Raw genomic sequence first — 111,357 nt, 5'->3', positions numbered from 1 at the left:
CACGCTGTTGAGTTCTCAAGGAACGGACGCTTCCTTCGTACTCACCGGAGAGACTCACTCTCTCGGCTTTCCTCCGGGCGCTTCCCTTCGGTGTTCCACACTCTATCAGTGTTTTTCCGTCTCTCTGACCACCGTCCTGCAGGCATGCAAAACGGATCCCGAGATAGGATCTGACAAGTTTGGGTGCTGCCCGGCCAACGACGCTCGGTCGCATCGCTCCGCCCCAGGCAGGAGTACGACTGTACACCGGCCCGGGAGCGGGTGCAAATCGCTCGTGCTGCGTTCCAAGGGTCGACAACCCGTACGTCTCATGCGGAACCGGCAGTTCATATGACATACGCTGCTGCCCAGTGCGCCGTCCGGGACAGGCAGTGACGGCCCGTTTGGATCTCCACCCCTGGGAGGCTTCCCATGACCACCGTGACGTCCCCGCTCGCCGGACGTGCGATCGGACTCGCCGCAGTGCCGGACCCCGTCTTCTCGGGAGCGATGGTCGGTCCCGGCATGGCGATCGACCCCGTACGGGAGCCCGTGGAGGCCGTCTCCCCCGTGGACGGAGTCATCGTGTCCCTTCATCCGCACGCCTTCGTCGTGGTGGACGGTGAGGGACACGGCGTCCTGACCCATCTGGGCATCGACACCGTGCAGCTGAACGGTGAGGGCTTCGAACTCCTGGTCAGCAAGGGAGACACCGTCACGCGTGGTCAGGCCGTCGTGCGCTGGAACCCGGCCGCCGTCGAGCAGGCCGGTAAGTCCCCGGTGTGCCCGGTGGTGGCGCTCGAGGCCACGGCCGACTCCCTGTCCGGTCTCCGCGAGGACGGCGACGTGAAGGCGGGCGACCAGCTCTTCTCCTGGCAGTGATGCCGGCGCCGTACTGAACGGCACAACAGACAACCATCGCGGTGGCGGGACCCCCCGCATGATTCGGAGACGGGTGAGATGGAGACAACGCTGCGAGGCGTCGGTGTGAGCCACGGTGTGGCGATCGGCGAGGTTCGGCATATGGGGACGGCGGTGCTCGAGCCCCCGGCGAAGCAGATCCCGGCGGAGGAGGCGGAGCGCGAACAGGGGCGCGCACGCCAGGCCGTGGAAGCTGTGGCGGCCGATCTGATCGCGCGCGGCAATCTCGCGGGCGGTGAGGCGCAGGCTGTGCTGGAGGCCCAGGCCATGATGGCCCAGGACCCCGAGCTGATGGCGGACGTGGAGCGCCGTATAGCCGTCGGCAGCACGGCGGAGCGGGCGGTGTACGACGCGTTCGCCGCGTACCGGGAGCTGCTGGCGGGCGCCGGGGAGTACCTCGCCGGGCGTGTGGCCGATCTGGATGACGTGCGGAACCGTATCGTCGCGCGGCTGCTCGGAGTGCCCATGCCGGGTGTGCCGGACAGCGACGATCCGTACGTCCTGGTCGCCCGGGATCTCGCGCCGGCGGACACGGCCCTGCTCGATCCGTCCCTGGTCCTCGGTTTCGTCACCGAGGAGGGCGGGCCGACCAGTCACAGCGCGATCCTGGCACGGGCGCTCGGCGTCCCGGCCGTGGTGGCGCTGCCCGGTGCGGGCGAGCTCGCCGAGGGCACGGTGATCGCCGTCGACGGCAGCACCGGCGAGATATTCGTGAACCCCAGCGACGACAAGAAGACGCAGCTGGAGGCCGCGGCGGCGGAGCGCAGGGCGGCCCTGGCGGCCTCGACGGGGCCGGGTGCCACGGCCGACGGCCACAAGGTGCCGCTGCTGGCGAACATCGGTGGTCCGGCGGACGTGCCGGCCGCAGTCGAGGCGGGCGCCGAGGGTGTCGGTCTGTTCCGTACGGAGTTCCTGTTCCTCGACGACAACAAGAAGGCGCCGTCCGAGGAGAAGCAGATCGAGGCCTACCGGCAGGTCCTCGAGGCGTTCCCCGAGGGCCGTGTGGTCGTCCGTGTGCTGGACGCGGGTGCGGACAAACCGCTTGACTTCCTGACCCCCACCGACGAGCCGAACCCGGCACTGGGTGTACGCGGTCTGCGGACGCTGCTCGACCACCCGGAGGTGCTGCGCACGCAGCTGACCGCGCTCGCGAAGGCCGCGGAGGGGCTGCCGGTGTACCTCGAGGTCATGGCGCCGATGGTCGCCGACCGCACCGACGCCAAGGCGTTCGCGGACGCGTGCCGGGAGGCCGGGCTGCGGGCGAAGTTCGGAGCCATGGTGGAGATCCCGTCGGCCGCGCTGCGGGCGCGTTCGATCCTGCAGGAGGTCGAGTTCCTGTCGCTGGGGACCAACGACCTCGCGCAGTACACGTTCGCCGCGGACCGTCAGGTGGGTGCGGTGTCGCGTCTGCAGGACCCGTGGCAGCCTGCGCTGCTCGATCTGGTCGCGCTGTCCGCCGAGGCGGCGAAGGCCGAGGGCAAGAGCTGCGGTGTCTGCGGCGAGGCCGCGTCGGATCCGCTGCTGGCGTGTGTGCTGACGGGTCTGGGCGTCACCTCCCTGTCCATGGGTGCGGCGTCGATTCCCTATGTCCGGGCGACGCTGGCGAAGTACACGCTGGCGCAGTGTGAGCGGGCCGCGGCGGCCGCGCGGGCCGCGGACACCGCCGACGAGGCGCGCCTGGCGGCTCAGACGGTGCTGTCCGGCGAGTAGCCGACACACGTCGTCGCTCCGGTGCCGTGCCGGGAGGGGCGCTCCGCCTGCTGGTGGAGCGCCCCTCGCCCGTTCATCCGTGGGTGTTGTGGCCGGGTGTGAGGCCGTCGTCTCCGAGGTCGGGTGGGGCGCAGTAGTCGACGCCGGATTCGGGCGAGACGAGGTCACCGGATTCGACGTCGGTGCAGTAGGCGTCGAAGACCTCCGCGGCGGTGAGTGGTTCCAGTCGTTCGCCGCGTAGGCGCCAGCCGTAGACACGGTCGGGGGTGCCGGGCGCGGTGGTGCGCATGACGAGGCCGCCGGCGCTGTGGGTGGCGATGCCGAGGGCGAGGACGCTGGTGAACTCCAGTGCCTCGGTCTCGTCGAGGCGGGCCGTGCCATCAGGGTCCTCGTCGGAGTGGAGGACGGCGACGAGTGTCTCGGGTGCGGCGGAGACGCTGCACACGAGGTGACGGTGGCCGGGGCTCGCGGTGTCGAGGATGCGGGCGAGGAGGCGGGAGGCCTGAGCGAAGGCGGAGCGTCCGATGTCCTCGCCGCAGGTGGCGCAGGCGCCCAGCCGGGCCAGTACCGTCGTCGCGTACTGCCACGTGGCCTGCCGTACCGCCTCGTCGATCAGGTCGGGGACGAGTTCGGCCAGGGGCTGTCCTTCGTACGGGAGGGCCGGTCCGGTGGCGGCCAGTTCCGCGGTGAAGCGGGTGCGGCTGGACGGGGTGTCCGGTTCCAGGCCGTTGTGGGCGCAGAACTCCGCGTACTCCTCGGGGTCGAAGAGGGCGACCGTGGTATGGCTGCCCTGTGCCGCGAGGGTCCTGAGCAGGGCTTCGACCTGCCGCAGGTAGGTCGCGTGGTCGTCGAAGGTGAAGGTGCGGTAGCGCCGCATCGCGGTGAAGTCGTGTTCGTCGGTCAGCAGGCCGATGGTGCCGGCGATCTCGCGGCGCAGGGTGCGTCGCATGGTCTGCTGCTCGGTGTGGCGCATGATTCCCCCTACGTACAGTCGATCTGTGCTCACTCAACGTAAGGGGCGGCACTGACAACGGCCTGCCGGTCGGGCGGCCGGCAGGCCGTCGCGGGGGCTCGGCGGAGTGCGTCAGGCGCGTTTGCGGGCCAGGTCCTCGTAGAAGTGGAGCAGTTCGAGGTTGTCGATGGAGCCCGGGTTGACGGCCTTTTCCAGCGAGGCGCCCTGCAGGAGGCGTTTGACCGGGACTTCGATGCGCTTGCCCGTGAGGGTGTGCGGAACGCCCGGGACCTCGATGATCTCGTCGGGGACGTGGCGGGGCGAGAGCTGTTCGCGGATCGTCTGCTTGATGCGGCCCAGCAGGGCGTCGTCCAGGACGGCTCCGGGGGCCAGGTGGACGAACAGGGGCATCCAGTAGCCGCCGTCAGGCTGCTCGATGCCGATGACGAGGGACTCCCTGATCTCGGGAAGGCGTTCGACGGCTTCGTAGATGTCGGCCGAGCCCATGCGAACGCCCTGGCGGTTGAGCGTGGAGTCCGAGCGGCCGTGGATGATCACGGAAGCGCGGGAGGTGAGGGTGATCCAGTCGCCGTGGCGCCAGACTCCCGGATACATGGCGAAGTAGCTTTCGTGGTAGCGGCTGCCGTCGGGGTCGTTCCAGAAGTGGATCGGCATGGAGGGCATCGGGTTGGTGACGACCAGCTCGCCGACCTCGTCGATCAGGGGCTTGCCGCTGGGGTCCCAGGACTGCAGGTCGGTGCCGAGGCCGGGCGCCTGGAGTTCTCCGATGTGGACGGGAAGAGTCGGTACGGCTCCCGCGAAGCAGGAGCACACGTCGGTGCCGCCGCTGACGGAGGCGATCCACAGGTCGTCGCGGACCTCGTCGTGCAGCCAGGCGAAGCCGTCCGGCGGCAGCGGCGAGCCGGTGGTGGCCACGCACTGCACGCTCGTGAGGTCGTAGTCGCGGGCCGGGTGCACGCCCGCCTTGCGGCAGGCCATGACGTACGCGGCGGACGTGCCGAAGAGGGTGGCCCCGGTGCGTTCGGCGACGCGCCACTGGGCGCCGGTGTCGGGGTGGCCGGGGCTGCCGTCGTACAGGACGATCGTGGTGCCCGTCAGCAGGCCGGAGACGAGGAAGTTCCACATCATCCAGCCGGTGGACGTGTACCAGAAGAGGCGGCTTTGGGGTCCGAGGTCGCAGTGCAGGCCGAGCTGCTTGAGGTGCTCGACCAGGATGCCGCCCTGGGACTGGACGATGGCCTTGGGCAGGCCGGTGGTGCCTGAGGAGTACAGCACCCACAGTGGGTGGTCGAACGGGACCTGCTCGAAGACGGGCTCGACGTCCGACGAGGTCAGGGCCGACCACTCCAGGGCGCCTTCGGGGGCATCCGTGCCGAGCAGCGGGATGTGGACGACGGCTCGCAGGGTGGGCAGGTCGCGGCGGAGTTCGGCGACGATCTCGCGGCGGTCGTGCTCCTTGCCGCCGTAGCGGTAGCCGTCGACGGTGATCAGGACGACCGGTTCGACCTGCTGGAAGCGGTCCAGGACGCTGCGGGCGCCGAAGTCGGGAGCGCAGGAGGTCCACACACCACCGACGGCGGCTGTGGCGAGAAGGGCGACGACGGCCTCGGGGATGTTGGGCAGATAGCCGCTGACGCGGTCTCCGGGGCGCACACCGAGGGCGCGCAGTTCGGCGGCGAGGGAGCCGACCTGGCGGCGCAGCTCGGACCAGGTGACCGGGCGGGGTTCGTGGGACTCGTCGACGGCCAGCAGGGCGGGGTCGTCGGCTCGGGTGGCCGCGGCGCGCAGGGCGTGTTCGGCGTAGTTCAGGGTCGCCCCGGGGAACCATTCGGCGCCCGGCATGGAACGGTTGCCGAGTACGCGCGCGTAGGGCGTGGAGAACCGTACGTCGAACCACTCCGTGACGGCCTTCCAGAAGGTCTCCAGCTCGTCCACCGACCAGCGGTGCAACGCTGGGTAGCCGCCCTCGGCGGGTGCCCCGTGGTGTTCCGCCGCCCAGGCCTGGAACCTGGTGATCTGTGCCCGGGCGATGCGGTCCGCGTCGGGCTGCCACAGGGGCGTGGGGTTCGCTGAGGTCATGGGGCGGCTCCCGGACTGTACGCGTCGTGTGCGTGGTCCGCGCACGTGCTGGGGTGTGCGCGTCACGCGGCTGACATGGACGATGCCATGTGATCGACTTCTGCACCAGGGTGTGCTCCACATAGTCGGCATCGCGAAGCTGTGCTCTCAACACAGGTGAACGGCAGTTGAACGGCGCCCCTGTACGAGGACGTCAGTGGCAGGGTGAGCAGCATGGACGGTCGTGACCTGGTGCGTTCGGTGAAAGCGGTCGGTGCGGCGGGGGCGGCAGGTGGTCTGCGCACTGTGCGGGCCGCGTGGCGCAGGCGGCGTGCCGACGCCACCGGGTTGCCGCGGCGGGGCGCCGAGCGGGCGCGGGTGCCCGGCCCCGTACGGGACGTGGAGCCAGGGCCGGGCGGCGGTGTCGTGCGGTTCACGCGCGCCGAGCTGCGGATCATGGTCGCGGTGAACGGGGCGGTGTTCTGGGGCTGGGACGGGGTGGAACCGGAGCCGTCGTACGCGCTCGCGGGTCGCTGCCCCGAACCGGATCTGCGGGCTGTGCTGGAGCCGGACAAGGACGGCGGCTGGCGGGTCGTGGCGGAGCGCGTCACGGTCGTGGTGTCGCGGCACGGCGCGATCGAGGTGTGCACACCCGGCGGGGTGACCCTGCGCCGGGATCTTCCGCCCCGGTGGTGGGAGCCGGTGGACGGGGGCGGGGCGCGCTGGATGCAGCGGGCCGAAGTGGCGCCCGACGCACGCTTCTTCGGGCTCGGCGGGCGGGCCAAAGGGCCGCGACTGCGCGACGGGACGTATCGGTTGTGGAACACGGACCCGGGGCGGCCGTTCGGGCCCGGAGACGACCCCCTCTACATCACGATGCCGGTCCAGATGGTGGTGGCCGACGCGGGGACCCATCTGGTCTTTCACGACACCTCGTGGGACGGCACGGTGACGTTGCGCGAGGGCGAGGAGGGTGCGGGCTCCGGGCACGACCGGGCGGGAGCCTGCGAGGTGCGGATGGACGGCGGTCCGCTGCGCTGCTGGGTGATGGTGGGCACCCCCGCGCGCGTGCTGCGCGTCTGGGCGTCGCTGACCGGGGCGCCCGCTGTGCCGCCGGCCTGGGCGTTGGGGCACCATCACGCGCGGTGGGGCTTCGGCAGTGAGCAGGAGGTGCGCCGGATCGTCGCCGGGTACGCGGAACACGACCTTCCGCTCGATGCCGTCCATCTCGACATCGACCACTTGGACGGCCACCGGGTGTTCTCGGTCGACCAGGACCGCTTTCCGAAGCTGCCGGTGCTCGCCGAGGATCTGCGCCGGGACGGGATCCGCCTGGTGTCGATCGTCGACCCGGCGGTCAAGGCGGAGCCGGGCGATCCGGTGTACGACAGCGGGCGCGCCGAGGACGCGTTCGTGCGGGACGTGTCGGGGCGGCCGGTGGAAGGGGTCGTGTGGCCCGGTGAGGCCGTATATCCCGACTTCACGCACGCGCGCGTGCGTGCGTGGTGGGGCGGGCTCTACCAGGAGCGTCTCGCCCAGGGCTTCGCGGGGTTCTGGCACGACATGAACGAGCCGGTGTCGTTCACGGCCTTCGGGGAGAACACCCTGCCGCGCTCGGCCCGGCACGCGTTGGAGGGCCGTGGCGGTGACCACCGGGAGGCCCACAACGTGTACGCCCTGTGCATGGCGCGGGCCGCGTACGAGGGGCTGCTCGGCCTCGCCCCCGAGGAGCGGCCGTTCCTCTTCTCGCGCTCGGGGTGGGCCGGCATACAGCGCTACGGCGGGACCTGGTCCGGGGACGTGGCCACGGGCTGGCCGGGGCTGCGCGCCTCGTTGTCGCTGGTGCTGGGACTCGGGCTGTGCGGCGTGCCGTACTCCGGGCCGGACGTCGGCGGCTTCGACGGGAGTCCGCCGCCGGAGCTGTATCTGCGCTGGTTTCAGCTCGCCGCCTACTTGCCGCTGTTCCGCACCCACGCGAGTCTGCGCGCCGGGCGACGGGAGCCCTGGGAGTTCGGCGACGACGTTCTGGAGCACGCGCGCGTGGCGCTCGCCGAGCGACGGCGGCTGCTGCCGTACTTCGTCACCCTGGCGCATCTGGCGCGCCGCACAGGTGCGCCCTATGTGCGGCCCCTGTGGTGGGGCGCGCCCGAGGACAGGGCGCTGAGGGACTGCGAGGACGCCTTCCTGCTCGGCGACAGCCTCCTGGTGGCACCGGTGCTGGAGGCCGGCGCGGTCCGTCGGAGGGTGCTGCTGCCGCCGGGGCGCTGGTACGACACGGTGACCGAGGCGGTGTACGAAGGGCCGGGCCGGGTGCTGGTCGAGGCGCCCCTGGGGCGGATTCCGGTGTTCGCGCGTGCGGGCGCCGTCCTGCCCGTACGGGGTGCGGACGGGGATATGGAGCTGGAGGCCTGGGCGCCGGCGCGGGGGCGGTCCGGGGGCGGAACGGTTGTGCCGGACGCGGGTGACGGCTGGGAGGAGCCGGAGATCGAGCGCTATGTGACTCGGTGGAAGGGGCGCCGGGTGGTGGTCCGGCGGGACGAGGAGGGAGGCAGCGGCGACCCCGCGTATCCGGTGCGGGTGCGGGGCCTCGACCACGGATGACCGGGCGGGACGCGCGCGGCTGTGCTGCGCGCGTCCCCGCGCGCGCTCACACGTAGCGGCCCTCGAACCACCCCTGCACTGCCAGTGTGTGCAGCGGGAAGGCGAGTTCGGCGGGTCGGCGCAGGAGCTGCCAGCCCTCCGTCTCGTCGGTGCCGGTGGACGGCGGCAGGTCCGCGGCCGGACGCTCCGGGAGAAGCCCGAACAGCAGCAGGTGGCCGTCGGGCGAGCTCATCGCGTCGACGAGCCGCACATCGCGGGCGGCGGCGTCGATGCCGGTCTCCTCCTTCAGCTCCCGGACGACGGCGTGCCGCCAGTCCTCCCGGTGGTCGATGAACCCTCCGGGTAGGGCGATACCTCCGCGCGCGGGCGGGATGGTTCGGGTGATGACGACGAGGGACGTGCCCTTGGTGTCGTACACGGGCTGGAGGGCGACCGCGACGGGCAGCGGGTTGCGGTAGGCCACCGTGCCGCAGGTGGCGCAGGTGCGGGGCCAGCCGGAGATGCCCTCTCCGTAGGGCGCTCCGCAGCCCGAACAGTGTGAGTCCGGCACGGAGTCGACGGCGGACGGGATCGGGGATTCGGACACGTGGCGGACTGTATCCGATCATCTGTGCGGCGTCTTCCGGGGGCCGCTCAGGGGGAGGGCGTCAGCGACTTCATGGACACGGGGAAGTCGAAGCAGGTGTCGGGGTAGGGCTCCGGCTTGTAGGTGTAGTGCCACCACTCCTCGGCGAGGTTGACGAAGCCGAGGCCTTGGAGCGTGCGCTTCAGGAGCTGTCGGTTGGCGCGCTGATCGCCGATGATCCGGGGGTCGTCCGTGTGGGCGAGGGTGTCGAAGCAGTCGAAACCCGTGCCCATGTCGACGGAGTTGTCGGGGAAGCGTTCGGCCTTCGGCGCGTAGCACGGCACGAGCGGCCGGCCGGGGACGTAGGGACGGGTCGGTCCGACGGGCAGTGGGACGATCGTGAGGTCCATGGTGGATCCGCGGCTGTGCCCGGACTTCTCCGCGACGTAACCTTCCGCGAACAGACGCGTCTTGTCGACCCGGGGATAGAACTCCGGCTTCATCTTCTGGTCGTCGAGGTCCTTCGCCCAGCGCACGAAGTGGTCGACGGCGCGTTGCGGCCGGTAGCAGTCGTACACCTTGAGCGTGTAGCCCTCGCGCAGGAGCTTCGTCTGTGCCTTGTGGAGCGCTTCGGCGGCCGGGCGGGTGAGGAGGCACAGGGGCTGTCGGTAGCCGTCGATGCGCTCGCCGACGAAGTTGTGCGGGGTGAAGTACCGAATCTCCTGCAGGATCGTCGGGTCCACGGATCTCAGCGCGACGAAGTCCGAGGGCGCCTTGGGCTCCGGCGCGGCCGGAGCCGTGGCCGGGGCGGAGACGACGGCGAGGAGCGCGGCGAGCGCGGCGACGAGGCTTCGTACGACGACCGAGCGACGCGTCATGTCCCTTGCATTTATCAGTCGAGGGGTGCGGTGGGGAAGAACGCCTGTGCCGTTCGACGGCCCGTCTGCCGATTTCCGCGATCACGTGCCAGACTCCTGACGTCCCGTCAGATCCTTGCCAAGGAGGGGCCATGTCGCGGATCCACACCCCGGTGGTCGCCGGATGGTTCACATGCGAGGGAGAAGACTTCCGCCTTGTCGGCACACGGTGCTCCGCCTGCCGGACGGTGTTCTTCCCGCGTGAGGACGTCTGCTGCCGCAACCCCGGCTGCCAGGGAGGCGACCTCACCGAACTACCACTGTCCAAACGAGGGCGAATCTGGTCGTACACCGATACTCGTTACCGACCTCCGTCACCCTATGTGACGAATCCGGAACTTCCATGGAAGCCCTACGCGTTGATCGCGGTGGAACTGGAAGCAGAGCGCATCGTGGTGCTCGGGCAGGCGGTTCCGGGGGTGGCCGTAGCCGATCTGGCGGTGGGCATGGAGGCGGAGGTCGTCCCCGGGGTGCTGCACGAGGACGCGGAGACGACCTGGACGACATGGCACTGGCGGCCGACGGGGGTGGCGGGATGACGGACGACGTGGCGGTGCTCGGCGCGGGCATGCATCCATGGGGCAAATGGGGACGCGGCTTCGTCGCGTACGGGACGGTGGCCGCGCGGGCCGCGCTCACCGACGCGGGCATCGACTGGCGGGACGTTGGCTCGATCGTGGGTGCGGAAACCGTACGGGGCGGCTATCCCGGATACGTGGCGGGGGCGACGTTCGCCAAGGCGCTCGGCTGGCAGGGAGCGCGAGTGACGAGCGTGTACGCGGCGTGCGCCTCGGGCGCGCAGGCGGTCAACACCGCGCGGGCTCAGATCCTCTCGGGGCTCGCGGACGTGGTACTGGTGGTCGGCGCCGAGTCGGCCCCCAAAGGGTTCTTCCGCCCCGCGGGCGGTGACCGGCCCGACGATCCTGACTGGCTGCGGTTCCGGATCCTCGGGGCGACCAACCCGGCCTACTTCGGTCTGTACGCCCGCCGCCGGATGGCCGTCCACGGGGACACGGTTGACGACTTCACCCGGGTCAAGGTGAAGAACGCGGCCATGGGAGCCCTCAATCCGAACGCCCGGTACCGCAGTCGGGTCACCGCCGAGGAGGTCGCCGCCTCTGCGGTGGTGGCCGATCCGCTGCGGCTCCTCGACATCTGCGCGACCTCGGACGGCGGGGCGGCGCTCGTCCTGTCGAGCATGGAGTTCGCGCACCGGCACGGAGCGGCGCGGCCGGTGCGGATACGGGCGGTGTCCACAGTGACGCCGCGCTATCCCAACACCGCGCTCGACCTGCCCGACATCGCGACGGACTCGGCGGTGGCGGTCGAGCCGGCACCCGAGACGTTCCGCGCGTCGATCGCGCGAGCCGCGTACGAGGAGGCGGGGCTCGGGCCCGGGGACCTGTCCCTCGCCGAGGTGTACGACCTGTCCACCGCGCTGGAACTGCAGTGGTACGAGGACCTGGGGCTGTGCGCGGAGGGCGAGGGGGCCAAACTGCTGAGAGAGGGCGCCACAGCGCTCGGCGGGCACATACCTGTGAACGTGAGCGGTGGCCTGGCGTCCTTCGGCGAGGCGGTCCCGGCGCAGGCGATCGCCCAAGTGTGCGAGCTGACCTGGCAGTTGCGGGGTGAGGCGCGCGACCGCCAGGTGGCGGACGCACGCACCGGGATCACGGCGAACCAAGGGCTGTTCGGACACGGATCGGCGGTGATCGCGGTGCGGTGATACGGCGAGACCCCTCACGCTGGGTGATCACTCGGGAATGCTGTGTGAACAGGTCATGAACTCGGCCTGGGCGCACGCCGACGACGCCATCATGCTTACGTGCCCTCCTGGACGGACAGCATCCGCTTCGCCTTCCAGCCGGTGGTCAATCTGACGACCGGAGGGGTGGCGGCACTGGAGATCCTCGCGCGCCCGGAGACCGGCGATGTCCTCGCGCAGGCCCGTCGGGACCCTGAACTCGACGGCATTCTGGCCGCTTTGGCGGTCGGCGCGGCGACGCGGACGGAGACTCTGCTGCCGCTGCACGTCAACGTGTTCGCGGCGACGCTCGCCGATCTCGGTGGGCTCACCGCCCTGCGGCAGGCCGTGCGCCGAGCGGGGCGGCTGCCGTGGGAGGTGACGGTCGACATCGGCCCGCCGTACACGCACGTACCGCACCGGGCCCTGTCGGACGGGGTGAGGGTGCTGCGCGGCGAGGGCTTCCGGATCTGCGCGGACGGAGTCGGGGACGGCGACATACCACTGCGCCTGCTGTCCGACATGGCGCCGGACCTGCTGAAGCTCGACGCGTCCCTGCTGACGCGGCCGGCCGTTGTGCGGGCCATGCGGACGCTGTGCGAGCAGCTGGGTGCGCTGCTGTCGGTCGAGGGCGTGGAGACCGAGACGCAGTGCGCGGCGGTACGGGCGGCGGGGGCGCAGTTGGCGCAGGGCGATCTGTTCGCGCCGCCGTCCCGGCGGCCCGCCGTGGACGTGTACGTACCGGTGGCGGCCCCTTCCGTGCCGGCGACCGCGCGTACCGGGCCGTCGGTGCGGCAGTTCCTGCGGCCCGCCGCGCTGCTGCCCGCCACGGCCTCGGCGGGCCAGGTGCGGGCGCTGCTCACCGGGTCGCCCGAGGTCTCCGGAGTGTTGCTGGTGGACCCGGCCGGCGTGCCCGTCCGATCGGTGCACCGCTCGCGATTCCTGCTGTCGATGTCGGGGCGGTACGGGCATGCGCTGTACGCCGATCGGCCCGCCGCCAAGCTGGGTGATCCGCCGCGCACGGTGGGCATCGACGCCACGGCCTGGGAGGTGCTCGACGTGGTCGCGGTCGGCGGACGGGACCGCACCTCGGACGACGTGGCGGTGGTCGACCACCAGGGGCGGTGCGTGGCCGTCGTGCGGCTCGCGGACCTCGTGCGGGCGCTGGCCGAGAGCCGGGTCGAGGAGGCGGCGGGGCTCAATCCGCTGACCCGGCTGCCCGGGTCGGACGCGATCACCGGTGAGGTGGACCGGCGGATCGCGGACGGACGGACGTTCGCGTTGAGCTGGCTGGACATCGACCACTTCAAGCAGGTCAACGACGGGGCGGGGTTCGCCGCCGGCGACGAGCTCATCCGTGCGGTCGGGCACGCGTTGCAGGGCGCCGCGTCGGGGAGCACCCGGGTGGGACACATCGGCGGGGACGACTTCCTGGTGCTGGCTGATCCGGAGAGGCTCGATCCACTCGCCGTGTCGGTGCTGGACGCGCCCTGGTCGGCGGGCGGGCGCACGATCACGCTGTCACTGGCCACGGTTCTGTGCGCACCGGGCAGTGTGACCGACCACCGTCAGGCGGCGGCATGTCTGGCGCCCCTCAAGCAGGCGGCGAAGGCGCTGAGCGGCGCGAGTTGGGTCCTGGGCCGGGCCGGGCTCCCGGGCCACGAGATCCGGCGCGGCTCGCTCCCGGCTCCGGCCCCGGCGGGCGCCCCGGGTGGCCGCTGACAACAGGCCGCGGCCGCCCCTTCTCCCAGATCCTGCGGATGCCTCCCCACCGTTTTACGTCGCCTGCCTTGACGCTCGGTGGGTGCGGCGTAAAACTTCCGGATGTCAGTCGGCATCGCCGCATTCGGGCGCATTCGGGTCATGCGCCCCGAGGCCCACCCCCGTACCACGGGTCATCCCCCACCGGGCGGTTCCGCTGTACAGGCACGCTCGTCGCGGACGCCGGGCGGGGCTCGGGATCTCCCTGCCTTCGGCTGAAGTCGCCAAGGGAAACGCACCCTGCACGGAGGACCGACACGGGGCCGGACCGGACCCCGGGGCGAGGGCCTAGGAGCCGCCATGACGCATGCAAGCATCTTCGTTGGCGAGTTGATCGGCACGGCCATACTCATCCTGTTCGGCGCGGGAGTCTGCGCCGCCGTCACCCTGCACCACTCGAAGGCCAGGGGCGCGGGCTGGGTCGTCATCGCCTTCGGCTGGGGCTTCGGCGTCCTCGCGGGCGCCTACACCGCCGCCCCGAAGTCCGGCGGACACCTCAACCCGGCGGTGACCATCGGCCTCGCCATCGCCGGCATCACCAAGTGGCAGGACGTCCCGTACTACGTGCTGGGCCAGATGGCGGGCGCGATCCTCGGTGCCGTGCTGACCTGGCTGCTCTACTTCGCCCAGTTCCAGGCGAACGCCGACGAGGACAGGGCCCAGCCCACGCTCGGGATCTTCTCCACCGCCCCGGAGGTCCGCAATCCGGTCGCCAACCTGATCACCGAGATCATCGCGACCATGGGTCTGGTGCTGCCCATCCTGTTCTTCGGCAAGAACCTCGGCACCGGCATCGGCATCATCCCCGGCACGACGGCGTACGGCTCGGGCATCGGCATCCTGCTCGTCTCCCTGCTCGTCGTCGGCATCGGGCTCTCCCTCGGCGGGCCCACCGGATACGCGATCAATCCCGCCCGGGACCTCGGGCCGCGCATCACCCACGCCCTGCTGCCGATCCCCAACAAGGGCGGGTCGGACTGGGGCTACGCCTGGATACCGGTGGTAGGACCGCTGATCGGCGGTGCGCTGTCGGCCCTTGTGTACAAAGCAGCCTTCTGACCCTTTGACGAAGGGGACGTCATGACGGAGCACGACCGCAAGTACGTCGCCGCGATCGATCAGGGCACCACGTCCAGCCGCTGCATCGTCTTCGACCAGGGCGGTGGGATCGTCGCCGTCGACCAGCGCGAACACCGCCAGATCTTCCCCAAGCCGGGCTGGGTGGAGCATGACGCCACGGAGATCTGGTCCAAGGTGCAGGCGGTGGTCGCGGGCGCGATCGCCAAGGCCGGGCTGCGGGCCGACCAGATAGCCGCGCTCGGCATCACCAACCAGCGCGAGACCACGGTCCTGTGGGACCGCGCCACGGGCAAGCCCGTGCACAACGCGATCGTCTGGCAGGACACCCGGACGGCCGCGCTGTGCAACGAACTCGGCGGCTCCCACGGGCAGGACCGTTTCCGTGAGCAGACCGGGCTACCGCTCGCAAGCTATTTCTCCGGGCCCAAGGCGGCCTGGCTGCTGGACAACGTGCCCGGGCTCAGGGCCCGCGCGGAGCGCGGCGAGATCGCGTTCGGCACCATCGACTCCTGGCTCATCTGGAACCTGACCGGCGGCACGGACGGCGGACGGCACGTCACCGACGTCACCAACGCGGGGCGCACCATGCTGATGAACCTTCGGACGCTCCAGTGGGATGCCTCCATCCTGGCCGCCATGAACGTCCCGGAGGCGATCCTCCCGGAGATCAGGTCCTCCTGCGAGGTGTACGGGACCGCTGTCGGCCAACTCGCGGGCGTGCCGGTCGCCTCCGCGCTGGGCGACCAGCAGGCGGCGGTGTTCGGGCAGGCCTGCTACGACGTGGGGACGGCGAAGAACACCTACGGCACGGGCAGTTTCCTGCTGCTCAACACCGGCAACCGGCCGGTGCCCTCGAAGAACGGGCTGTTGACGACCATGGGCTACAAGATCGGTGACGAAGCGCCGGTCTACTGCCTGGAGGGATCGATCGCGATCACCGGTGCGCTGGTGCAGTGGTTCCGCGACCAGTTGGGCATCATCCGCACCGCGGACGAGATCGAGACGCTTGCGGCGAGCGTCGACGACAACGGCGGGGCGTACATCGTGCCCGCGTTCTCCGGCCTGTTCGCCCCCTACTGGCGCTCCGACGCGCGCGGGGTGGTCACCGGGCTGACCCGCTACGTCACCAAGGCCCACCTGGCGCGGGCGGTGCTGGAGGCGACGAGCTGGCAGACGCGTGAGGTCGTGGACGCGATGTACCAGGACTCCGGGGTGCCGATCACCACCCTGAAGGTCGACGGCGGCATGACGAAGAACAACCTGCTGATGCAGCACCAGGCGGACGTGCTGGGCGTGCCGGTGATCCGGCCGAAGGTCTCCGAGACGACCTGCCTGGGCGCCGCGTACGCGGCCGGCCTCGCGACCGGGGTGTGGAACGACCTGGACGAGCTGAAGTCGCACTGGCAGAAGGACGTCGAGTGGAGGCCCGCCATGGAGGCGTCGGTCCGCGACCGGGAGTATCGCAACTGGCGCAAGGCCGTGGAGAAGAGCTTCGGCTGGCAGGAGGAGGGGGCGGACTGACCCTCACCGTCCCCACGCGCGCGTGCGTCTCGCGTGAGCCACGCCCGCGTGCGTCTCGCGTGAGCCACGCGCGCGTGCGCGACGGCGGCTCGTACCCCGGTCGGCGGGGGTACGGGCCGCCCCTGCGTGTCCACACGGGATCAGGTGGCGACGCTCGCGCGGTGGTCGGCCGTGCGCGTCCCGGCGTGCCGCACGACCGCGATCAGCACCTCCTTGACCGACTCCCGCTCGCGGGCGTCACAGAGGACGACCGGTACGTCGTCGTCCAGGTCGAGGGCCTGCCGGATGTCCTCGGCGCGGTGCCGGACCGCGCCGTCGAAGCAGTTGACGCCGACGACGAACGGGATGGAACGGCGCTCGAAGTAGTCGACGGCGGAGAAGCAGTCCTGCAGTCGGCGGGTGTCGGCGAGGACGACCGCTCCCAGGGCACCGGTGGCCAGTTCGTCCCACAGGAACCAGAAGCGGTCCTGGCCGGGCGTCCCGAACAGGTAGAGCACCAGGTCCTCGCGGAGGGTGATGCGACCGAAGTCCATGGCGACGGTGGTGGTGTGCTTGCCTTCCACACCTCGGGTGTCGTCGACCGGACGGCCCGCCTCGGTGAGCACCTCCTCGGTGCGCAGCGGCCTGATCTCGCTGACCGCGCCGACGAGGGTCGTCTTGCCCACGCCGAAACCGCCGGCCACGAGAATCTTGAACGTGACAGGCTCGACCGGGGGCTTGCCGCGCTCACTGCGCCCGAGGACCATCGTTCTCTTCTCCTGCTTGACGGGGATCGGACGGCGGCGGTCCGTAACCTCCGCCGCCGGGGGTTTCGATGACGAGTACGTCGCCCGGGCCGACGTCCGCCGAATCACTGCCCGCGAGGCGCACCACGGTCCCGTCGGCGCGCTCCACGCGGTTCGCGCCGAGTGTCCCGGGCCTGCCGCCTGCCATGCCGTAGGGCGGGATCCTGCGGTGCTGGGAGAGCGTGGAGACGGTCATGGGCTCCCGGAACCGGATGCGGCGCACGGCACCGTCCCCGCCGCGCCAGCGTCCGTCGCCGCCGCTGCCGCGGCGCACGGCGAACTCCTCGAGCAGCACCGGCAGTCGCCACTCCAGGACCTCCGGGTCGGTCAGGCGCGAATTGGTCATGTGGGTCTGCACCACGGGCGCGCCCGGGAAGCCGTGACCGGCGCCGGATCCGGAGGCCACCGTCTCGTAGTACTGGTACCGGTCGTTGCCGAAGGAGACGTTGTTCATGGTGCCGGAGCCCTCGGCCTGCACCCCGAGCGCGGCGTACAGGGCCCCGGTGATGGCCTGGGAGGTCTCGACGTTACCGGCCACGACGGCGGCCGGGTACTCGGGCGCCAACATGGAGCCGGGTGGGACGATGATGTCGAGAGGGCGCAGACAGCCGTCGTTGAGGGGGATGTCGTCGGCGATCAGGGTGCGGAAGACATACAGGACGGCGGCGTCCACCACGGACAAGGGTGCGTTGAAGTTGGTCGTGAGCTGCGCGGACGTGCCGGTGAAGTCGACAGTGGCGCAGCGGTTCTCGCGGTCCACGCGGACACGGACGCGGATGACGGCGCCGGAGTCGGTCTCGTAGGCGTACTCGCCGTCGTCCAGGGCGTCGATGACGCGGCGCACGGCCTCCTCGGCGTTGTCCTGGACGTGCTTCATGTACGCCTGCACCACGTCGAGCCCGAAGTCCTCGATCATACGGCCGACTTCGTCGACGCCTTTGCGGTTGGCGGCGATCTGGGCGCGCAGGTCGGCGAGGTTGGTCCTCGGGTTGCGTGACGGGTGGGGCGCCTCGGTCAGCAGGCGGAGCGTCTCCTCCTCGCGGAAGCGGCCGCCCTCGGCGAGCAGCCAGTTGTCGAAGAGGACGCCCTCCTCCTCGATGGTGCGGCTGTGCGCGGGCATGGAGCCGGGCGCGATGCCGCCGATCTCCGCGTGGTGCCCGCGGGAGGCGACGTGGAAGAGGATCCGGTCGCCATCCGTGTCGAACACGGGGGTGATGACGGTGACGTCGGGCAGGTGGGTGCCACCGTGGTACGGGTCGTTGACGGCGTAGGTGTCGCCGGGGCGCATGGTGTCGCCGCGCCGGCGGATGACCTCCTTGACGCTGGTGCTCATCGAGCCCAGGTGCACGGGGATGTGCGGGGCGTTCGCGACGAGGTTGCCCTGGGGGTCGAAGAGGGCGCAGGAGAAGTCCAGGCGTTCCTTGATGTTGACGGACTGGGCGGTGGACTCCAGGCGGGCGCCCATCTGTTCGGCGATGGACATGAAGAGGTTGTTGAAGACCTCGAGCAGCACCGGGTCCACTTCTGTGTCCGGGTGGGAACTCTCCGTGATCGCCACACGTTCCATGACCAGATGCCCGTCGTCCCGGGCCTCGGCTCGCCAGCCGTCGTCGACGACGGTCGTCGCACTGGCCTCGGTGATGATCGCCGGGCCGGTGACGGCTTCGCCGGGAGGCAGATGCTCCCGGCGGTGGAGAGGTACGTCGCGCCAGACGCCGCCCGTGTGGAGGCGGACGGACTCCGGCGCAGCGGAGCGGCCCTCGTACGGGGCGAGGGCGGAGAGATCGGGGGGTTCGGTGACGCCGGTGGCTTCCACGGAGAGGGCTTCGACGACGATCGGGCGGTCGAGCGTGAAGGAGTACGTGGCGCGATGACGTTCTTCGAAGGCGTGGCTCATCGCGCCGGGCTCGGTCAGCTCGACGGTGAGCGTGGTGTCGGTGCCGTCGTAGCGCAGCTGGGCCCGGCGGGTGACCCGGATGCGGCCCTCGGGCACGTCCTCGGCGAGGAGTTCGGCGCGGGCGGCGCTCTCGAGGTCGTCGGCGGTCTTCAGGACGCCGGGCATCGAGGCGGGCTCCAGGGGTGCCTCGACGGACTGTTCGCGCATGGCGGTGGTGTCGGCGAGTCCGATGCCGAGCGCGGAGAGCACGCCGGCCATGGGGGGTACGAGGACGGTGCGGATGCCCAGGGAGTCGGCGACCAGGCACGCATGCTGGCCGCCTGCCCCGCCGAAGGTGGTGAGCGCGTAGCGGGTGACGTCGTGGCCCTTCTGCACCGAGATCCGCTTGACGGCGCTCGCGATGTTGGCGACGGCGATCTGCAGGTAGCCCTCGGCGACCTGTTCGGGGGTGCGGTCGTCTCCGGTCCGCTCGCGGATGTCGCGGGCGAGGGCGGCGAAGCGCTCGCGGACGAGGGCGTCGTCCAGGGGCTGGTCGCCGTCGGGGCCGAACACGCGCGGGAAGTGGGCGGGTTGGATTCGGCCGAGCATCACATTGGCGTCGGTGACGGTGAGCGGCCCGCCGCCGCGATAGCAGACGGGTCCCGGGTCCGCGCCCGCCGAATCCGGCCCTACGCGGTAGCGGGAGCCGTCGAAGTGGAGGATCGAGCCGCCGCCCGCCGCGACCGTGTGGATGTCGAGCATGGGCGCCCGCAACCGCACTCCGGCGATCCGCGTGGTGAAGACGCGTTCGTACCCGCCGGCGAAGTGCGACACGTCCGTGGAGGTGCCGCCCATGTCGAAGCCGATGACTCGGTCGAAGCCGGCGAGCTGCGACATGCGGGCCATACCGACGATGCCGCCCGCGGGTCCGGACAGGATGGCGTCCTTGCCGCGGAACTGTCCGGCCTCCGCCAGCCCGCCGTTGGACTGCATGAACATCAGTCGTACGCCGTGCAGTTCGTCGGCGACGTGCTGGACGTAGCGGTGCAGGACCGGCGAGAGGTAGGCGTCGACCACGGTCGTGTCGCCGCGCGGCACCAGTTTCATCAGGGGGCTGACCTCGCTGGACAGCGAGATCTGCGGGAAGCCGGTGCGGGCGGCCAGCTCGCCGATGGCCCGTTCGTGGGCGGGGTGCAGATGGCTGTGCATGCAGACCACGGCGATCGCGCGGATCCCGTCGTCGTACGCCCCGCGCAGCGGTCCGGCCAGGGCGTCCAGGTCAGGGACGCGCAGGACGGTGCCGTCGGCGGTGACGCGTTCGTCGACCTCGACGACCCGCTCGTACAGTAGCTCCGGCAACTCGATCGCGCGGGCGAAGAGGTGCGGGCGGTTCTGGTAGGCGATGCGCAGGGCGTCGCGGAAGCCACGGGTGATGACGAGGAGGGTGCGTTCGCCCGTACGTTCCAACAGGGCGTTCGTGGCGACGGTGGTGCCCATACGGACGGCGTCGACGGCGCCGCCGTCCTCGAGGAGTTCACGTACGCCGGCGACGGCGGCGTCGGCGTATCGGTGGGGGTTGTCCGACAGCAGCTTGTGGGTGAGCAGCCGGCCGTCCGGGCGGCGCGCGACGACGTCGGTGAAGGTGCCGCCGCGGTCGACCCAGAACTGCCAGCCCGTGGTCACGTCCGTCTCTCCGATCGCGCTGCTCGGAACCCTGCCCGCAGGTGCGTGATCGGCGCACTGCGGTGGGTAGCCGACGATCACTTGGATCATATCGGGACCGGGGTTCTAGCGCCGGTCCGCGCGCGGAAGGGCACGTCGGCGCCGCCCCGCCCGTGCGTCGCGGTCCTGGTGGCAGGGCCACGTGCGCGGCCGGTGGGGATGGCCGCGCACTCGGCCGGAGCGCGCGGCACCCCCGGCTCACAAGGCCCGCAGGCCGTTGATCACATCGCGCAGGATGCTCTCGTCCACCAACTCGGCGGGCGGCACGGGACGGGTGACGTGGACCAGTTCCTCGTCCACCAGGTCCCCGACGAGCACCCGCACCACGCCGACGGGCAGATCGAGCTCGGCGGCGAGCTCGGCGACCGACCGGGGGGTGTCACGGCACAGTTCGACGATGTTCACGTGCTCCGGGGACAGCGACGGGTTCGTCTCGGGATCGTCCACGTGCGGCTCGGTGACGACCACCGCGATCAGGTCGAGGCGGTGCTGCACCTCGTGGCTGGTGCGGCCGCGCGTCATGGCGTACGGACGGACGACCGGTCCGGCCTCGTCGTCGAACCAGTGGCTGCTTCCCTGACCGTCTCGGCTCATGCCGTCCCACTACCCGCCCGTGGGCAGATCGGAGCGCGGAGCGGATCCCAGATGTGCGCCGACCCGTTTGACGAGGAGGGTCATCTCGTAGGCCACCTGTCCGACGTCGGAGTCGGCGTCCGACAGGACGGCGAGACAACTGCCGTCGCCTGCGGCGGTGACGAACAGGAAGGCCTCGTCGAGTTCGACGATGGTCTGGCGGACCCCGCCGGCGTCGAAGTGCCGGCCGACGCCCTTGGCGAGGCTGTGGAATCCGGAGGCGACCGCGGCCAGGTGTTCGCTGTCCTCCCGGCTCAGCTCCTTGGAGACACCTGTGGGCAGACCGTCGCTGGAGAGCACGAGCGCCTTGCGGATGCTGGCGACACGCTCCACCAAGTCGTCGAGGAGCCAGTTCAGCTCCCCCGACGCCGTGTTGGTCGCGGTGGGCCCTGCGGCCTTCGGTGCGGTCATCGACCGTCCCCCTTTGTCGTTCGTGGTGCTGAGCCGTCCTGGGCCTCGTCGCCCGCGGCGTTCTCCTCGCGGCCGCGCTGCCAGCCCCGTTGGAGGGAGGCGAAACGGCTGCGAACCTCGTCGGCGTCGCGCTCGGCGAGCCCCGCCCGGTTCGCGGTGCCCGACCGCTCGCGATCGGCGCGCCGGTCGGGCCCGTCCTTCAACTGTGGGGCGAGGCTGGCCTGCCGTACCCGGCGGGGCAGCGGGCCCGCGCCCCCGTCAGCCTCTCCGGCCGCCGCGTCCCGGCTGGGAATGGTCCCGTCCGGGTCGGACGGGGGCCGGGTGCGGCGCCGCTGGGGCAGGGCAGCCACCTCAGTGCGATCATCGTACGAACGTGTGACACCCGCCTTGGGTTCCCCGGAGCGGCCGGACGGCCTGCGGGCTTCCAACCCCGTCGCGCCGCGGTTGGGCGAGCTCGGCTCCTCGTCGGCTGCCGATCGTCGGGGTCCCTGTCCGATCACCGGGCGGCCGTGGGAGCTGACCAGCTTGGGGGTGCGGCGGTGCGGCAGCGGGACGGGGGCGCCCAGATGGTCGGTGTCGCCGGTGCGGGCGGCCTCTCGCCGTGTGCCGCGTGCCTGCCGGTGTTGTTCGCCCGGGGGGTCCGCGAGGGAGCGGCGGGGCCGGAAGACGCCACGTTCGTCGTCCCGGTCGCCGAGAGCGCCCGCGAAGTCGTCGAGCGCGTCGAGGTCGATGGGTACCTCCAGCTCGACGGGGCCGTCCAGGATCGACGCGGGAACACCCGGGAGCCTGACGGGGGCGTGGGACGGCGCCGAGGCGCGGTCCTTGCGGGGGTCGGACGCCGTGTCGGGCAGGGCTCGGTCGAGGCGGAAGCCGACGCCGTTGGTGCCCGGGACGTCGTCGGTGAGGAGTGTGTCGGGGATGAAGACGACGGCCGTGGTGCCGCCGTACGGGGACGGCTGGAGGGAGACGCGGACGCTCTGCCGCCGGGCGAGCCGGCTGACCACGAAGAGGCCGAGCCGGTCGGTGTCGGAGAGCTCGAACTCGGGCGTTTCGGCCAGCCGCAGGTTGGCGTCCATGAGCGCCTCGGCGGTCATGCCGAGGCCGCGGTCGTGGATCTCCAGGGTGAAGCCGTTGGCGACGCGCTCGCCGACGACCTGGACGGCGGTGTGCGGCGGCGAGAACACGGTGGCGTTCTCCAGAAGCTCGGCCACCAAGTGGGTGAGGTCGGCGACCGCGGGCCCGGTGACGGCGACACGGGGCAGCCGACGCACCTCGATGCGCTCGTAGTCCTCGACCTCGGCGACGGCGGCGCGCACCACGTCCATGAGTTGGATGGGCTTGCGCCACTGACGGGAGGGGGCGGCGCCGGAGAGGATGACGAGGCCCTCGGCATGGCGGCGCATGCGCGTGGTGAGGTGGTCGAGGCGGAACAGGTCGGCGAGTTCCTCGGTGTCGTCGGTCCTGCGCTCCATGGCGTCGAGCAGGGTGAGCTGCTTGTGCAGCAGAACCTGGCTGCGGCGGGCGAGGTTGACGAAGACCTCGGAGACGCCGGCGCGCAACTCGGCCTGTTTGACGGCGGCTTCGACGGCGGCGCGCTGAATGGTGTTGAGGGCCTGACCGACCTCGCCGATCTCGTTCTTGTCGTACTCCAGGCGGGGCACCTCGGTCTCGACGTCGACCTGTTCGCCCGCCGAGAGGCGTCGCATCACGCTGGGCAGCCGCACCCCGGACGCCTCGTGGGCCTCCAGGCGCAGCCGACGCAGGTCGCGGATGAGGGTGCGGCCGATCCGGACGGACATGATCAGGGAGACCAGCAGTGCGATGAGGCCGAGGACGCCGGGGATGGCCGCCTTGATGATGACGTTGACGGCGAGGGGGCGGACGCGGTCCTGGTAGCGGTCGTCGGCCTGGGTGCTCATCCGGTCGAGCCGGTCCAGGACCTGACCGGCGGCCTCGTCCCAGCTCTTTGCGGTCACACCGCGCGGGACGCCGGGGGTGGCGCCGATGACGGCCTGTTCGGCCACGCGCAGGGGCGCGGTGTCGGCGTTCTTCCAGTACCGCTGGAAGCGCCCACTCTCCGACTCCGGCAACAGCGGCAGGCTGACGTCGTACATCACGGAGCGCTGGGCGACGAGGACGGAGACGTCGTGGATCTCGCCGCGGGTGAGCCGACCGGCGACGAGCGCGGAGCCGAGGAGGGCGTCCTCACGGGAGAGCAGTTCACGGGCGCGGAAGACGTTGACGAGGGCACGGCCCTGCTTGTCCATCTCCACGTTGTCGAGGAGGTGCAGATTGCCCAGCAGTGCGAAGCAGGGGTCGACGAGCCGGTCGTAGAGGTCGAGGGCCTGGGAGCGGTTGACGGTGCCGTCCTCGACGCTGCGGCGCAGCGACGCCATGCCGTCGAGAGCCTCCAGGATGGAATCGAGGCGCTCGGCGGTGCCCTGCCCCATGTCCTCGTGCAGGTCCTCGTCCTTGCTGTTGCGACGGAGTTTGGCCACCACCTCGTCGGTGGCGGCGCGGCTGCGGCGCAGCGCGGTGAGGGAGGCGGAGGCCCGCGGGTCGGCGAGGTAGACAAGGGTCTGGCGACGCTCCTGTTGCAGGACGCGGACGGTGTCCTCGGTGGGGTAGCCGACCTCTTCGACGATGTGCGAGACGTTGAACAGGGACTGGGCCTCACGGCCGGTGAGGACCGTGGCAAAGGCCCAGACGGCGGTCAGGGAGAGCAGCGGCACGAGAAGCAGCGCCACGATCTTCCAGCGGATGGACTTCCCGCGAAAGCGCATGGCCTCCCCCAGCTCGACCCCCTCCGTCCCGGGGGTACACATGTGCGTCAACAAACGGCGCGAGCCTACTACCGACCGACAGTTATCTCGAAGGGGCGAGCGGGCGCGCCACCCGTGGAAGACCAGCCGGGGGTGGGCAGTTGTCCTGCCATTACGGGAGATCGCCTCCCCGCAACCGGCAGGCGGCGCGGTGGGGTATCCGGCCGGGAATTGGGGGCGTCTTGGCCGGAATTTTTCGTTCGTTGGGAATCTTAACGGAACGTCGATCGTCTTCCTGTACGGAAATTGGGGGCGGAATCGGCCACAGGCGCCGCATGCCGCACTCGGGCGGCGTAAAACAGCGCAAGCCGGGCAGCCACTGGGGAGTCGGTGTCGGTGGCATCGGGACGAGTGGTCTGCGGGCGGTGGGGAGTGACGGGTTGATGGGCACGGCGGAGCGGCGCGGAACACCCGGGACGGGCGCCGCGGCGCCCACAGCGGCGCGAAGGGGCTCCCAGGCACCGGATCGCGACATTCCGGCCGGCGTGGAGCGCCGGGTGCCGCAAGGGCGCGGCCCGGTCGACGGCCGGGGCGTCCCGCAGCTTGCGGGCGAGGAACGACACAGAAGCCCCGTGGCGGACGGTGAGCAGCGTGCTGCGTCGTCCTACCGGCCGTTGTGGGTGGAGGAGCCCGCGCGTCGGCGGCGGCTGCCGGATCCCGTGCGGACGGCGGCGGTGCGGGCGGTCCTCATCATCGCGGTGACGCTGATCCAGGCGGTGATCGCTGTGCTGTGCACGCTGGCCGACTCCTGGCTGGCGTTCCCCATGGTGCTGAGCAGCGTGGCGAGCACGGTGGTGGCGACGTGGGGCGCGCTGGACGTCTGGGTGACGCGCCAGGTGTGGAACCAGCGCCATGGAGTGGTGTCGGTCCCGAGCAGCACGGCACGCGCCCTGCGCCGCGAACGCCGCGCGGCCCGCCGCCGGGCGCGAGTGGCTGAGCGGGCTCAGGAGCGCATACGCCGGCGCGGCGGGACCGGTCAGTTGTCGCATCCGTGACGGGATGCGGGACCCTTCGCGCTCGCGCATGGGACGGCACGGGGGCAGGGCGCGCGGTGGGACGGTCCGCCACCGGTCCCCCCGACTTCGCACAGTTCGCCGCGCCCTCAGGGCGCCGCGGTTGCCGGACGCTTGAACATCCGCGTCGCCGTGATCTCGCTGTGTACCGCCTCGCCGGCCTGGGGCTGCTGCGGCAGTCCCGGCCGGAGGTGTTCCTCCACTCGGATGTACTTCAGGCCGGCCCGCAGGTCGGCGTCGTTGCGCAACCGGATGACCAGCGGGAACTCCGCGAGCGCGGTGGTGTCGAACAGGCCGGTGGTGTAGAGCAGCTGCACCCCGAGCGCGTCGGAGACGGCCCGCTGGAGCTCCAGCAGGTACGTCGCGTTGGCGCGTCCGATGGGGTTGTCCAGGAACAGCGTGCCCGCGTGGCGGTGCTTGTCGCGGCCCCGGTCGTTCGAGCGCAGCGCGGCCATCGTGCAGTACAGCGCGATGGCGGCGGTGAGCAGCTGGCCGCCCGAGAAGACATCTCCCATCTGTCCGACCGGCACCCGCTCGGCGCGCAGCACGGCGTCCGGCTTGAGGATCTCGACGGCGACGCCCTTGGGCTGGAGTGCCGCGCTGACACCGCGCAGGAGCAGCGACATGCCGTCGCGACGCAGGTCGGAGTTCTTCTTGACGGCCGCGCGGGTCGCCTCGTCGATGACCTCGCCGAGCCGTTCGATGAGCGTGGCCTGGTCGGGCTCCTCGAAGCGGATGCGCAGGAACTCCTGCCCCGACCACTCGCCGAGCCCCTCGGGCAGCCGGGACAGGCGTTGGGCGGAGCGCAGGGTGGCCAGCGCGGATTCCACGAGGCCGCGCAGCCGGTCCACGATGGAGTCCCGGTTGCGTTCCAACTGAGCCAACTCGTCGGTCAGGACCCGGAGTCGGGGTGCGAACGCCTCCGCCCAGCGCTGCGCGTGCTCGGGCAGGGCGGACGCGGGCAGTTCCCGGATCTGCTGGCGGGCGGGTGTGCGGACCTGCTCGTACCGCGTCGAGTTGGCGTGCCGTACGAGGACGTCGGAGGCCTCGCGCACGGCGGCCTCGGCGGCGGACAGGTCGGCGGCGCAGCCGCGCAGCGAGCGACGGGCCTCGGCGGCGGCCTTCCGGGCCTCCTCGAGGTTGCCCGGGTACGGCTCCGGCTGCTCCTGTTCCTCGTCCGAGGTGTGCTCGCGCAGCAGGTCGCGCAGCATGGCCGCGATCTCGTCGAAGCCGCTCGCCGCGTCCTCGGCGGCCCGGTGGGCCTCCAGGAGTTCGGCATGGGCCTCGCGGGCCTGGCTCAGGGCCTCGGTGCGGGAGGCGAGTTCGGCCGTCGCCGTGCGCAGCAGGGCCTGGGCGTGTTCGGTGTCGCGGGGCACCAGCTCCTCGGGGAGTTCAGTGTGGGCCTCGCCGTTCTCGGGGGCGTGCCGTTCGGCTTCGCCGCGCAGCCGGCCCAGTTGCTCGCTGGCGGAGGACATCCGGGTCTCCAGGAGCTGCACCAGTTCCTCGGCGCGCGCGGCGGCGGCCTGCCGGGACGGCCCGTCGGAGCCGTCCGGCGAGGCGAGGAGCTGTTCGGCGCGGGTGCGCACCTTGTTGCTGAGCCGGTCCAGTTCGGCACGTGCGGCGGACTCGTCGCTCTCGGCCCGGGCCTGCTCGGCGCGCAGGTCGGCGCCGACGCCGACCTTCTCGTAGACCTGGGAGGCGGCCCGGTAGGCCTCACGGAGGGCGGGCAGGGACGCCTTCGGCGCGTCGGTGAGGTCCTCCGGTACGTCATCGGGGGCGCCCGCGATCTCGGAGCGCTCGGCGCGCAGCGCACGCGCCGTGCGGCGCGCGTCGTCGGCGGCGCGCTGGGCCGCGCGCCGGTCCTCGTCGGCGGCGCGGGCGCGCTCCAGGCAGGACTGGGCGCGGGCCTCGGCCTCGACCGCCTCGTCGGCGAGTTCGCGCAGCTTGGCCTGCCAGCCGGCGCGTTCGCGCAGCCGGAAGGCCAGTCCGGCGAGCGCGTCGGCGGCACGGCGGGCCTTCTGCGCGGCCTCCTGGCGCTCGTCGCGCACCTGAGCAGCCTCGGCGGCCGTCTCCTCGGCCTCGGCCCGGACGGTTCGTGCCTCGGCCAGCTCGGCCTCGGCCTCCTCGGCGAACGCGCGGGCGTCCCGTGCTGCCTGCGCCAGTTCGGTGAGCCGGCCGGCCGGGCATCCCGTGCGCCAGGAGGCGAGCCGGGCGGCGAGTTCACGGTCCTTCCCCAGTCGGGCCGCGAGCGCCCGGATCTCCTCGTCCCGCTCGGTGGCGCGGGCGCGCAGTGCCCGGCGCTCCTGGTCGGCGGCGTGCTCGTCGTGCATGGCCGGGTTCGGCGGGACGAGGAACACGTCGCCGCTGTTGTCGCGCTCGTCGACGGGCGGGGGCGGGGCGAGCAGCGCGGCGGCGGTGCCGACGGCGACGGCGGAGCGGGGCAGCAGGGCCGCGTCGCTCAGCACTTCCCGCGCGCGGGTGTGGGAGTCCGGGTCGGTGATGATCACGCCGTCGACCAGTTCGGGCCGGGCGGCCAGTACGCGCGCGTGGTCGGCGGGGTCGACGGCCTGCGCGAGATAGCGCCAACCGGGCAGGGCCGGAATGCCGTGCTCGCCGAGGAACTCGACGGTCGCGAGCACGTCCGGGCCCGGCGGCAGCAGCCCGCCGTCGCCGAGGGCCCCGAGGATGCGCGCGTCGTCGGCCGCCGCGGTCCGCAGTTCGAAGAGCTGCCGCTCGGCTGAGGAGACGGAGTCGTCGAGCAGTTCGCGCAGTTCGTCGGCGAAGCGGTCCAGTTCCTCGGCGGTGAGGGCGACGTCGGCCGTTCCGGTTTCGTGGGAGTCGTCGTCCCTGCGGGGTGCCGGGACCCGGGGGCGTGCGCCGGTGCCGGACAGGCTCAGCAGTTCCGCCAGGCGCTCCTCGGCCGCCAGCGCCTCGGCGGTGCGCCGCTCGGCCTCGTACGTCCGCTCGGCGGCCGTGGCCGCGTCCGCCGCGCGGGCCGCCGTCAGTTCGGCCCGGGACTCCGCGGAGGCCGCCTCGCGCGCGTGCTCGGCGGCACGGCGGGAGGCGTCCCGTGCGGCGTCCCAGGCGGCGACGGCCGTCTTCTCGGCGTCGCTCGCGGCGAGCGCGGCGCGCGCCGGGTCCGCGTCCGGGGCGCTGTCGTCCAGCCAGCCCGCGCGCACGGCCTCGGTGGTCTCCTGCTCGACCTCGGTCAGCCGCTGTCGCAAATGGCCGGCCTCGCTGCGGGCGCGCTGCGCCTCGGTGGCGGCGGTGGTCGAGTCCCGGTACGCGGACTCGCTCACCTCCTGCAGGGCGGCGGACCGCTCCTCCTCCTCGTTGGCGAGCAACTCGGCGCTCTCGGCGGCCGCGTGCAGTGCCCGCACGAGGTCGACGGCTGCCTTGGCGCGGGCGGCGAGTGCGGGTGCGGCGTCCCGTTCGGCCTCCTGGATGGCGGCCGACACGCGCGCCACGCGGTCGGCGGCGGCACGGTGCCGCAGCACGGCCTCGGCGGCCTGCCACGCGGAGTACAGCTGGCGGGCGTCGGCCAGCTCCCGCTTCTGCGCCGCCGCGGCCTTCTCCGCACCGGCGAGCGCCAAGGAGGCGTGGCGGTAAGCGAGTTCGGCCGCGATCAGCGCGCTGTGCTCGCGGGCGCTCTCGGCCTGGGTGACGGCGTGCGCGGCCGCGGTGACCTGCTGGGCCAGGTCGGCGGCGCGCGTCCGCTCCTGCACCCCGCGCGCGGACAGCCGCCGCGCCAGCGTGCGCGTCCGCCGCTCGGCGCCCGCGTGGATGTCACGCGCCCGCGACCGGGCCTCGGCGGCGTCGACGATACGCCCGAGCAGGTCCACGGACCCGGCGGTGAAGTCCCGTTCGGCGATCAGCTCCGCGCGCCGGCCCAGCTTGTTGCCGAAACCGCTGACCAGGTCGGCGAGTCCGTCGGTGTCCCGGGTGTCGGTGACGGCACGCAGCAGCAGGTCCGTGAAGTCGGAGTCCTTCTTGACCGCGAACAGACCGGCGGCCTCACCCTCGTCCGCGTTCATCTCGCGCTGGTAGCGGAAGAGTTCGGGGTCCAGGCCGAGGTCCGTCAGGTGCTCGTTCCAGCGGTCGTGGATCTCCTCCCAGTGCACCTCCAGGTGCGGGTACGCCTTGCCCGCCTCCATGAGCGCGTCCCGGAAGCCCTTCATGGTGCGGCGCCGCCCCTGCGCCCCGGAGGCGCCCTCGACGGGTGGCCGTACGGCGGTGGACTCGGCGACGGGCAGGTTGTCCAGGGTGAGTCCGGGGCCCGGGCGGAAGGAGTACCAGGCCTCGGCGAACTTCCGTGGGTCGTTGGAGACCTGCCGGCCGCGCCACTCGCTGACCTTGCCGACGACGACGCACTCGCCGGTCTGCACGTGCTGCCACTCCAGCGCCACGTGTCCGCAGTCGTCGGCGAGCAGGAACTTGCGCAGGACACCGGAGCTGGCGCCGCCGAGCGTGTTGCGGTGGCCCGGCAGCATCACGGAGAAGATCAGCTTGAGCAGGACGGACTTGCCGCCGCCGTTCTCCAGGAAGAGCACGCCCGCGGGGGCGGGCCTGCGGGGCGGCCCGGCGGGCTCCTCCTCGAAGAACTCCGCCTGGGTGGGCGCGGGTTCGGGCACCGGATCACCCACGCCCCGCAGGTCCAGCACGGTGTCGGCATAGCGCGCACCGGCCGGACCGATGGAGTAGAGGCGGACCCGGGACAGCTCGTACATGGCGGCGGACTCTCGTCGTAAGTCTTGCTGGTGTGTCGTAAGTCTTGCGGGGTTAGGAAAGTGCGGGGTCTCAGGAGTGGAACGGCAGTCCGGCCTCGGCCACGAGCTCCAGGTCGTCGGTGTCCTCGGCGGGCAGCAGGGTCGCCGTGCCGTCGGTGACCGGGACGATGCCCAGTTCGAGGAGTTCGGCCAGGGCGGCGCTGCCCGCCATGTCGCGCACCTGGAGTTGGTAGCGGGCCGTGGTGCGGTACGTACCGCCGTTCTCGTCGCCCGTGCGCTGCAGGAAGCCGGAGTCGGTGAGGAACGCGACGGCCTTCGCGACGATGCCGGTGGTCGAGGCGGCCGGGCGGCGCGCGTCCTTGGTGGCCCCGGTGGCACTGCGTCTGGCCCAGACCCGCCAGGCGGCCTCAAGGCCGGGCGCGTCGGTGGCCGGGTCGGTGTTCTCCCCCTGCTCCTCGGCCCGCTCCTCCAGGCGACGGCAGGCCTGGCGCACGAAGGCGTCGACGCCGTTGACCGTGACGCGCCCGATGTAGCCGTCGTCGGCGAGGTCCTCCGGGCGTGGGAACGCCAGGGCGGCGACGGCCAGATGGGCGAGCCCGTGCAGGAAGCGGTCGGCGGAGTCGGCCGATGTGCGACGCGCGTAGTCGCCCATGCGGACCGCGAACACCGAGTCCTCGGCCGCGGTCACGGCCATGCCCGCGCGCGGGGACACTTCCAGGACGATCAGGCCCAGCCCGGTGGCGACGGCGTCGGCGAGCCGCGCGAACGGAGGGTCCTCGCGGTAGCGGCGCAGCAGGTCCGCGTACTCCTGGTCGCGTGCCGGCTGCAGCTTGGGCTGCAGGCCGAAGGCGACGAGCCGCGCCGCGTCGGCGGCGTCGGCGGGAGTGACGGCGCCGCTCACCGGTGTGGTGGCGGTGTCCGGCTCACTCCACTCGACGTGCTCGGTCACGGTTGGGGCTCCTCGGTGCGCTGGTGCTTGCTCGTGGTCATCGGCGTCACGCCGCTTCCGTCCGGTCCGCCGCCATGCCCGCCGCGTCCAGCAGAGCCGTGCCCACGATCAGGTCGGCCCCGCCGAACTCGGGGTCGTCCAGCTCCGTGCCGTCGTCGACGGCGAACAGCAGCTTCTCCTCTCCCTGGCGGTACGCCGTGCCGACCGGCGGGCTCGCCGCGTGCACGGCCAACAGGGCGACCAGGTACGGCAGGTCGGGGTCCTTGCGGCGCGCCTCGGCCAACAGTCCCGACAGCCGCCGTGGCGCGTCCGCCGGCAGGTCGAGCAGTTCCATGGCGGCGGCCATCTGCTCCTCGCTGAACCTGCTGTCGTCCGGTGTGGCGATCAGGTCCGGCTCGGGCATCTCGGCGCCCAGGTGCTCGCGCTCCACCGGAGGCGTCAGCAGCAGGTCGACCAGGTCCCCGACCCGCACGGAGAAGGGCGTACGCAGCCCCGTACCGTGCGCGAAGAAGGCGTCCGTGACGCGGGTCGCCCGCTCCAGGGGCAGGGGCAGCACCGGTGCGACGAGATGCCCGTACAGGTCGATCCCGGACGTCGCCACGGGCGTGGCGAACGCCTGCCGGTCCTGCTCGGCGCGGAACAGCGGGCCCGCTTCCAGGAGCCGGGACTGCAGCTGGGTGTGGCGGCGGATGCAGTCCTTGACGATGTCGACGAGTTCGGCGGCGCGCCGCTTCTGCTCGGGGTCCTCGGACTCGTCGCGGGCCTTGCGGATGTTGGTGAGGATCGCGTTCTCGTGGCGGTAGCGCTCGGCGACGTGGTCCAGGGCCTCGGTGATCATGTCCGGGACCGCGTTCAGCCAGTCCACCGCGCGGACGTTGCGCCGGGTGGCGTCCAGGGCCTTGCGCAGGGACTCCGAGTACTGCACGGTCCGGTAGCGCGCCTGCTCGGCGGCGAGCTGGGCGTCGGCGAGGCGGCCCCGGCTGATCAGCACCTCCAGTTTGACCTCGGCGGCGATCTGGGCGCTGGTGACATCGGTGTCGAGGGCGCCGACGAGGACGTTGACCGCCTCGTCCGTCGTCCGCAGGTAGACGCCTCCGCCGTAGCCCGGGACCTCCTCGATCAGCTTGAAGTCGTAGTCGCGGCGGACGTAGGTGCCGTCGGGGGCGAACGTGCCGTACACCGCCCGGAAGCCGCGGTCGACGCTGCCGACGTTGATCAGGTTCTCCAGGACCCAGCGGGCCACCCGCTCGTGTTCGGCGGGCGGGCGCTGCGGGGCCTGCGCGGCGATGCGCGGGATGAGGCGGGCGACTATCTGGTCGTGGTCGGCGCCCGTGTCGAAGTCCATGTTCAGCGTGACCAGGTCGATGGCGGCGAGGGCGATCTCCGCCATGCCGTACACCGAGTACTCACCCGCGAGGTTGGCCTTGCGCGCGTCCAGGTCGTGCAGCGGCGCGGTGCAGGCGAGCGCGCGCAGCCGCCGGGCCAGCCCCTCGTCGGCGGCCGGCCCCGAAGCGGGGCGCGGCCCCGCGCTGAGCTGGGGCGGAACACGATCCGTCGATGCAGGCGAAGTCACGGTGCACAGATTAGGTCCTGGGTCTGACAACGACCCAAATCGCCGGGTGCGCCCCGGGGCGGAGCCGCCGGTGTCCGAGTCCCGCGTCCCTATCCCGCGTCGGCCACCCGGCGCCCGTACACCTCGACCAGGCCCGCCCGTGAGTCGTCCAGGTAGGCCGCGAGCAGCTTCTCCGCCTCGTCTCTCTGCCCGGCCTGGAGCGTCTGGAGGATCTGCTGGTTGCGCGCCAGGTACGGCTCGTGCAGTCGGCGCGGGTCGTCCACCACGTGGAAGGCGAGCCGCAGTTCGGCGAAGACGCTGCGCATCAGTTCGTCCGTGCGTTCACTGCCCGCGAGTGCGACCAGCTCCCGGTGGAAGTGGATGTTGGCCGTCGACACACCTTTCCAGTCACCTTCGCGCGCGGCCCGCCGCCCGTCGGTGACGGCCTCGGCGAGGCCCTGAAGCGCGTACGGCGGCTCGCCGAGACCTCGTACGACGGCGCACTCGACGAGGCTGCGGGTGCGGTAGATGTCCTCCACGTCCTCGACCGTCAGGACCCGTACGAAGACGCCACGGTTCAACTCGTGGACGAGCAGCCTCTCGTGGGTGAGCAGCCGGAAGGCCTCGCGCAGCGTGTTGCGGGAGACGCCGAGCGCACCGCCGATGCTGTCCTCCGACAACCGGGTGCCGGGCGGGAAGAAGCCGTCGGCGATCCGGCTCCTGAGGATGTCCGACACCCGCTCGGCGGTGCTGGTACGCCCCAGCAGGGCACGGTCGTCGGCCAGTCCCGTCAGCTCCTCTGCCATGCCCGGAATTCAAGCGCAGATACAAGGACGAAACAACATGGGTATTGAAGGATCGTTCAACGATCCTCTACCTTGCTGCGCACGGCACCACTCCGCTCCACCGTGGCGTCGCGGCTTCCACACCGCACGGCTCATCCCGCAAGCACTCTCCGTCCCTCACTGCGAGGTGCCCATGAGCACGACTCCCCCCTCCCCGGCCCCGACCGCCGACGCCCGCTCCGGCGCCGGCGAACACGCCGACGACGGCGGCGCCTTGGGCTGGCTGCACGCCCTCGGCCCGCGCGGCCGCCGCGCCTTCGCGGGCGCTTTCGGTGGCTATGCCCTGGATTCGTACGACTACTTCACACTGCCGCTGAGCATGGTCGCGCTGGCCGCGTACTTCGGTCTGAACAGCGGCCAGACCGGCCTGTTCACCACGGTCACCCTGGTCGTCTCGGCGGTCGGCGGCGCCGTCGCGGGCGTGATCGCCGACCGCTTCGGACGGGTCAGGGCCCTGATGATCACCGTGGTGACGTACGCCGTCTTCACGGTCGCCTGCGGCTTCGCCCCCACCTACGAGACACTGCTGGTCTTCCGCGCCCTCCAGGGCCTCGGCTTCGGCGGCGAGTGGGCGGTCGGCGCGATCCTGGTCGCCGAGTACGCGAGCGCCAGGCACCGGGGCCGTACGCTCGGCGCGATCCAGAGTTCCTGGGCCGTCGGCTGGGCACTCGCCGTGATCGTCTACACCCTGGTCTTCTCCGTCGCGGGCGACGACCTCGCCTGGCGGGTGATGTTCTGGACCGGTGCGCTGCCCGCGCTGCTGGTGATCTGGATGCGCCGCCGGGTGCACGACGCCCCGGAGGCGACCGCCCAGAGGGAACGCAGCACCGAGAAGGGCTCCTTCGCGGCGATCTTCAAGCCCGGCACGGACGGGGCGCCGGGGCTGCTGCGCACCACGGTCTTCGCGAGCCTTCTGTCCACCGGTGTCCAGGGCGGCTACTACACGCTGGCAACCTGGGTGCCGACCTACCTGAAGACGGAACGGGGCCTGTCCGTGGTCGGCACCGGTTCCTACCTGACGTTCCTGATCTCCGGAGCCTTCATCGGCTACCTCACCGGGGGCCACCTCACCGACAGGCTCGGCCGCAGGCGCAACATCTGGCTGTTCGCACTGCTCTCGGCGATCTGCGTACTGGCGTACACGAACATCCCGCACGGCGCCAACACCCTGCTGCTGGTGCTCGGTTTCCCGCTCGGGTTCTGCATGTCGGCGATCTTCAGCGGCTTCGGCTCGTACCTGAGCGAGCTGTACCCGACCGCGGTGCGCGGCACGGGACAGGGCTTCACCTACAACACCGGTCGCGCCGTGGGCGCCGCCTTCCCGACCCTGGTGGGCTTCCTGGCCGACAGCTGGGGCGTGGGCGGCGCGCTCGTCTTCGGGGCGATCGGGTACGGGCTCGCGGCACTCGCACTCCTGGGCCTGCCGGAGACGCGCGGGAAGGAACTGCGGTGAACCGTACGGAAGACCACTCCCCGACCCTCGCAGAAGACCGCCCGCTCATCCTCGTCGACGAGCACGCGCACGCGTGGAGCGCGAAAGACGCCCGGTCCCGCTTCCGGGCGGGCCTGACCGGCCCCACCGCCGGCGTCGCCGCGGGCCACACCCAGGTCAACCTGATCTCGGTGCCCGCCGACTGGGCGTACGACACGCTGCTGTTCTGCCAGCGCAACCCGAAGCCCTGTCCGGTCCTGGACGTCACCGACGCGGGCTCCTTCACGACGGTCCTCGCGGAGGGCGCCGATCTGCGGAGCGACCTGCCGCGCTACCGGGTGTGGCGGAACGGCGAACTGGTGGACGAGCCGACGGACGTGCGCGCCCACTGGCGGAACGACCTGGTGTCGTTCCTCATCGGGTGCAGCTTCACCTTCGAGTGGGCGCTCACCGAGGCCGGTGTGCCGCTGCGCCACATCGAGCAGGGCCGCAACGTCCCGATGTACGTGACGGACCGCCACTGCCGTCCGGCGGGGCGGCTGCACGGTCCGATGGTGGTGTCGATGCGTCCGGTGCCGCCGGCCCACGTCGGCGCCGCGATCAGGGAGAGCAGTCTGCTCCCCGCGGTGCACGGTGGCCCCGTACACTGCGGCGACCCGTCGGTCCTGGGCATCGAGGACCTCGGCCGCCCCGACTTCGGCGACCCGGTGGACGCCGAACCCGACGACATCCCGGTGTTCTGGGCCTGTGGCGTGACCCCCCAGGCCGCGGTGATGGCCTCGCGCCCACCGTTCGCCATCACCCACGCACCGGGGCAGATGTTCATCACCGACGCCCGCGACGACCAGTACCGCGTCGCCTGACGACGACCGGTGCTCACGTCGCCCGGCCACGGCCGGAACCAGTCACGCGACGGCGTCCGACCAGGAGGGACCATGATCGATCTGAACGCCGATCTCGGCGAGGGCTTCGGCCGCTGGCATCTCACCGACGACGAGCGGCTGCTGTCCGTCGTCACGAGCGCGAACGTGGCCTGCGGCTTCCACGCGGGGGACGCGGCCACCATGCGCCGGGTGTGCGAGCTGGCGGCCGAGCGCGGCGTACGGATCGGCGCCCAGGTCTCCTACCGCGACCTGGCCGGTTTCGGGCGACGCTCGATGGACGTGCCGCCCGACGAGCTGGCCGCGGAAGTGGCCTACCAGATCGGCGCGTTGGAGGTGTTCGCGCGTGCGGCGGGCTCCCGCGTGTCGTATGTGAAGCCGCACGGCGCGCTCTACAACCGGGTGGTCCACGACGAGCGGCAGGCCCAGGCGGTCGTCGACGGCGTGCTGCTCGCCGACGCGACGCTGCCCGTGCTGGGGCTGCCCGGGTCGCGTTTCCTGGAGGTGGCCGGCAAAGCCGGGCTCCCGGTCGTCACGGAGGCGTTCGCGGACCGTGCCTACACCGACGAGGGCACGCTCGTGCCGCGTGGCCGGGACGGGGCGGTGATCACCGACGCCGGCGCGGTCGTCGCACGCTCGGTGAGCCTCGCCCGCTCCGGGACCGTCGTCGCCCATTCCGGGCGCGAGATCCCGGTGCGCGCACGCTCCTTGTGCCTGCACGGCGACACACCGGGCGCGGTCGACCTGGCCCGCCGGGTGCGCGCCGAGCTGGAGGCCTCGGGCGTACGCGTGGAGGCCTTCGCATGAGGGTGCTGCCCGTCGGGGACGAGGCGCTGCTGGTCGAGCTCGCCGACGGCGACGAGGTGCAGGCCCTGCACGCCGAGCTGCTGCGCCGTCGGGCCTCCGGTGAGCTGGCGGCGCGTGAGGTCGTCCCCGCGGCCCGCACGGTCCTCCTCGAGGGCGTGGCCGAGCCTGCCCGGCTCGCGGCCCGGATCGCCGAGTGGGACATCCCGCCGATCGCCACGCGCGCGGAGCAGCCGGTCGAGCTCCCCGTACGGTACGACGGCCCCGATCTCGCGGAGGTGGCCGCCTTGTGGGGCGTACCGCGGCAGGAGGTGGCACGGATCCACGCGGCGGCCGAATTCCGGGTCGCCTTCTGCGGGTTCGCGCCGGGGTTCGGCTATCTCACGGGGCTGCCGGAGCGTTACCACGTGCCGCGCCGGGCCACGCCGCGCACGGCCGTACCGGCGGGTTCCGTGGCGCTCGCGGGTCCGTACACCGGGGTCTACCCGCGCTCGTCGCCGGGTGGCTGGCAGCTCATCGGCACGACCGACGCGGTGCTGTGGGACCACGCGCGCGTACCGGCCGCGCTGCTCGCCCCGGGTGTCCGCGTCCGCTTCGTCCCGGTGGGGTCCTGATGGCGGACCGTGCTCTCGTCGTCGTACGCGCCGGGCTGCTGACCACCGTGCAGGACCGGGGGCGGCCCGGTCACGCCCATCTCGGGGTGCCGCGCTCCGGAGCGCTCGACGCGCCTGCCGCGGCGCTGGTCAACCGGCTGGTCGGCAACCCACCGGGAGCCGCCGTCCTGGAGACCACGCTCAACGGCTGTGCGCTGCGCCCGCGTTCGGCCATCACCGTCGCGGTCGGCGGAGCGCCCTGCGCGGTCACCGTGGACGGCCGCCCCGTCGCCTGGGGAGCGCCGGTCCGCGTGCCGGGCGGGGCGCTGCTGGACGTGGGGCCCGCACAGGCCGGAGTACGCGGTTACGTCGGTGTCTCGGGCGGAGTGGCCGTGGATCCGGTGCTCGGCAGCCGCTCCACCGACCTGCTCTCCGGGCTCGGCCCGCCACCGCTCGCGGACGGTGCCGTCCTGCCCCTGGGCACGCCGACCGGTCCCCACGCGCGCGTGGACGTCGCCGCGCAGCCGGGTCCGCCGGCCGAGCTGGTGCTGCGGGTGACGCTCGGACCGCGCGCCAACTGGTTCACGCGGGCCGCGCTGCGCACACTCCTCACGCGCGCGTACCGGGTGTCCGCCGCGAGCAACCGCATCGGCCTGCGCACCGAAGGGCCCGCCCTGGAGCGGGCCCGGGCCGGTGAGCTCCCCAGTGAGGGCATGGTGCCGGGCGCGGTGCAGGTGCCGCCCGACGGCCGTCCGGTCGTCTTCCTGGCCGACCATCCGACCACCGGGGGGTACCCGGTGATCGCGGTCGTGCGCACCGCGGATCTCGCGGCCGCAGCACAGGCGGCCCCGGGCACCCCCGTGCGGTTCACGGCCGTGAGCCGCCGGTAGTGCTGTGCCCGCTCAGGCCGCGTCCGGCTGCTCCGCCCCCGACAGCGCGGCCAGCGCGGACGTCACCGCGTGCGAGGCGCTCAGGTCCAGCCGGGCGCTGGTCCCCCTCGCCTTGTGACGGACCTCGTCGGCGGCCAGAGTGAGCAGCTGCGGCAGCAGATCGGTGCACCGCCTGGCCACCCAGCCCGTCCCGGCGGTGGCCAGCCACCAGAGGCTCGCCGAGCGGCCGGGTGGCGGGAACTCGGCGTCCGCCGAGGGCGCGGTGCCGGTGGCCAGGCCCGCGTCGGCGAGCAGCGCGTGGAAGCGCAGGGCGAGCTGTCGGTGCCCACGTTCCCCCGGATGCAGCCGGTCCGCGCTCCACATCGCACGATCGCTGACCCAGTCCCCGTCCGCCGCGTGCAGATGCACCGCCCCGTACCGCTCGGACAGCGCGTGCACGACCGTGTTGACGGCCCGTTGCCGCCGCGCCAGCGGGCGCGCCAGCACCCCGGGCAGCCGCAGCATCGTCCCCGGGTCGGGCAGGCAGGCAGTGAGCAGCACCGTGCCCTCGGCTCGGAACGTGGCGTACACCTGGTCCAGGCGCGCGGCCACGGCGTGGATGTCGAAGGTGCAGCGCAGGGTGTCGTTGACACCTATGACCACGGAGACGACGTCGGGGCGCAGATCGAGCGCGGCCGGGGTCTGCCGCTCCAGGACGTCCCGGGTCTGGGCTCCACTGACGGCGAGGTTGGTGAACTCCGCGGGGGTGTCCACAGGGGCGAGCCCGTCGGCGAGAAGCGCGGCCCACCCCCGCCAGGTGTCCCCGACGGGGTCGCCCACGCCTTCCGTCAGCGAGTCGCCGAGCGCCACGAACCGCAGGGGTCTCATCCCACGCCCTCCCGGGCCGCCTCCCGCGGGCGGACCTCACCGGCCGACGTCGGCACGTTGTACGGCAGGGCGTCGTGGGCCGAGAGGAACGCGTCCACCGCCGTCTTCCAGCCGAAGCACTGGGCACGCGCGCGTGCCCGCTCCCGGCGCTCGGGTTCGGACCGCCCCATGAGCAGCTCCACCGCGTCCGCGAAGGCCTCACCCGTGTTCACGGCGGTCGCCCCGGCCGAGCCGATCACCTCGGGCAGCGCGGAGAGGGCGCTGGCCACCACGGGCGTGCCGCACGCCATCGCCTCCAGCGCGGCGAGACCGAAGGTCTCGGCGGGCCCCGGGGCCAGGCACACATCGGCCGTGGCCTGCAGCGCGCCGAGCAGGTCCCGGTCGGCGACGTGGCCGAGGAAGGTGACGGGCAGCCGCCGCTCCTCGGCCCGCTGTTCGAGCCGCGCCCGCAGCGGCCCGTCCCCGGCGACCACCAGCACCGCGCGCAGTCCGCGGTGCAGCAGGGCCTCCAGGGCGTCCAGGGCCGTGCCGGGCTTCTTCTCCACGGACAGCCGGGAGCACATGACGAGCAGCGTCTCGTCCCCGCGCGCGTGCCGTGCGCGCAGCCTCGCGTCGCGCAGCGCCGGGTGCCGCTGTTGGAGGTCGACGCCCAGCGGTGCCCGTACGACGTTGCGGGCGCCGATCCGCACGAACTCCCGCTCGGCGAACTCGGTGGTGCACACCACACGCGCGTAGGTGTGCGCCGTACGGATGTTGAGGGCGTCGGCGGCGCGCCGGGACAGGGTCTCGGACAGGCCCCAGGTGCGCAGGACGCCGTCGGCGGTCTCGTGGGAGACCATCACGGCGGGGACCCGGGCGCGTCGGGCCCACCTGCCGGTCCAGCGCAGGGTCGTGCGGTCGGAGACCTCGAGACGGTCGGGGTCCAGTTCCTCCAGGAGGGCGGCGACGCGGCGCTTGTCCACGAGGACGCGGTAGCCGCCGGTGCCGGGCAGCAGCGGCCCGGGCAGGGTGATGACCCGGCCCTGCTCGGTCATCTCGTCGGTGTGGCGCTCGCCGGGCACGATGAGCACCGGCTCGTGTCCGGCCTCTTTGAACCCCTTGCCCAGTTCGCGCAGCGCGGTGCGCAGACCGCCGGATGCCGGGGCGACGAAGTTGGCGAGCCGCACGATGCGCAGGCCGGCGCCGTTGCGCTCGGTGGCGAAGCTCATGCCGCCACCACCGTCTCGCGCGCGGCGAGCACGTCCGTGTAGTGGCCGATGAGCTGGTCGCCGACGGAGGCCCAGGTGCGGCCCTCCACGAGGGCGCGCGCGGCGGTCCCGTAGGCGGCCCGCAGCGCCGGGTCGGCGGCCAGGGACCGGACGGCGTCCCGGAAGGCGGCGGCGTCCCCGGGCGGGACGAGCAGTCCGGTGCGGCCGTGGGCCACCAGGTCGAGGGGGCCGCCCGCGGCGGGGGCGACGACCGGCACGCCGCTCGCCATGGCCTCCTGCACGGTCTGGCAGAACGTCTCGAAGGGGCCGGTGTGCACGAAGACGTCCAGCGAGGCGAAGATCCGGGCGAGTTCGTCGCCGGTGCGGCGGCCCAGGAAGGCGGCGCCGGGCAGGGCGGCGCGCAGGGTGGTCTCGCTCGGCCCGTCGCCCACCACGACGACGCGCACGCCCTCCAGGCCGCAGGCGCCGGCGAGGAGTTCGACGTGCTTCTCGGGGGCGAGCCGGCCGACGTAGCCGACGATCAGCTCACCGTTCGGGGCGAGTTCCCGGCGGATCGCCTCGTTGCGCAGGTCTGGCCGGAAACGGACGGTGTCGACGCCGCGCGGCCACAGCTGCACCCGGGGCACGCCGTGTGCCTCCAGGTCGTGCAGGGCGGCGCTGGAGGGCGCGAGGGTGCGGTCGGCGGCGCCGTGCACGGAGCGGATGCGCCGCCAGGCCGCTGCCTCGCCGGCGCCCATGTAGGTGCGGGCGTAGCCCGCGAGGTCGGTCTGGTAGACGGCGACGGCGGGGATGCCGAGCCGGGCGGCGGCCGCCATGCCGCGGACGCCGAGGATGAAGGGGCTGGCCAGGTGCACGATGTCGGCGCGGTGTTCGGTGATGGCCGCGGCGACGCGTCGGCTGGGGAGTGCCACGCGTACCTGAGGGTAGCCGGGGAGCGGAAGGGAGGGGACACGGACGACGGGACACGGCGCGAGGGCGTCGGGCCCGGTGCCGGCTGTGGGGGTGCCCCCCAGGTCGAGCGAAGCCGAGACCTTGGGGGAGGCCGGAGCGACGACGAGGGGAGCATGACCGCGATCGACGAGGTGCCGGGCGGTCTGCAGCGCGCAGTGGGCCACGCCGTTCACATCGGGGGGAAAGGATTCGGTCACGATGACGACACGCATACCGGTGTTCTCGCCGCACCGGACGTGGCCGCGTCAACGTCGATCTTTCCGGCCGGGGAACGTCCCATGAGCGTTGAGCTGCACAGCCGAGCAGGCCGTCGCATGTCCACGCAGTCCTGACGCGCGGGTCACCGGATGTTCACACGGCCGGCATGTCGGGCCCGATCCGGCTGCGTACGGCGGTCTGGACCTCGGCCTCCTCGGCGGGATCCGCAGCGAGCCGGCGCAGCCGCTCCACGACACGGGCGTCGCCCGTCTCGGCGAATCGCGCGGCGATCTCACGGGTGGACTCCTCGCAGTCCCAGAGGCATTCGACGGCGAATCCCGAGGCGAAGGAGGGGTCGGTGGCGGCCAGCGCGCGGGCGGCGCGTCCGCGGAGGTGGGAGGACGCGGTCTCACGGTAGACATGGCGCAGGACGGGTGCGGCGCAGGCGATGCCGAGCCGTCCGGCGCCGTCGACGAGGGTCCACAGGGTCGGCGCGTCGGGGCCTTCGCCCCGGACCGCCTCCCGGAGCGCGCCGAGGACCAGGTCGCTGTCCTGGGCACCGCCACGGCAGGCGAGCATGCGCCCCGCGGCGGCTCCGAGGGCGTCGGGGCGGCGGGCCCAGCCCCGTGCCCGGTCCACCGCGGCGATGCTGCGCATGCGTTCGAAGGCGTCCACGGCCGCGTCGACGACGAGCGCGGAACCCGTGGACACGGCATCCTCGATGAGTTCGAGGGCGTCAGGATCGTTGTTGTCGGCGAGGTAGCGCAGGGCCGTCGAGCGGGCTCCGTCGCTGCCCGAGCGGGCCGCCTCGACGATCTCGGCACGGTCCTCGGGTCCGGCGACGGCGGTGAGGCAGCGCGCGGCGGGCACGTGCAGCGCGGCACCGCGTTCGAGGCCCTGCTGGGCCCAGTCGAAGACGGCCTGCACACTCCACCCCGGGCGAGGGCCCTGGGGCCGCAGTTGCCGCTGCCAACGGTCGAAGCAGCCGGTCTCCTGTGCGGCACGCACGCGTGAGGCGATGGATTCGCGGGGGTCGTCGGCCCACAGCCGCCAGGGCCGTGGTTCGAAGGCGTCCCGGACGGCGGCGGCGAGTTCGGCCTCGCCCTCGGGGTCGGCCGGGAAGCGGGCCAGGACGGGAGCGGCCAGGGCACGCAGACCCGCGTCGTCGTCGCGCAGGGCCAGTTCGTCCAGGGCCCAGGCCCAGTTGGTGCCCGAGGCGGCGTACCTGCGCAGGAGTTCGAGCGCGTCGCGCCTGCCGTACGAGGCCAGGTGCCCGAGCACGGCGAGCGCGAGTCCGGTGCGGCACTCGTCCGCGTCGAGGACGTCCTCGGCGCTGAACAGGTGCGCCTCGATGGCGTCCAGCCCGCCGCCCAGGTCGAGGTAGAGCCGGGCGTAGTACAGCGAGCGGTTCTCCACCTGCCAGTCGTGGCGGGGGTCGCGCAGCACACAGTGGTCGAGGGCCGCGAGCGCCTCGGCGCGGGGGGCGGTGAGCGCGTGCAGTGTGCCGTCGCCGCGGCCCCTCTGGAGCAGGCCGAGCAGCGTGCCGCTGGGCGCTATGACCGGTTCGAACATGGGAAACAGCCTCACATCAAGCGTCGACGCAACCGGGGAACACGCATTACCTGGCCGCGTGACAACACGTCGGGGCGCCCGCCGTCTCTTGCTTGCTGAAGACCATCTTCCTCTGCCTCTCGTTGGTGGCCCGTGTGGACCGATCACGGTCCGCGCGGTGCGGCATCACCTGCCCGGCCGTCGCGTCCGTGAATCACGACGTCATGATGACCCGGGCTCTCGCGCTGCCGCGACCTTATTTCGGGCGGTCCGGTACCGCCTCCCCCGTTATCGTCGTTTCCGCTGGTCAGCGTGTTCGGATCAGTGTGCGCCGAACAGTTCGAGCAGGTCCGTCTTGCCGAACATCCTGGCGGTGTCGATCGCCGAGGGCGTGCCCGCGGCCGGGTCGGCGCCGCCGTCGAGGAGGGCCCGGATGACCTCGGCCTCGCCCTTGAAGACGGCTCCGGCGAGCGGTGTCTGGCCTCGGTCGTTGGCCTGGTCGGCCTCCGCGCCGCGTGCGAGCAGGGCCCGGACGGCGTCGGCGTGGCCGTGGTAGGCGGCGAGCATCACCAGGGTGTCGCCGCGGTCGTTGGTGAGGTTGGCCGGAACGCCCGCGTCGACGTATGCCACGAGCGCCTCGGTCTCGCCTCGGCGCGCCAGATCGAAGATCTTGGTCGCGAGCTCCACGACCTCGGGGTCGGGGGCTTCACTCATCGGCCGGACCGCCTCTCCACTACGGCTGCTGGTACTCGTGCCCCATGGGTACCGGGACTGGTGCCCCGTACGGGTGAATCGCCAGGGTACTGGCTTCCGCGCCACATGACCGGCACCGCACCAGGCAAAGATCACGGTGAGCCCGTGGCGGGCGTCAGGGCTGGTCAAGGGATGAAGGCGACTCCGCCGACCGAAGGAAATCCAACGAATTTCACCCAGTTGCACCTTTTATCGTATGGATACATTCTGTGAGCCTGGAAGGACTCATGGTGACTGTCCCCACGAACCAGGAGAGAGCAAATGATTCTGAACATCTCGGGCGTCGTGCTGCTCGGCACCATCGTCTTCCTCTTCTTCCGCAAGGACGGCCTGAAGGGCTCGCACGCGACGGTCTGCTCGCTCTTCGGGTTCTACCTCTCGAGCACCGCCATCGCCCCCAGCATCAAGGCCGGCGGGGCGAGTCTCGCGGGTCTCCTCGGCGGGCTCAACTTCTGACTCGGCCCCCGTCCGCACACACCCTCAGGAGAACGACGTGGCTCGGCGTCCCCTCCCCCGCATTCTGAGCAACGGCAGCGACCGGATCGCCCGGAGCCGGGAGCTGGCGCGGGCGGCGGCCGGCGGCGCCACCGACGTCCTCCACCCGCTGATCACCATCACGCGTGGCCTGCGCCGACTGGCCGCGGCCGGGCGGCGCACGTGGGCGGACACGCCGAAGGACCGGCGGGGACCGCTGCTCTTCCTGGTGGCCTCGGTGATCCTGGTCGTGGCGCTGGTGCCGTACGGGCCGCTGCTCGCCGCCATCACGCTGATGGCGGCGTCGGCCTGGAAGGGCCGTGAAGGCACGCCGACCGCGCCCCCCGGCCCGGACCCTGCGCGGACCAAGCGGCTGCGCGCCCTGTACGAGGCTCTGGTGCCGTACTTCTCGGCCGCCGAGGACCCGGATCCGCTGTACGCGCACGGCGGGGACCTCACCAGGGCCTTCTCCTCCTGCGAGTTCGACGACACGGGCCGCGTCTCCCGCCTCGTCATCCGCTATCCCGCCTACTTCACGGACAGCGAACCCGCATCACGGGCCAAGATCGAACAGCTCCTGCACGCCAAGTCGGGCCGAGGCCGCGAGTACCACTTCGCCTGGGACGAGGAGGGCAACGAACTGACGGTCACCGTGCTGCCTCCCCTGCCCACCGACATCGCCGCGCAGCACTTCGTGACCGCCCCGGGCGAGACGGTCCTCGGCTTCACCGACGCCACCGGCGTCCAGCGCACGCTCCCCCTCACCCACGGCGAGGAGCAGCGCGACGTGCCTCCGGTGCTGTGGCGCACCGGCCCGCGGTGCAGCGAGCCGCACCTGCTGATCGCGGGCACACCCGGCAGCGGCACGACGACGCTGGTCCGCTCCATCGCCCTCCAGGCGCTGCAGTACGGGGACATCCTGATCATCGAAGGCGCCGACACCGGGGAGTACGCGTTCCTGACGGGCCGGGACGGGGTGCTGGCGGTGGAGTCCGGGCTCGCGGGAGCGTCAGCGAGCCTGGAGTGGGCGAACCATGAGACGGAGCGACGGCTGATCGCCGCGAACCGCGCCCGGCAGGCCGGGCACCCCCCGCCGGACGACGTCAGGCGCCCCCTGTGGATTCTGCTGGACCGGCCGACCGTCCTCGGACAGCTCGCCGCCGCCGACGGCCGCGCCGATCCCCAGGCGCTGCTCCAGGTACCGCTGCGGCACGGCCGTGCGGCGAACGTCACGGTCGTGGTAGCCGAGCAGTCGGACGCCCTGGACGGCCTGCCCGACGTGGTGCTGCAGCACACCCGCGCGCGCGTGGTGCTCGGCCCGGCGACCCCAGAGGAGCTGGAGGCGGTGCTCGGCGCGCCGCCGCACACCACCCCCGTCAAGGACGTGCCGCCCGGCCGCGGTTACGCCCGTCTGGGCTCGGGCCCGGTCCACCGCCTCCAGGTACCCGCCGCTCCGGACCCGCACGACGAAACCGCCGACGAACAGCACCGACAGGCGGTCCTCGCCCTGCTGCCCCGCCGCAGCGAACCTGTCGCCTCCAGCACACCGAACGCCTCCGGTGCACCCGTCGACCACGACAAGCCGGCCGCCCGCGGCGCACCGGTCGAGTCGGTCCCGACCGAGGCGCTGGCCGTGGAGGGCTGACCGCGGCCCCGCCCCGGACCCTGATCAGGCCACGAACGTCCGCGGCGCCTCCGTCGGCCCCGACGCGCCCGTCTGGACCAGGCGGGCCGCGGCCGCCAGACGGACCGCCGCCTCCTCCGCCACCGCGCCGCCCACCGTGAACGGCAGTCGTACATAGCCCTCGAACGCGCCGTCCACACCGAAGCGCGGCCCTGACGGCACCCGGACACCGACCCGCTCCCCGGCCTCCGCGAGTCGGGAGCCCGACAGGCCACCGGTGCGCACCCACAGTGTCAGGCCGCCCTGCGGCACCGAGAACTCCCACGTCGGCAGCTCCTTGCGCACCGCGGCCACCAGGGCGTCCCGGTTCTCCCGGGCCTGGCCGCGCCGCAGGTCCACCGCCTGCTCCCAACCGCCCGTGCTCAGCAGCCAGTTCACGGCCAGCTGCTCCAGGACCGGGGTGCCCAGGTCGGCGTAGGCACGGGCCGCGACAAGGCTGCGGATGACATCGGGGGCGGCCCGGACCCAGCCGATGCGCATGCCGGCCCAGAACGCCTTGCTCGCCGAGCCGACGGTGATGACGGTGGAGCCCGCCGGGTCGAAGGTGCTCACCGGGCGCGGCATCTCGAGCCCGTCCTCCAGGTACAGCTCGCTCATCGTCTCGTCGACGACCAGCACCGTCCCGGCGGAGCGGGCCGCCTCCACCAGGCGCCGGCGCTGGTCCTCGTCGGCGAGCGCGCCCGTCGGATTGTGGAAGTCGGCGACGACGTAGGCGAGCCGCGGCGCGGCCTCGCGCAGCACCTGGCGCCAGCGGTCCAGGTCCCAGCCGCGGAGCCCTTCGGCCATGGCAACGGGGACGAGTCGGGCGCCCGCCTCCCGCATCAGCTGCAGGATGTTGGCGTACGACGGCGACTCGACGGCGATCCGTTCCCCGCGCCCGGCGAACAGATGGCAGATCGCGTCGATCGCCCCCATGGCGCCGGTGGTCACCATGATCTGCTCGGGCATGGTCGGGATGCCGCGCGCCGTGTAGCGGTCGGCGAGCATGGCGCGCAACGCGGGCAGGCCCGCCGGGTAGTCGCCGTGCGTGTGCGCGTACGGCGGCAGTTCCTCGAGGGCGCCCTGCACGGCACGGGTGAGCCAGGGCTCGGGCGCGGGCAGTGCGGCACAGCCCAGGTCGATCATCGAGCCGAGCGCCTCGGGCGGGAGGGGTTCGAGACCGCGCGCCGGCAGCGGGTTCCCGGCCGGTACGGCGGTCCAGCTGCCCGCTCCCCGGCGGGACTCCAGGAACCCCTCGGCGCGCAGCGCCTCGTACGCGGCCGCGACCGTGGTGCGGCTCACCGACAGGGCGAGCGCGAGTTCCCGCTCGGCGGGCAGCCGGGCGGCGACCGGTACCCGGCCCTCCAGCACGAGCAGCCGGATGCCGTCCGCGAGCGCCCGATAGGCGGGCGGGCGGCGGCTGCCGGGGCCCGCGGGACGGTCCTGCTGGGAGGTGAGCAGCCTGGCCAGCTGTGCCACGCCCACCGCAGAGGTCCACTGCGCCATGATCCCAGTCCACCTTCCCGGAATTGGCCATGGATGGCTTGTCTTTTCAAGCCACAGAGTGACATGCGTCAGTCCACCACCGCCACAGGGGGGCACGTTTTGTCTGCCGAATCGCCGAGCGACCCGTCCATTGACACGTCCATGAGGAGCCGTCTCGGGCGGCGGCTGCTCCAGCTCTACGCCGGTCTCGCCCTCTACGGCGCGAGCTCCGCCCTCCTGGTGAAGGCGGGTCTAGGCCTCGAGCCGTGGAACGTCCTGCACCAGGGGCTGTCCGAGCTCACCGGGCTGAGCATGGGCGTCGTACTGACGATCGTGGGCGCGACCGTCCTGCTGCTGTGGATCCCTCTCAGGCAGCGCCCGGGGCTCGGCACCGTCTCCAACGTCCTGGTGATCGGTTTCGCCATGGACGCCACCCTGGCCGGTCTCCCGGAGGTGCGCTCACTGGCCGTCCGCGTGCCCCTTCTGGTCGCGGGCGTGGTGCTGAACGGCGTGGCCACCGGCCTCTACATCGCCGCCGACTTCGGTCCCGGTCCGCGCGACGGCCTGATGACCGGGCTGAACCGGCGCACGGGCCGCTCGATCCGGCTGCTCCGCACCGCCGTGGAGATCACCGTCGTCGCGACCGGTTTCGCCCTCGGCGGCACCGTCGGGATCGGCACCGTCGTGTACGCGCTGTCCATCGGACCGCTCGCCCAGTTCTTCCTGCGCGTGTTCGCCGTCCCCACGGCATCGGGGCGCAGCACGGTCGTTGCCACGGGGCAACCGGAACGCGCGATACTGCGTCGGTGACCACCCTCGTACGCCACCCGTACCTCGACCATCCCGGCCCGATCGCCTTCGCCCACCGGGGCGGGGCGGCCCAGGGGCTGGAGAACACCATGGCGCAGTTCCGGCGCGCGGTGGCGGCGGGCTACCGCTATATCGAGACGGACGTGCACGCCACGGCCGACGGCAAGCTGGTGGCGCTCCACGACGCGACCCTGGACCGGGTGACCGACGGTGCGGGCCGGATCGCCGACCTGCCGTGGGAGGACGTGCGGCACGCCCGCGTGGCGGGCAAGGAGCCGATCCCCCTGTTCGAGGAGGTGCTGGAGGAGCTCCCCGGCGTTCGCTGGAACGTGGACGTCAAGGCGGAGCCGGCGCTGCTCCCCCTGCTGGACCTGATCGAGCGCACCGACACCTGGGACCGGATCTGCGTCGGCTCGTTCTCCGAGGCGCGCGTCGTGCGTGCCCAGCGCCTGGCCGGGCCGCGCCTGGCGACGTCGTACGGCACCCGGGGTGTCCTCGGCCTGCGGCTGCGCTCCTGGGGGATACCGGCGGTGGTGCGCCGCTCCGCGGTCGCCGCCCAGGTGCCGGAGTTCCACTCGGGCGTCCCCGTGGTCGATCACCGCTTCGTGCGCACCGCCCACGCGCTGGGACTGCAGGTGCACGTGTGGACGGTCAACGAACCCGATCGCATGCACCGGCTCCTCGACCTGGGAGTGGATGGCATCATGACCGATCACATCGACACACTGCGCAAGGTCCTCGAGGAGCGAGGCACCTGGGCCTGAACGCCGCGCGCACGATCACGTTCCACGGGGAAGCGAGGGCACGGGTGGGCACCGACACCGTGCGGACACAGGCCGGCGACCAGGCCGCCGAGCGGCGGCGCGAACAACACGGCTGGTACTTCTACGACTGGGCGTGCTCGGTCTATTCGACGAGCGTGCTGACCGTGTTCCTCGGCCCCTACCTCACCTCGGTGGCCAAGTCGGCGGCGGACGCGGACGGTTATGTGCACCCGCTGGGCGTTCCGGTGAGCGCGGGCTCGTTCTTCGCGTACTGCGTCTCCGCCTCGGTCGTCGTGGCGATTCTCGTGATGCCGCTCGCGGGCGCGGCGGCCGACCGCACCGGCCGCAGGAAGCCGCTGCTCGCTCTGTGCGCGTACCTGGGCGCCTCGGCCACGGCGGGACTGTTCTTCCTGGACGGCGACCGGTATCTGCTCGGTGGCCTGCTGCTGATCGTCGCGAACGCGTCGGTGGCCGTCTCGATGGTGGTCTACAACTCCTATCTGCCGCTGATCGCCCCGCCCGAGGAGCGGGACACGGTCTCCTCGCGCGGCTGGGCCTTCGGCTACGCGGCCGGTTCGCTGGTCCTGGTCGCGAACCTGGTCCTGTTCACGGCCCACGGCTCCTTCGGCCTCTCGGAGTCGGCGGCGGTCCGGATCTGCCTGGCCTCCGCGGGCCTGTGGTGGGGCGCCTTCACGCTGATCCCGCTCCGGCGCCTGCGCGACCGCCGTACGACGTCCACGGCTGCTGCGGCGCACGGCTGGCGGCAACTGGCCGCCACGGTCCGGGACATGCGCCGCACCCCGCTGACCCTCGCCTTCCTGCTGGCCTACCTCATCTACAACGACGGCATCCAGACGGTGATCTCACAGGCATCGGTGTACGGCAGCCAGGAGCTGGGCCTCAGCCAGTCCACGCTGATCACCGCCGTGCTGCTGGTGCAGGTACTGGCGGTGGGCGGCGCGCTGGGCATGGGCCGCCTGGCCCGGACGTACGGCGCCAAGCACACGATCCTCGGCTCGCTGATCGCCTGGACGGCGACACTCGCCGCAGGCTACTTCCTGCCCGCGGGCGCGCCGACCGGGTTCTTCGCGCTGGCGGCCTGTATCGGGCTGGTCCTCGGCGGCAGCCAGGCGCTGTCCCGGTCCTTGTTCTCCCATCTGGTGCCGCCCGGCAAGGAGGCCGAGTACTTCTCCGCGTACGAGATGAGCGACCGCGGCATGAGCTGGCTGGGCCCGCTGCTGTTCGGGATCACCTACCAGCTGTCGGGCAGCTACCGTGACGCGATCATCTCACTGGTGGCGTTCTTCGCCCTCGGATTCGTGCTGCTGGCTCGGGTTCCGGTACGCGAGGCGGTGCGCGACGCGGGCAATCCGGTTCCCGAGAGGATTTAGCGTCCGAGCGCAAAGGGCGGTAGTGTACGCGTTTGGCCTGCCAGGCGTACCGTTACTGCGCGTCAAAGGAGCCGAAACGCTGGGTGACATCTGCTAGCAGATGTGACAAACCGGGCGCCGGTGGGTACAACAAGGGGCGGCTACGACGGCGACGCATGACCCGGAACGGGACTCGGAACGGGAATCTTTACCGCCGACCGGACGTTGACCGGATGACGACGACAGCGACACCTGTCCTGTGGGCGACAAGCCCGGGAGGCACGATTCATGAGTGAGCGAGCTCTTCGCGGCACGCGCCTCGTGGTGACCAGCTACGAGACGGACCGCGGCATCGACCTGGCTCCACGCCAGGCCGTGGAGTACGCATGCGAGAAGGGGCACCGTTTCGAGATGCCCTTCTCGGTCGAGGCGGAGATCCCGCCGGAGTGGGAGTGCAAGGTCTGCGGCGCCCAGGCGCTCCTGGTGGACGGCGACGGTCCGGAGGAGAAGAAGGCGAAGCCGGCGCGTACGCACTGGGACATGCTGATGGAGCGGCGCACCCGTGAGGAGCTCGAAGAGGTCCTCGAGGAGCGTCTCGCGGTTCTGCGGTCCGGGGCGATGAACATCGCGGTGCATCCGCGGGACAGCCGCAAGTCCGCGTAGTCCCTCCGGGGGTTCGGCGGGAAACTGCGCGCCAGGTATCGGTGGGTGCCGTACGTCTTGTTGACGTACGGCACCCACTGTTTTTGTTCTCGGGTGCGCCTCGTGAGAGGCCGGGCGGACTGGTTTCGGCGCGACTGGGATGAAAGAAAGTCACCGGGTCAGGGGCGGACGGGTCTCCCCCGAGGTGTCCGCGGGCTCGTCCCGGATGACCTCCCCCGGCACGATCTTCCCGTCGGGGCGGTGTATACGAGCCTGCTGGAAAGCGTCACCGAGGCCGCCGTACGGGGACCGGCGGAGTGTGCGGTCGACCGCGCGCTCCGCGTACCGGCCGACCGCCTTCTGGACCGGCGGGAGCAGGAGCAGCAGCCCCACCACGTCGGAGATCAGGCCAGGCAGCATCAGCAGCAGGCCGCCGAGCATCATCAGGCCGTTGCCCTCGGTCCTCGACGGGGAGCCGCCCGTGCGCAGCGCCTCGTTCAGGTTCCGGAAGGCGCGGCGGCCCGCTCGCTTGATGACCACGGAGCCGAGCACCAGGCCGGCGACCAGCAGCAGGAACACCGTGAACCCGCTCGTCGCACCGGCGACCACGGTCAGCAGCCAGATCTCGAGCACCAGCCAGGCCGCCACGCCGAGCGGCAGGAAGGTGCGCAGCCGGGAACGCCGGGGCCGGGTCGCGGTGTGGGGAGAGGTCGAAGCGCCAGTCGTCATGCTCCCAGTGTGCCCGGACCCGGCTCAGAGCGGGATAAGGGGCGATCAGCGGCGTCCGTGACGCCGCCGACCCCTACCGGCGCGTCTTGCTGCTCCGACCCAGGACCTTGCCGATGCGCTCCTTGGCGCCCCACGCCGTGACGCGCCACAGCGCCTCCACGACGATGTTGCGGCTCATCTTGGAGTCGCCGAGCTCGCGCTCCACGAACGTGATCGGCACCTCGACGACGTGGAACCCGGCCTTGACCGCGCGGCGCGCCAGGTCGACCTGGAAGCAGTAGCCCTGCGAGGCCACCTCGTCGAGGCCCAGGCCCTCGAGGGTCTCGCGGCGGAAGGCGCGGTAGCCACCGGTGATGTCGCGGAGCGACAGGCCGAGGGCGAGGCGCGAGTAGAGGCTGCCGCCGCGGGAGATGAACTGGCGGGACTTGGGCCAGTTCACGGTCCGTCCGCCCGGTACCCACCGGGAGCCGAGGACCAGGTCGGCGCTCTTGAGCGCGGTCAGCAGGCGCGGCAGCTCCTCCGGCTGGTGGGAGCCGTCGGCGTCCATCTCGACCAGAACGCCGTAGTCGCGCTCCAGGCCCCAGCGGAAGCCGGCGAGGTACGCGGCGCCCAGCCCTTCCTTGCCCTTGCGGTGCATGACGTGGACGTGGTCGTCCTCGGCCGCGAGTTCGTCCGCCAGCTTGCCGGTGCCGTCGGGGCTGTTGTCGTCGGCCACGAGGACATGCGCCTCGGGCACCGCCGACCGTACTCGGCCGACGATCGTCTTGATGTTCTCCGCCTCGTTGTAGGTCGGAATGATCACCAAGGCGGTGCCGAGCGGACCGAACTGCTTGCCCTGGGCTGCTGCCCCGAGGGTCCCGTCGCCGTGGTTCACTGCTGCCCCTTCACATCCGTACGCAGAGGTCCACCATAGTGGCCGCGGCAAGGGCCATCGCGACAGCACGGTCGTATGGGGGTGTCGATTGCACAAGAGTCGGGTAAGAGTCCCTTTCACGCCTTCGTGCGTTCCGGCCGGTCGCACCGGCACCCACACTGTTGTGAAGCCGGGTCCGGTGCCGCCACGGCCCGGCCGGCTGCGGATCGGGGCCCGGCGCCCTTCGGGCCGACCTGGGACCCGCTGGCTGCGGATCGACCGAAAGCCGTTGTCTACTGGACGTCCGGGCCCCACCCGGGTCACACCCTGCCGACCGAACGGAACGTTGCCCTCGCCGTGGCGCGGGCGCTGAGCCTGGCTCCCAGTGGTGATGCGCCGGCGCGGCACACCATCCCTGACCCAGCGGCGCTCGGGCGACTGCGCGGAGGTTCCCCGGCCGGACGTTTCTGTGGTGGACGCGGCCGAACCTACCGGCCCTCCGCGCCTGGCTGTCAATAGCAGCCCCACCTGCGGTTCTTCGGCGAATGGCCTGATCGGAGCGGAGGATACGCAGGTCGCGCGACGCGGTTCCGGCGGGGCGTCCCCGGCGCGCCACCCCGGGAGATCACTCGCCCGGCCGTACGAACACGGTCCGGCCGCCGACCACGGTGCGCAGGCAGACGGGGAGGTCGGTGCCAGGAGTCAGATCGGGCAGTCCGGGGGTGCCCGAGCGGGGGTCGGTGGACCAGCGGGCCACCCGGTCGTCGGGCGCCTGGACGACGAGTGCGTCGGCGCGCCACACGGCGTAGTCCGCGGGGGCGCCCGGCACCAGAACGCCTGCGTCGTCCCGTCCGATCGCCCGCCAGCCGCCGCGCGTGTGCGCGGTGAACGCGGCGCGTACGGAGACCCCGTGCCCGGGGGTGCGGTGGAACGCCGCGGCACGGACCGTGCCCCATGGGTCGAGAGGGGTCACCGGGCTGTCCGAACCGAACGCCAGCGGCACGCCGGCGCGCAGCAGGTCCGCGAACGGGTTCAGCGTGCGGGCCCGTGCGACGCCGAGGCGCTCGGCGTACATGCCGTCCTCGCCGCCCCACAGCGCGTCGAAGGCGGGCTGGACGGAGGCGGTCAGGCCCAGTTCGGCGAAGGCCGCGATGGTCTCGGGCGTGAGCATCTCGACGTGCTCGACCCGGTGGCGGGCGGCTCGGATCCGGGCCAGGCCCACCTTCTCGGCGGCGGCGCGCACCCCTTCCACCACGGCGGTGACGGCGGCGTCGCCGATGGCGTGGAACCCCGCCTGCAGCCCGGCCTCGGTGCACGCGACGACATGCGCGGCGACCTCGCCGGCATCCAAGTAGGCGGTGCCGGTGTGGGCGGCATCCGCGTACGGCTCGTGCAAACAGGCGGTGTGCGAGCCGAGGGCGCCGTCGACGAAGAGGTCGCCCGCGGCGCCGAGCGCGCCCAGCTGCCGGGCCTTGGTGACGTCCTGATCGGCCCAGTAGCCGACGACGCGCGGCCCGGGCTCCTCGGCGGCGAGACGCAGCAGCCCGGTGAAGTCGTCCTCGGCGGAGATCTCCGGGCCCCCGCACTCGTGCAGCGAGCCGATGCCGAGGGAGGCGGCGTGGGCGAGGGCGGCGCGCTGGGCCTCGGTGCGCTGGGCGGGGGTGACCGCGGCGAACGCGGCGGCCCGCACGGCGTGGTGGGCGTCGCGGGTCAGCGGCTCGCCGTCCGTGAAGCCGGCCTTGTCCCGCAGGCCCGGGGTGAGGTCCAGCAGGGCGGTGGTGACGACGGCCGAGTGGACGTCGATGCGGCTGAGATAGAGGGGACGGCCGCCGGTGGCCTCGTCGAGTTCCTCCCGTCGGGGCGCCCGCCGTTCGGGCCAGCGTGCCGCGTCCCAGCCGTGGCCGAGCAGCACCCTGTCGTCCGGCCGGGCGGCGGCGAAGTCCCGTACGCGGGCGAGGGCGGCCGTCAGGGACGGGGCACCGGACAGGTCGAGGCCGGTGAGCGCGAGGCCGGTGGCAGTGGTGTGCACGTGTGCGTCGGTGAACGCCGGAGTGACCAGGGCACCGTCGAGGTCGATCACCTCGTCGACGCCGTCCGCGAAAGCGTCGGCCGCGCCCTCGGAACCGACCCAGGCGACATGTCCCGCCTCCACGACCATCGCGGTGGCGAAGGGATCGGCGGGGCTGTGGACCTCTCCGCGGTGCAGGAGGACGGTCTTCGGCTCGGTGGTGCGCTCACTCATGGGCACCAGTGTCGCCCCTGGCTCAGGACACCCCGCACGGAGGTCGATCAGATCCGCGGTGGTCGTGCCTCGTACGGGGTGGACAGGACCACGGTGGTGCGCGTCGACACCCCCGCGAGGGTGCGCAGCCGGGCGAGCAGCTCCTCCAGTTCGTGCGGCGTGGCCACGCGCACCTTGAGGATGTAGTTCTCGTCGCCCGCGACGCTGTGGCAGGCCTCGATCTCCGGGACGCCCGCGAGGCGTTCGGCGATGTCGTCGGGGGCGCTGGGGTCGAACGGCTTCACCGAGATGAAGGCGGTCAACGGCAGGCCGACGGCCTCCGGGTCGACGACGGCGGCATACCCGCGGATGACGCCCCGCTGCTCCAGCCGGCGCACCCGCTGGTGCACGGCCGACGTGGACAGGCCCGTGGCCTTGCCCAGGTCGGTGTAGCTCATCCGCCCGTCCTTGACGAGCAGCTGCACGATCTGTCGGTCCAGCTCCTCCATGGCGCTAGAACCTACAGTGCGCTCTGACCCTGCGGATACCTCAGCAGCCCAGGTCATGCCCGGTTTGTGATGTTGGAGAGCGCCGTCCCTGCGCCGCGCGGGTGAGCCGCGGCCGCGCCGGGCATCTGCGAGTGGCATGTGACGAACGCCACAGCGTCCGGCCAGGCTTCGTGATGTTCCCGTGATTACCCGGGAGACGGGACGGGAAGTGCTTGCTGTGGTCGAGGCCGCAGTGCCTTTACCGGCCCAGCCCGAGGGGGAGAAACCCATGCAGAATCTCAAGCGCCCTGGTCGTGCCCTGCTCAAGCGGCAGCAGCCGGACATCGAGCCCGAGCCGGAGGGCGTCGAACCCGCCGACGACGAGTTCGACGCGTACGACACCTTCGAGATGTACCGGGTGATCTGCCCGGACTGCGCGCAGCCCATCGCGCTCCTGGCGGACGAGGAGGTCCTGCCCGAGCACGCGCTGTGCGCCTCGCCGTGGAACCCGTTCGGCCTCACGGTCTGCTCCGGCACCGGCCGTGCGGCGGCCGACGCCCGCCCCGCGGACGAGTCCGTGGAGCCGCAGGAGCAGGACACCGCCCTGCTGCTGACCCTCCCTCAGGGACTCGACTGGCGCACGCAGCCGTTCTCGCACGTCGGCGGCCCGGGCTCACGCCCGCTGCGCCTGGCGACCCTGCGCCGCCAGGCCGCCTGACACTCCGCGAGCGTCGCCCCGCGCCCCTGCCCGCACGGCACGGCACGGGCGCAGGACAGTTGCCGAGTACCGCGCCCGTGATCGGTGCACCCCCATGGCCGCCCCGCCGGGGGGGAGCACCGGTTCCCCGGTCGGCCCTGCGCGGAACTCACGCTCGATTAGCGGGGTCGGTGACCTCGGCGGGCGTCGGGGCGTTGCTCCGTGCATGAGCCCCACATATTCGGCGACCGGGCCCCGGCGGCCGGTGTTCGTTCCGGTTCCGGCGGCGTCGCTGGCGCCGCCGCAGCCGCAGGATCCGCCCATCTACCGCACGCTGATGCGCATCTGGGCCGACCGCGGGCGCACACTCCCAGGGCGCCACGACCCGGAGTGGGTACGCCTCGCGGCGCCCCCGGCCGGCCCGCGTCGGCTCGCGGCGGGCGAGGAGTCGTTCAGCGGGACTCGGGACCAGCGAGGTGACGGGCGATGACCATGCGCTGGATCTGGTTCGTGCCCTCGACGATCTGCAGCGCCTTGGCCTCGCGCATGTAGCGCTCGACCGGGAAGTCCACGGTGTAGCCGTACCCGCCGAGCACCTGGACGGCGTCGGTGGTGACCTTCATGGCGGTGTCGGTGCAGTGCAGCTTGGCCATGGCAGCCTGCTTGGCGAACGGCCGCCCGGCGTCGCGCAGCCGTGCCGCCGCCAGGTAGAGCGCCCGGCCGGCCTCGATCTGCGTCGCCATGTCGGCGAGCAGGAAGCGCAGCCCTTCGAAGTCCGCGATCGGCCGTCCGAACTGACGCCGCTCGGTGGCGTAGGCGACGGCCTCGTCGAGCGCCGCCTGGGCCACGCCGATGGCACAGGCGGCGATCCCGAGCCGCCCGGAGTCGAGTGCGGACAGCGCGATCGCGAAGCCCTGTCCCTCGTCGCCGATGCGCCGCTCCTCGGGCACGCGCACCCCGTCGAAATGGACCTGCGCGGTGGGCGACCCCTTCATACCCATCTTCTTCTCGGGCGCCGCGGCACCGAGCCCCTCGGCGTCGCCGGGCACCAGGAACGCGGTGATCCCGCGGGGGCCTTCCTCGCCGGTGCGCGCCATCACCGTGTAGAAGTCGGCGATCCCGCCGTGAGTGATCCATGCCTTGGTGCCGTTGATCACCCACTGGTCGCCGTCCCGGACCGCCTTCGTCCGCAGGGACGCGGCATCCGACCCGGACGACGGCTCGGAGAGGCAGTAGGCGCCCAGCAGGCCGCCGCCGAGCATCGCGGGCAGGTGTTCCAGTTGTTGCTCCTTGGTGCCGTAGTACGCCAGGGCGTGGCAGGCCAGGGTGTGGACGCTGACACCGAGGCCGACGGTGAGACGGGCCGCGGCCAGCTCCTCGAGGACCTGGAGGTACACCTCGTAGGGCTGGTCACCACCGCCGTACTCGGAGCCGTACGGCAGGCCGAGCAGTCCGGAGTCGGAGAGCAGGCGGAAGGTCTCGCGCGGGAAGCGCCCGGAGTGCTCCTCCTCGGCCGCCTTCGGGGCGATCTCGCGCTGCGCGATGTCGCGGACGAGCGAGATCAGATCCCGGGCCTCGTCCGTGGGCAGTTGTCGGTCCACCGGCTGCGGGGCGCGGTCGGGCATGGCGACGCTCTCCTCCCTCTTGGGAACATCGACGGACATGCGCCTTGGGTGGGGCGGCGCCGCCGGGTCTCACTGGGCCTGGCCGATGCTCGCCGCTCCGGGTCACGGAGGCGGCTGACCAGCGGTTGTGGCGCTTGGAGTATGCCCGATCGGAGGCATGACGTCACCGGTTAACGACCGCTTACTTCAAGAAAGCGGATGCCGTGCCGCGACATGATCCACATCGGAAGGAGGGACTGGGGCGAAAGCATCGAACGGCGGTCCGTGCGGGCGGGAGCGCGGCTTCCCTTCCCGGTGCGGTCAGGTCGGCCGGCGGGCCCCGGTGCGGTCAGGTCGGCCGGCGGGCCGGAGGCGGGGCCGTGTACGCGGGTTCCAGTTCCTCGATCGCCCGCAGGGTGCCGCCCAGCGTCTTCGTGAGCAGGTCGCACATCGTGTCCCGGGACAGCACCGGGCGGTCGACCCAGTCGAGGGTCATGCCCTCCACGCCGCACACCCAGCCGAGCAACCCCGTGCGCACCAGCGGGGCGATGTCGCGCCGCCCGTACGCGCCCTCGGCGATGGTGGTGACGATCGCCTCGCGCACCCCGTCCCGGATGGCGTGCACCTGTGCGTCGAAGCCCACGCCGCCGCTGACGATCGTGCGGTAGGCGGCCTGGTTGTGTTCGGCGTAGCGCAGATAGCGGTCGATGGTGCGGTACACCCGTTCCACCGGCGGCAGGTCCAGGCCGGCGGCAGCGGACGTCACGAGGTCGGCCACCGAATCCTCGACAATGGCGAGGTAATAGCCTCGTTTCGATTTGAAGTAATAGTAGATGAGCCCTTTCGCCACTTGGGCATGGCGCGCGATGTCGTCCATCGACAGCGCGTCGTAGGACGTGTCGGCGAATAACTTCCGTCCAGTGGCGATGAGTTCGGCGCGACGCGCCAGGGAGCGATCGGTGCCGCGCGCCTGAGGGCGCACGGCACCTCGCTGTTGACTGCTTTTCAATTTCGGCCCAAGTCTCCAACTGCCGGCGGGACATCCGCAGTATTGCAGAATGACACCACCAGCATGTTCGACTCTGATCGACAGGGTCGGACACTGTTGGAGCACGTACCGTCCGGCTCCACACGGACGCGTCAACGGACGCCCACCGCCGCCAGCGCCTTGCGCTGTCGCGCGGTGGGACGCGCCGGGAAGTACAGGTAGCAGACCCCGCCGGTGCCGGAGGCGACCTTTCCGGAGGCGTTGTACCGCTTGGTGCGCAACCAGATGTTCTCGAACTCCCGCCGCCGGTAGACGCGCCGCACCGCCTCGTCGCTCGGCGCGGCCGGGTCGTTCGCGATCACGTCGCCGTCGGCGGTGAACCCGATCACCGTCATCAGATGCCCGGAGGTTCCGTACCCCGCACCGGTCAGCTCGTCCTTGAGGAACGACTGCGACGTCATGGCCGGGATGCCCGCCGCGATCAGCGTCTCCAGGTCGGTGAGCGAGGACAGCCGGGTGACCACGCCCCGGAGATCCTCGAACGTCGCCGCGTAGGCCGCGTTGAAGGGCCAGTTGCCGCAGCCCCGGTACTGGTGGTCATACGTGAACCGGGCCGCGTGGCAGACCTGCGGGTCCGCGTAGGAGGGGTCGACCCAGGACAGTTGTTCGGGCATGAGCCTCCGTCCCCAGTACTCGATGATCATCTGCGAGGACGTGGGGCTGCACCAGGCCTCGCCGCCGTTGTCGTACTCCGGGTACTGACCCTTGTGGATCTCCTGCGAGTACCGCGGAACGATCAGTTCCGCGGTGATCCCCGGCGTGGAGGCCGGGACCGTGAACCGGTCGGGGATGTCGGAGCCCATGGCGCCGAGCCGCCACACCGTCGGCGTGATCCGCGTGCCGGGTGCGCGGTACAGGGTCAGGCGCAGGCGGTACGACACCAGGCGCAGGCCGGAGGCGGGGTCGGCGACGGCGAAGGTGTCGGTCCGGATGGCGCTCCTGCCGTCACTCTGACCGTCCACGGAGGTGCGGCGGATGTCCTGGTCGCCGGAGGCCCAGCGGCCCATCACGTACCAGGGGGTGTCCGTGCCGTCGGAGTAGGTGCCCTTCAGCTCCACCTGGAGCCAGGTCCCGGTCGGGGTGTGCGCGTTCCAGGAGGCGATGGCCTCGGTGGACGGGACGGCGAGGCGGTGCGCCGGGGAGGTCCAGGTGGCGTACTCCCAGGTGGCGGACTTTCCGGTGTGCGGGTCGGCGTAGTCGGTGCGGCCGGCGGGCGTGGCGATCACCAGGCCGGGGCGGGAACCGGCGACGGCGCGGACACCCTGCCCGCTGCCGCTTCGCCAGTCGGGGTACGAGGTCCAGGCGCGGTAGTCCACGAGGCTCGGGGATGCTTTCTCGGCCGGGGCGGCCGCGGCCGCCGGGACCGCGGTGCCGGCCGCCGTGGCCGCGGCGACCGCAGCGGTGAGGAGGGTTCTGCGGGACGGCTCTGAAGCTCTGGTCATCGGTGGGTGACCCCCAGGAGTCCTTCAAGCAGCGGTTCGAACGCACGGTGTGCGCCAACTATGGCCGCCGGGCACGGACTTCTGCCAGCACTTCGGCCCCGACGCGCCCACCGATATTGGTCCCCACCTGTGGCGGTCTCCTGGAAACGGGGCCAGGAATTCCGAGGGGCCGAACCCCCCGTGTTCGTACCGAACCCGAATGAGGGGGAAATTCCGGAGAGAGAAGCCCCTTTCTCCGCGAAGCGGGGCAGCCCCCCTTGCCCGAGTAAACTCTCCCCTCGGAAACCTGCCGAAACGCGCCGACACACCCTCTCGGCCCTCTCGCCCGGGAATCGCCATTCACGCTCCAGCGTCCCGCCTGCGGAACCTGCCGCCCTCCTGCGGCCCCGTCCGCCTCATCGGCGTCGACGGCCACGCGGGGTCGGGGAAGTCCACGTTCGCCGGACACCTGGCGGCCGCGCTCGGTGGCGCGCCCGTGCTGCACCTGGACGACATCGCCACCCATGAGGAGCTGTTCTCCTGGACGGACCGACTGCTGCGGGAGGTGATCGAGCCGCTCGGCCACGGCCGGACCGCGCACTTCCGGCCCTATGACTGGCGCGCACAGCGCTTCGGGCCCGCCCGTGCCCTGCCGCCCTCGCCCGTGATCCTGATCGAGGGGGTCGGCGCCGGCCGCCGGGCGCTGCGCCCGTATCTCGCGCAACTGCTGTGGATGGACCTGCCGCGAGAGAAGGCGTGGAGGCGCGGTCGCGCCCGGGACGGCGAGGAACAACGCGCCTTCTGGGACGCCTGGGTCGAAGCGGAGCGCCGACACTTCGCCGAGGACCCTTCGCGCCCCCACGCCGTGCTCCTGGTGCGACAGAAGCCACCGGGGTATGAGGTACTGCCGGGGCCTGCGGCGCCTTCTGGTCCGGACCAGGATCTCACCCACGGTGACGACCCATCGGCAGTGTGCTGAATTCGTGAAGGCCCTCACCGGGGAAGTTCCCCGAGTGCCCCAAGTCGGCTTGACCGGGGGGCCGTACAGGTCTTACGTTCTCAATGTGCGGCTTTCGCAGTCGCACCCAGACGCGAAGCCCCCGGTTGTTCCCCCGTGATCGGGGGCTTCGTTCTGCCCCGGACACCTTCCACGGGCGCCAAGAGACGTGATCCGCTCACCCTCGGTCACCGCGCGCCGCGCGCCCCCTCTGCTCCCACCTCGCCGAACGGCCCGTGCGGCACCCTTCGTGCGCCCCTCCCCCGCAGGTACGATGCCTCTCGGTGCGACGTTCGGACGCTGCTCTGCGCACCGTGGCAACTCCGGTCCGCGGCACAGCGGTTCGAGCAAGGCGGCCGACGGGCACGGGCCCGGCGGTGAACCAGCGGGGGCACGGTTTGTGGGGGACGTGATGGACTTCGGCACGCAGGGCCCTCAGGCCCCGGCCGACCTCGCCTGGCTGCGAGGGGTCGACGCCTACACGATGGGTGCCTATCCGCAGGCGGAGGAGGAGTTCCGCGCCGCGGTCGGGATGGATCCGGGGATGGCCGACGGCTGGCTCGGACTGCACGCGCTGCGCGTCGAGACGACGACCGCGCTGCTGAGGATGTACCGCCACCGCGAGCGCTTCGGAGAGCAGCGGGCACGGCACCGCCGCACCCTCAACTCCTGGTACTGGCTGGGCTGGTGGGTGCAGCCGGTCCTGGAGAGCCCGCGCGACCTGCTGCTCGCGCACGCCTCGCACTGGCTGGACGGCCGCCACGTCCCGGAGCTGGACCGCGCGCTGGCGGGCCTGCCGCCGGTCGACACCGACCCCCAGGTGCGCTTTCTGCACGCCTGCCGGGCCTACCTGGTCAAGGACTGGGAGCAGTTGGTCCGGCACACCGATCCGCTGATCGACGATCCCATGCTCGGCATAGAGGCCGGACTCTTCGGCGGCATGGCCCGGGTCCGCCTGGAGATGTACGGGCAGGCCGAGCCGCTGCTCGCCACCGCCCTGATGCGCTGCCGCAGCGAGCAGCCGCAGCGCAAGGAGCTGCGGTACTGGCTGGCCCGGGCGCACGAGGGCACGGGCCGCTCGGCCGCCGCGCTCCCCCTCTACCGGGCCGTGCACCGGGTGGACCCGGCGTTCATGGACACGTCGGCGCGGCTCGCCGCGATCGCCGCGGGCGACGGGTACGACGAGGCGGCCGACCTGGCGGCGATGGCGCTCACGGGGGGCGGCGACACGCTGGAGGCACCGGACGGCCTGGATCCGCTGTTCGGCGCCGAGGGCCGGGACGTGAAGCTGTCCGATCCCGAACCGCCGCCGACCGGTCCGCTGCCGGCGCAGGGCGACCTCGTGCGCGAGAAGGCCGCCTCGGCGCCGACGCAGTCGTGGCCGGCCGGGCCCACGGATCCCGCACTCCTGGAGGAGGCACTGGCCGAACTGGAGCGCATGGTCGGCCTGGAACCGGTCAAGCGCCAGGTCAAGGCGTTGTCGGCACAGTTGAACATGGCCCGGCTGCGGGCCGGCCAGGGCTTACCCGTGCAGCCGCCGAAACGGCACTTCGTGTTCTCGGGGCCCTCCGGCACCGGCAAGACGACCGTGGCCAGGATTCTGGGCCGGGTCTTCTACGCGCTCGGCCTGCTCGGCGGCGATCACCTCGTGGAAGCGCAGCGGGCGGATCTGGTCGGCGAGTACCTGGGTCAGACGGCGGTGAAGGCGAACGAGCTGATCGACTCGGCGATCGGCGGCGTCCTGTTCGTGGACGAGGCGTACTCGCTGTCCAACTCCGGATACGGCAAGGGGGACGCCTACGGGGACGAGGCGCTTCAGGTGCTGCTGAAGCGCGCGGAGGACAACCGGGACCACCTGGTGGTGATCCTTGCGGGGTATCCCGAGGGGATGGACCGGTTGCTGGCGGCCAACCCCGGGTTGTCCTCTCGCTTCACGACGCGGGTCGACTTTCCCTCCTACCGTCCCTTGGAACTGACCGCGATCGGCGAGGTGCTGGCCGCGGAGAACGGGGACGTGTGGGACGAGGAGGCATTGGAGGAGCTCAGGTCCATTGCCGGACATGTGGTCGATCAGGGGTGGATCGACGAGCTCGGGAACGGGCGGTTCCTGCGGACGCTGTATGAGAAGAGTTGTGCGTATCGGGACCTGCGGTTGAGCGGTTATCCGGGGATGCCGTCGCGGGACGACTTGTCGACATTGCGGTTGCCGGATCTCATGCAGGCCTATGGGGAGGTCCTGTCCGGTCGGGGGCCGCAGGATCCTTCGGGGTGGTGACGGCGCCCGACCCGGCCCCGCGCCCCTGACAGGGACGCGGGGCAGCTGCGTCAGCTCGGGACGGTCTCCCTCGCTTCCGGTGTCGGTTCCGGTTCCGCCATGCGCGGCTTAGGCGGAGCTTCCCGGTGGGCCGGGTCCCTGACCTCCCCCACCAGGAGTTCCAGTACGTCCTCCAGCGCGACCAGGCCCAGTACCCGGCCCGAGGTGTCCGCCACCTGGGCCAGATGGGTGGCCGCCCGGCGCATCACCGTCAGGGCGTCGTCCAGCGGGAGCTCCGCCGCGAGCGTCGTCATGGGCCGCCACAGCTGTTGCGGCACCGCCCCTTCGAATTCCTCGAGGTCGAGGACGTCCTTGACGTGCAGATAGCCCATGAAGGCGCCGTTCTGCGCGACGACGGGGAAGCGTGAGTAGCCCGTGCGCGCGGTGAGAGCCACGACTTCGCCCGGGGTCACCGTGGGCTCGACCGTCACCAGCAGGTCGGGGTCCAGGAGCACGTCGGTGACCGGGCGCGAGCCCAGCTCCAGCGCGTCTTCCAGCCGCTCCGCCTCCTCGGGGTCGAGCAGGCCGGCCTGGCCGGAGTCCTCCACGAGCTGGTTGAGCTGCTCACTGGTGAAGGCGGCCTCGACCTCGTCCTTCGGTTCGACCCGGAACAGTTTGAGGATCACCCGGGCGCAGGCGCTCAGTGTGACCGTGACCGGACGGCACAGCCGTGCGAACGCCACCAGGCCCGGGCTCAGCCACAGCGCGGCCTTCTCCGGGGCCGCCATCGCCAGGTTCTTCGGCACCATCTCACCGATCACCAGATGGAAGAAGACGACCGCCGCAAGCGCGATCACATACCCCAGCGGGTGGACCATCTCGTCGGGGATGCGCGCCGCCGCGAACACCGGTTCGAGCAGATGCGCCACGGTCGGCTCGGCGACGGCGCCCAGCGTCAGGGAGCACACGGTGATGCCGAACTGGGCCGCGGCCATCATCTGCGGCAGCCGTTCGAGGCCGTGCAGCACCTGGCGGGCCCGAGCCGTCCCGAGCGGCTCGATCTGGCTGCGGCGGACGGACACGAGCGCGAACTCGGCGCCGACGAAGAACCCGTTGACGAGCACCAGCAGTGCCGCGAAGACGAGTTGGAGCAGGCTCATCGCACCGCCTCCGCGGCCGGCACGGCGGCGTCCGCGAGCTTCACGAGCCTGACGCGCTCGGCGCGGTAGTGCCCGACCTGACGGACGGTGAGCCGCCAGCCCGGCAGCTCGGCCCGGTCGCCGAGGACGGGGATCCTGCCCAGCAAGTCGGCGACCAGTCCGGCGACCGTCTCGTACGGCCCCTCCGGCACGTCGAGGCCTATCCGCTGCAGGACGTCGACCCGGCAGCTTCCGTCGGCGTCCCATGCGGGGCGGCCGTCCTCGGGCGGCGCGGCGGCGAGTTCCGGCAGGTCCAGCCCGTCGTGCTCGTCGCGCACCTCGCCGACCAGCTCCTCGACGATGTCCTCCAGGGTGACGACGCCCGCCGTGCCGCCGTACTCGTCGACGACGACCGCGATGGGCTGCTGGCTGCGCAACAGTTCCAGGAGCGGCTGCACGGGCAGCGTCTCCGGGACCAGCAGGGGCGCCTGGGCGATCCGGGTGACGGGCGTGCGCAGCCGTTCGTGGGAGGGCACCGCGAGGGCGTCCTTGAGGTGGACCATGCCGACGATTTCGTCGATCTTGTCGTGGTAGACGGGGAAACGGGACAGGCCCGTGGCCCGGGTCAGGTTGACCACGTCCTCCGCCGTGGCGGACGACTGCAGCGCGCTCACCCTCACTCGCGGGGTCATCACGTGTTGGGCGGTCAGCTCTCCCAGGGACAGTGTGCGGACGAACAGGTCGGCCGTGTCCTGTTCCAGCGCGCCGGCCTGCGCCGAGTGGCGGGCCAGCGAGACCAGCTCGCCCGGGGTGCGGGCGGAGGCCAGTTCCTCGGCGGGTTCGACGCCCAGGGCCCGCACCAGGCGGTTGGCGACCGCGTTCAGGGCCGCGATGACCGGCCGGAACAGCCGGGAGAACAGGTGCTGGGGGCCCGCGACGAAGCGGGCGACCTGGAGGGGCCGGGACACCGCCCAGTTCTTGGGGACGAGCTCACCGATCACCATCTGCGCGGCGGAGGCGAGCAGCATGCCGACGACCACTGCGACGCCGCTCGCCGCGCCCTCGGGGAGCCCGATCAGCGCGAACGGGATGTGCAGCACCTCGGCGAGCGCCGGTTCGGCGAGCATGCCGACGACGAGCGAGGTGATGGTGATGCCGAGCTGGGTGCCGGAGAGCTGGAACGACAGCTCCTTGAGCGACTCGACGACCGTACGGGCACGCCGGTCGCCCTCGGCCGCGGCCCGCTCCGCGTCCGGGCGCTCGACCGTGACGAGCCCGAACTCCGCCGCCACGAAGAAACCGTTGGCGAGAATCAGCAGGAACGCCGCCCCGAGGAGCAGCAGGGGGATGGTCATGATGCCGCCGCCTCCGCGTTCACGCGTACCTCGTGGGTTGGGTCCGCGCTATGTCGGCAGGGGGCGGCGCAGGTACTACAGGACGATCCGTCCATCGCCGGAGGGAGTCACTCCTCGGGTAGCAGGAGCCCCTGAGCACCGGATGGAACCTCAGGGGCGGAGGCGCCACGTAAGCGCCTCTGCCACCAGATTAATCAAGACATCGCCCTGTGCGGCAGGGTGGACGTCCCCGAGTCAGCCCTGATGTCGCTCGGGACACACCGTGGAGCGGGCCTCGGCGAGCGCCCGGAGGGTGCGCGCGTCCTCGATGGCGCGTGTCTTGGCGATGCCCGGCTGGATGCCGAGGGCGGGCAGGCTGGTGCCGTCGCTGAGGTTCAGGAACACCCAGGGGTCGCCGGGACGCAGGTTGACCTGGACGATTTCCGCCCAGTCCAGGCGGCGCCTGCTGGCGATGTTGACGACGGTGACCCCGCTCTCGTCGGCGACGACCTTGGGCCGGGCGAGCAGGAGCAGCCCTCCGAAGAGGAGGGCCGCCGTGAGGATGAAGCTGAGGCGTTCCCCTGGGGTGAGCGGGTCCAGCAGCAGCGCCACCGTGGTGATCACCACGAGTATCGCGACGCCGCCGGTCAGCAGCACGGCGCGGGTACGGGCCGGCCGGAAGGTGACGGGGAGGGTGGGCAGGTCGGACATCGGTGCGCGGTTCCTCAGAGGCGGCAGGCGTGGATGGCCGTGGTGAGGATGGCGCGGGCGCCGATGTCGTACAGGTCGTCCATGATCCGCTGGGCCTCCTTGGCCGGGACCATGGCCCGTACGGCGACCCAGCCCTCGTTGTGCAGCGGCGAGACGGTCGGGGACTCCAGGCCCGGGGTGAGGGCGACGGCCTTCTCGAGCTGCTCGACGCGGCAGTCGTAGTCCATCATCACGTACGTCCGGGCCACCAGGACGCCCTGGAGGCGGCGCAGGAACTGCTGGACCTTCGGCTCCTCGGTGCCGGCGCCGGTGCGGCGGACGACGATCGCCTCGGACTTCATGATCGGCTCGCCGATGACCTCCAGGCCCGCGTTGCGCAAGCTGGTGCCGGTCTCGACGACGTCCGCGATGACCTCGGCGACGCCGAGTTGGATGGCGGTCTCCACCGCGCCGTCCAGGTGGACGACGGAGGCGTCGATGCCGTTGTCCGCGAGGTGCTTGGCGACGATGCCCTCGTAGGAGGTGGCGATCGACATGCCGTTCAGGTCCGCCACGCCGTTCGCCGTGCCGGGCTTGGTGGCGTAGCGGAAGGTGGACCGGGCGAAGCCCAGCGGGAGGATCTCCTCGGCGTTGGCGCCCGAGTCGATGAGCAGGTCACGGCCGGTGATGCCGATGTCGAGGCGGCCGGAGGAGACGTAGATCGCGATGTCGCGGGGGCGGAGGTAGAAGAACTCGACCTCGTTCTCCGGGTCGACGATCCTGAGCTCCTTGGACTCCCGACGCTGCTGGTAGCCGGCCTCATGCAGCATCTCCGCCGCAGGGCCGGACAGTGAACCCTTGTTGGGGACGGCGATGCGCAGCATGAGGTCGGCTTCCTTCGTTCGTGCGTGTGGATCTACGGGTATTCGATTTACGGCGGTTTACGGCTCAGAGGTGGGCGTAGACGTCGTCCAGGGAGATCCCGCGCGCCACCATCATCACCTGGACGTGGTACAGCAGCTGGGAGATCTCCTCGGCGGCCGCCTCCTTGCCCTCGTATTCGGCGGCCATCCAGACCTCGGCGGCCTCTTCGACGACCTTCTTGCCGATGGCGTGGACACCCTTGCCGACCAGCTCGGCGGTGCGGGAGGTGGCGGGATCGCCGTGGGCGGCCTTCTGCTGGAGCTCGGTGAAGAGCTCCTCGAACGTCTTCTTGGACATGGTGGTCCTTACCCTACGCGCTGAGGGCCGTGTCTCAGTGCCAGGGTTCGGATACCGATCGCAGCGTGGCGGCCGTCGCCACCGCCGCGGTCACAGCCTCGTGGCCCTTGTCCTCGTGGGAGCCCTCAAGGCCCGCGCGGTCCAGGGCCTGCTCCTCCGTGTCGCACGTCAGCACACCGAAGCCGACGGGGACACCGGTCTCGACGGAGACCTGGGTCAGGCCCTGGGTCACGCCCTGGCACACGTAGTCGAAGTGGGGGGTGCCGCCGCGGATGACGACACCGAGGGCGACGATCGCGTCGTAGCCGCGGCCGGCGAGGACCTTGGCGGCGACCGGCAGCTCGAAGCTGCCGGGGACCCTGAGCAGGGTCGGCTCGTCGATCCCCAGGTCGCGCAGGGCGCGCAGGGCGCCGTTCACCAGACCGTCCATCACCTTGTCGTGCCACTGTGCCGCGATGACGGCGACCCTGAGGTCGCTCACATTGCGTACGGACAGCTCCGGTGCACCCTTGCCGCTCACGTCTCTCCTCAGTGCCTCTGTTACTGGTTGCCGCAGGCGGACACGGCGGTCGCGTCCAGCCAGGGCAGGTCGTGCCCCATCCGGTCCCGCTTGGTGCGCAGGTAGCGGAGGTTGTGTTCGCCCGCCTGGACGGGCATCGGTTCCCGGGCGGTGACCTCGAGGCCGTACCGCAGCAGGGCGTCGGTCTTGTCCGGGTTGTTGGTCATCAGCCGCACGCTGCTCACGCCGAGGTCCTTCAGGATCTGGGCGCCGGCGGCGTAGTCCCGGGCGTCGGCGGGAAGGCCCAGCTCCAGGTTGGCGTCCAGCGTGTCACGGCCGCGCTCCTGGAGTTCGTACGCCCGCAATTTGGACATCAGCCCGATACCGCGTCCCTCGTGGCCCCGCAGGTAGACCACCACTCCGCGGCCCTCGGCCTGGATGCGCTGCAGGGACGCCTCCAGCTGGGGGCCGCAGTCGCAGCGCGCGGAGCCGAAGACATCGCCGGTGAGGCATTCGGAGTGGACGCGGACCAGGACGTCCTCGCCGTCGCCGATCTCGCCGTGGACGAGGGCGACGTGCTCGACGCCGTCGACGGTGGACCGGTAGCCGTACGCCGTGAAGGTGCCGTGGGCGGTGGGCAGCCGGACCTCGGCCTCGCGCCGGACGGTCGGTTCGTCCGAGGCGCGGCGGTAAGCGATCAGGTCCTCGATGGAGATGATCGTCAGGCCGTGCTTGCGGGCGAACGGGATCAGCTCGGGCAGCCGCAGCATGTGGCCGTCCTCGCCGGCGATCTCCACGATGGCGCCGGCCGGGCGCAGCCCGGCGAGCCGGGCGAGGTCGACGGCGGCCTCGGTGTGGCCGTTGCGGACCAGCACTCCGCCGGGCTTGGCACGCAGCGGGAAGACATGGCCGGGGCGGACGAAGTCTGAGGGCTCCGCCGTGCCGCTCGCCAGCAGCTGGAGCGTGGTGGCGCGGTCGGAGGCGGAGATACCGGTGGTCACGCCGTGGGCGGCGGAGGCGTCGACGGAGACCGTGAAGGCGGTCTTCATGGACTCCGTGTTGTCGTCGACCATCTGGGGGAGCCCCAGCCGGTCCAGTTCCTCGCCCTCCATGGGGGCGCAGATCAGGCCGCGGCACTCGCTCATCATGAAGGCGACGATCTCGGGGGTGACCTTCTCGGCCGCGATCACGAGGTCGCCCTCGTTCTCGCGGTCCTCGTCGTCGACGACCACGATCGGGCGGCCGGCCGCGATGTCGGCTATGGCCTGCTCGACCGGGTCGAGCGCGAAGTCCTCGATGTCGTCCGTGCTGTACAGGATCGGCGCCGTGCTCATGCGGCGGCTCCTTCCAGGACGGGCCGCGCGGCCCTGCGGGAGCGCAGCCACCAGTCGCGCATGCCCCACAGGACGAGCGCGCCGTAGATGACGTAGACGAATCCGGAGAAGGCGAAGCCGTTGGCGAAGTTCAGCGGGACGCCGACGGCGTCGACGAGCAGCCAGGCGAACCAGAACTCGACCATGCCGCGTGCCTGGGCGTACATGGCGACGATCGTGCCGACGAAGATGTACGCGTCCGGCCACGGGTCCCACGACAGCGCCGGGTAGGCGGTGAACAGTCCGGCGACGGCGAGGGTGCCCGCGGCCGCGGCGCCGACCAGGACGCCGCGTTCCCGCCAGGTGGCGAAGCGCGGTGCGATGTGGCCGTCCGCCGCCTGGCCCTTGCCGCGGTTCCACTGCCACCAGCCGTAGACGGCGACGACCATGACGACGACCTGCTTGCCGGCGCTGCCGGACAGGTGGGCCGTGGCGAAGGCCGCGAAGAGGATCAGGCCCGACAGGAACTGCACCGGCCAGCTCCATATGGAGCGCCGCCAGCCGAAGGCGAGGCCGAGCAGACCGATCACGTTGCCGATCATGTCGGACCACTTGATGTGCTGGCCGAGCAGCGTGAACGCCTCGGAGTTCAGCCAGTTCACTTGGTGGCCCCCTGACCGGCGAGCAGGCTCTCCACGTACTTGGCGATGATGTCGACCTCGAGGTTGACCGGGTCGCCGGGCTGCTTGAGGCCGAGGGTCGTCAGCGCGAGGGTGGTCGGGATGAGGCTCACGGAGAAGTGGTCGCCTCCGGCGTCGACGACGGTGAGGCTGATGCCGTCCACCGTGATGGAGCCCTTCTCCACGACGTAGCGGGACAGGTCCGCCGGGAGCGAGATCTTCACGATCTCCCAGTGCTCGGAGGGCTTGCGCTCCAGGACCGTGCCGGTGCCGTCGACATGGCCCTGCACGATGTGGCCGCCGAGACGGGTGCCGACGGCGGTGGGGCGTTCGAGGTTGACGCGGGAGCCGGCCGTGAGGGCGCCGAGGCTGGAGCGGTTCAGGGTTTCCGCCATGACGTCGGCGGTGAACTCGTCGCCCTCGTGCTCCACGACGGTGAGACAGACGCCGTTGACCGCGATGGAGTCGCCGTGACGGGCGCCTTGGGTGACGACGGGTCCACGGACCCGGAAGCGGGAGGAGTCGCCGAGGTTCTCGACGGCGGTGACCTCACCCAGCTCTTCGACGATTCCGGTGAACACTTCCCGGGTCCTCCTGCCTCGTTCGGGCACGGACTCCGGGGCCTGTCGATGACGACAGCAGACACGAGCGAGGACACCGGGGGCGACGCCGGGCCGGCCCCGTCCACATGGACGAGCCGAGACGGCGGCGCGCACGCATGCCCGCCCGCCGCGCACTGCCTCCCATCCGGACTTTAACCGTCGGTCCAGGAATTCCACCTGGTCAACCGATCGCTGGAAGCGACCGGGTCGCGGACTATAACCGCCGGTTCGGACTTTCACCGACCCCGGAGTGCGCTGCTTCTGGTACAGGCTCAGTGTGCCACGACTGACGGCTGGCCAATCGAGTGAACTGCTGTGTGGTGCCTCACATGTTCACATGTTGGACACCTCCGGCGACGGACGCCGGGGCGGACCAGCCACAGCGGAGACCAACCGGCGTCCACCGACCGGCACTTCGGGATTGGTCCATACCTATTGACGGGTGTGATCCACTCCTCCTAGGGTCGGCGATCGCGGCGCGGCGCGTCGCCCTTGAACGGCCCGGCGGCGGTGACGAAGGCCCTTGCCCGCCGCCGGGCCTCCACCTGGCCGCATCGCCCTATCGCTCCGGCGGTGTGAACAGCTCCTCCTGCGCTCCGTCCCGTGCCGTCAGCAGCGCTCCCCGCAGGACCGCGCCGCCGCCCAGGGTGCTCGCGCGCACCTCGGTGGCCAGCGGTGACACACGGACCAGACGCTCCGCGACGCGCTGGGCGAGGGCGCCCCCGCCCGCCTGCCCGACCTCACCGCCGAGCACGACACAGCCGGGGTCGAGGATGGCGGCGACGGAGGCGGCACCGATGGCGAGCCGCTCGGCGAGGGCGTCGAGAAAGCGGTCCGCCCGCGCGGCCCGGGCCGCGTGCGCCGCCCCGCTCGTGCCGCCCGGCTTGAGGGCCGCGACCGCGCCCCGCACCAGGACCGCCGCCGGCAGCTCGGGCGCGGCCCGCCCCGCCGGCAACCCGTGCTCTGCCGCCAGTTCGACGATCGCCGCCGCACCCGCCAGCGAGTGGAATCCCCCCTCGCAGTCCGTGGCCGACGGCAGGGTGCGGGTGCCCGGGACCGGCAGGAAGCCGATCTCCCCCGTGCCGCCCGAGGCGCCACGGCGCAGCGCACCGTCCAGGACCACCGCCGCGCCCGTGCCATGGCCCAACCACAGCAGGACGAAGGTGTCACGGTCCCGGGCCACCCCCTCGCGCTGCTCGGCCAGCGCCGCCAGGTTGGTCTCGTTCTCCACGATCACCCGGGCGGGCAGCCGCTTTTGGAGCGCGGCGACCAGGCGGCGGTGCCACTCCGGCAGCCCAGCGGAGTCGCGGAGTTCACCGGTGGCGGGGTCGATGAGCCCGGGCGCCCCGACCCCGACCGTGTGCAGCCGGTCGGCACCGGCCTCCTTCGCGGCCCGCTCCACCAGCAGCACCGCCTGCTCGACCGCCGGCCCGGTGCCGGTGTCGCCGCCGATCGGCACGGACGCCTCGGCGAGCACCCCGCCCAGCAGATCCGACACCAGGACGGAAACGCTCTCGGTGCGCACGTCCAGGGCCGCGAGGTGGGCACGGTCGGCGACGATCCCGTACAGCCGCGCGTTCGGACCGCGTCGCTGCTCGCCCGACTCCCCCACCACCGCGATCAGCCCGGCGGCCGCGAGCCGTTCGACGAGGTCGGCGACCGTGGGCCGGGACAGTCCGGTCAGCTGCTTCAACTGCCCTGCCGTCAAAGGGCCTTCCTGCTGCAGCAGGCGCAGGGCGAGCCGGTCGTTGATGGCCCGGGCGGTGCTCGGGGATGCGGGCATGCCGGGATCCTTCCAGATCGGCCACCGCTCCGCTCGGGGGCGGCCTCGGGTCCCTATCTATCAGGCAGGGTTCCTGATAGTTTACGTCGGCGCGCGGGGAGGACACAGCCTGGGAGGGGCCGAGAATGAGCGAGATGAGCGAAGCGAGTCGGCAACTCGAGGTGCGGCGCGCCCGGTACGCCGTGGCTGCGGTGTTCGCCGTGCACGGCGCCGTCACCGGCTCGTTCGCCACCCGTGTGCCCTGGATCCAGGACCACGCGCACGTCAGCGCGGGCCAGCTCGGCATCGCGCTGGCGTTCCCGGCGCTCGGCGCGTCCGTGGCGATGCCGCTCGCGGGCCGGATCAGCCACCGCTTCGGCGCCCGTACGGCGCTGCGCGGGCTGATCGCGCTCTGGACGCTGTCACTGGTCCTGCCGTCCCTGTCGCCCAACCTGCCCACGCTGTGCGCGGCGCTGTTCGCCTACGGGGCCTCGGCCGGCATGGCGGACGTCGCGATGAACGCGCTCGGCGTGGAGGTGGAGAACCGCCTCGGCAGGTCGATCATGTCCGGACTGCACGGCCTGTGGAGCGCGGGCGCCCTGATCGGCTCGGCGGCCGGCACGCTCGCCGCGCACCTCGGCTCGGACGCCCGGCTGCACCACGCCCTGGCCGCCGCGGTGCTGACCGTGCTGGGTCTCGTCGCCTGCACCTGGGTGCTCGACCTGCAGCCCGCCGAGGACGAGGAGCCGCCGCCCCGGTTCGCGCTGCCGCCCAGGTCGGCGCTGCTCATCGGCGCGGTCGGCTTCTGCGCGGTGTTCGCCGAGGGCGCGAGCCTCGACTGGTCGGCGGTTTATCTGCGCGATCAGCTGGACAGTTCCGCCGGTCTGGCCGCCGCCTGCACCACCGGTTTCACGCTCACCATGGCGCTCGCGCGGATCGCGGGCGACAAGGTGGTGGACCGCTACGGGGCGGTGCGCACCGTGCGGGTCGGCGGCGTCCTCGCCACGCTGGGCGGGCTGCTCATCGTCGTCGCGAACGATGCGGCGCTCGCCATGGGCGGGTTCGCGCTGATGGGTCTGGGCATCGCGGTCGTCGTGCCACTGTGCTTCGCGGCGGCGGGCCGCAGCGGCCCCAACCCGAGCCAGGCCATCGCGGGCGTGGCCACCATCACCTATACCTCGGGCCTGGTCGCGCCCGGCGCGATCGGCACGCTGGCCCAGGCCACGAGCCTGGTGGTCTCGTTCGGCCTGGTGACCGTGCTGGCGTGCGGGCTCGCGGGGTTCGCGGGCGTGCTTCGGGCGGGTGACCGCGACCGCCCGCGGGGTGCGACAGCTGCCGACGCCGCACCTTTGGGGCGTGTGCCAGCGGGGGAGAAACCGTTCTGTTCCCTGCCCGAAGCCCAGCGTCCGGGACCGGATCGCCGAAGCGACTGAGGGAGGCCTGCGTCCCCCGCTGCGGATCGGCACCCCCGGCACTGGCGGGCGGTGCGGAGGCCGCGGTTCAGCGTGCGGCGGGCACATCGTCCTTTCCGGCGGGCACCTGCGCCGGTGCTTCCGTGGGTGCGACGTCACGACTCCGCAGCACGTGCCGGGGCAGGGCGAGTGCGGCCAGGATGACGACCAGGCCACAGACTCCGTTCCAGCGAAGGCGGAGTAGGCGCGGACTCCCAGCCAAGAACCGGCGCTGCCGCCCAGGAACGCGCAGGTCATGTAGGCGGTGTTCAGACGTGCGCGGGTCTGCGGGCTCAGGGCGAAGATGCGGGCCTGGTTGGCGACCTGGTCCGACTGCATGGCCACGTCGAGCAGCAGCATCCCCGCGCCCAGTCCCGGGTGGGCCTCCACGAGCTCCACGGAACGGGCGTCCACCCCGGCGATGTTCCGGATGGTCTTCCTTCCGGAGGTCGACACAAGACCGTTCAAATAAACCCGGGCCCACGTCCGGGAGCGCGGAGATTTCTCTTTCGGAGTTTATCGGGGCGTAGCCGGACCGACTTCCTGAGGTCATACCCTTGTCCGGTGCGTCACCCCGAAGAAAGTGAAAACTCGACTACAGGCCGGGACGGCGGACGACGCGGGACTCAATTCCCGGACTCAATTCCCGATGTTCGCCGAACACGGCGGGCCTGCCTAGACCTGTCATGACCGGGGCGTATCACCCGGATGTGTCCGAAGACATTCGGCGCGATGGCCGAAAACCGGCGGGGCGCACGGCGGCCGGAAACCTGGCGGGAATCAGGAAGCCGCAGTGGACGCGGCGGTCCGGCCCGGAGCCTCGCCCTCGACACCGGCGGTCCCATCAGCCCCTTCTCCCCCGGCGGAACCGATGTCCCCGTCCTCCCCGTCGTTGGTCACCGGAATGGGGATCTGGTTCGCCGCGTAGTAGAGGGCGATGACACCGTGCGCCACCAGGGCGAGCGGAGCCGAGAAGAAGGAGATCAGCAGGGCCACGGGGTAGGCGATGCTGCCCAGCCCGAAACGCAGCCGGGTGGCCCGGGCCCCGTCACGGTCGACGCGATCGTGGAAGAGGTACCCGACGTGTGTGATGTACCACCAGAAGCCCAGGAAGGCCACGGCGTACACCACGGTCCAGGCGCTGTAGAGGATGGCCGCAACCTCGGCCGACCGGGGGTCCTCAAGGTGCTCGGCGAGCACCGCGGTGGTCCACGGGATCAACGAGACCACCATCAGCACCACCAGATTCAGGAAAAGCAGAGGCCGGTTCACCTTTTTCAGCTGACCGAAAATGGTGTGGTGGTTCACCCACATGACGCCGATCACAAGAAAGCTCACGACGTACGCCGCATAATGCGGCCACTGTTCCGCGAGCCCTTCCCAAAGATGCGATCCCTTGTCGTCCGGAACCTTGATCTCCAGGACGAGAATGGTGATGACGATCGCGAAAACGCCGTCACTGAACGCCTCGACCCGACCGGTTTCCTGTTCCACGCTCTTCCCCCGGGTTTCCAACAGATTCACCTGGATACGCGGAGAGGCCCGACCGGGCCTCTCCGCGCACACTACCGGAGAACCTGCGGTTCGCCCGCCGGATCCGACCAGCCGTCAGGCCCGGTTAATCGAGTCAACCACCGAATCCGGCCGTCTGCCGCCAGGTTCAGCCATCTACGACGAGGGTGCCGAAGGCGTGCTCCGGCTCACCGTTCAGGTTCATGACCGCGCGCTGGAGCAAAGGCGATCTCGCAGATCCACCGGTACCGGTCGATGGGCCGGCGGGCCGGTGCCGCCCTGGAAGTCTGCTGGGTTTCGCCCCGCGCTGCCGTTTTCCGCTGGGCTGGGTCGACGCATGGGAGTAACGTCAATTACATGATTACAACCGAAGAGCAAGAGAGGGCCCGCGGTTGGTTCGCCGGCCGACTGCCGGAGGACCTCTTCGAGAGCCTGGTGGAGGTGACGGTGGACCGTGAGGAGATCACCGTCATCGGCCGCATCCCGGCACCCCGGCTCGCCGACTCCGCGTCGGCCGCCGAGCAGGACGCGGCCGTCCAGGGGCGGGTCCAGGAGTTCCGGCAGCGCACCCGCGAGGAACGGATGGCCGTGGCACGCGAGGCCGAGCACCGGTTCCGGAAGAAGGTCTCCTGGGGCGTGGAGTGCGACGGGAAGCGGGCGTTGTTCACCCATGTCGCGGCGCCCGTGATGACGCGGCTGCGGCAGAACGAGCGTCAGGTGCTGGACACCCTGATCGCGGGCGGCGTGGCCCGCAGCCGCAGCGACGCGCTCGCCTGGTGCGTGCGGCTCGTCCAACGCCACACGGACGATTGGCTGACCGAGCTGCGGGACTCGCTGGAGCAGGTGCGGCGCGTGCGGGCCCGGGGGCCGGACGCCGCCGCGGACGAGGACCACGGACGGGACGGCGGGCCCGAGGAGCCGGAAGGCACCGACGGCACCGAAAGCCCGGGGAACACGGCGCCCTCGGAGCCGGGCGGCTGACGGCTGCTTGCCAGGAGGTCTCCGGGCGACCGCCCGGTCCGCCTGACGGGCAACGACAAACCGAGCAAGCTTGCTTCTCGACGACCCGACGACAAGGAGACTCACAACGTGGCCACGACCGTCGAGTACATCCGTTACCGGATCGCGTTAGACGACCAGAAGGCCTTCGAAGGCGCGTACACCAAGGCCGCCCAGGCGCTGGCAGCGGCACCGGAGTGCATCGACTACGAACTGTCACACTGCCAGGAGGAGGCCGACCGGTACATCCTGCGGATCCGCTGGACGTCCGTCGAGGACCACCTCCAGGGCTTCCGCAAGGGGGAGCACTTCCCCGCGTTCTTCAGCGCGATCCGGCCGTACGTGTCATCGATCGAGGAGATGCAGCACTACCTCACCACCGACGTCGTCGGCACGGGCAAGGCGGCCGGACAGGGGCGGCAGTGAGCGAACAGCCCGTCGAGCAGGCCGCCGCGCAGCCGGTGGTGGACGCGAAGCACGCCCCGGACAAGCCGGGCACGCCCACGATCTACGAGTGGATGGGCGGCGGCGAAGCGCTCAACCGTCTGACCGAGGTCTTCTACGGTCATGTCCGCGAGGACTCCGTCCTCGCACCGGTCTTCGCCGGCATGGACGAGAAGCATCCGCAGCATGTCGCGAAGTGGCTCGGCGAGGTCTTCGGCGGCCCCAAGGACTACACCGCCGACCGCGGCGGCCACCCGCACATGGCCACCCAGCACCTGGGCCGCGGCATCACCGAGGAACAGCGCCGCCGCTGGGTGACCCTCCTGCAGGACACGGCCGACGAGGTCGGCCTGCCGACCGACCCCGAGTTCCGTGCCGTGTTCCTCTACTACATCGAGTGGGGCACACGCATGGCCGTCATGTACTCGGGCAAGAACCCGCCCCCGGTGGAGGCGGCGGACGTACCGGTCTGGAAATGGGGCCAGACCCCGCCGTGGCAGCCGAATGGCTGAGTGACGGGGCGCCCGTCCGACGGCTGAGCCGGGTGACTCGAGCATCCACTGCTCGAGTCACCCGGCTCGGTCCGTCCGCCAGGACGCCGCTCAGCCCGGCGTGACGAGGAGGACCTTGCCGATGTGGCCGCTGCACTCCGGTACGCCGTGGGCGGTTGCGGCGTCCGGCATGAGGACGGGATGTTGGTGACGGGCACTGCCGGTCACGCGGCGCCGGGGGCCGCCCGGCCGGCGTGGCGCAGCCCACTCATCGTGCACGAGGTGCAGCCTGTCGATGAGCTCCTCAGTCCGCCGAGCGCAGCAGTTCACGGCCCGCCGCCCTGAACCGCTCGCTCCACGACGTGGGCCGCAGCGTGGTCGCGTCGAGCCGTACGAGGACCCTGGTGCCGTGCGCATAGGTCTCCGCCCCGTCGGCGGAGCAGAACCGGAACCCGTAGGTGAGCCCGGTGTTCCCGAGCCGCTCCAGCCACAGGTGCACGGCGTACGCGCCCGGCTTGGTGACCGGAGCCTCGTAGCTGATCCGCAGCTCCTTGACGGCGTTGCAGAAGTCGCCCGCCGCCTCCCAGTCACCCTCGAAGCGGAAGCCGCGCTCCTGCCACAGGGTGGACCAGGCGCGCTCGACCATGACCGGGTAGCGGGCGTTGTGGAGCAGTCCGAGAGCGTCGAGATCGTCGAAGTGGACGGTGACGGGGATCAGCCGGCCGTACGACAGGGCGGACACGGCCTGGGCTTCGACGGTCACGGGCGGGGCTCCTCGACAGGACCTGGTGAGGCGCTCGCGACGCCGCGGCGCGGGACCCACCCATGGTAAGCGATCGCTCAGCCGGTGATCGCGGGGGATGGCGCTCCGCTGGGGCTCCTGTGGACCCGGGACCGCCCGGCGCCTTGGACAATGGTTCGGACGGTTGTCCACGGAGCAAGAAAGCGAAGCACCACCATGGATCTCGGCGTGCGCTGGAAACTGCACGGTGACGGGCGCACGCCCGCGCCCGGGGCGGTCGTCCGTCCCGACGAACGCCTCTCCTGGCCCCGCACGGTGGGGCTCGGCGCGCAGCACGTCGTCGCCATGTTCGGTGCGTCGTTCGTGGCGCCCGTGCTCATGGGCCTGGACCCCAACCTGGCGATCATGATGTCCGGTGTCGCCACCGCGATCTTCCTGCTGGCGACGCGCGGCCGGATACCGAGCTACCTCGGCTGTTCCCTGTCCTTCGTGGGGGTCGCCGCGGTGATCCGGGCGCAGGGCGGCACCAGTGCCACCGTGACCGGCGCGGTGTTCGTCGTGGGCATCGTGCTGTTCCTCGTCGGCCTCGCGGTCCAGCGGTTCGGGGCGCGGATCATCCATGCGGCGATGCCGCCGATCGTGACCGGCGCGGTGGTGATGCTGATCGGCTTCAACCTGGCGCCGGTGACCGCGTCGACGTACTGGCCGCAGGACCAGTGGACCGCGTTGCTGGTGATGCTGTTCACCGGGCTGGCCGTGGTCTGCCTGCGTGGTTTCTGGTCCCGGATCGCCATCTTCCTCGGACTGGTGTTCGGATACGGGATCTCCTGGTTGTTCGACCGGGTCTTCGGGAAGATCCACTCGGTGGACGCGAGCGGCAGGCTCACCGACCACTGGCGCCTCGACCTGTCGGGCGTCGGCAAGGCGGACTGGATCGGCCTGCCCCACTTCCACGGACCGTCCTTCCACTGGTCCGCGATCCTGGTCGCCCTGCCCGTGGTGATCGCCCTGGTAGCGGAGAACGCCGGGCACGTCAAGGCGGTCGGCGAGATGACCGGCGATCCGCTGGACGACGGGCTGGGCACGGCGATCTCCGCCGACGGTGTCGCCTCGATGCTCTCCACCGCGGTCGGCGGCCCGCCCAACACGACGTACTCCGAGAACATCGGCGTGATGGCCGCCACCCGCGTCTACTCCACCGCCGCCTACTGGGCCGCCGCCGGATTCGCCCTCCTGTTCGGGATCTGCCCCAAGTTCGGCGCGGTCGTGGCCGCGATCCCCGGCGGGGTGCTCGGCGGCATCACCGTCATCCTGTACGGCATGATCGGTCTGCTCGGCGCGCAGATCTGGCTCCACGCCAAGGTGGACCTGCGCAATCCGCTCAACCTGGTGCCGGCCGCGGCGGGCATCGTCATCGGTGTCGGCAACGTCACCATGAAGTTCACCGACCACTTCTCGCTGAGCGGCATCGCGCTGGGCACGCTGGTCGTCATCACCGGCTACCACGCGCTGCGGGTGCTCGCCCCCGCCCACCTCAAGACGCAGGAGCCGCTGCTGGACTCGGGCACGTCCTCCTACGACGAGGAGGCCGACGCGGAGGCCGACGTCGTGGCTCACCGGGCCAAGTCATAGGCGTACGACGGCGAGAACACCCCGGCCGTCCCCTTGCAGCCGTCCGACTCGCCCGGCGGCTTCACCCACAGATAGGCGTCGATCCGAGCCTGTCCCGTGGTCAGCGTCGGGGCCTGGCCGATCCTGCGGCCGGCCGGGTCGCACCACTGACCGTCGGCCGGGGCGCCGTTGCCGTTGCGACTGGTGTCGATGACGGCGCCCAGGCTCGCCGGGCCCCCGAGGTCGGCCAGCACCCGGCGGGCGTAGGCGATCTCGTCGGTGGTGCGCTGGAAGTTGGACACGTTGGTGAAGATGCCGTCGGATCCCTCGGGCGAGCCGGCGCCCGCCTGGTCGAGGAGCGAGGCCTGCTTGGTCGCCGGGTTCCAGCCGGAGTGGCCGCCGTCGTAGTAGACCCGCGCCCGGCGGTCCGCCGCCTTCAGGACGCGGCCGGCGCGGGCGAGCGAGGCGAAGCGGTCGGCCTGCTGCCCCTCGGTGAGGCAGTCGGACTGGGCGACCGAGTCGGGTTCCAGGATGACGATGACCTCGCCCGAACCGAGTCCGGCCGCGAAGGCGTCGATCCAGGCGTCGTACGCGGCGAGATCGGGGGCACCGCCCCGCGAGGCCCCGCCGCAGTCGCGGTCCGGGATGGCGTACGGCACCAGGACCGGGACGCGACCCTCGGTGGCCGCGTCCGAGGTGACGGCCCGCACCCGCGCGGTGATCGTCGACGGTGAGGGGTCGGCGAACCAGACGGCGGTGGGACGGTCGGCGATGCGGGAGGCGATGACGGCCCGCCGGGGGTCGTCGGGGTGGGCCGCGATCCAGTCGAGCACCTGCGCGTCGGGGTGACGGTAGAGCCGCGCGGGCGCCGGCTCGGTCGTCGGCTTACGGGTGGACGTGGCGGGCGCGGGGCTGGGAGCGGCGGACGAAGGCCGAGTGGGGCTCGGTGTCACGGACGCCGCGGGCGGTTCGGCAGGCGTCGACGGCGGGACGGGCAGCGGCCGCACGACGGCCCGGCGGGTCATGGCGGGCCCGGCCCGGTCGCTCCCCCGGCCGTCGTCGAACGCGGACATCATCCCCGCCGCGGAGCCCACCGCGACCACCATCGAGGCAGCCGCGACCATGGCGGCACGCCGCACGGCGCGCCCGCGGGCGGCCCGGCGCTCGGCCAGCCGCCGGACACGTAAGCCCGACACCTACCACTCCCCCGTCCCCCTCATGGCCCAGCGGTGCCGTCCCCCGTTCCGGGGAAGCCCGCGGGCCGTTGCTGCTCCGGTCAGCCTAGGGCTGGAACTCTGCCCTCATGGTGCGGTTGGAGCAGTTCACGACGGAAGTGGACACGGTCGTCACTCGTATGCGCGCGCTCGGCGAGACGTGGCCGGAAGACGACGGCGTCGCGGTCTTCAACCGGGTGTACCTCGCCGTCACCGAGGAGATCGACCGGCGCCTGGACGCCGGGTACTTCGCCGATCGACGGCAGGCGATCACGCTGGACGTGCGGTTCGCCGAGCGGTACCTGTCCGCGGCCGAAGGGACATCGGTCCCGGCCTGCTGGCGGCCGCTGTTCCAGATGCGGCGCCATCCCGGCGTACGACCGCTGCAGTTCGCCCTGGCGGGCATCAATGCGCACATCGGGCACGACCTGGCGCTCGCCGTCGTGGACGCCTGTCGTACGCTCGGCTGCGAACCGGCTGATCTCGAGGACGAGTTCGAGCGCGCGGGTGACGTCCTCGTCGCGTTGGAGGAGCGCATCCGCGAAGACCTCATGCCCGGTCCCGACCTGCTTGAGATCGCCGATCCGCTCACCCATCTGATCGGCGCCTGGAGCCTGGAGCGGGCACGCGAGGCCGCCTGGTCGGCGGCCCGGGCCCTGTGGGCGCTGCGCGAACTGCCGGACGTCGCCGAGGAGTTCGAACGGCGCCTCGACGCGGCGGTGGGATTCGCGAGCCGGATGCTGCTCACGCCACTGCCGCACTGATCCGACGTCCCCGTCTGTCGGGCCGGGAACTTCCTTGAGATCTCTGTACGTTGATCCGCGCAGACCCCCTTTGCGAAGGAGCACAGGCATGGCGACTCGGCTGGGACTCGGCCTTCCGCAGAACCGGCAGTATCACATCGGCACGGACGTTCCCGACGTGGCACGCACCGCCGAGCAGATCGGTTACGAGAGCCTCTGGGTGTACGAGCGGGCCCTGTATCCGGAGCCCGCCGGTCAGGGGCTCTACGGCATCGAGGGCCTGCCCTGGCCGGACTCGTACCGCAACGTGGCCGACCCGCTGGTCACCCTCACCCTGGCCGCGGCGGCCACCGAGCGGGCCCGGCTCGGCTCGAGCGTGCTGGTCGCCCCCCTGCACCAGCCGTTCCAGCTGGCCAAGGCCCTGGCCTCGCTGGACGCGGCGAGCGGCGGCCGGGTGATCGCCGGCTTCGGCACCGGCTGGTCGCTCGACGAGTACGCGGCCGCGGGCATCCGCCCGATCGAGGAGCGCGGCCAGGTGCTGGACGAGGTGATCGACGTGTGCCGGGCGGTGTGGGGCCCGGATCCGGTGCGCTACGAGGGCCGGATCACGAAGATCACGTCCGCGGTGGTCGGCCCCAAGCCCGCGCGGCCGATCCCGATCCTGCTCGCGGCAAGCAACAGGAAGGCCCTGACCCGGCTCGTCGACCACGCCGACGGCTGGCTGCCGGTGGGCATGGGCGTGGAGCGGATCGCCACGCAGTGGCAGGAACTGCAGGATCTGGCGAGCGAGCGCGGCCGCCCGGAGCCCTTGCAGACGGTCCTGCGGGCGAACGCGGCGTACCAGGCCAAGGCCTACGAAGGCGCCGACCGCCGCCCCTTCCAGGGCAACGCGGACCAGATCGTCGAGGACCTGGTCGCGCATGCGTCGATCGGTCTGGAGGAGATCCTCCTCGACCTCCAGGCCACCCCTCGGGACGCCCAGGAGCTCAAGGACGTCGCCGCGGAGGTGTACGAGAAGGCGAGGGCGGCCGGGGTGTGACCGCCCTCGGGAGGGCTCAGTCCTCGGGGAGTTCGACGGGTGCGATCTCGTCGTAGAGGTCACCGGGGCCGGGGTTGGCCGGGTCGGTCGCGCCGCCGAGGTGGTGCATGACGCCCCACACGGCGTTGAGCGCGGTCTGCACGGCGCCCTCGGCCCAGCCGGCCGTCCAGGAGATGTCGTCGCCGGCGAGGAAGATGCCCCGCTTGTCGGCGGGCAGCCGGTCCTGCATGAAGTGCGTGAACAGGCGCCGCTGGTAGCGGTAGTGGCCGGGCAGGTTGGCCTTGAAAGCGCCCATGAAGTAAGGCTCGTTCTCCCAGGAGACCGTGACGGGGTTGCCGATGATGTGCTTCCTGATGTCGACCTTCGGGTAGATCTCGCCGAGCGACTTCAGCATGACCTCCATCCGCTCGTTCGCGGACAGCGGCAGCCACTTCAGGCTGTCGTCGCACCAGGTGTACGACAGGCAGATGACGGCGGGCTTGTCCGGGCCGTTGTCGAGCAGGTACGTCCCACGGGTCATCCGGTCGGTCAGGGTCATCGACATGACGTCGCGGCCCGTCTCCTCGTCCTTGTCGAGCCAGAACGGCCGGTCGACGGGCACGAAGAGCTTGCTGGACTCCATGTAGTGGGTGCGCTCGATGGCCGTCCAGTGGTCGATCGGGAAGAGCGCGTCATCGCACTGGATCTTGGACAGGAGCATCCAGGACTGGGCGGTGAAGATCGCCGCCCGGTAGGTGCGGATGTCGCCGTTCGCGTCCGTCACCGTGATCCGGTTGCCCGCGGAGCGGTGCAGCCGCGTCACGGCGGGGCGAGGCTCGCCGTTGACGTGCAGGGACTTCAGGGAGGTCCCGTGCGGCCAGTGCACGATCTTCTCCGGCCCGCGCTCCCACAGACGCAGCGGCAGCTGCTGGGAACCGCCGACGATGCCGCGGTGGTGGTCGTCGGCCTCGGTGTAGACGACCCGCAGGATCTCCAGGATGGAGTTCGGGAAGTCGGTGTCCCAGCCGCCGGTGCCGAAGCCGACCTGGCCGAAGATCTCGCGGTGCCGGAAGGACTTGAATGCCTCGGAGTCGCAGAGGAAGCCGTAGAAGGTCTGGTTGTCGAGCTTCTCGACCAGCTTCGACCAGATCTCACGGATGCGCTTGACGTCACGCTCGCGCATGGCGCGGTTCATGTCGGAGAAGTCGGCGCCCTCCTCCAGGCACCGGTTCCAGGCGGCCGCGACGTCACGGTAGACCTGCGGCAGGTCGTCGATCGTCTCGGCGTAGTGCGACTCGCCCTTGAGATCGACGACGGTCGACGGGGTGGCCTCGGCGAGCGGGTTGGGGAACGGCCTCGTCTCCAGGCCCACCAGGTCGATGTAGTGCTGCAGGGCCGTCGAGGACGGCGGGAAGCGCATGGCGCCCATCTCGGCGGTCAGCGACGGGTCGCACCCGTCGAAGCCCACCGTCCGCAGCCGCCCGCCGATCTGATCAGCCTCGTACACGACGGGCTTGAGGCCCATCTTCATCAGCTCGTACGCGGCGACGATGCCGGACAGGCCGCCGCCGATGACGGCGACCTCGGTGCCGTGCTCGATCGCGGGTATCTGGCCGAGGCCCGCCGGGTGGGCGAGGAAGTCGTCGTACGCGTACGGGAAGTCCGGGCCGAACATGGTGATCGGCGGCTGCTGCTCGTCTGCGTGCTCGACGGCGTTGGGCACCGTGGACGTCATGGGGTACGGACTCCTTGCGCGGAAAGAACTCGGGGGAGGCTCGGAAGGCTGAGGGGTGTCAGACCAGGGACCCGTACAGGCCGGGGCGGCGGTCCTTCAGGTACGGGTTCGCCTCGCGGGAGGCGGCGAGGTGGAGGGGGTCGACGTCGGCGAGGACCAGCTCCTCGACGCGGCCGGCCCGGGCCCGGGCGATCCCGTCCGGACCCGCCAGGGTGGAGAGCCCGACGAACTCGAACTCGCCTTCCTGGCCGACCCGGTTGACGTAGGCGACGTACATCTGGTTCTCGAAGGCCCGCACCGGGACGAGGGACTCGGCGACGAACTGGAACGGATGCATCTGCGCCGTGGGCACCACGAGGAGGTCGGTGCCGGCCAGGGCGTGGGCGCGGACGTTCTCCGGGAACTCGACGTCGTAGCAGATCATGATGCCGACGCGCAGACCGTGGAGTTCCGCCTGGACGACCGGCTGGTCGCCCGGGGTGAAGTGGTCGCGTTCGAAGCAGCCGAACAAGTGGGTCTTGCGGTAGTTCGCGAGGCGGGTGCCGTCGGCGGAGATCAGCTGGGCGGAGTTGAAGACGGTCTCGCCGTCCCGCTCCGGGTAGCCGTAGGCGACCGCGAGACCGTGCCGGGAGGAGATCTCGGCGATCGCGTCCGCCGAGTCGCCGTCGGCGGGCTCGGCGAGCCGGCCGATGTCATCGCCGATCGCGTACCCGGTGAGGAACATCTCCGGCGCGACCAGCAGCCCCGCGCCCGCGGCGGCGGCACGCCCCGCGGCCTGGTCGAGGACCTTGAGGTTCTCGCCGACCGATCCGGGACGTCCGGAGCTCTGCAGCAGGGCGGTGCGCATGCGGGTTTCTCCACCGGTACGGATGGGGGTCAGGGGGTCGCTTAGACGGTACGGTCGGGGCCTTGGGCCCGACAAGAAGGAGCCGTTGCGCGCCGGTGAGCGATTCGTTGCGTCCGCCGGGGGTGGGGCGGCGATTCGTTGCGCAGTACCGGACGCCCTGCTGCCGCAGCCCGTATGGCCGGTTCCGACCCACCTGTGCGGGGCCTCGGGGCCGGGTCAGCTCGCCCTCATACGGCTGCCGACCAGTGCGGGGGCCAGCTCCGGGACCCAGACGACTGCGACGGCCAGGGCGATGGAGGCGATCCCCACGCCTTTGGCCACCCAAGGACCTGCCGGAGCGAGTTTCTCAGTGGTCAGGATCGCGGCCAGGGCCACCATGGCCCACAGGCTCATCATGCCGAACACCGCCAGCAGCGCCATGAGCGACCAGCAGCAGCCCAGGCAGAAGGCACCGTGGTGCGCTCCGGCGCGCAGATCGCGGGCCGGCCCCGGGTGTGCCGTGTAGCGGAGCATGAGCCCGATCGGCGAGCGGCATCTGGCCAGGCAGCGGTCCTTGACAGGGGTCAGCTGGTAGACGCCGTTGACCGCGAAGACGGCGGCGGCGACCGCGGTGGCGGTGGACGCCTGCGCGCCCGCCGCCCGGCCGGTGACCGCCGCCAGCGCGTAGGCGGGCAACCCGGCGAGAGCCCACACCAGCAGATAGCCGACAGTGAACGTGATCGTGCGCGCAGTCCGGTGCGCGCGGAGGGTCCGCCCGTACAGGGCGCCGACGGGGGCCGTCGCCGGCAGCATCATCGCGACCGTCATCACCGTCCACACGGGCAGGAAGGCGACCAGATCCAGTCCCATCGTGCCGGGCATCGCCCCCATGGCGCGCCAGCGGCCCACGATCCATGCCCAAGCACCGGCCGCAGCGAGCAGGAGCAGCCCGGCGGGGCGCAGGCCGCGCCGCGCAGCGGCGGGCACGGCCGTCAGGCGGACCATGCGAAGGGCGCCGTGTGCCCGTTGCCGCCGGTGAAGTCCCACGACCGACCGTACACGTCGTCGCCCACGGCCCGGGTGGACCGGGCGATCGTCAACGTGCTGTTCGCCGGGTGGAACATGCCGGTCAGCCGCATCACCGGTCCGTCCTCGCCGAACTGCGGAGCGACCTGGTCCTCGACTTCGATGTCGATCGCGTCGGCCACCCGCGCCGAGTGGCGCCGGCCGTCGTCGCGGTAGGCGATGGGGACACGCTCGACGCCGAGAAACTCCCCGACGAGGGGGACGAGTGCCGCCATCGGGCCGCCCACCTGTCCGGAGAACACCCTGCCCAGAGCCTCGGCTTGGCCGTCGTCGGCCGACTCGTCGACATACAGCGCCACCTGCCAGCCGCCGTCGGCCATCACCCGGGGCGCGTCGACGAAGACGGCGACGCTGCGGCCGGACACGTCCACTCCGTCGACCTGCCCGCGCTCGACGTGGAAGGCGAACGTCACCTGGCACCGCTCGTGGTCGGCCGGCGCCGTCAGGCCCGACGTGGTGCACGGGCACACCACGTCGCAGTTGCAGCTTTCCAGGTAGGTCCCGTTCAGGTTCCAGGGCATGGTCCCACCTCCCTGGTCCGGCCGTCCTCTCCAGCCTAGCCCCGGCGGCGGCGACCGGCAGGAGGTGGCCAGTGGGGCGGTGACGGCGGCCCGGGTCCGCTCGGGTCAGGCGGACCGCGGCACGGCGAAGGTGGTGAGGACCGCCGCGTGGTCCGACGGCCATTCGTTGCCGGTGACGTCCGGCCACGGGCGCGGAGTGCCGGTGACGACCGTGCGGGAGTCCAGGACCGTGAGCCCCCGGTGCAGCACGTAGTCGATCCGGTCCTGCGGTTCGGGGCGCCCGCTGCCGTCCTCGTGCACGGGGTGGATCGGGGACCAGGTGTGGCCCGGGTCGCGGACCGGGTCGGGATGTGCCTCGCGGTAGGAGTCGCTGAGGCCCGCCTCCTCGGCCGCCTTGGTCACCGGCCAGGCGACGTCGGGCCAATCGAGGTGCGAGGGGCAGTTGAAGTCGCCGACGAGCACGACCGGAACACCGCTGTCCGCCGACTCCTCGATCGTCCGCAGTGCGTCCCGCATCTGTGCCAGCCGCACCCCCTCGTGGGCGATCAGCTCTTCCGCCGCGAGGCCGTCGAAGGCGGACTCGTAGGGCCCGTACGGCGTGTAGTCCAAGTGCGCCGTCCAGACGTCGACCTCGCACCCCTGGCCGAGGCGGATGCGGACGCCCGCCGCCCCGTAGAAGCCCACGTCGGGATCCCCGAAGCGAGCCGTGATCGGGTGGCGGCTGATGACGCCGAGGTTCTCGCCCGCCCGGTGGTGGTACCAGCCGAGCGCCTCGGCCAGCTCCTGGGCCGCGGTGCCGCCCGTCTCCTGCAGACCCACGACGTCGGCCCCGGTCTCCAGGACGGCCTTGAGCTGCTTGGCCCGGTGATCGTCGACCATGCTTCCGCCGAGCCAGAGGTTCCAGGTCATCACGCGCAGTTCGTACGCCGGCAGGGACCGCAGCCGCTCGGCCGTCACCTCCTCCAGGCTGGCCAGCACGGTTCGCCCGGGGGCCGCCTCGATCGGCGCGAGCGACGGTACGGCGAGCACCACGCACCCGGCCGCCTCGGCGGAGGCGACGCCCGTCGGGGTGTCCTCCACGGCCACGCAACCGCGGGGGTCGACTCCGAGCGCACGGCACGCGGCCAGGTACGGGTCGGGCGCGGGCTTGGTGCGCTCGGTGTCGTCGGCGGTGACGGAGACCGCGAACCGGGCGGGACCCAGCACGTCGAGGACGGTGTCGGCGATCGCCCGCGGGGAGGCGGTCACCAGCGCGGTGGGGATGCCGTCGCGGGCGAGGGCGTCGAGCAGGTCGAGCGCGCCCGGGCGGGGCACGACGCCGCCGCGGACCCGGTCGGCGAACTCACGGTGCAGGTCGGCGGCCACGTCCACCGCCGGGGCGCCGGTGAGCCCGGCCAGCCAGTCGGCCGTGTGCTCCACCGGACGGCCGAGCACCTCCGGCCGGTCGTCACCGCCGAGCGACCGGCCGAGTCCGGCCGCGACCTGCTCCACCGCCTCCCACCAGAGCCGCTCGGTGTCGACGAGCGTGCCGTCCATGTCGAACAGGACGGCCTGGAGCGGGAGTCGGGTCACGGTTCTCTCTTTCCTGTGGGAGTTTGCGGGTGTTCGGTGCTCGGTGAGTCAGTGGGCGCGCTCGGCGACCAGCACCGGACGGTCGGGCAGCGTCACCGTCACAGCGGTGCCCGCGGTCAGCGCGCCGGCCTCGTGGGCCGGCAGGTCGGCCTTCACTTCGGTGCCGTCGGCGAGACGGACGGTCAGCCGGATCGTGGCACCGAGGAAGGCGGTCGCGACCACGCGCGCCTCACCCTTGCCGTCGACGGTCACCCCGACCGCCTCCGGCCGCACCAGAACGTCGACGTCGGTCGCGGCCGGAGCCTCGCCGTCGACGGGCAGTCGCCGCCCGAGCACTTCGACCGTGCCGGAGGAGAGCCGACCCGGGACGCGGCTCATCGTGCCGACGAACTCGGCGACGAAGGCGGTGGCCGGGCGGCCGTACAACTCGCCGGGGGCGGCGCACTGTTCGAGCTTCCCGGCCCGCATCACCGCTACCCGGTCCGCCATGGACAGTGCTTCCTCCTGGTCGTGCGTGACGAAGAGGGTGGTGATGCCGAGTTCCTGCTGGAGGCGGCGGATCTCCTCGCGCAGGGTCAGTCGCACCTTGGCGTCGAGGGCGGACAGCGGCTCGTCGAGCAGCAGTACGCGCGGGCGCAGGGCGAGTGCGCGGGCCAGTGCAACGCGCTGCTGCTGGCCGCCCGAGAGCTGGTGCGGAAAGCGTTCGCCCTTGTCGCCGAGGCCGACCAGGTCGAGCAGTTCGGCCGCGCGGGCACGCCGCTGCGCGGTGCGCACCTTGCGCATGCGCAGCCCGAACGCCACGTTGTCGAGGGCGGTCAGGTGCGGGAAGAGGCTGTAGGACTGGAAGACCATCCCGGCGTCGCGGCGGTGGGCCGGGACATGGGTGACGTCCTCCCCGTCGACCAGCACGGCACCGGAGTCGGGGTGCTCGAACCCGGCGAGCATGCGCAGCGCGGTGGTCTTGCCGCAGCCGGACGGGCCGAGCAGGGCGAGCAGTTCGCCGGGCCGTACGGTGAGGTCGAGTCCGTCGAGGGCGACCGTCGGACCGAACTCGCGGCGCAGACCGTGGAATTCGACGGTTGCGGCCTTTTCGCGCGTGGTCGCGGCCTTGTCGAGCGTCGGAGGCTCGGTCGTGTCGAGCGTCATGAGGTTCACCCCTTGGCGGCGGCGGTACGGGAGCGCCCGCCGAAGACGGCGAGCGAGAGCAGGAGGGCCCAGGTGACGAGCAGGCTGAGCACGGAGACGGCGACGGACAGCTGGGCCTGCGAGCCGCTGACGCTGTAGATCCACACGGCGAACGGCGTGAAACCCAGCAGCTGGGCGACGGTGAACTCGCCGAGGACCAGCGCCAGGGTGAGGAAGGAGGCGTTCAGCAGCGCACCGCGCAGATTGGGCAGCACGGCCCGGACCAGCGCCTTCGGCCAGCTCGCCCCGCAGCTGCGCGCGGCCTCGACGAGGGTGCGCACGTCGATGGCGCGCAGGCCCGCGTCCAGGGCCCGGTACACGAAGGGCAGCGCCATCACGACGTAGGCGAGGACGAGCACGAACGGGAAGCTCGGGTTCTGGATCGCCACGAACGTCTGGAAGAGCGGTGTGCGGGAGAGGTGGTCGGGCCCCCACTTGAGCACCGTGGCCATCCCCGCGACGAAGGCGATCGGTGGCACGACCAGCGGTAGTGAGCACACCACCTCGACGACGGGCCGCAGCCGGGGCGCACCTAGCCGCAGCGCGACCGTCGCGGGCACCATCAGCAGCAGGACCAGGGCGATCGTCGCGGCGGCCAGCTCCAGTGAGAGCAGCAGGCTGGAGCCGAAGCCGGCGGTGGAGACGATCTGGGTGTAGGCGTCGAAGGTGACGCCCTGGCCGGGCACGTCCACGGTGAAGATCACGGACGCGGCGAGCGGGACCAGGAAGTACAGGCCGGCACCGGCCAGGACGGCCCAGCGCCACAGGTTCAGGCGAGCCATCGCGCACTCCGTCGTTGCAGGGGCAGGTACACGGCCATGACCAGTCCCGCGACCAGGACCATGTCGAGGCTGAGGGCGAGCGCCACGTTCTCCTGGCCGACCAGGACGTTGCCGGAGATGGCGTCGGCGATCTGCAGGGTGACCAGCGGGACGGCGCTGCCCACCATGGCCGCCGCCGTGGCGTACGCGGCGAAGGCGCTGCCGAAGAGCAGCACGAGTCCGCCGAGCAGTGAGGGCAGCAGGACCGGCAGGGCGACATGGCGCCAGTACTGGACGGTGGTGGCCCCGTTGTTCTGCGCCGCCTCACGCCACTGGACGCGCAGTCCGTCGAGGGCCGGGGTGATGGTGAGGACCATCAGCGGGATCAGGAAGTACAGATAGACGATCACCAGGCCCCAGAAGCTGTAGAGGCTCCAGCCCTTGTCGGTCAGGCCCAGATGGCGGGTGAGCACGCCGGAGTTGCCGAGTGTGGCGACGAAGGCGAACGCCAGGGGGACGCCGCCGAAGTTGGCGAGGACCCCGGACGCGGTGAGCACGGCCTCGCGCAGCACACCGAAGCGGGAGGTCACGACGGCCTGGGCGAACAGCAGCCCGAGCACGGTGCCGATGGCGGCGGAGACCGCGGAGAGCTTGACGCTGCCGATCAGGGCCGTGAGGTAGGCGCCGTGCAGCGAGGCGGTGAGGTTGGCCGTGGTGTACGAGGTGGCGCCGGTGGTCTGGTCCTTGACGGTGAAGGCGCCGTTCAGCATGGCGAGGGCGGGAAGCCCGAAGGCGATCGCCGTGAAGGCGAGCAGCGGGAGCACGGCGAGCGCGCCGGAGGCGCGGCCCCGCCGCTGCCGGGGAGCAGCGGCGGGCGCGACCTCGGCCTCGGCGAGGACGGCGGTCATCCGGAGACGGCCTTCCCCCAGCCCTGCGCGATGACCGTCTTGGCCTTGCTCTGCTGGGCCTCGGTCGGGAAGGACGGCGTGCCGGAGACCTCGGGCAGCTTGGCCGCCGCGGTCTTGTCCAGGGTGCCGGCCTTCTCCATCGCGGCCATCAGGGCCGGGCGGGCGTAGCCCTTGAGCCAGAGGTTCTGGCCTTCGGCGCTGTAGAGGTACTCCTGCCACAGGCGGGCGGCCGCCGGGTGCGGGGCGTCCTTGTTGATGGCCTGGGAGTAGTACTGGGAGAACCTGCCGTCGGTGGGGACGGCGACCTTCCAGTCCAGGCCCTTGGACTTGAACTCGTCGGCGTACCCGGCGTTGAGGTAGTCCCAGTCGATGCTGATCGGGGTCTCGCCCTTCTCGACCGTGGCCGGGGTCGACTCGACGGGCGTGTAGTTGCCGTTCTTCTTCAGCTTGGCGAAGAAGTCGAGGCCGGGCTGGATGTCGTCGAACGAGCCGCCGCTCGCGAGCGCCGCCGCGTAGACGCCGCCGAAGGCCGAACCGGACTTGGTGGGGTTGCCGTTGAGCGCGACCTGGCCCTTGTACTGCGGCTTGAGCAGGTCGGCGAAGGTCGTCGGACAGGTCTTCACGCGCTTGGCGTCGCAGCCTATGGAGATGTAACCGCCGTAGTCGTTGTACCAGCGGGCCTGCGGGTCCTTCTGACCGGACGAGATGGCGGCGAAGGAGGCCACCTTGTACGGGGCGAGCAGTCCCTGCTGGGCGGCGCTGAGCGCGAAGGAGCTGCCGAGGTCGAGGACGTCGGGGGCTCGGTCCTGGCCCTTGCGCGACGTGACGGCGCTGATCTCGTCCTGGCTGGACCCGTCCGGGTTCTCCACCTCCACCTTGATGCCGTACTTCTTCTGGAAGCCGTCGATCAGGGCACCGTAGTTGGCCCAGTCGCGGGGCAGGGCGATCGCGTGCAGCGTGCCCTCCTTCTTGGCGGCCTTCACCAGGGCCTCCAGGCCGCCGAAGTCCGCGGCCGAGGTCGCGGTGGCCGCGCTCTTGCCGTTCGCGGTGGTCGACGCGTTGGTGGGGGCGGCGCCGCAGGCGCTGAGGGCGAGTGCGGCGGCTACGGCGAGGCCACCGGTGAGCACGGCGGTTCTCGGCGGGAACACGGTCACTGTCACTCCAGGGGTACGCACGAGCGGGGAGATGAGACGGGGACAACTTGTCTGAACAAGTTGCGTCACAGTACGCCCGTCGTCGGTGTCCTGTCTGTAAACCGTGGCGAAACTTTGAGCCCATGTTCCATGCACAATCCAGACCGCTGCAGATCACGCCCAGGTCTCGATTAGGCTGGTCACGCTGTGCACAGCGACCGACCCCGAGAGGAAGCATGGCCGCGCGACACGAGGAGATCGCCGACGAACTGCGGCGGGCGATCGACCGGGAGGAGTACACGGTCGGCAGTCGGCTGCCCTCGGAGACGGAGCTGGCTGCGCACTATGGCGTCTCGCGCGGCACCGTCCGCCAGGCCGTCGCGGCCCTCACCGCCGAGGGGCTCATCGGCTCCCGTCAGGGTGCCCGCAGGGTGGTCCTGGCCAGCCGCCGCAGCCAGAGCTTCGAGGAACTGCGCAGCTTCGCGCAGTGGGCGCGAGCGATGGGCCGGGAGGCGACGGGACAGGTCGTGGCGCAGGAGCACCGCCCGGCGACGAAGGAGGACGCCGTCCGCCTGCAACTGCGTGCCGGAACACCCGTGCTGCACGTCCTGCGGGTGCGCGGTCTGGACGGCGAGCCGGTGCTGCTGGAGCGGACCGTGTACGCGGACTGGATCGCCCCGGCGGTCGAGGCCATCGAACCGGACTGCCCCTCCGTCACCCAGCGGCTCTACGACGACACGGGCCTGGTGTTCGCATACGGCGAGCACGTGATCGACGCGGTCGCCGCCGGCGCCCAGGACGCCGAACTGCTCGGCATCCGCCGCACCAGCCCGCTGCTGCGGGTCCGCCGCGTCACCACCACCCGCGAAGGGCGCCCGGTGGAGTGGTCGGACGACCGCTACCGCTCGGACGCCGTGAGCTTCAGCGTGCACAACTCGATCGGCAACAACGCGCTGGCACGCAAGACGGCCGAGTGACCGAGTGAGGACCCGGACACCGCCCTCTCACGGCACAGCCGCCGTCTCACGGCTCAGGTGGGCGAGCCCGAGGAGAAGCGGCGCAGCAGCGGCGACAGGACCAGGACCGACTTGGTCCGTTCGACGAACGGCTCCCCCGCGATGCGCTCCAGCACGCGCTCGAAGTGGCGCATGTCGGAGGCGAAGACCTGGGCGATCGCGTCCGCCTCACCCGTGACGGTGGAGGCCGCCACGACCTCCTGGTAGCGCTCCAGGCCCCGCTGGATGGTCTCCGGCGAGGTGTTGCGCCGGCAGTAGATCTCGACGAACCCCTCGGTCTTCCAGCCGAGCGCCCCCGGGTCCACCCGGACGGTGAACCCGGTGATGGCGCCGGTCGCGCGCAGCCGGTCCACACGCCGCTTCACGGCGGGCGCGGACAGGCCGACCAGCTGCCCGATGTCCGCGTAGGAGCGGCGGGCGTCCTCGGCCAGGGCGTGCACGATGCGTTCGTCGAGATCGTTCAGCAAGGCGGGTGGTTCACTTCTCTGTGACGACGTCGGGTGCCGCGGGGTTCGCGGCGGCCAGCCGGGACCGCCGGTGGCCATACAGGAAGTAGAACACGAGCCCGACGGCCATCCAGACCCCGAAGACCACCCAGGTGACGGCCGAGAGGCTGCCCATCATCCACACGCAGAAGGCGAACCCGAGCGCGGGCAGCACCGGCGACAGCGGCACCCGGAAGGTGCGGGTCATGTGCGGGCGGGTCCGGCGCAGCACCACGACCGCGACATTGACCAGGGCGAAGGCGAACAGCGTGCCGATGCTGGTGGCGTCGGCGAGCTGGCCGAGCGGGATGGCGGCGGCGAGGACACCGCAGAAGACGGACACGATGAGCGTGTTCGCGCGGGGCGTGCCGGTCTTCGGGTGGACCCGCGAGAACACCTTGGGCACCAGGCCGTCGCGGGACATCGCGAAGAGGATGCGGGTCTGGCCGTAGAGCACGGTCAGCACGACGCTCGCGATGGCGATGACCGCGCAGGCCGCGAGAAGCGTGCCCCAGAAGGTCTGCCCGGTGACGTCCTTCATGATCTGCGCGAGGGCGGCCTCGGAGTCGTTGAACCGGCGCCAGGGCTTCGCGCCCACGGCGACGGCCGCGACGACGACGTACAGCGCCGTGACGATGACCAGCGACAGCATGATCGCGCGCGGCAGGTCGCGCTGCGCGTTCTTCGCCTCCTCGCCCGCCGTGGAGGCGGCGTCGAAGCCGATGTAGGAAAAGAACAAAGTGGCGCCGGCGGCGCTGACGCCGGCCATGCCGAGCGGCATGAAGTTCGCGTAGTTGCCGGAGCGGAAGCCCTGGATGCCGATCAGGCAGAAGAGCAGCAGCGCGGCGATCTTCACGCCGACCATGATGGTGTTGGCGCGCGCGGACTCCTTGGCGCCGCCGAGCAGGAAGGCCATGGCGAGCAGGACGACGATCAGCGCCGGCAGGTTGAACACGCCGCCGTCCCCGGGCGGCGCCGACAGGGCGGCGGGGAGGGTGACACCGATGGTGCCGTCCAGCAGTTCGTTGAGGTACTGGCCCCAGCCGACCGCGACGGCGGCCACCGACACGCCGTACTCCAGGACCAGACACCAGCCGCAGATCCAGGCGATCAGCTCCCCCATCGTTGCGTATGCGTACGAGTACGAGGACCCGGAGACCGGGATCGTGCCCGCCAGCTCGGCGTACGACAGGGCGGAGAAGAGGGCGGTGAGACCGGCGATCACGAAGGAGAGGGTGACGGCGGGCCCGGCCTTGGGCACCGCCTCTCCGAGGACCACGAAGATGCCGGTGCCGAGCGTGGCACCGATGCTGATCATGGTGAGTTGCCACAGCCCGAGGGACCGTCGCAGGGTCCCTCCTTCGCCCTGGCCACCCTCGGCGACCAGGCTTTCCACCGGCTTGCGGCGCATCAGACGCGCGCCGAGGCCGGGGACGGCGGGGGCTGGATGACTGCGGGACTGCGGGGGTGCGCCTTGGTCGAGCACGCGTCGGCTCCTTATCGCTGCCGGTCAAGGGGGCGTGCGGGACCGGCGGCACCCCTGGGGGCGGGGACCGCCGAGCGGGGTCCTCGCCACGCCACGTACAGCGCAGACCCTATGAGTCACCCCTTCACGGGCGTAATGCAGCAACCTTGCGCATTTCCGCAAGATCATTGCGTTCATCGAACGTTCGCGCGTATTTGTTGCGCAGGCCGTTTCGATGTTTGCGCCCCTCGCCGACGACCCGTGGTCCTTCCGCGCGAACACGCCGACGGCCCCCGCTCTCCCGCGTACGGGAGAACAGGGGCCGCGGGAAAGGGACTCGGGTCAGCTCCAGCTGGCGTGCAGCGGCTTGCCCTCCGCGTAGCCCGCCGCGCTCTGGATGCCGACGACGGCCCGCTCCGCGAACTCCTCCAGGGAGCCGGCACCGGCGTAGGTGCAGGAGGACCGGACGCCCGCGATGATCGAGTCGATCAGGTCCTCGACGCCCGGGCGGACCGGGTCGAGGAACATCCGGGAGGTCGAGATGCCCTCCTCGAACAGCCCCTTGCGGGCGCGGTCGTACGCTGACTCCTCCGAGGTGCGGTTGCGGACCGCGCGCGCCGAGGCCATGCCGAACGACTCCTTGTACAGCCGGCCGTCCGCGTCCTGCTGGAGGTCGCCGGGCGACTCGTAGGTGCCCGCGAACCAGGAGCCGATCATCACGTTGGACGCGCCCGCCGCCAGCGCCATCGCGACGTCGCGCGGGTGGCGGACACCGCCGTCGGCCCACACGTGCTTGCCGTACTTCCTCGCCTCGGCGGCGCACTCCAGGACGGCCGAGAACTGCGGGCGGCCGACGCCGGTCATCATGCGCGTGGTGCACATGGCGCCGGGGCCGACGCCGACCTTGACGATGTCCGCCCCGGCCTCGATCAGGTCGCGCACGCCCTCGGCGGCGACGATGTTGCCCGCCACGAGCGGCACCTGCGGATCCAGTGCCCGTACGGCCCTGAGGGTAGTGAGCATCGACTCCTGGTGGCCGTGCGCGGTGTCGATGACCAGCGTGTCGGCACCCGCGTCGAGCAGCTGCTTGGCCTTGCCGACCGCGTCGCCGTTGATGCCGACGGCGGCGGCGATGCGCAGCCTGCCGTGGGCGTCGGTGGCCGGCGTGTAGAGCGTGGCCCGCAGGGCCCCCTTGCGGGTGAGGATGCCGGCCAGCTTGCCGTCCTTGTCGACGGCGGGCGCGTAGCGGCGGTTGGCGGTGTCGAGGACGTTGAAGGCCTCACGCGAGTCGATCCCGGCGTCGAGCAGCAGCAGGTCCTTGGACATGACCACTTCGAGCTGGGTGAACCGGTCCACGCCGGAGAGGTCGGCGTCGGTGACCACGCCGATCGGCCGGTGCTCCTCGTCGACGACCACGCCGGCGTTGTGCGCGCGCTTGGGCAGCAGCGCGAGGGCGTCGGCGACGGTCTGGTGCGGGGCCAGCACGATCGGGGTGTCCAGCACCAGGTGGCGGCTCTTGACCCAGGAGATGACCTCGGTGACCACGTCGATCGGGATGTCCTGCGGTATGACGACCAGGCCGCCGCGGCGGGCGACCGTCTCCGCCATGCGGCGACCGGCGATGGCGGTCATGTTGGCGACGACGATCGGGATGGTCGTGCCCGTGCCGTCCGGGGAGGCGAGGTCCACGTCCTGCCGGGAGCCGACGGCGGAGCGGCTCGGCACCATGAACACGTCGTCGTACGTCAGGTCGTAGGCAGGTCGGATGTCATTGAGGAAACGCACGTGCTGCACATCCCAGTCGATCAGAGGTGGCCCCCGGACAGGTCAGCCAGGGGGAAGAGCACGTACTTCATTCTCCCATGACGGGCGTCTGACGAACCCCGGGCGGATCATCCAGGCAGGTCAGAGGGTCCTTTGGAGGTTCATCCAAGGGTCAGGGCCACGGACAGGCCCGGCACGTCGTCCGCCGCCTGGGTAAACACCTCGCGGGCGGTCTCCCACTCCTCGGGGCACGCCCTCGCGTACTCCTCCCAGCCGCGGACGACGAGCAGCAGGCCCCGCTCGACGGCCTGCTCCGGCCAGACGGTGTCGTCGGTGAGCGAGTCGGCGAGCGCGTCCCAGTTGCGGCCGAACCAGTACGGCAGGTCGAGGGCGCGTGCGACTCGCTCCATGAACGCCGCCTTGTCGGCGACACCGTCCAGATCGAGCGTGACCAGGAACCGGTCCGCCAGGTCGTCGGTCATTTCAGCACCGCCCGGAACGTGTTGTAGTGATCGTCGCTGTAGTAGATCTCCCCGCCCTGCCCGGTCACGATGCGCCGGGCTCCGCGGTCGTGCGCGCCGGGGGTCGGCACCGTGTACTCGTGGTAGTAGCCGCGCGGGTGCGCGGGCAGCCGGTGCTCGACGTTGCCGAAGACGGTGCCGTCCTTCGCGTACGGGTAGGGGCCGCCCTTGTCGATGAGGGCGAGGGTGTGCCGGGCCTCGGCGGGGAGCCGTGCCGCCTGGACCGTGGCCAGGTGCGCGGCCCAGGACGGGGCGGGCGCGCGGGTGCCGGTGTCCGTGGCCGAGCACCCGGTGAGCAGGACGGTCAGACAGACGAGGAGCCCTGTGAGCAAACGAGGGACGGACCGCGGCGGCATGATGCCGATGCTGCCACAGCCGCTCCCTCCGAAGGCCCTGTCAGGCCCGTCAGTGTCCGTCGGGGTCCGCCCGGTTCAGCGCCGGCGTCGGCGTCGGGCCCGCCGTCATCAGGTAGTCCGCCGCCGCCGTGTCCGTCACGAGGCTGGTGACGAGCCCCGAGCGCAGCACCGCGTCGATCGCGGCCGCCTTGCGCTGCCCGCCCGCGATCGCGACGACCTCGGGGATACGGCGCAGCTGGTCCGCCTTGACCGTGATGCACCGCTCCCCCAGGTCCCGTCCGACCCGGCGGCCCTCGGCGTCGAAGAGGTGCGCGGCCATCTCGGCGGCCACACCGAGGGAGGCGTAGTGGGCGCGCTCCTCCTCGGTGAGCATGTCGTGCACCGTGGAGATGCCGGGCTCCCAGGAGCCGATGGAGACACAGGCGACCGTCACCTTGTCGAAGTACTCGAAGGCGCGGGCGATCCCCGTCTGGTTGCGCAGGGCCGCCGCGGTCGCCGCGTCCGGGAGCAGCATCGGCGCGTAGATGGGGTGGGCGTCGCCGCCGGAGACCTGCGCCGCACGGCGCACCGCCTCCACCGAGCCGCGCTCGGAGGTCCCCGCGTCGTACACGCCCGTCAGCTGCACCACCGTGCACGGCGGCAGCCGGTCGAGGGCCGCCGCCATGTGAATGGTGGAACGGCCCCAGGCCAGGCCCAGCACGTCCCCCTCGGTGACCAGCTCGCCGAGGAGGTCGGCGGCCACCTCGCCGAGGTTCTCGGGGTCGGGCGACTCCTCGGCCTCGGCCGGGGACTCGACCACGACGGCGTGCCTGAGGCCGTAGCGGGCGCGCAGCGCGTCGGAGCGCTCGGCGTCCAGCTCGGCCGGCACACGGATCTCGATGCGCACGAGATCCCGTTCGAGGGCGGTCTCCAGGACCCGGGCCACCTTGAAGCGGCTGACGCCGAACTCCTCCGCGATCTGGATCTTGGACTTGCCCTCGAGATAGAAGCGACGGGCCATGGCCGCCGCCTGCACCAGCTCAGCGGGTCCCATCCGCATGGCTGACCGGCCCGCCGACATACCCGACACGGCCATCTCCTCACTGCTGTTCACACTCTGCATTCGCCGTTCATCCTTGCAGATCCGGCGCAGTCGATCAGCCCGGACGGTCGGCGTTCAGGTTCCGTTGTCTCACTCGTCGCACGCCCATGACGCCCGGGCCGTCGCCCGCTCCGCCTGGGTGCGCAATGCACGTACCGCGGCGGCCGGGTCGGCCGCCCCGTACACCGCCGAACCGGCCACGAAGACGTCCGCTCCCGCCTCCGCGCACTGTTCGATGGTGGAGGCCGAGACACCGCCGTCGACCTGCAGCCACAGCTCCAGACCGTGCTTGCTGATCAGCTCACGGGTGCGGCGGATCTTGGGCAGCATGATGTCCAGGAACGCCTGGCCGCCGAAGCCGGGCTCGACCGTCATGATCAGCAGCATGTCCAGCTCGGGCAGCAGGTCCTCGTACGGCTCGATGGGCGTCGCGGGCTTCAGGGCCATGGAGGCCCGGGCGCCCTTGGCGCGGATCTCGCGGGCGAGCCGCACCGGGGCGCCCGCCGCCTCGACGTGGAAGGTGACGGACGAGGCACCCGCTTCGACGTACTGGGGAGCCCACCGGTCGGCGTCCGCGATCATCAGATGGCAGTCCAGCGGGGTGTCCGTCGCCCGGGCCAGGGACTCCACGACCGGCACGCCGAGCGTGAGGTTGGGGACGAAGTGGTTGTCCATCACGTCGACGTGGAGCCAGTCGGCGCCCTCCACGGCCCTCGCCTCCTCGGCGAGGCGGGAGAAGTCGGCGGACAGGATGCTGGGGTTGATCTGCACGGCCATGCCCCAAGCCTGCCATGCCGGAGGCCGCTCGCTTGCGCCGGTACCCGGCCGGATTCCGCCGCAAGGTCACCGACGGGCCCGGGTGATGCCGGGACCGACGGCGCCGCGTCCGTCCGGGCGGCGGCGTACCGCACGTGCGGCGAGGGCGTGTCCATGGCGAGAGCACCCCGTGCACCAGGGACTCGGCGGGCGCCTCCGCGAGCCCCGCGAAGTGGCTGGTTGCCGTCGGTCGTACCCGGCAGACGCCGCCTGCGCACCTGAAAGGCACTGCTCACGAGCCGAGGGCCACGTCCTCCGACACGGCCTTGCCCGCCCTTCACCCCTCCTCGACGATCCGGCCGTCGCGCAGCTCCAGGACCCGGTCGGCGATGGCCAGCAGTTGGGGGTCGTGCGTGGCCACGAGGGCGGTGACGGACTGGCTGTGGACCACGGCGCGCAGCAGTTCCATGACGGAGCGGCCGGTGTCCGCGTCCAGTTGCCCGGTCGGTTCGTCGGCGAGAAGGAGGGAGGGGTGGTTCGCGAGGGCGCGGGCGATGGCGACGCGTTGCTGCTGGCCGCCGGACAGCTCGTCGGGGCGCCGGTCGGCACGGTCCGCGAGGCCGACGAGGCTGAGCAGAAGGGCGACGCGCTCTTCGCGCTCGCGGCGTTCGGTCCTGCGCAGGCGCAACGGGACGCCGACGTTCTCGGCCGCGGTCAGGACGGGCAGCAGACCGAAGGACTGGAAGACGAAGCCGATGTGATCGCGGCGCAGGTCGAGGAGTTCCTTCTCCCCGAGGCCGACCAGTTCCGTTCCGGCGACGCGTACGCTGCCCGAGTCGGGGCGGTCGAGTCCGCCGATCACGTTGAGCAGGGTGGTCTTGCCGGAACCGGAGCGTCCCTTGAGCGCCACGAACTGTCCGCGCGGCACGCCGAACGACACCTCGCGCAGGGCGTGCACGGCGGTGTCCCCGCGGCCGTAGGTCCGAGTAACCTGACGCACTGTCACCATGTCGCCGTCGGGCGCCGGTTCGCCCCCCGGCGAGTGATCCGCGCGGTTCAGCAGCCGCTCGCTCATGGCGGTCAGCATAACCACGAGCGTCGAGCACCTGACAGACCGTCGGCAGACAGGTACGTTGATGCCTCGCACTCATGAACGATGGCGACAAGGGGGGACCGGAGGGGTCTTCGCCTCGGGGCGGGGGCCGACTGCGGGCCCTGCGGGGGACGCGGGGGTCGCGGGACTGCGGCGGGGAGAGTCTTGACGGGGTTCGTGTTGCTGCGCGCACGCGCGCACTGGCTGCTGCTGAGTGCCGCTCTGCTCTGCATCCTGCTCACCACGTGCGTGCTGGCCGCGCTCGCGGCGTTCAGCGAGGCCGTCGGGGACGCCGGGCTCCGCCATGCGCTGCAGGACCGGAATGCCACGCGCACCCTGGTCGAGGTCGACGCGGACGTGACGCCGGCCGACCGCGCCAGGCTCGACGCGTCCGTGCGCAGGATCGTTCCCGTGGCCTTCGACGGCATGCCGGTGAGCATGGCCGCGAGCATCCAGTCCGTTTCCTACGGCTTGCCGCACACGGCCCGCGCCTCCCATGGCGACGAGCCCGACCTGACGTTTCTTGCCACCCTCGACCCCTCACGGGTGACGATGGCCGAGGGAAGCCGTCCCGGCCCGTCCGAGGCCGGGGGCCCGGTCCCCGTCGCCCTGCCCGAGCGGGCCGCCCGTGCGCTGGGTCTGCGCACCGGGCAACGCCTCACGCTCACCGACCGGACCGGCGGCCGACCGCTCCAGGTGCTGCTGACCGGCGTCTACCGGCCTGTGGACGCCGCCGCTCCGTACTGGCGGCTCGAGCCTCTGGGCGGCCGGGGTGTACGGACGCTGACGTTCACCACGTACGGTCCGATGCTCGCGGACCCACGTGCGTTCGTCTCCGGGGCCGTCACCCCGGACAGGATGTCCTGGCAGGCCCGCGCGGACTACTCCGCCATGACCGCCGCGCGCGTCAACCGCCTGCGACACGGTGTGCAGCGGGCGCTGCGAGACCTCGGCCGGGCGACGGACGGATCCGCCAGGGCCCGCAGCGAGTTGCCGGAGCTGCTGACGGAGCTGCGCCGCACACTTCTGGTGGCCCGGTCCACGATGCTGATCAGCGCGCTGCAACTGGTGCTCCTGGCGGCCTTCGCGCTGCTTCTGGTGGCGGGGCTGCTCGCCACGGAGCGGGCGGACGAGACCGCGCGGCTGCGGGCCCGTGGCGCCTCCCGCTCGCGCGTGGCGGGGTTCGTGGCGATCGAGGCCCTGCTGCTCGCGCTGCCTGCCGTCGTCGCGGCACCCCTGCTCGCGGGCCCGCTGCTGCGGCTACTGGCCGGCCATGGTGCGCTTGCCCGCGCACACGTGCGGCTCGACGGCTCGCCGGCCGGCACGTGGGCGGTGGCGGCGGTCACCGCGCTGATCTGCGCGCTTGCCGTGCCGGTCCGGCGCTGCGCCGCTCCGGCACGTACCTCGACGAACGCGCCTCCGGCCGGCGCCGCCCCGGACTCCCCCGCACGGTGCAGGCCGGGGCCGACGCCGCGCTCGCGGTCGTCGCGGCGCTGGCGTACTGGCAGCTGTCCCGCCGCGGTGCGGGCTCCGGAGTCCTGACGGTGGACACGGCCGGCGCCCTGGGCGTGGACCCGGTGCTGGCGGCCGCGCCCGCGCTCTGCCTGTGCGCGGGCGCGGTACTGGCCCTGCGGCTGCTGCCCCTGGCGGCCCGGTTCGGCGAGCGGTGGGCCGCAGCCACCCGTGGACTGCCGGCGGCGCTCACCGGCTGGCAGCTCTCCCGCCGGCCCGGGCGCGGCACGGGCCCGGTGCTGCTGGTGGTGCTCGCCGTGGCGATGGGAGTGTTCGCGACCGGCGAGGGCGCCAGCTGGGCGCTTTCCCAGCGCGATCAGGCCGACTTCGTGATCGGCGCGGACCTCCGCGTGACGGACTCGTCCACCCCGCCCTTCGCCCAGGGCGGGGTCTACGACGGCATTCCCGGGATCGCAGCCACCACTCCCGTCGTCCGTACCGACGTTCTGCTGCCCCAGGAGCGCGACGCCACGGTGCTGGCCATGGACACCCGGGCGGCGTCCGAGGTACTCGACTGGCGTGACGACCTGACGGACCGCTCCACCCGGCGGCTGCTCGTGCCCCTCCACTCCGGGGCACAAGCGAACGGCAGGTCCGCCGGCTTCCCACTGCCGACGGACACGCACCGGTTGAGGATCAGCGCGCGCCTGGAGGCGCTGGGCCCGCAGGGCGAGCCGCACCGGAGCAACGTCACCCCCGGGCTCGTCGCCACCGTCACCGACCGGTACGGCGTCCCGTACACCTTTGCCCTCGGCACTCTGCCCGCCGACGGCCGCACGCACGTGCTGATGGCGGACTTCGCCGCCGAGACCGGAAGGGCCGAGGGCGCGGCACCCGCCGGTCCGCTGCGGCTGACCGGCATCCAGGCCGACTACCGCCTGCCGCGACGCGGCGAGCGGCACCGTCTGACCGTGACCGGGCTCGGCGCCGTCCTGGCCGACGGACGCACCCACGCCGTGCCGGTGCCCGCCGGTGCCGCCTGGGGTGCCCGCGTCCTGGCCTCCGTACCGGGCGGCCACGGTGGCGCCTCCGCCCCGCTCCCGGCCACGGCGTCGCGCCCCACCGCAGCCGTCCCGCTTTCCGTGGCGTACGACACCGGGTACGAGGCGTCGCCGCCGCAGTCCTCCGGTGCGTCCACGGGCGGAGAGCTCACTGTGTGGGCCGACACCGCCGTCGTGCCGATACCGGCCGCGCTCGCCACCGACGCCTTCCTCCGCGCCACCGGTACGCAGGTCGGCCGGACGGCGGAGATCAGCCTGGCCGGTACGACGCTGACGGTCCGCGTCGTCGCGGCCGTCCGGGCCCTGCCCACCGTCGTGCCGCCCGCCACCGACGACGGCGGCGCCCTTCTCCTGGACCTGCGCGCCGTGAACCGGGCCCTGGCTCAGCGCGACGGGAGCGCACTGCAGCCCGGCGAGTGGTGGCTCACCGCGGACCACGGCGCCGCCTCGCGTGTGGCGGCGGCACTGCGCGGCCGGGCCGATGCCGGCTCCGTCCTCGTCCGGGACGAGGAGCGCGCCCGGCTCCAGGCAGACCCGCTCGGCGCGGGCCCGCAGGCCGGCCTCCCCGCGGTGGTGCCGGCCGCGGCGGTGCTGGCCGCCGTGGGCTGCGCCGTCGCGGCGGCCGGTGCGCACCGCGAGCGGGCGGACGAACAGGCGGTCCTGCGCGCCGTGGGCGCCTCCCGGCGCTCGCTGGCCCGAGGAGTGGCCGCCGAACAAGGGGTGCTGCTGGCCGTCTCCGTGGCCGTCGGCACGGCCCTGGGCGTCCTGCTCACGCGCCTCATCCTTCCGATGGTCGTGCTCACGGCTCAGGCCTCCGCTCCGCTCCCGGCCCTCCGTGTCGAGCTGCCCGCGGGCCCGGTGGCGCGGCTCCTCATCGCGGTGACGGCGGTGCCGTTGCTCGTGGTCGCCCTCACCGCCCTGCGGTCCGGCGATCCGGCCCAGGCCCTGCGCCGCCAGGGAGGCGAGTGACATGGCGGCTTTCCGGCGTACGCCCGCCCGCATCGGCGCCATGCCCACCGACACACCCTCGGCGGACGCCCCCTGGACACCGACCCGGCTGCGTGCTGCGCCCGGCGCCGCGCTGGCCCTGTCGATGCTGGTCCTGGTGACCGCGTTCCTCACGGCGGCCCTGCCGCGCGTGGTCGACCGCTACGAGGACACCGCCCTGCGCGACACGGTGGCGCGGGCGAGCGTGGACCGGCGCAGTGTGACCGCCACGGTGGACGTGTCCTGGGTGTCCGCCCCCTTCGACGCCGACGCCCATGTCACCCCTCGCGCGCTGGCCTCGGCCGAAGCGGCGTTCCAGAGCGTCGTGCGCCCGCCCCTCGCTCTGGACCGCCGGCAGACCGTCTACGGCGTGCGGACTGCTCAGGCCGTCCCCGCCACGGATCCGGGGCTGCCCCGGCCGACCCGGAACGCCGACCCGCAGGCCACCGTCGTCGCGCAGCCGGATCTGGACCGCTTCTCGGATGTCCTGGACGGACGTCCGCCCCGGCCCGGTGCCGGCACCGGCACCGTCGAGGCGGCCGTCACCGAGCGCACCGCGCACGTCATGCGTCTGCGCAGCGGTTCCGTGATCCACCTGGCCGAACAGCAGGGCGGAGCCGAGCTGGCCCTGAGGATCACCGCCGTCGTCCGGCCCCGGCACCCCGGGGCCGCCTACTGGAACGCCGAGCCGGACCTGCGGGCCCCGAAGCTGTCCACCGTGCCCGCCCGACCCACCGAAGGCCTCAGGAATTACTGGCACTTCACCGCGCTCGTCGCCCCCGGGGCCGCGGGCGACCTGCTCGGCCTGCACGCGGGAGTCACCGCGTACTGGCACCACCCCGCCGACACCGAAGCGCTCACCGCACGCGCCGCGACCGCCCTGGTGGACCGTATCGCCGCGCTCAACAGCGGCCCCGCGGCCACGCGCCTGCGGGAGCGGACCGGGCTGCGCGGCCTCACCGTCGAGGAGGAGGGACTGGCCACCCTCGTGGCACCGTTCGGCCGGGAGCGGGCGGCCATCGCGCCCTTGATCATGGTCGCGGCGGTCGGCGTCGGCACGGTCGCCGTCATCGTGCTGCTCATGGCCGCCGAACTGACCGCCGCCCGGCGCCGCACGGAACTGGTGCTGCTGCGCGCCCGCGGTGCGAGTCTGCGCGGTCTGGCGGTGCGCCTGCTCGGCGAGAGCGCCGCCACGGCGGTGCCGTCCGCGGCGGTCGGACTGCTCTGCGCCCTCCTGCTGGTCCCCACGCAGCGCTCTGCGGCAGCCGTGTGCGCGGCGAGCGCGGTGGCAGTCGTGGCGTCGCTGGCCGCTCCCGTACGGGCCCTGTCGGCCGTCCGCACCCTGCGGCCGGGTGAGCCGGAGGAGTTGGTGCGCGCCCGCCCGTCACGGCGCCGCACCGTGGCCGAACTGACCGTCGTCCTCGTCGTCACGGGGGCCGTGGTGGCGCTGCGCCGCCGCGGCACGGACGGCGGCCCCGACCTGCTCACCGCGGCTGCTCCCGTCCTGGTCGCGGTGGTCGCCGCCTTGGTACTGCTGCGGCTGTACCCGCTGCCGCTGCGGCTGCTCGCCCGCCCGGCGGCCCGCCTCAGGGGTGCGGTGCTCCCGTTGGGCGTGGCGCGCGCCGGCCGCTCTCCCGCCACGGCCGCCCTGCCGCTCCTCGCCATCCTGGTGGCGCTCACCGTGACCTCGTTCGGCGGTGCGGTCCTGTCCGGGGTGGCCGCCGGGCGGGACCGGGCGGCACTCGCGGCCGTCGGCGCCGACGCGCGTGTCCAGGCCCGGGCCACCCTGCCGCAGGGTCTCGCGGAGCGGATTCGTCGCCTCCGCGGGGTGCGGGACGTGGCGGCCGTCCGCCTGGAATCCGGCCTTCGCACGGAGCGCGGCACCGCCTACGACCTGCTCGTGGTGGACCCCGGGTCCTATGCGCGGCTCGCCGCGGTGACGGGCGTGGACGGCCGCTTCCCGACGGCGGTGCTGGACGGCGGCGGTGCCGGGGCGCTCGCCGCGGTGGTGTCGCCGCGGCTGACCGTGGAGTTCGGCGGTGCCCCGCACGCCGTGGAGACGGCCGTCGGCCCCCTGGACGTGCGGGCTGTCGCCACGCGGGCGACCGCTGCCGCGGTGCCGGGCCCGGACTTCGTCATCGTGTCGGCGACGGCCGTGGCACGTGAGCACCCCGACCGGCCGCGCAGGTCCGCGCCGGAGCCGACGGATCTGTACGTGACCGGCGACCACGTCGACGGCCGGTCCCTGCGCGCCACCGCCCGCCAGGCGTCGGACCAGCTGACCGTCCGGCTCCGGTCCGAGGAACGGGCGGCCCTGAAGGGGACCGCTCTTCAGGCCGGTGCCCAACGTGTGTATCTGGCGGCGGTGGCCGCCGGCGGTGGCTACTGCGTCCTGGCCCTGCTGCTCTCCCTGTTGCAGAGCGCACCGCAGCGCCGGACCACACTGGCCCGGCTGCGCACCATGGGCATGCGGGTACGCCAGCGCCAGTGGCTCGCGGTGCTCGACGTACTGCCGCAGGTGCTGTTGGGCGCGGTCGGCGGCGTGCTCACCGGTCTGGCCGTGGTCCCGCTGCTGAGGCCCGGCGTGAACCTGACCGCTCTGGCCTTCGCGGGCACGCCGCCGGCCGCCGGCGTGCCCGCGGTGGTCCCGGCCGGCGATCCGCTCCCACTCGTCCTGCCGTCGGCGGGGCTCCTGGGCATGGCATGCGCCGTGCTCGCGGCCCAGGCGTGGTGGACCGGACGGCGCGGCGAAGGCGCGAACCTGAGGATGGGGGACCAGGCATGACGGAACAGACCCCGGCGGCTTCGGACACGGTCACGCTCGCCGACCTGGAACGGCGGGTCGCGCGACAGCGCGAGCAGCCCGTGCACGGCCACGACGCGTTGATCGTGTGCGACCGTCTCGTGCGCATTTTCACCGGCCCGGGAGGGGAGGTGCAGGCCCTGCAAGGGCTGGATCTGCTGGTCGCGAAGGGCGAGCTCATGGCACTCGTCGGCGCCTCGGGCAGCGGCAAGTCCACACTGCTGAACATCCTGGCGGGCCTGGACGTCCCCACCGCGGGCGGCGCCACGGTCGCCGGCTTCGACCTGCTGGCCATGGACAGCCGGTCCCGGCTGCGCTATCGGCGCGAAGTGGTGGGCTTCGTCTGGCAGCAGACGGCGCGTAACCTCCTGCCCTACCTCACGGCCGCCCAGAACGTGGCACTGCCGATGCGCCTCGCCGGCCTCGTCAAGGGCAGGCGGCAGCGCGCCGTACGCACCGCGGAGCTGCTGGAGATGGCCGGCGTCGCCCACTGCCGCGACCGGCGCCCGCATCAGATGTCGGGCGGCGAGCAGCAGCGCACCGCCATCGCCGTCGCCCTGGCCAACCACCCGGCGCTGGTCCTCGCCGACGAACCCACGGGACAGCTCGACTCCACCACCGCCGAACAGGTCTTCGCCACCTTCCGCACCGTCAACGAGGAACTCGGCACGACGGTCGTCCTGGTCACCCACGACACCGCGGTCGCCTCCGCCGTCCACCGCACGGTCGCCATCCGCGACGGCCGTACCGCCTCGGAGGTGCTGCGCCGCACCACCACCGACGACGACGGACGCACCACGACCACGGCCCGTGAGTACGCCACCGTGGACCGCGCCGGCCGCCTTCAGCTGCCGCAGGACTTCACTCAGGCCCTCGACATCCGTGACCGCGTCCTGCTGGAACTGGAGCCGGATCACATCGCGGTACGGCCCGACAAGGCGCGGTGAGCGTCTCCCGGACGGCGTGAGGTGGCGCCGGCCCCGCGAGGTTCAGCCCGTGCGGCGGATGAGGGCCAGATACATCGCGTCCGTGCCGTGCAGATGCGGCCAGAGCTGGATGTCGGGGCCGTCGCCCAGGTCCGGCAGGCCGGGCAGCAGCGGCCTGGCGTCGATGAGTTCGGCGTCGCGGTACTGCTTGAGGACGTCGTCGACCACCGCGCGGGTCTCGGCGAGGTGCGGCGAGCAGGTGGCGTAGCCGACGACGCCTCCGACCCGTACGGACTCGAGGGCCGTGCGCAGCAGGGCGCGCTGCAGCGGGGCGAACCCGTCGAGGTCCTCGGGCCGGCGGCGCCAGCGCGCCTCGGGGCGGCGGCGCAGGGCGCCGAGGCCCGTGCAGGGCACGTCCATCAGGACGCGGTCGAAGGTGCCCGGCCGCCACGGCGGCCGGGTGCCGTCGGCGGCGAGCACCTGGTACGGCCCGGGGTTCCCGGCCAGCGCCCTCGCCACCAGGCCGGCCCGGTGCGGCTGCTTCTCGGAGGCCAGCAGCACGGCTCCGCGCTCGGCGGCGAGGGCGGCGAGCAGGGCGGCCTTGCCGCCGGGTCCGGCGCACCCGTCGAGCCAGGCCCGGTCGGGCCCGTCCAGGGGCGCGTTCGCGAGGGCGAGCGCGACGAGCTGGCTGCCCTCGTCCTGCACGCCCGCACGACCCTCGTGCACGGCCTTGACCGAGCCCGGCTCGCCACCCTCGGTGAGCCGGACGGCGTACGGCGACCAGCGGCCCGGCAGCGCGGCGGGCTCGGTCAGGAGTTCCTCGGTGGTGGAGCGGCCGGGCCGGGCGACCAGGGTGACCTCGGGGCGCTCGTTGTCCGCCGCGAGGAGTTGCTCGATGCCGGCACGTCCGCCGCCGAGGGCGTCCCACAGGGCGGAGACGACCCAGCGCGGGTGCGAGTGCACGACGGCGAGGTGGTCCTCGGGGTCCTCGTCGAACGGGGGCGCCACCCGCTCCAGCCAGGCGTCGAGGTCGTCCTGGGCGACCTTGCGCAGAACGGCGTTGACGAACTTGGCCCGCCCGTCGCCGAGCACCACGCGCGCCAGCTCCACGGTCGCCGACACGGCGGCGTGGGTGGGGATGCGGGTACCGAGCAGCTGGTGGACGCCGAGGCTCAGCACGTCGAGCACGGGCGGGTCGACCTCGCGCAGCGGCCGGTCGACGCAGGCGGAGAGTATGGCGTCGTAGGTGCCCTGCCGACGCAGTGTCCCGTACACCAGCTCGGTGGCGAGCGCCGCGTCCCGCCCGTCGATGTCGCCCTTCTCACGCGCCTTGCGCAGCAGCGGCGGCAGGACGAGGTTGGCGTACGCCTCCCGCTCGTCCACCGCCCGCAGGGCGTCGAAGGCGAGGATGCGGACGGGGTCCTTCTTGGGCCGGCGGTAGGGCTTGCCGGGCTTGCGGGGACGGCGGGACTGCTCGGTCACGAAAAAGGTGCTCCGGTTGTGGGACGACGTGCGCTTACAGCGTACGTCCGTGGAATATCGGGCCGACGGGGAGGTCGGCGGGCTCAGACAGCCCTAGGGGCTTCTGACGGCTCTCCGCGGCGCCGCGACGCCCGGCACGCACGCTCGCCGCACGCCACGCACGCCGATCGCACGCACCCGATGCCGCCTTCTCCCGCGGAGAGCCGTCAGAAGCCCCCTAGAGTCTCGGCGCCGCCGATCCGCACCCCGCGGGCCCAGTCCGCGGCCTTCATCGGCTTCTTGCCCTGGGCCTGCACCCACACCAGTTCGACCGCGTGCGAACCGGTGCCGACGTACACGTTGTTCTTGCCGACGGACAGCCGCCCGGGTGCGAGATCCGTGACCTCGGGCCGGGGCGTGACCTGGATGAGCTTGAGCCGTTCGCCGCGGAAGGTGGTCCAGGCGCCGGGCGCGGGGGTGCAGGCCCGCACCACGCGGTCGACGCGCAGCGCGGGCGCGGACCAGTCGACCTGCGCGTCCTCGACGGTGATCTTCGGGGCGAGCGTCACGCCCTCGGCGGGCTGCGGCACGGCCTTGAGGGTGCCGTCCTCGATGCCGTCCATGGTGGCCTCGAGGAGTCCGGCGCCCGCGAAGGCGAGCCGGGTGAGCAGGTCTCCGCTGGTGTCCGTGGGCCGGATCCGCTCGGTGACGGTGCCGTAGACGGGACCGGAGTCCAGGCCCTCCTCGATGAGGAAGGTGGAGGCACCGGTGATCTCGTCGCCCGCCATGATGGAGTGCTGCACGGGAGCGGCGCCGCGCCAGGCGGGCAGCAGGGAGAAGTGCAGGTTGACCCAGCCGTGGGCGGGGATGTCGAGGGCGGCACGGGGCAGCAGCGCACCGTAGGCGACGACGGGGCAGCAGTCGGGCGCGATCTCCCTGAGGCGTGCGAGGAAGTCCTCGTCCCGGGGCCTGTTCGGCTTGAGGACCTCGATGCCGGCCTCCTCCGCCCGCTCGGCGACGGGGCTGGCGACGAGCCTGCGCCCGCGCCCGGCCGGTGCGTCGGGCCGAGTGACGACGGCGGCCACCTCATGCCGGTCCGACGCGATCAGAGCGTCCAGCGCGGGAACGGCGACCTCGGGGGTACCTGCGAAGACGAGCCTCATGGGTGGGTGACGGCCTCTCGGGCGGGAGTTCTGACGGATGCACAGGTCCGGGCGGGCCGGGCCGTGGGCGGCGCACCAGTCTAGGCCGAGCGGGGCGCGCCCGGCCGCAGGCGGGGGCTCGCAGCGCACGCCATCCGCCGGGGGCGTACGCATATGCTCTTACGCCCCCGCAGCGTGACCACAGGCCCGAATGCGCGTTGGTCAAGAAAGAGTTGACCACAAGCGGGCCGCTGGAGCGGCCCGATCCTTTTCAACGCCGGTTCGAGAGGCTTGTTCATGGCCGACCACGCAACCCACGACGCCCAGGCCCGGGCCAGCCTGCACTTGCTGGTGCGGGACATCGAGCGGGTCCGCCGGCAGGTGGACGCACTGCGCACCCTCACCGCCCAGTTGGGCAATGTCTACCGCCCGCGGCGCTCCGGCCCGTCCACGGGCTTCGTCGTCTACGGACGCGCTCCCGCCCCGACCGTCCGTCTCGCCCAGGAGTTGCGGGACAGTGTCGAGACCCTGGTCACCGCGGCCGTGGACTTCGACCGCTCGCTCGGCTTCTCGTGGGACGCCGTGGGCTCCGCGCTCGGAGTCACCAAGCAGGCGGTCCACCGCCGTTACGGCGCCCGGCGTGCCGCGGCGCAGGCGACCGCCGAGGCCGACCGCGCGACGGAGCCGTCCGGTACCCGCACGATCAACGTGGGCTCGGGTATCCCCACGGTGCCCGCGGCCCGTTCGATGCCGACCCAGCCGACGGCGGGCAGCCCCACCCTGCGCGACGAGGCGAGGCCGACCGCCTTCCCCGGGCCGCGCAACGGCTGAGACCGCCCCCTTCGCCACTGCCTCCCGACCGCCCCGGGAGGCAGTGCCGTCCCGATCGTCCGGTACCCGCACGATCAACGTGGGCTCGGGTATCCCCACGGTGCCCGCGGCCCGTTCGATGCCGACCCAGCCGACGGCGGGCAGCCCCACCC

96 protein-coding genes and 1 riboswitch are annotated in these 111,357 nt (G+C 72.1%); of the genes, 38 read left to right on the top strand and 58 right to left on the bottom strand.

The window, feature by feature from the left end:
* The first annotated feature begins 411 nt into the window (after positions 1-411).
* Positions 412-861 carry a PTS glucose transporter subunit IIA gene (locus ACFYZJ_RS32035; RefSeq protein WP_388573792.1) on the top strand — a complete coding sequence of 150 codons (450 nt, stop codon included), beginning with the start codon at positions 412-414 and terminating at the stop codon, positions 859-861.
* 78 nt (positions 862-939) lie between these two features.
* A complete protein-coding gene (gene ptsP, locus ACFYZJ_RS32030; protein WP_388573790.1) occupies positions 940-2,610 on the top strand; it encodes a phosphoenolpyruvate--protein phosphotransferase in 1,671 nt (556 codons plus the stop codon).
* A gap of 73 nt (positions 2,611-2,683) precedes the next feature.
* Here the strand turns inward: ptsP and ACFYZJ_RS32025 are convergent, their stop codons facing one another.
* Both ACFYZJ_RS32025 and ACFYZJ_RS32020 read right to left on the bottom strand, forming a co-directional pair.
* Positions 2,684-3,583: a hypothetical protein gene (locus ACFYZJ_RS32025; RefSeq protein WP_388573788.1), complete on the bottom strand. Its 900-nt coding sequence runs from the start codon at positions 3,581-3,583 to the stop codon at positions 2,684-2,686.
* A 111-nt stretch (positions 3,584-3,694) separates the two neighbouring features.
* A complete protein-coding gene (locus tag ACFYZJ_RS32020) occupies positions 3,695-5,662 on the bottom strand; it encodes an acetoacetate--CoA ligase (RefSeq protein WP_388573786.1) in 1,968 nt (655 codons plus the stop codon).
* A 213-nt stretch (positions 5,663-5,875) separates the two neighbouring features.
* Between ACFYZJ_RS32020 and ACFYZJ_RS32015 the strand changes: the two genes are divergently transcribed.
* Positions 5,876-8,242: a glycoside hydrolase family 31 protein gene (locus ACFYZJ_RS32015; protein ID WP_388573784.1), complete on the top strand. Its 2,367-nt coding sequence runs from the start codon at positions 5,876-5,878 to the stop codon at positions 8,240-8,242.
* Between the two features lie 46 nt (positions 8,243-8,288).
* On the opposite strand, the gene ACFYZJ_RS32010 is transcribed toward ACFYZJ_RS32015, so the two are convergent.
* Together ACFYZJ_RS32010 and ACFYZJ_RS32005 are read right to left on the bottom strand one after the other, a co-directional pair.
* Positions 8,289-8,828: an NUDIX domain-containing protein gene (locus ACFYZJ_RS32010; RefSeq protein ID WP_388573782.1), complete on the bottom strand. Its 540-nt coding sequence runs from the start codon at positions 8,826-8,828 to the stop codon at positions 8,289-8,291.
* A gap of 47 nt (positions 8,829-8,875) precedes the next feature.
* On the bottom strand, positions 8,876-9,685 hold the full coding sequence (locus ACFYZJ_RS32005) for a M15 family metallopeptidase (RefSeq protein ID WP_388573780.1): 810 nt from the start codon (positions 9,683-9,685) through the stop codon (positions 8,876-8,878).
* A gap of 152 nt (positions 9,686-9,837) precedes the next feature.
* Here ACFYZJ_RS32005 and ACFYZJ_RS32000 point away from each other — a divergent pair, with 152 nt between their 5' ends.
* From ACFYZJ_RS32000 to glpK, 5 genes are all read left to right on the top strand, one after another.
* The gene (locus ACFYZJ_RS32000; RefSeq protein ID WP_388573807.1) at positions 9,838-10,263 is read left to right on the top strand and encodes a Zn-ribbon domain-containing OB-fold protein; all 426 of its coding nucleotides are present in this window, start codon (positions 9,838-9,840) and stop codon (positions 10,261-10,263) included.
* Positions 10,260-11,450, top strand: a complete 1,191-nt coding sequence (locus ACFYZJ_RS31995; RefSeq protein WP_388573778.1) for a lipid-transfer protein — start codon at positions 10,260-10,262, stop codon at positions 11,448-11,450. Before ACFYZJ_RS32000 ends, ACFYZJ_RS31995 begins: the two co-directional genes overlap by 4 nt.
* 99 nt (positions 11,451-11,549) lie before the next feature.
* A complete protein-coding gene (locus ACFYZJ_RS31990; RefSeq protein WP_388573776.1) occupies positions 11,550-13,190 on the top strand; it encodes an EAL domain-containing protein in 1,641 nt (546 codons plus the stop codon).
* A 339-nt stretch (positions 13,191-13,529) separates the two neighbouring features.
* The gene (locus ACFYZJ_RS31985; protein WP_388573774.1) at positions 13,530-14,288 is read left to right on the top strand and encodes an MIP/aquaporin family protein; all 759 of its coding nucleotides are present in this window, start codon (positions 13,530-13,532) and stop codon (positions 14,286-14,288) included.
* 21 nt (positions 14,289-14,309) lie between these two features.
* On the top strand, positions 14,310-15,830 hold the full coding sequence (glpK, locus tag ACFYZJ_RS31980) for a glycerol kinase GlpK (RefSeq protein ID WP_388573772.1): 1,521 nt from the start codon (positions 14,310-14,312) through the stop codon (positions 15,828-15,830).
* A 140-nt stretch (positions 15,831-15,970) separates the two neighbouring features.
* Here glpK and ACFYZJ_RS31975 read toward each other — a convergent pair whose 3' ends face one another.
* From ACFYZJ_RS31975 to ACFYZJ_RS31955, 5 genes are all read right to left on the bottom strand, one after another.
* Positions 15,971-16,576, bottom strand: coding sequence for an ATP/GTP-binding protein (locus tag ACFYZJ_RS31975; RefSeq protein WP_388573770.1), 606 nt, complete (start codon positions 16,574-16,576; stop codon positions 15,971-15,973).
* The gene (locus ACFYZJ_RS31970) at positions 16,557-20,174 is read right to left on the bottom strand and encodes a hydantoinase B/oxoprolinase family protein (RefSeq protein WP_388573768.1); all 3,618 of its coding nucleotides are present in this window, start codon (positions 20,172-20,174) and stop codon (positions 16,557-16,559) included. Before ACFYZJ_RS31970 ends, ACFYZJ_RS31975 begins: the two co-directional genes overlap by 20 nt.
* 237 nt (positions 20,175-20,411) lie before the next feature.
* Complete coding sequence (locus ACFYZJ_RS31965; RefSeq protein ID WP_388573766.1) at positions 20,412-20,807, bottom strand: DUF742 domain-containing protein; 396 nt, start codon at positions 20,805-20,807, stop codon at positions 20,412-20,414.
* Positions 20,808-20,816: 9 nt separating this feature from the next.
* On the bottom strand, positions 20,817-21,257 hold the full coding sequence (locus tag ACFYZJ_RS31960) for a roadblock/LC7 domain-containing protein (protein WP_388573764.1): 441 nt from the start codon (positions 21,255-21,257) through the stop codon (positions 20,817-20,819).
* Positions 21,254-24,040 (bottom strand): nitrate- and nitrite sensing domain-containing protein, encoded by a 2,787-nt coding sequence (locus ACFYZJ_RS31955; RefSeq protein WP_388573762.1) that lies wholly within the window; start codon positions 24,038-24,040, stop codon positions 21,254-21,256. The genes ACFYZJ_RS31960 and ACFYZJ_RS31955 overlap by 4 nt, the downstream gene beginning before the upstream one ends.
* A gap of 422 nt (positions 24,041-24,462) precedes the next feature.
* Here ACFYZJ_RS31955 and ACFYZJ_RS31950 point away from each other — a divergent pair, with 422 nt between their 5' ends.
* Positions 24,463-25,074 (top strand): hypothetical protein, encoded by a 612-nt coding sequence (locus ACFYZJ_RS31950; protein WP_388573760.1) that lies wholly within the window; start codon positions 24,463-24,465, stop codon positions 25,072-25,074.
* A gap of 107 nt (positions 25,075-25,181) precedes the next feature.
* Here the strand turns inward: ACFYZJ_RS31950 and ACFYZJ_RS31945 are convergent, their stop codons facing one another.
* The 4 genes from ACFYZJ_RS31945 to ACFYZJ_RS31930 form a co-directional block, all read right to left on the bottom strand.
* On the bottom strand, positions 25,182-29,819 hold the full coding sequence (locus ACFYZJ_RS31945) for a hypothetical protein (RefSeq protein ID WP_388573758.1): 4,638 nt from the start codon (positions 29,817-29,819) through the stop codon (positions 25,182-25,184).
* Between the two features lie 70 nt (positions 29,820-29,889).
* Complete coding sequence (locus ACFYZJ_RS31940; RefSeq protein ID WP_388573756.1) at positions 29,890-30,768, bottom strand: hypothetical protein; 879 nt, start codon at positions 30,766-30,768, stop codon at positions 29,890-29,892.
* 46 nt (positions 30,769-30,814) lie between these two features.
* The gene (locus tag ACFYZJ_RS31935) at positions 30,815-32,341 is read right to left on the bottom strand and encodes a hypothetical protein (RefSeq protein ID WP_388573754.1); all 1,527 of its coding nucleotides are present in this window, start codon (positions 32,339-32,341) and stop codon (positions 30,815-30,817) included.
* 89 nt (positions 32,342-32,430) lie between these two features.
* The gene (locus ACFYZJ_RS31930) at positions 32,431-33,126 is read right to left on the bottom strand and encodes a GntR family transcriptional regulator (RefSeq protein ID WP_388573752.1); all 696 of its coding nucleotides are present in this window, start codon (positions 33,124-33,126) and stop codon (positions 32,431-32,433) included.
* A gap of 172 nt (positions 33,127-33,298) precedes the next feature.
* Here ACFYZJ_RS31930 and ACFYZJ_RS31925 point away from each other — a divergent pair, with 172 nt between their 5' ends.
* The 5 genes from ACFYZJ_RS31925 (at position 33,299) to ACFYZJ_RS31905 (ending at position 37,765) form a co-directional block, all read left to right on the top strand.
* Complete coding sequence (locus tag ACFYZJ_RS31925) at positions 33,299-34,618, top strand: MFS transporter (RefSeq protein ID WP_388573750.1); 1,320 nt, start codon at positions 33,299-33,301, stop codon at positions 34,616-34,618.
* A complete protein-coding gene (locus ACFYZJ_RS31920; RefSeq protein WP_388573748.1) occupies positions 34,615-35,460 on the top strand; it encodes a putative hydro-lyase in 846 nt (281 codons plus the stop codon). The genes ACFYZJ_RS31925 and ACFYZJ_RS31920 overlap by 4 nt, the downstream gene beginning before the upstream one ends.
* Before the next feature lie 72 nt (positions 35,461-35,532).
* Positions 35,533-36,285: a LamB/YcsF family protein gene (locus ACFYZJ_RS31915; protein ID WP_388573747.1), complete on the top strand. Its 753-nt coding sequence runs from the start codon at positions 35,533-35,535 to the stop codon at positions 36,283-36,285.
* On the top strand, positions 36,282-36,896 hold the full coding sequence (locus ACFYZJ_RS31910; RefSeq protein ID WP_388573745.1) for an allophanate hydrolase subunit 1: 615 nt from the start codon (positions 36,282-36,284) through the stop codon (positions 36,894-36,896). Before ACFYZJ_RS31915 ends, ACFYZJ_RS31910 begins: the two co-directional genes overlap by 4 nt.
* A complete protein-coding gene (locus tag ACFYZJ_RS31905) occupies positions 36,896-37,765 on the top strand; it encodes a biotin-dependent carboxyltransferase family protein (RefSeq protein ID WP_388573743.1) in 870 nt (289 codons plus the stop codon). Before ACFYZJ_RS31910 ends, ACFYZJ_RS31905 begins: the two co-directional genes overlap by 1 nt.
* A gap of 12 nt (positions 37,766-37,777) precedes the next feature.
* Here the strand turns inward: ACFYZJ_RS31905 and ACFYZJ_RS31900 are convergent, their stop codons facing one another.
* The 3 genes from ACFYZJ_RS31900 to ACFYZJ_RS31890 are packed head-to-tail and all read right to left on the bottom strand — an operon-like array spanning position 37,778 to position 41,003.
* Positions 37,778-38,632 (bottom strand): SGNH/GDSL hydrolase family protein, encoded by an 855-nt coding sequence (locus tag ACFYZJ_RS31900; protein WP_388573741.1) that lies wholly within the window; start codon positions 38,630-38,632, stop codon positions 37,778-37,780.
* A complete protein-coding gene (locus tag ACFYZJ_RS31895) occupies positions 38,629-39,840 on the bottom strand; it encodes a glycosyltransferase (RefSeq protein ID WP_388573739.1) in 1,212 nt (403 codons plus the stop codon). The genes ACFYZJ_RS31900 and ACFYZJ_RS31895 overlap by 4 nt, the downstream gene beginning before the upstream one ends.
* A complete protein-coding gene (locus tag ACFYZJ_RS31890) occupies positions 39,837-41,003 on the bottom strand; it encodes a glycosyltransferase family 4 protein (protein ID WP_388573737.1) in 1,167 nt (388 codons plus the stop codon). The genes ACFYZJ_RS31895 and ACFYZJ_RS31890 overlap by 4 nt, the downstream gene beginning before the upstream one ends.
* On the opposite strand from ACFYZJ_RS31890, the gene ACFYZJ_RS31885 reads away from it, so the two are divergent.
* A complete protein-coding gene (locus ACFYZJ_RS31885; protein ID WP_388573809.1) occupies positions 40,905-41,123 on the top strand; it encodes a hypothetical protein in 219 nt (72 codons plus the stop codon). The genes ACFYZJ_RS31890 and ACFYZJ_RS31885 overlap by 99 nt on opposite strands.
* A 19-nt stretch (positions 41,124-41,142) precedes the next feature.
* Here ACFYZJ_RS31885 and ACFYZJ_RS31880 read toward each other — a convergent pair whose 3' ends face one another.
* Both ACFYZJ_RS31880 and ACFYZJ_RS31875 read right to left on the bottom strand, forming a co-directional pair.
* Complete coding sequence (locus tag ACFYZJ_RS31880) at positions 41,143-42,561, bottom strand: HEAT repeat domain-containing protein (RefSeq protein WP_388573735.1); 1,419 nt, start codon at positions 42,559-42,561, stop codon at positions 41,143-41,145.
* Positions 42,562-42,861: 300 nt separating this feature from the next.
* Entirely contained in the window at positions 42,862-43,254 is a 393-nt protein-coding gene (locus ACFYZJ_RS31875; RefSeq protein ID WP_388573733.1) for an ankyrin repeat domain-containing protein, read from the bottom strand.
* Between the two features lie 300 nt (positions 43,255-43,554).
* Between ACFYZJ_RS31875 and ACFYZJ_RS31870 the strand changes: the two genes are divergently transcribed.
* The gene (locus ACFYZJ_RS31870) at positions 43,555-43,749 is read left to right on the top strand and encodes a hypothetical protein (protein WP_103842281.1); all 195 of its coding nucleotides are present in this window, start codon (positions 43,555-43,557) and stop codon (positions 43,747-43,749) included.
* Positions 43,750-43,786: 37 nt separating this feature from the next.
* A complete protein-coding gene (locus ACFYZJ_RS31865; RefSeq protein WP_388573731.1) occupies positions 43,787-45,412 on the top strand; it encodes a hypothetical protein in 1,626 nt (541 codons plus the stop codon).
* 24 nt (positions 45,413-45,436) lie between these two features.
* On the opposite strand, the gene ACFYZJ_RS31860 is transcribed toward ACFYZJ_RS31865, so the two are convergent.
* Complete coding sequence (locus ACFYZJ_RS31860) at positions 45,437-46,936, bottom strand: PLP-dependent aminotransferase family protein (RefSeq protein WP_388573729.1); 1,500 nt, start codon at positions 46,934-46,936, stop codon at positions 45,437-45,439.
* A gap of 63 nt (positions 46,937-46,999) precedes the next feature.
* Between ACFYZJ_RS31860 and ACFYZJ_RS31855 the strand changes: the two genes are divergently transcribed.
* The 4 genes from ACFYZJ_RS31855 (at position 47,000) to ACFYZJ_RS31840 (ending at position 50,522) form a co-directional block, all read left to right on the top strand.
* Positions 47,000-47,725, top strand: coding sequence for a YitT family protein (locus ACFYZJ_RS31855; protein WP_388573727.1), 726 nt, complete (start codon positions 47,000-47,002; stop codon positions 47,723-47,725).
* Positions 47,722-48,489 carry a glycerophosphodiester phosphodiesterase gene (locus tag ACFYZJ_RS31850; protein ID WP_388573725.1) on the top strand — a complete coding sequence of 256 codons (768 nt, stop codon included), beginning with the start codon at positions 47,722-47,724 and terminating at the stop codon, positions 48,487-48,489. Before ACFYZJ_RS31855 ends, ACFYZJ_RS31850 begins: the two co-directional genes overlap by 4 nt.
* Before the next feature lie 44 nt (positions 48,490-48,533).
* Positions 48,534-49,880 carry an MFS transporter gene (locus tag ACFYZJ_RS31845; protein ID WP_388573723.1) on the top strand — a complete coding sequence of 449 codons (1,347 nt, stop codon included), beginning with the start codon at positions 48,534-48,536 and terminating at the stop codon, positions 49,878-49,880.
* 267 nt (positions 49,881-50,147) lie between these two features.
* Complete coding sequence (locus ACFYZJ_RS31840; protein WP_003977404.1) at positions 50,148-50,522, top strand: RNA polymerase-binding protein RbpA; 375 nt, start codon at positions 50,148-50,150, stop codon at positions 50,520-50,522.
* A gap of 150 nt (positions 50,523-50,672) precedes the next feature.
* Here the strand turns inward: ACFYZJ_RS31840 and fxsA are convergent, their stop codons facing one another.
* From fxsA to ACFYZJ_RS31820, 4 genes are all read right to left on the bottom strand, one after another.
* The gene (fxsA, locus tag ACFYZJ_RS31835) at positions 50,673-51,230 is read right to left on the bottom strand and encodes an FxsA family membrane protein (RefSeq protein WP_388573721.1); all 558 of its coding nucleotides are present in this window, start codon (positions 51,228-51,230) and stop codon (positions 50,673-50,675) included.
* A gap of 73 nt (positions 51,231-51,303) precedes the next feature.
* Positions 51,304-52,104 (bottom strand): polyprenol monophosphomannose synthase, encoded by an 801-nt coding sequence (locus ACFYZJ_RS31830; protein ID WP_388573719.1) that lies wholly within the window; start codon positions 52,102-52,104, stop codon positions 51,304-51,306.
* A gap of 604 nt (positions 52,105-52,708) precedes the next feature.
* Positions 52,709-54,325: an amidohydrolase gene (locus tag ACFYZJ_RS31825; protein WP_388573717.1), complete on the bottom strand. Its 1,617-nt coding sequence runs from the start codon at positions 54,323-54,325 to the stop codon at positions 52,709-52,711.
* Positions 54,326-54,372: 47 nt separating this feature from the next.
* Positions 54,373-54,813, bottom strand: a complete 441-nt coding sequence (locus ACFYZJ_RS31820; protein ID WP_103842293.1) for an Lrp/AsnC family transcriptional regulator — start codon at positions 54,811-54,813, stop codon at positions 54,373-54,375.
* Positions 54,814-55,081: 268 nt separating this feature from the next.
* Here ACFYZJ_RS31820 and ACFYZJ_RS31815 point away from each other — a divergent pair, with 268 nt between their 5' ends.
* Both ACFYZJ_RS31815 and ACFYZJ_RS31810 read left to right on the top strand, forming a co-directional pair.
* The gene (locus ACFYZJ_RS31815; protein WP_388573715.1) at positions 55,082-55,510 is read left to right on the top strand and encodes a hypothetical protein; all 429 of its coding nucleotides are present in this window, start codon (positions 55,082-55,084) and stop codon (positions 55,508-55,510) included.
* A 205-nt stretch (positions 55,511-55,715) separates the two neighbouring features.
* Complete coding sequence (locus ACFYZJ_RS31810) at positions 55,716-55,979, top strand: hypothetical protein (RefSeq protein ID WP_388573713.1); 264 nt, start codon at positions 55,716-55,718, stop codon at positions 55,977-55,979.
* Here ACFYZJ_RS31810 and ACFYZJ_RS31805 read toward each other — a convergent pair.
* The 3 genes from ACFYZJ_RS31805 to ACFYZJ_RS31795 form a co-directional block, all read right to left on the bottom strand.
* On the bottom strand, positions 55,942-57,114 hold the full coding sequence (locus tag ACFYZJ_RS31805) for an acyl-CoA dehydrogenase family protein (RefSeq protein ID WP_388573805.1): 1,173 nt from the start codon (positions 57,112-57,114) through the stop codon (positions 55,942-55,944). The genes ACFYZJ_RS31810 and ACFYZJ_RS31805 overlap by 38 nt on opposite strands.
* 328 nt (positions 57,115-57,442) lie before the next feature.
* Positions 57,443-58,102, bottom strand: coding sequence for a TetR/AcrR family transcriptional regulator (locus ACFYZJ_RS31800; protein ID WP_388573711.1), 660 nt, complete (start codon positions 58,100-58,102; stop codon positions 57,443-57,445).
* 131 nt (positions 58,103-58,233) lie between these two features.
* Entirely contained in the window at positions 58,234-59,583 is a 1,350-nt protein-coding gene (locus ACFYZJ_RS31795; RefSeq protein WP_388573709.1) for a peptidase C39 family protein, read from the bottom strand.
* A 337-nt stretch (positions 59,584-59,920) separates the two neighbouring features.
* Here ACFYZJ_RS31795 and ACFYZJ_RS31790 point away from each other — a divergent pair, with 337 nt between their 5' ends.
* Positions 59,921-60,541, top strand: a complete 621-nt coding sequence (locus ACFYZJ_RS31790; protein WP_388573804.1) for a uridine kinase — start codon at positions 59,921-59,923, stop codon at positions 60,539-60,541.
* A gap of 430 nt (positions 60,542-60,971) precedes the next feature.
* Entirely contained in the window at positions 60,972-62,834 is a 1,863-nt protein-coding gene (locus ACFYZJ_RS31785) for an AAA family ATPase (RefSeq protein WP_388573707.1), read from the top strand.
* A 50-nt stretch (positions 62,835-62,884) separates the two neighbouring features.
* Here the strand turns inward: ACFYZJ_RS31785 and ACFYZJ_RS31780 are convergent, their stop codons facing one another.
* From ACFYZJ_RS31780 to ACFYZJ_RS31735, 10 genes are all read right to left on the bottom strand, one after another.
* Complete coding sequence (locus ACFYZJ_RS31780; RefSeq protein ID WP_388573705.1) at positions 62,885-63,973, bottom strand: hemolysin family protein; 1,089 nt, start codon at positions 63,971-63,973, stop codon at positions 62,885-62,887.
* On the bottom strand, positions 63,970-65,307 hold the full coding sequence (locus tag ACFYZJ_RS31775) for a hemolysin family protein (protein WP_388573703.1): 1,338 nt from the start codon (positions 65,305-65,307) through the stop codon (positions 63,970-63,972). Before ACFYZJ_RS31775 ends, ACFYZJ_RS31780 begins: the two co-directional genes overlap by 4 nt.
* 234 nt (positions 65,308-65,541) lie before the next feature.
* Positions 65,542-65,997, bottom strand: a complete 456-nt coding sequence (locus ACFYZJ_RS31770; protein WP_388573701.1) for a PH domain-containing protein — start codon at positions 65,995-65,997, stop codon at positions 65,542-65,544.
* 14 nt (positions 65,998-66,011) lie between these two features.
* Positions 66,012-66,860: an ATP phosphoribosyltransferase gene (gene hisG / locus ACFYZJ_RS31765; protein WP_388573699.1), complete on the bottom strand. Its 849-nt coding sequence runs from the start codon at positions 66,858-66,860 to the stop codon at positions 66,012-66,014.
* 64 nt (positions 66,861-66,924) lie between these two features.
* Complete coding sequence (locus tag ACFYZJ_RS31760) at positions 66,925-67,197, bottom strand: phosphoribosyl-ATP diphosphatase (protein WP_023552153.1); 273 nt, start codon at positions 67,195-67,197, stop codon at positions 66,925-66,927.
* Positions 67,198-67,231: 34 nt separating this feature from the next.
* The gene (ribH, locus tag ACFYZJ_RS31755) at positions 67,232-67,717 is read right to left on the bottom strand and encodes a 6,7-dimethyl-8-ribityllumazine synthase (RefSeq protein ID WP_388573696.1); all 486 of its coding nucleotides are present in this window, start codon (positions 67,715-67,717) and stop codon (positions 67,232-67,234) included.
* Positions 67,718-67,737: 20 nt separating this feature from the next.
* Entirely contained in the window at positions 67,738-69,030 is a 1,293-nt protein-coding gene (locus ACFYZJ_RS31750) for a bifunctional 3,4-dihydroxy-2-butanone-4-phosphate synthase/GTP cyclohydrolase II (protein WP_388573694.1), read from the bottom strand.
* Complete coding sequence (locus tag ACFYZJ_RS31745; protein ID WP_388573692.1) at positions 69,027-69,671, bottom strand: nicotinamide riboside transporter PnuC; 645 nt, start codon at positions 69,669-69,671, stop codon at positions 69,027-69,029. The genes ACFYZJ_RS31750 and ACFYZJ_RS31745 overlap by 4 nt, the downstream gene beginning before the upstream one ends.
* A complete protein-coding gene (locus ACFYZJ_RS31740; protein ID WP_388573690.1) occupies positions 69,668-70,270 on the bottom strand; it encodes a riboflavin synthase in 603 nt (200 codons plus the stop codon). Before ACFYZJ_RS31740 ends, ACFYZJ_RS31745 begins: the two co-directional genes overlap by 4 nt.
* A 148-nt stretch (positions 70,271-70,418) precedes the next feature.
* A riboswitch (FMN riboswitch) is annotated at positions 70,419-70,549 on the bottom strand.
* Between the two features lie 301 nt (positions 70,550-70,850).
* Positions 70,851-72,074 carry an ROK family transcriptional regulator gene (locus tag ACFYZJ_RS31735; RefSeq protein WP_388573688.1) on the bottom strand — a complete coding sequence of 408 codons (1,224 nt, stop codon included), beginning with the start codon at positions 72,072-72,074 and terminating at the stop codon, positions 70,851-70,853.
* A gap of 134 nt (positions 72,075-72,208) precedes the next feature.
* On the opposite strand from ACFYZJ_RS31735, the gene ACFYZJ_RS31730 reads away from it, so the two are divergent.
* Entirely contained in the window at positions 72,209-73,486 is a 1,278-nt protein-coding gene (locus ACFYZJ_RS31730; RefSeq protein WP_388573686.1) for an MFS transporter, read from the top strand.
* Positions 73,487-74,284: 798 nt separating this feature from the next.
* On the opposite strand, the gene ACFYZJ_RS31725 is transcribed toward ACFYZJ_RS31730, so the two are convergent.
* A complete protein-coding gene (locus ACFYZJ_RS31725) occupies positions 74,285-75,070 on the bottom strand; it encodes a TMEM175 family protein (RefSeq protein ID WP_388573684.1) in 786 nt (261 codons plus the stop codon).
* A gap of 303 nt (positions 75,071-75,373) precedes the next feature.
* On the opposite strand from ACFYZJ_RS31725, the gene ACFYZJ_RS31720 reads away from it, so the two are divergent.
* The 3 genes from ACFYZJ_RS31720 (at position 75,374) to ACFYZJ_RS31710 (ending at position 76,971) form a co-directional block, all read left to right on the top strand.
* Positions 75,374-75,997, top strand: coding sequence for a hypothetical protein (locus ACFYZJ_RS31720; protein WP_388573682.1), 624 nt, complete (start codon positions 75,374-75,376; stop codon positions 75,995-75,997).
* A 108-nt stretch (positions 75,998-76,105) separates the two neighbouring features.
* The gene (locus ACFYZJ_RS31715) at positions 76,106-76,441 is read left to right on the top strand and encodes a putative quinol monooxygenase (RefSeq protein ID WP_388573680.1); all 336 of its coding nucleotides are present in this window, start codon (positions 76,106-76,108) and stop codon (positions 76,439-76,441) included.
* Complete coding sequence (locus tag ACFYZJ_RS31710; RefSeq protein ID WP_388573678.1) at positions 76,438-76,971, top strand: group II truncated hemoglobin; 534 nt, start codon at positions 76,438-76,440, stop codon at positions 76,969-76,971. Before ACFYZJ_RS31715 ends, ACFYZJ_RS31710 begins: the two co-directional genes overlap by 4 nt.
* A gap of 283 nt (positions 76,972-77,254) precedes the next feature.
* Here the strand turns inward: ACFYZJ_RS31710 and ACFYZJ_RS31705 are convergent, their stop codons facing one another.
* The gene (locus ACFYZJ_RS31705) at positions 77,255-77,713 is read right to left on the bottom strand and encodes an acyl-CoA thioesterase (protein ID WP_388573676.1); all 459 of its coding nucleotides are present in this window, start codon (positions 77,711-77,713) and stop codon (positions 77,255-77,257) included.
* Between the two features lie 195 nt (positions 77,714-77,908).
* On the opposite strand from ACFYZJ_RS31705, the gene ACFYZJ_RS31700 reads away from it, so the two are divergent.
* Positions 77,909-79,324: a uracil-xanthine permease family protein gene (locus ACFYZJ_RS31700; protein ID WP_388573674.1), complete on the top strand. Its 1,416-nt coding sequence runs from the start codon at positions 77,909-77,911 to the stop codon at positions 79,322-79,324.
* Here ACFYZJ_RS31700 and ACFYZJ_RS31695 read toward each other — a convergent pair.
* The gene (locus ACFYZJ_RS31695) at positions 79,306-80,427 is read right to left on the bottom strand and encodes a glycoside hydrolase family 6 protein (protein ID WP_388573802.1); all 1,122 of its coding nucleotides are present in this window, start codon (positions 80,425-80,427) and stop codon (positions 79,306-79,308) included. The genes ACFYZJ_RS31700 and ACFYZJ_RS31695 overlap by 19 nt on opposite strands.
* Positions 80,428-80,606: 179 nt before the next feature.
* Between ACFYZJ_RS31695 and ACFYZJ_RS31690 the strand changes: the two genes are divergently transcribed.
* Both ACFYZJ_RS31690 and ACFYZJ_RS31685 read left to right on the top strand, forming a co-directional pair.
* Positions 80,607-81,281 (top strand): DUF5995 family protein, encoded by a 675-nt coding sequence (locus tag ACFYZJ_RS31690; RefSeq protein WP_388573672.1) that lies wholly within the window; start codon positions 80,607-80,609, stop codon positions 81,279-81,281.
* Positions 81,282-81,369: 88 nt separating this feature from the next.
* A complete protein-coding gene (locus tag ACFYZJ_RS31685; protein WP_388573670.1) occupies positions 81,370-82,299 on the top strand; it encodes an LLM class F420-dependent oxidoreductase in 930 nt (309 codons plus the stop codon).
* A gap of 16 nt (positions 82,300-82,315) precedes the next feature.
* Here the strand turns inward: ACFYZJ_RS31685 and ACFYZJ_RS31680 are convergent, their stop codons facing one another.
* From ACFYZJ_RS31680 to ACFYZJ_RS31640, 9 genes are all read right to left on the bottom strand, one after another.
* On the bottom strand, positions 82,316-84,013 hold the full coding sequence (locus ACFYZJ_RS31680; protein WP_388573668.1) for a flavin monoamine oxidase family protein: 1,698 nt from the start codon (positions 84,011-84,013) through the stop codon (positions 82,316-82,318).
* 58 nt (positions 84,014-84,071) lie between these two features.
* The gene (locus tag ACFYZJ_RS31675; protein ID WP_388573666.1) at positions 84,072-84,860 is read right to left on the bottom strand and encodes a carbon-nitrogen hydrolase family protein; all 789 of its coding nucleotides are present in this window, start codon (positions 84,858-84,860) and stop codon (positions 84,072-84,074) included.
* Positions 84,861-85,076: 216 nt separating this feature from the next.
* A complete protein-coding gene (locus ACFYZJ_RS31670; RefSeq protein WP_388573664.1) occupies positions 85,077-85,844 on the bottom strand; it encodes a DUF2182 domain-containing protein in 768 nt (255 codons plus the stop codon).
* Positions 85,832-86,446, bottom strand: a complete 615-nt coding sequence (locus ACFYZJ_RS31665) for a DUF1326 domain-containing protein (RefSeq protein ID WP_388573662.1) — start codon at positions 86,444-86,446, stop codon at positions 85,832-85,834. The genes ACFYZJ_RS31670 and ACFYZJ_RS31665 overlap by 13 nt, the downstream gene beginning before the upstream one ends.
* A gap of 105 nt (positions 86,447-86,551) precedes the next feature.
* A complete protein-coding gene (locus ACFYZJ_RS31660) occupies positions 86,552-88,018 on the bottom strand; it encodes an HAD-IA family hydrolase (protein WP_388573660.1) in 1,467 nt (488 codons plus the stop codon).
* Between the two features lie 48 nt (positions 88,019-88,066).
* Entirely contained in the window at positions 88,067-89,164 is a 1,098-nt protein-coding gene (locus tag ACFYZJ_RS31655; RefSeq protein WP_388573658.1) for an ABC transporter ATP-binding protein, read from the bottom strand.
* A gap of 5 nt (positions 89,165-89,169) precedes the next feature.
* The gene (locus ACFYZJ_RS31650; protein ID WP_388573656.1) at positions 89,170-89,985 is read right to left on the bottom strand and encodes an ABC transporter permease; all 816 of its coding nucleotides are present in this window, start codon (positions 89,983-89,985) and stop codon (positions 89,170-89,172) included.
* Positions 89,973-90,872, bottom strand: a complete 900-nt coding sequence (locus tag ACFYZJ_RS31645; protein WP_388573654.1) for an ABC transporter permease — start codon at positions 90,870-90,872, stop codon at positions 89,973-89,975. Before ACFYZJ_RS31645 ends, ACFYZJ_RS31650 begins: the two co-directional genes overlap by 13 nt.
* Positions 90,869-92,026, bottom strand: coding sequence for an ABC transporter substrate-binding protein (locus tag ACFYZJ_RS31640; RefSeq protein ID WP_388573652.1), 1,158 nt, complete (start codon positions 92,024-92,026; stop codon positions 90,869-90,871). Before ACFYZJ_RS31640 ends, ACFYZJ_RS31645 begins: the two co-directional genes overlap by 4 nt.
* A 215-nt stretch (positions 92,027-92,241) precedes the next feature.
* On the opposite strand from ACFYZJ_RS31640, the gene ACFYZJ_RS31635 reads away from it, so the two are divergent.
* Complete coding sequence (locus tag ACFYZJ_RS31635; RefSeq protein ID WP_388573650.1) at positions 92,242-92,982, top strand: GntR family transcriptional regulator; 741 nt, start codon at positions 92,242-92,244, stop codon at positions 92,980-92,982.
* 53 nt (positions 92,983-93,035) lie between these two features.
* On the opposite strand, the gene ACFYZJ_RS31630 is transcribed toward ACFYZJ_RS31635, so the two are convergent.
* The 8 genes from ACFYZJ_RS31630 to ACFYZJ_RS31595 form a co-directional block, all read right to left on the bottom strand.
* Entirely contained in the window at positions 93,036-93,488 is a 453-nt protein-coding gene (locus ACFYZJ_RS31630; RefSeq protein WP_388573648.1) for an Lrp/AsnC family transcriptional regulator, read from the bottom strand.
* Positions 93,489-93,498: 10 nt separating this feature from the next.
* On the bottom strand, positions 93,499-94,992 hold the full coding sequence (locus tag ACFYZJ_RS31625) for an amino acid permease (RefSeq protein ID WP_388573646.1): 1,494 nt from the start codon (positions 94,990-94,992) through the stop codon (positions 93,499-93,501).
* Positions 94,993-95,313: 321 nt separating this feature from the next.
* Positions 95,314-96,756 (bottom strand): GuaB1 family IMP dehydrogenase-related protein, encoded by a 1,443-nt coding sequence (locus ACFYZJ_RS31620; protein ID WP_388573644.1) that lies wholly within the window; start codon positions 96,754-96,756, stop codon positions 95,314-95,316.
* 140 nt (positions 96,757-96,896) lie between these two features.
* On the bottom strand, positions 96,897-97,217 hold the full coding sequence (locus ACFYZJ_RS31615; protein WP_388573642.1) for a barstar family protein: 321 nt from the start codon (positions 97,215-97,217) through the stop codon (positions 96,897-96,899).
* On the bottom strand, positions 97,214-97,612 hold the full coding sequence (locus ACFYZJ_RS31610; protein WP_388573640.1) for a ribonuclease domain-containing protein: 399 nt from the start codon (positions 97,610-97,612) through the stop codon (positions 97,214-97,216). The genes ACFYZJ_RS31615 and ACFYZJ_RS31610 overlap by 4 nt, the downstream gene beginning before the upstream one ends.
* A gap of 49 nt (positions 97,613-97,661) precedes the next feature.
* Positions 97,662-98,705, bottom strand: coding sequence for a sugar-binding transcriptional regulator (locus ACFYZJ_RS31605; RefSeq protein ID WP_388573800.1), 1,044 nt, complete (start codon positions 98,703-98,705; stop codon positions 97,662-97,664).
* 78 nt (positions 98,706-98,783) lie between these two features.
* Entirely contained in the window at positions 98,784-99,470 is a 687-nt protein-coding gene (rpe, locus tag ACFYZJ_RS31600) for a ribulose-phosphate 3-epimerase (protein ID WP_388573638.1), read from the bottom strand.
* A 316-nt stretch (positions 99,471-99,786) separates the two neighbouring features.
* Positions 99,787-100,524 carry an ABC transporter ATP-binding protein gene (locus ACFYZJ_RS31595; protein WP_388573636.1) on the bottom strand — a complete coding sequence of 246 codons (738 nt, stop codon included), beginning with the start codon at positions 100,522-100,524 and terminating at the stop codon, positions 99,787-99,789.
* Positions 100,525-100,707: 183 nt separating this feature from the next.
* Here ACFYZJ_RS31595 and ACFYZJ_RS31590 point away from each other — a divergent pair, with 183 nt between their 5' ends.
* From ACFYZJ_RS31590 to ACFYZJ_RS31575, 4 genes are read left to right on the top strand one after another with little or no spacing between them, the layout of a single operon-like run.
* Complete coding sequence (locus tag ACFYZJ_RS31590; RefSeq protein ID WP_388573634.1) at positions 100,708-102,084, top strand: FtsX-like permease family protein; 1,377 nt, start codon at positions 100,708-100,710, stop codon at positions 102,082-102,084.
* Positions 101,994-104,024: an FtsX-like permease family protein gene (locus ACFYZJ_RS31585; RefSeq protein ID WP_388573633.1), complete on the top strand. Its 2,031-nt coding sequence runs from the start codon at positions 101,994-101,996 to the stop codon at positions 104,022-104,024. The genes ACFYZJ_RS31590 and ACFYZJ_RS31585 overlap by 91 nt, the downstream gene beginning before the upstream one ends.
* A 1-nt stretch (position 104,025) precedes the next feature.
* The gene (locus ACFYZJ_RS31580; protein ID WP_388573631.1) at positions 104,026-106,827 is read left to right on the top strand and encodes an FtsX-like permease family protein; all 2,802 of its coding nucleotides are present in this window, start codon (positions 104,026-104,028) and stop codon (positions 106,825-106,827) included.
* Positions 106,824-107,792 (top strand): ATP-binding cassette domain-containing protein, encoded by a 969-nt coding sequence (locus ACFYZJ_RS31575; RefSeq protein ID WP_388573629.1) that lies wholly within the window; start codon positions 106,824-106,826, stop codon positions 107,790-107,792. The genes ACFYZJ_RS31580 and ACFYZJ_RS31575 overlap by 4 nt, the downstream gene beginning before the upstream one ends.
* A 42-nt stretch (positions 107,793-107,834) precedes the next feature.
* Here the strand turns inward: ACFYZJ_RS31575 and ACFYZJ_RS31570 are convergent, their stop codons facing one another.
* Together ACFYZJ_RS31570 and fmt are read right to left on the bottom strand one after the other, a co-directional pair.
* Entirely contained in the window at positions 107,835-109,253 is a 1,419-nt protein-coding gene (locus ACFYZJ_RS31570) for an RsmB/NOP family class I SAM-dependent RNA methyltransferase (RefSeq protein WP_388573627.1), read from the bottom strand.
* 206 nt (positions 109,254-109,459) lie between these two features.
* Positions 109,460-110,395 carry a methionyl-tRNA formyltransferase gene (gene fmt / locus ACFYZJ_RS31565; RefSeq protein ID WP_388573625.1) on the bottom strand — a complete coding sequence of 312 codons (936 nt, stop codon included), beginning with the start codon at positions 110,393-110,395 and terminating at the stop codon, positions 109,460-109,462.
* Between the two features lie 276 nt (positions 110,396-110,671).
* Between fmt and ACFYZJ_RS31560 the strand changes: the two genes are divergently transcribed.
* Positions 110,672-111,205 (top strand): hypothetical protein, encoded by a 534-nt coding sequence (locus ACFYZJ_RS31560; protein WP_388573623.1) that lies wholly within the window; start codon positions 110,672-110,674, stop codon positions 111,203-111,205.
* Positions 111,206-111,357 lie beyond the last annotated feature (152 nt).

The sequence above is a fragment of the Streptomyces sp. NPDC001848 genome (genome assembly GCF_042891915.1).
Classification (GTDB): Bacteria; Actinomycetota; Actinomycetes; order Streptomycetales; family Streptomycetaceae; genus Streptomyces.
Note: the sequence above shows the minus strand (reverse complement) of the source record. Positions and strands in the feature narration are given on the sequence as shown.

Bases quoted from the DNA above. Each gene is read 5' to 3' on its own strand.
- ACFYZJ_RS31930 (WP_388573752.1), bottom strand. From the start codon at position 33,126: ATGGCAGAGGAGCTGACGGGACTGGCCGACGACCGTGCCCTGCTGGGG.
- ACFYZJ_RS31695 (WP_388573802.1), bottom strand. From the start codon at position 80,427: ATGGTCGCGGCTGCCTCGATGGTGGTCGCGGTGGGCTCCGCGGCGGGG.
- ACFYZJ_RS31760 (WP_023552153.1), bottom strand. From the start codon at position 67,197: ATGTCCAAGAAGACGTTCGAGGAGCTCTTCACCGAGCTCCAGCAGAAG.
- ACFYZJ_RS31560 (WP_388573623.1), top strand. From the start codon at position 110,672: ATGGCCGACCACGCAACCCACGACGCCCAGGCCCGGGCCAGCCTGCAC.
- ACFYZJ_RS31840 (WP_003977404.1), top strand. From the start codon at position 50,148: ATGAGTGAGCGAGCTCTTCGCGGCACGCGCCTCGTGGTGACCAGCTAC.
- ACFYZJ_RS31750 (WP_388573694.1), bottom strand. From the start codon at position 69,030: ATGAGCACGGCGCCGATCCTGTACAGCACGGACGACATCGAGGACTTC.
- ACFYZJ_RS31815 (WP_388573715.1), top strand. From the start codon at position 55,082: ATGCAGAATCTCAAGCGCCCTGGTCGTGCCCTGCTCAAGCGGCAGCAG.
- ACFYZJ_RS31900 (WP_388573741.1), bottom strand. From the start codon at position 38,632: ATGAGACCCCTGCGGTTCGTGGCGCTCGGCGACTCGCTGACGGAAGGC.
- ACFYZJ_RS31720 (WP_388573682.1), top strand. From the start codon at position 75,374: ATGATTACAACCGAAGAGCAAGAGAGGGCCCGCGGTTGGTTCGCCGGC.
- ACFYZJ_RS31670 (WP_388573664.1), bottom strand. From the start codon at position 85,844: ATGGTCCGCCTGACGGCCGTGCCCGCCGCTGCGCGGCGCGGCCTGCGC.
- ACFYZJ_RS31955 (WP_388573762.1), bottom strand. From the start codon at position 24,040: ATGCGCTTTCGCGGGAAGTCCATCCGCTGGAAGATCGTGGCGCTGCTT.
- ACFYZJ_RS31855 (WP_388573727.1), top strand. From the start codon at position 47,000: ATGCGTCAGTCCACCACCGCCACAGGGGGGCACGTTTTGTCTGCCGAA.
- fxsA (WP_388573721.1), bottom strand. From the start codon at position 51,230: ATGACGACTGGCGCTTCGACCTCTCCCCACACCGCGACCCGGCCCCGG.
- ACFYZJ_RS31665 (WP_388573662.1), bottom strand. From the start codon at position 86,446: ATGCCCTGGAACCTGAACGGGACCTACCTGGAAAGCTGCAACTGCGAC.
- ACFYZJ_RS31905 (WP_388573743.1), top strand. From the start codon at position 36,896: ATGGCGGACCGTGCTCTCGTCGTCGTACGCGCCGGGCTGCTGACCACC.
- ACFYZJ_RS31875 (WP_388573733.1), bottom strand. From the start codon at position 43,254: ATGAGTGAAGCCCCCGACCCCGAGGTCGTGGAGCTCGCGACCAAGATC.
- ACFYZJ_RS31895 (WP_388573739.1), bottom strand. From the start codon at position 39,840: ATGAGCTTCGCCACCGAGCGCAACGGCGCCGGCCTGCGCATCGTGCGG.
- ACFYZJ_RS31675 (WP_388573666.1), bottom strand. From the start codon at position 84,860: ATGCGCACCGCCCTGCTGCAGAGCTCCGGACGTCCCGGATCGGTCGGC.
- ACFYZJ_RS31780 (WP_388573705.1), bottom strand. From the start codon at position 63,973: ATGAGCCTGCTCCAACTCGTCTTCGCGGCACTGCTGGTGCTCGTCAAC.
- ACFYZJ_RS31950 (WP_388573760.1), top strand. From the start codon at position 24,463: ATGGGCACGGCGGAGCGGCGCGGAACACCCGGGACGGGCGCCGCGGCG.
- ACFYZJ_RS31650 (WP_388573656.1), bottom strand. From the start codon at position 89,985: ATGGCTCGCCTGAACCTGTGGCGCTGGGCCGTCCTGGCCGGTGCCGGC.
- ACFYZJ_RS31700 (WP_388573674.1), top strand. From the start codon at position 77,909: ATGGATCTCGGCGTGCGCTGGAAACTGCACGGTGACGGGCGCACGCCC.
- glpK (WP_388573772.1), top strand. From the start codon at position 14,310: ATGACGGAGCACGACCGCAAGTACGTCGCCGCGATCGATCAGGGCACC.
- ACFYZJ_RS31880 (WP_388573735.1), bottom strand. From the start codon at position 42,561: ATGTTCGAACCGGTCATAGCGCCCAGCGGCACGCTGCTCGGCCTGCTC.
- ACFYZJ_RS31890 (WP_388573737.1), bottom strand. From the start codon at position 41,003: ATGCGTGTCGTCATCGTGACCGAATCCTTTCCCCCCGATGTGAACGGC.
- ACFYZJ_RS31825 (WP_388573717.1), bottom strand. From the start codon at position 54,325: ATGAGTGAGCGCACCACCGAGCCGAAGACCGTCCTCCTGCACCGCGGA.
- ACFYZJ_RS31730 (WP_388573686.1), top strand. From the start codon at position 72,209: ATGAGCGAAGCGAGTCGGCAACTCGAGGTGCGGCGCGCCCGGTACGCC.
- ACFYZJ_RS31680 (WP_388573668.1), bottom strand. From the start codon at position 84,013: ATGACGTCCACGGTGCCCAACGCCGTCGAGCACGCAGACGAGCAGCAG.
- ACFYZJ_RS31775 (WP_388573703.1), bottom strand. From the start codon at position 65,307: ATGACCATCCCCCTGCTGCTCCTCGGGGCGGCGTTCCTGCTGATTCTC.
- ACFYZJ_RS31645 (WP_388573654.1), bottom strand. From the start codon at position 90,872: ATGACCGCCGTCCTCGCCGAGGCCGAGGTCGCGCCCGCCGCTGCTCCC.
- ACFYZJ_RS31995 (WP_388573778.1), top strand. From the start codon at position 10,260: ATGACGGACGACGTGGCGGTGCTCGGCGCGGGCATGCATCCATGGGGC.
- ACFYZJ_RS32015 (WP_388573784.1), top strand. From the start codon at position 5,876: ATGGACGGTCGTGACCTGGTGCGTTCGGTGAAAGCGGTCGGTGCGGCG.
- ACFYZJ_RS31985 (WP_388573774.1), top strand. From the start codon at position 13,530: ATGACGCATGCAAGCATCTTCGTTGGCGAGTTGATCGGCACGGCCATA.
- ACFYZJ_RS31965 (WP_388573766.1), bottom strand. From the start codon at position 20,807: ATGAGCCGAGACGGTCAGGGAAGCAGCCACTGGTTCGACGACGAGGCC.
- ACFYZJ_RS31575 (WP_388573629.1), top strand. From the start codon at position 106,824: ATGACGGAACAGACCCCGGCGGCTTCGGACACGGTCACGCTCGCCGAC.
- ACFYZJ_RS31785 (WP_388573707.1), top strand. From the start codon at position 60,972: ATGGACTTCGGCACGCAGGGCCCTCAGGCCCCGGCCGACCTCGCCTGG.
- ACFYZJ_RS31635 (WP_388573650.1), top strand. From the start codon at position 92,242: ATGGCCGCGCGACACGAGGAGATCGCCGACGAACTGCGGCGGGCGATC.
- ACFYZJ_RS31820 (WP_103842293.1), bottom strand. From the start codon at position 54,813: ATGGAGGAGCTGGACCGACAGATCGTGCAGCTGCTCGTCAAGGACGGG.
- ACFYZJ_RS31885 (WP_388573809.1), top strand. From the start codon at position 40,905: ATGACCGCGATCGACGAGGTGCCGGGCGGTCTGCAGCGCGCAGTGGGC.
- ACFYZJ_RS31810 (WP_388573713.1), top strand. From the start codon at position 55,716: ATGAGCCCCACATATTCGGCGACCGGGCCCCGGCGGCCGGTGTTCGTT.
- ACFYZJ_RS31860 (WP_388573729.1), bottom strand. From the start codon at position 46,936: ATGGCGCAGTGGACCTCTGCGGTGGGCGTGGCACAGCTGGCCAGGCTG.
- ACFYZJ_RS31945 (WP_388573758.1), bottom strand. From the start codon at position 29,819: ATGTACGAGCTGTCCCGGGTCCGCCTCTACTCCATCGGTCCGGCCGGT.
- ACFYZJ_RS31925 (WP_388573750.1), top strand. From the start codon at position 33,299: ATGAGCACGACTCCCCCCTCCCCGGCCCCGACCGCCGACGCCCGCTCC.
- ACFYZJ_RS31915 (WP_388573747.1), top strand. From the start codon at position 35,533: ATGATCGATCTGAACGCCGATCTCGGCGAGGGCTTCGGCCGCTGGCAT.
- fmt (WP_388573625.1), bottom strand. From the start codon at position 110,395: ATGAGGCTCGTCTTCGCAGGTACCCCCGAGGTCGCCGTTCCCGCGCTG.
- ACFYZJ_RS31975 (WP_388573770.1), bottom strand. From the start codon at position 16,576: ATGGTCCTCGGGCGCAGTGAGCGCGGCAAGCCCCCGGTCGAGCCTGTC.
- ACFYZJ_RS31805 (WP_388573805.1), bottom strand. From the start codon at position 57,114: ATGCCCGACCGCGCCCCGCAGCCGGTGGACCGACAACTGCCCACGGAC.
- ACFYZJ_RS31580 (WP_388573631.1), top strand. From the start codon at position 104,026: ATGGCGGCTTTCCGGCGTACGCCCGCCCGCATCGGCGCCATGCCCACC.
- ACFYZJ_RS31615 (WP_388573642.1), bottom strand. From the start codon at position 97,217: ATGACCGACGACCTGGCGGACCGGTTCCTGGTCACGCTCGATCTGGAC.
- ACFYZJ_RS31595 (WP_388573636.1), bottom strand. From the start codon at position 100,524: ATGAGCGAGCGGCTGCTGAACCGCGCGGATCACTCGCCGGGGGGCGAA.
- ACFYZJ_RS31910 (WP_388573745.1), top strand. From the start codon at position 36,282: ATGAGGGTGCTGCCCGTCGGGGACGAGGCGCTGCTGGTCGAGCTCGCC.
- ACFYZJ_RS31735 (WP_388573688.1), bottom strand. From the start codon at position 72,074: ATGCCCGCATCCCCGAGCACCGCCCGGGCCATCAACGACCGGCTCGCC.
- ptsP (WP_388573790.1), top strand. From the start codon at position 940: ATGGAGACAACGCTGCGAGGCGTCGGTGTGAGCCACGGTGTGGCGATC.
- ACFYZJ_RS31610 (WP_388573640.1), bottom strand. From the start codon at position 97,612: ATGCCGCCGCGGTCCGTCCCTCGTTTGCTCACAGGGCTCCTCGTCTGT.
- ACFYZJ_RS31960 (WP_388573764.1), bottom strand. From the start codon at position 21,257: ATGACCGCACCGAAGGCCGCAGGGCCCACCGCGACCAACACGGCGTCG.
- ACFYZJ_RS31795 (WP_388573709.1), bottom strand. From the start codon at position 59,583: ATGACCAGAGCTTCAGAGCCGTCCCGCAGAACCCTCCTCACCGCTGCG.
- hisG (WP_388573699.1), bottom strand. From the start codon at position 66,860: ATGCTGCGCATCGCCGTCCCCAACAAGGGTTCACTGTCCGGCCCTGCG.
- ACFYZJ_RS32025 (WP_388573788.1), bottom strand. From the start codon at position 3,583: ATGCGCCACACCGAGCAGCAGACCATGCGACGCACCCTGCGCCGCGAG.
- rpe (WP_388573638.1), bottom strand. From the start codon at position 99,470: ATGGCCGTGCAGATCAACCCCAGCATCCTGTCCGCCGACTTCTCCCGC.
- ACFYZJ_RS32020 (WP_388573786.1), bottom strand. From the start codon at position 5,662: ATGACCTCAGCGAACCCCACGCCCCTGTGGCAGCCCGACGCGGACCGC.
- ACFYZJ_RS31690 (WP_388573672.1), top strand. From the start codon at position 80,607: ATGGTGCGGTTGGAGCAGTTCACGACGGAAGTGGACACGGTCGTCACT.
- ACFYZJ_RS31870 (WP_103842281.1), top strand. From the start codon at position 43,555: ATGATTCTGAACATCTCGGGCGTCGTGCTGCTCGGCACCATCGTCTTC.
- ACFYZJ_RS31685 (WP_388573670.1), top strand. From the start codon at position 81,370: ATGGCGACTCGGCTGGGACTCGGCCTTCCGCAGAACCGGCAGTATCAC.
- ACFYZJ_RS32035 (WP_388573792.1), top strand. From the start codon at position 412: ATGACCACCGTGACGTCCCCGCTCGCCGGACGTGCGATCGGACTCGCC.
- ACFYZJ_RS31655 (WP_388573658.1), bottom strand. From the start codon at position 89,164: ATGACGCTCGACACGACCGAGCCTCCGACGCTCGACAAGGCCGCGACC.
- ACFYZJ_RS31770 (WP_388573701.1), bottom strand. From the start codon at position 65,997: ATGTCCGACCTGCCCACCCTCCCCGTCACCTTCCGGCCGGCCCGTACC.
- ACFYZJ_RS32005 (WP_388573780.1), bottom strand. From the start codon at position 9,685: ATGACGCGTCGCTCGGTCGTCGTACGAAGCCTCGTCGCCGCGCTCGCC.